Origin of the sequence: Bacillus methanolicus PB1, assembly GCF_000262755.1 — a bacterium.
In the GTDB taxonomy this organism is placed as follows: Bacteria; Bacillota; Bacilli; order Bacillales; family Cytobacillaceae; genus Bacillus_Z; species Bacillus_Z methanolicus.
Genome location: NZ_AFEU01000002.1, coordinates 692,058 through 807,400 on the forward strand (window position 1 = coordinate 692,058; position 115,343 = coordinate 807,400).

Sequence of the window (115,343 nt, forward strand, 5' to 3'; positions counted from 1 at the left end):
GAGATGCGGCTATTTTCATGCAAGCGAGTCAGAATTTTTCTGTCAATTTCATCAATGTCTAAATTAGGAATGTGGTAATCAGAAAACAAGCATCATCCCTCTCCTTTCGTTTTGTAAATAAAAATAAAAAATACTTTCCTTTAGTAAATATATTATCAATATTAATTTCTAAATCAATAAAAATAAATAAATTTAATTTCTAAACGAACAAAAAATGTGTAAAGAAATATGACAAGATTGAACAATCTTTTAGCAGAGATTTTTATAATAAGTTCATAATCGAATACAGGGAAAAGCTATGTACCCAAAGGAGGAAGCGGCACTATGAATCAAACAATTATTGGAGCGAAAACAATGGTTGTAAGCCCTCATTATTTGGCATCAATAGCTGGGAATGGGGTTTTACGGAAAGGAGGAAATGCTTTTGATGCCGCAGTAGCCGTGAGTGCCTGTTTAGCTGTAGTGTACCCCCATATGACAGGGCTTGGAGGAGACTCCTTTTGGCTTTTATACAATAAAGGCGATAAAAAAGTACGTGCATATAACGGGAGCGGGCATTCGGGTTGCAACGTTACACGTGAGAAATACAGAAGTTTATCCTCCATCCCTTACCGCGGCATTCAAAGTGTAATCACAGTTCCCGGAATGGTCGACAGCTGGGATGCGATAATAAAAGAATACGGGAGGCTTTCATTGGCAGATGTGTTGGAACCTGCGATTGAATATGCCTCTTCCGGGTTTCCTTTTTCAAAAGATCAATGGGTACACACGATGAAAAATGTGAATGTTCTGCGTGAATTTCCTGAAACATCATCCATTTTTTTGCCTAATAACCGAGTTCCAAAAATAAATGAAAAATTTGTCCAGAAAAATTTAGCTAATACGTTAAAAGAACTTGCAGTAAAAGGAAGAGATTATTTCTACAAAGGAGGGTTGGCAAGGCGCATTTTATCTAGCCTTCAAGAAAAAGGAGGATTATTAACTGATGAAGATTTTGCTGATCATAAAGGGGATTGGGTGGAACCATTAACTTCCTCTTATCGAGGCTATTCAATGTTTCAAGTACCGCCTAATTCACAAGGATTTGCAGGGCTGATGGCTTTGAATATTTTGGAAAACTTTGATTTTAAAACAATTCCTCATGGTTCTTTTGAGTACTATCATTTATTAGTAGAATCGCTGAAAAGAAGTTTTCAAGACCGGAATCAAGTATTAACAGATCCCGAATTTTATTCGATTCCTTTAGAAAAATTATTAAGTAAGACGTATGCAAAGGAACTGGCGCAGTCCATTCAACTGAAGAAAGCGAGCGAGGTGATGACTTCCCCGATTGGAAGCGACACTGCTCATGCGGCTGTAGTAGATGAAGAGGGAAACGCAGTTTCATTTATTCAAAGCCTTTATTTTGAATTTGGTTCGGGAGTTGTTGCAGGGAACACGGGCATTCTTATGCAAAATAGAGGTTCTTTCTTCTCGCTTGATCCATCGCATGTTAATTGTCTAGAGCCAAGAAAGAGAACGTTCCATACTCTTATGCCCGCTATGGCATTTAAAGATGCTAAGCCGTATATTCTATATGGTACTCAAGGGGGCGAAGGACAGCCGCAAACTCAAACCGCCATTATTACAAGAATGATAGATTATTGCATGGACCCTCAACAAGCGATTAACGAACCGAGATTTGTATGGGGAAGAACATGGGGAGAGGAAACACAGGAGTTAAAAATAGAAAGTCGTGTAGATCAGGAAGTGATAAATTCGTTGAATAAAGCAGGACATATTGTTAAAGTAGTCGATAAGTTTGATAAAGTAATGGGGCATGCCAATGCAATTTTAATAGATGATCAGGGTTTTTTGCAGGGAGGAGTCGATCCGCGGGGGGATGGAGCGGCTATTGGATGGTAAGTGCAATGATTGTTTGTTTTGTAAATACAAATGGAAAGAAAAAGACAGTAAAAATAAGTAAAGAGGCTGTCTCATAAGGGTCTGACCCTTTGGCTTTTAAGACAGCCTCTATTCTAAAAACATGAAAAGATCCTGTTTATATAAAGATTTCATCTAAAGAATTAAGTTGAGGAAAAAATTTATTTATCGTTTTTTTTCAACTCCCTCAGCAATTGTGCAAACAGCCGAATCCCTTCGGAAATGCAATTTGTTTCTGCTCGGCTGTAGGTAAAACGTATATAATTATGCTTCGATCCTAATGTGCTTCCGGGTGCAAAAACGACGCCTTTATTTAGAGACTCTTTGAAAAGCAAGTTTTCATCTATTTCCTCATCATTTAATTTACACCAAAGATGTATGCCTCCTTCCGGAACGGAAAAGCTGATTGATCCTTTCAGTTCCTTTTCTAAGGATCGTACAATCAAGTCCCTTTTAATTTTTAATCCTTCCCTCAAATGTCTGATGTGTTCATCAAAATGCTTGGAACTTAACAACTTTGCGGCAATTAATTGCGGAAGACCGGGATGGATGAAGTCAAATTGCTGCTTGACATCGGCTAAATGGTTAATAACGGTTTGCGGCCCCAAAATCCAGCCGATGCGAAGACCTGAAGCGATAATTTTTGTCAATGAGCTAACATAGAGAACAAGGCCTTCATTATCCATAGATTTCATACTGGCGATGCTTGTACCATCATAACCGGTGATACTGTACGGATCGTCTTCTACAATAGCTATCCCGAATTTTGAGCATATGTCAAGTATTCTGCGCCTTCTTTCCAGATCAAGTGTCGTTCCTGTAGGATTTTGGTAAGTCGGATTCAGGAACAGCATCTTAAGGCGGTGTCTTTTGTGCAGTGTGATAATTTGTTCCGGGTCAATTCCTTTGTTTTCTACTGGCAATAGATGTGTATGCAAGCCTTCAGAATGGAAAATCGGAAGCGAATAGGCATACGAAGGATCTTCAATTGCAACTGAGTCTCCGGGTTTAAGCAGACCTCGAATAATGAGATGGATGGCTTGTTGAGCTCCTGATGTAATCAAAAGGGAAGAAGGAGTAGAATCGATCTTTCGATAAACTTTCAAATGCTCGGAAATGATTTCTCGCAGTGTGATATTCCCTTGTATGTGTTCATAGCCTAAATCATTGTTTAATTCTATGGAACTATAGGCATCTTGCATTAATTTTACAGGCTGCAAGTCAGAACTTAACTCTCCTATAGCAAAATTAATAATTTCCTCATCCGCTCGAATGAACCGGTAAATGTTTTGATTTACCGGGTTATTTGGCGGATAGTAGCCTTGTTTGACATATATATCCCAATTAGGAAATTGTTTTTCGCCGCTCCCCGGCAAATCTCGGATTACTACTGTTCCGCGGCCTACTATGCGATGTACAAGTCCGGCGGACCTCAGTTCCTCGAAAGCGTAGTTGACCGTACTTCTGTTAACCTTCCATTGATTGGCTAAAACCCGTTCGGAAGGCAAGCGGCTCCCCGGTGGAAATTCACCGTTTAATATTCTCGATTCCAAATAATTAGCGATTTGTTTATATAAAGGGACTTCACTTGCTCTATTTGGTCTCCACTCCATTTTATACCTCCTTAGTATCATCTTAAAAAATCAAACTCGAAAATAGAGAACTGAAAGAATCCTTTTTAAAAATTTTAGAGTAAAAATGAATATTTCCTCAATCTAATTGTAAGAAAATCTTACATTGGTCGGCAAAAAAACAGAAGAAATGGCTCGTTACATATTCATTATTACGCATTATTATATTTAATGTAAAAAGAAATAACATATAAGGTAATGAAAAATCACATTATATGAAGTTATGAAACTATGTAATGAAATTTTACATTAATGGGGGGATTGTATGAGCTTAAGTGAAAAAGTGAAACAAGAAGCCGTGCATGCTGATCGCTTGGAATCCTTGCTCGTAGACATTCAGAATAAGGGGCTGCGGACTGAGGGGCTTACAAAGGGAGGCAGAAGAGGGGGAGCTGGACCGACAGATGACCAGGCTTTTCTGCTTCAGGGACAGGCTGTTATGATCCCGACTCTGAATGGTCCGGCAGAGAACTCTCCTTATTCTTTAGCTCAAGGATCCTCCGGTCTGTCGCTTCAATATGAAGGAAAGTCTTTGCCGTTTACTTTTCTGGAAACTGTTCGGCGGCCTAAATTTTATGAATTAAGCACAAAGGATGGAATTCCCTATAACAAAATTGCCGTCCTTCACGGAGCAGATGTCCTGGCAAGCACCGTCATTCAAAGCTGTATCCGCTGGGCGCCGGGTAAACGATGCAAATTTTGTGCCATTGGCCATTCTTTGGAGCAGGGAAGCACCATTGCCCAGAAAAAACCGGAGCAGCTTGCCGAAGTGGTGAAAGCGGCGGAAGAGCTTGATGGAATTAAGCACATTACGTTAACTACAGGAACACCTAACGAAACAGACCGCGGGGCTCTGTATTTGGCTGAATGTGTAAGAAGCATTCGTAAAGTAAGCCAGCTCCCCATTCAAGTTCAGTGTGAGCCTCCGAATGACGATTCATTGTATCAAGTATTAAAAGATGCGGGCGCAAATTCAATTGGCCTCCATGTAGAGTCATTTGATGAAGAAGTCCGAAAAAAAGTGATGCCGTCCAAATCCGAGATTTCGCTTGAAGTGTATTTCCAAGCATTTGAAAAAGCAGTGGATGTCTTCGGCAGAAATCAAGTAAGCACATATGTCATTATCGGGCTTGGAGAGGACTTGGAAAAAACGGTTGAAGGATGCCGAAGGGCAGCCAGGTTAGGTGTCTATCCATTCGTTGTTCCGCTTCGTCCTCTCCGTGGAACGGAGCTGGAAAACACGGCCCCTCCTTCGAGTGATTTGATGCTTGAAGTTTACCGCCGGGTGGCCGCTGTACTGCAGGAAGAGAATTTATCCTCTGCAAACAGCATGGCCGGATGCGCGAAATGCGGTGCTTGTTCCGCTATTTCATTATTTGAAAAATCAGGATAAAAGACATGGGGGGAAATAATGAAATTCTGCGAGATTAGAGCAGCTGAAAGCAAAGAAGAAATTCAGAAAGCTTTAGAGTTAAGACGAATGGTATTTGTGGATGAACAGCACATGTTTGAGGAGAATGATTTGGATGAGTTTGATGACGGGGCAATTTATTTAAATGCCTGGTCGCGAAGAAAAGACCTTCTCATAGGAACGGTCCGCTGTTATCGCGATAAAGAGAAGCCGAATGTATGGTGGGGAGGAAGGCTTGCTGTGCACCCGGATTACCGGACGAGAGGGATTGGAGTCTACTTAATTCGGGCTGCTGTTGACACTGTCAAAAAACAACAGGCCAGCCGCTTTTTAGCATCCGTTCAACTTCAAAATATTGAATTGTTCAAAAAATTAGGATGGGAGCCAATAGGAGAATCGTTTGTCTTCCATGGGCATCCTCATCAAATCATGGAGGTAGATTTTAATGTGTTTCATGCATCGCCATCACAATCCGCAGGACGGAAGCAACAAGCAGTTGAAGCATTGTGAATCGTCTGACGGGGAGAACAAATATCGCTTACAGGAAGAAAAGCCTCTGACCATGGGGTTTGGCAGAAAAGTTTATAGCGCCCATAATCATGTCGGTGTTTTAGATCCGTGGCCATTTTATGAATCGGAAGAACCGATTTCGCCTGCGGATCCCGGACCTGCGACTTCTGAGGAATTGACCCGGTTTATGGAATGCAGGGGGATGGAGAAATGTCTCATCATTCCTAATTACGGGATTCCTGTTCAAGAACAGCCTTTCAAGCTTAATGAACTGGTTGTTCAGCTGTGCCGGGAAGGCAAGGGCCGGGTTGCCGGTGCATTATGGGTATCCGGATTGCCGCAGAACCGTGAATTAACGGAAAAAGCCTTTACTTTGCTGGATGAACCGGGCATTCGCGGCTTGAAGATGAGCTATTTGCTGGGAGGCACTCCCGACCCGAGAAAATGGGACGAAGCAACAATGAAACTCCATGAAAAGATTTTCCGCGAGGCAAGAGAAAGAAATATTCCGATTCATTTTCATACAAGCCCGGGAGGCAATTCAGATATCACCAATTATTTTGAGTTGATCAAACGTTACGGCAAAGATCTTAAAATCCATTTGGTTCATATGGGTGGAGGCGTGAGCGGCCATATCCGGCTTATATCCCAATGGAAAGATCTTATTGAAGGCGGGTACCAAGTCTATATTGACTCAAGCTGGGCAATCGGCTTTGCCGTACGTAAGCTTTTGAAGGAAATAGATCAGACAGGAATCGGTATCGATCGCTTTTTATTCGGTTGTGATGAGCCTTGGAGCGATTATGAAGGTGAGTTTTGGAAAATTCAAGGCGCCCCAATCTCCGATGAAATTAAAGAACGGGTTTTTTGGGCAAACGCAGAAGAACAATATTTCAGCAAGTTGGCTTAAGAGCAAATGCTCTTTAACCATAAATTATTTTTCAAATGAAATGATTATTTAGGAGGTTATGAAAATGTCAAATTTAAATGAAAACGAATTGAAATCCATGAATGAAATCCCGCATCCAAGTTTGCCGGAAGGAACAAAATTGTATGGAGATACGAAAGTCTTCCCTGACTACAAAGCAAATCCCGGAGAGAAATTTTTAGTTTTAGTGCACGGGATCGCCCATGAATCTTCTTTATCTTACGTGGCAATTTTGCAAGCCATCCGCGCCCAGCGCAAAGGATTTGAAGCAGCTATCTATTTTTACGGAACGGGAGCCATTAACGCTGTAGCTACCCGGGGCTTTCCGACAGTCGGCAAATCGGCTTTCGGAGGGATGTTAAATATGAATGAAAGCTTGGCTACGTTTATCAAAGAAGGGGGAAAGGTTTATGTTTGCCGTTTTGGATTAGGTCTTCACGGTATTCGGGAAGAGGATCTGATTGAAGGCACGATACCTGTTCACCCGTTGGATCTTCAAGACTGTCTTATTGAGTACCATCGCGCCGGAGCATTTATTTTAAGCACATTCCAGATCTAATGACTTTGAAGAAGAAAAGAGGGAGTTGAATACTGATGTCTATTTATTTGGGAAATAGATTGGTTTCATCGAATTATTTCACTGTTACGTCCGAAATGGTGCCTCCGAGAAGCTGGAATCCCAGCCCGCTTGTTGAGCAAGCCGTTAGAGCCAGAGGGTATGTGGATGCAGTGGATCTTAGTGATAACCTGCTTGCCATTGCCCGGCTGTCTCCCGTTGTTGGCGCCTTTTTTATCCGCCAGGTAGGGATGGAACCGATTGTTCAGGTTAATCTGCGGGACCGCAACCGGATGGGGATTCAAAGCGACCTGATGGGATTGGCAGCATTAGGAGTCAAAAATATTACGATTTTGGGAGGCTATCCGGCAAGAATTGGAACAGAGCCGAACGCGAAGGAAGTTTATGATCTGGAAACGATGGAACTGGTGCGCTATGTCCGCCGGTTTGTAGATGAAGGAAAGCTGTTTGACAATACCGTGATGGAAGAAGCGCCGCAAATGACGATTGGAGTCGTTGAAAACATTGCAGGCAAACCAGTGAAGGAATTGATCGACCGTTTGGAAGCAAAAATCGATGCCGGAGCTAATTTTGTTCGTACACAGTTGGTATTCGACCTTGATTTGTTGGGCGAGTGGATGGAGGAAGCACGCCGCCGCGGTCTGCACGAGCGTTCATATATTATGGCGAGCATCTTGCCGCTGCGTGATGCAGACCATGTCGATGCCGTATTAAAAATTCCGGGTATTGCGATTCCGGAAAATATCATTAAGCGAATCAAAGAGGCGGATTCACCTGCTGAAGGAATGAAGATGGTCGTGGAGTTGATTGATAAACTTCGAAGCATCAATGGAATAAGGGGAATTCATATCCGGCCGCTTGGAGGTATGGATCGTTATGTAAGCACAATTGTGAAAGAGGCCGGATTAATGAATCGGAAACTGGAGGAAGCAGCAGAATACGCATCTTGATAGATAAATAGATGGCCAATTTTGCAGATTCGGAGGTGAGATCGATTGAAAGTGGCACTCTATACTTATTCGACGAAGCCAAGGGGCGGTGTTGTCCATACATTGGCTTTGGCTGAAGCGCTGCAGGATGCGGGAAATGAAGTGGTCATCTATTCATTGTCGCAAAATGGCTCGAGTTTCTTCCGTCCCGTAAAAACGGCTGTTAAGCTTATCCCCTTTTCTTCCCGTTCAGATGAAGAATTTAAATTACGCATTCTTCGGTATATCGATACGTATGTGGAGGCGCTGGAAGAGGAACCGCTCGATGCTTTTGACATCCATCATGCACAGGATTGTATCAGTGCAAACAGTTTGTATCGGCTGAGAGAGAAGGGGTTGATCCCCTTCTTCTGCCGGACTGTTCATCATTTAGACGATTTTACGACCCCTGCTTTAGTTCAGTGCCAAAACCGTTCGGTTATCGGACCGGATGCCTTAATCACGGTGAGCCGTTATTGGCAAGACCGTTTGGAATCCATATATGAACGATCTTCACGGGTTATTTACAACGGCGTTGAGCAGCGGTTTTTTCAAGAAGCGGGAAACAGATCACTGATGCGCGATAAATATGAGCTAGAGGGAAAAACGGTCTTTTTGACGATCGGCGGGATCGAACCAAGGAAAAATACTATTGGTATCTTGCGTGCCTATGCAAGGGTAAAGGAAGTTGTCCCGGAAAGTGTGCTTCTCATTGTTGGCGGGGATACGCTGTTTGACTACCAATATTATAGGAAATCTTTTTTTGAAGAATTAAGCCGTTTGCCATCCGATGTCCAGGAAGGGGTGCGGATTGCAGGGTCCGTTGATAATCAAACATTATTTCATCTTTACCATGCCGCTGATTGTTTCGTTCAGCCTTCCATCAAGGAAGGATGGGGATTGGCCATTCTTGAAGCAATGGCTGCCGGTGTTCCGGTCATTTCCTCAGATATACCGGTATTCCGGGAGTATTTAGTTGATACTTATAATGCGTTACTAGCAAACCCTGAGGATGATCAGGCAATTGCCAGGCAGATGATCCGCGCGGTTAGAGAAAAAGACCTTGCCGATACGCTCGTTTTGAATGGAAAGGCTACGGCCGGACGATATACATGGCACATTGCTGCCGGAGAACATATGAAGCTTTACAGGAGGATGATCAATCGTGGGCACGCTGCACTCCTTCGTTCGTGAATTGCAAAGCTCTATCATTGTAAATCGAAAAAAGGCGATTCAATCGCCGTTGAAAGTCTTTCAGGATGTATGGAATTTCGGTTCAACTTTGGATCCAATTGGAGATGATGCGGCAATTCTGGTCACGGAAAACGAGTACATCCTTCTGTCTTGTGATGCCATTTATCCGCAGCTGGCAGCCGCCGAACCTTTCTGGGCCGGTTATTGCTCCGTCCTGGTAAGTGTTAATGATATTTATGCGATGGGTGGAAAGCCGGCTGCCGCGGTCAATTTATTGAGTGCTCCTGATGATCATATGTCAGAAACGATTGCTCAAGGCATGGCAGAGGCTTGCCGGAAGTATGGGGTTCCTATGGTTGGAGGCCACTATTTGCCTGAAGAAACAGCAGGAGCGGCGACGGCCATGGTTGGAAGAGCCACCCATCTATTGCGTTGTTTTCAAGGCCGGCCGGGTCAATTATTGATGGTTGCCGTCGATCTGGAAGGACGCCAGTTTAAAAATTATTTGCAGTGGGACAGCACGAGCTTCCGAACGCCGCAAGATCTGCAAAGCAAGCTCGCTGTGTTGCCGATGCTTGCTGAACTTCAGTTGGCTTCTTCCGCCCGCGATATCAGCAATGCTGGGCTTATAGGAACATTAGCGATGTTGGCTGAAACTTCAGGATGCGGTGCGCGAGTTGAACTGAACAGCATACCTAAACCGTTAAAGGTGGATTTTTCTAATTGGATAAAAATGTTCCCTGGATACGGATTCATTTTGGCCGTCGATCCTGAGCATGCGGACAAGGTTCAGGCATTGTTCCGAAAAGTACAGATTACAGCTCAAGTGATAGGTGAATTAACAGAGGAACCCCGCATTATCCTTCATTCGGAAGAGGGAAAAGCTGTTCTTTTCGATTGGTCGAAAGAGTCATTAGTGATAGGAGATAATGGAGGTCAGGAAAATGAACAGGTTAGAATCTGTTAAAGTGGCGGCTGTTCAATTTGAATCGCGCTTGGGAGATTTGGATGGAAATCGGCGCCGTATGCTGGTTTTGGCCGAAGAAGCAGCGGAAAACGGAGCGAAATTGATTGTTTTTCCTGAAATGGCCACGTCAGGGTATATTTTTGAGAACCGCCGCGAAATCGCTCCTTATGCAGAACCGATCCCCGGTCCGACAACGGAACTTTTCCAAGCCGTAGCTGAAAAGTACTCCTGCTATGTAGTCATCGGGCTGCCGGAGGTCGATCCATCTACCGATATTTTTTACAATTCAGCTGTATTAATCGGTCCCGAAGGCGTAGCCGGACGCTACCGGAAAACGCATCTGTTCGCTGCCGATCCCCGCTGGGCCCGCGAAGGCAATGAAGGCATCCCTGTATTCTCTACAAAAATTGGACGTATTGCTATGCTGATTTGCATGGATGCGATGTATTTTGAACCGGCAAGAATAGCTGCACTTAAGGGAGCGGATATTATTGCCTTTCCGACGAATTGGGTTGGGGAAAAAAATAATCCCCCGAGCAAAACTTGGGCTTTGCGGGCAAAGGAAAATGGACTTTGCTGGGCAGCCGCAAACCGTTGGGGACAGGAACGCGGGGCGCAGTTTACGGGAGGAAGTGCAGTCATCGGTTCTGAAGGCGAGGTTCAAGATTGGAAGTTGTCAGGAGACGGGATTGTATACGGCAAATATCAACCTTCTTATAACAACCGAAAAGAGAGAATACTAGAGTTCCGAAAGCCGTCAGCTTATCATGACCTGCTCCTGCACCCGTATCTTTGGAAGGAAGGAGCGACTCGTCCGACCCTGCCGCAAGCGTCTTTTGAGGTTTGCGCCGCCCAGCTGTCGACCCGCGGAACATTGGAGCAGTGGCTGTCCAATGTTTCGAAATGGCTTGAATTGGAGTTGCAAAAGAACGAAGAAAATGTCAAGCATCGGATGATCATATTGCCTGAGATGGACATTACCGGAACAGAGGAGACGGAGGCTGGTCTCGAATTCTATCAACATTCTCTCCATTCGATAGCTTCTAAATATGGAATATATATTGTTGCTTCGGTTTCGAAAAACATAGACGGGAATCGGGTGCCAACGGCCTTTCTTTTAGGATCGGAAGGCTGCATCGGAACTTATGAACAAGTTCATAGGGATGGTTTAGGAAGAGGGGGATATGGACGCTCAGGATTCTGCACGCTGGAACTGCCGTTTGCCAGAATCGGGCTTCTCACGGGAGGAGATGCGGAATTTCCGGAATCGTACCGCATTTTGGCCAAGCAGGGAGCGGACCTTATTGCCGTTTCGGCCGGTGGTACAGAGTCGTATCAATCTTGGATGCAGCGCATTTGGGCGCATGAAAATGATGTCATCATGGCAGTGGCTGAACCGAGTGAATCTGGCGGAAGTTTAATATTTCTGCATCGCCAGTTGGACTTGGAAGGACAGCCGGATCGGGAAGAAGTTCTAAGAGGAATTTTATCACCGGAAATGACTTCCATCGCACGGAGCAGACCTTTTTTAAGGCGTTTGAAAAACGATTTATATGATCTGTTAGTACAAAACAAGAACGATTAAAAAGGAGATGGAGACAATGAAATTGCTTGGTATCTCAGGGACGATTACAGGTTCAAAAACTCTCGTTGTGGTGGAAAAAGTCGTCGAACTGGCCCGCCGATTTGATCCGCAAATCGAAACGGAAATATTGGATCTCAAGAAGTTTGATGTACAATTTTGTGACGGCCGCCATCCTGATGCATATGCGGGAGATACTAAAAAAGTCATTGATATGGTAAGCTCTGCAGATAGCTTTATTATTGGTACACCGATCTTCCAAGCTTCCTTATCCGGGGCGTTGAAGAACCTGTTTGACCTGGTTCCTCCTTCTGCTTTTCGGAACAAGGTGATTGGTTTTGTTGCAACGGGAGGAACGTACCAGCATTACTTGGTCATTGAAAATCAGTTAAAACCGATTGCCGGATATTTTCGTGCGTATACCGCCCCGGGATATGTTTACGCCCATACCGACCACTTCAATCAGAACAATGAGATCATCGATAGCGATATAATTGTGCGAATGGAGAATTTGGCTAAAGAAGTGGTCCATATGAGCAAAATGTTAACTCCAGTGGGGGAATTATGAGGAAAGATCATAAAAATGGAGGGCAATCAACCATGATTTAAGCTAGAATGAGTCAAGTCCTTAATATTGTGTAAAATACTAATTACAAGGTTTTAGCCTAATTTTGCTTTTAGTATTTATTTAATTTGATTGGAAGGGGGTACCCCCTTCCAATCAAATTAAATTTCGCGCTCGCGCGGGACATTCTCGTTTTTCGAAAAAATGCTTTTTTTCTTGGCTTGTTCCTCATCATAATCCATTAAGATAGCTCCAATCAGCCGATAGGCAGACTGCGTATTTGGAAATATCCGGATCACCCTTTCACGACGGCGAACTTCCTGATTTAATCGTTCCAGAGAGTTGGTGCTACGGATTAAGCGATGCCATTTTGCAGGCTGACTTAAATATTGGATGGCGTCTTCAAAGCCCTCATCTAATATCTCCAGTGCCTTTTCAAGTTTCGGATTCTCTTCATAGCGCTTAAAGAATTCATTGCGAAAGAAACGGGCATCTTCTACTGTTACCGCTTCAAATATCCTTTTTAAATCGACAATGACCTCTCCCATGCCTTTTTTAGGCAATGTGTCAATGATATTTCGCTTGAAATGAACGGTACAACGCTGCCATGATGTTCCGATAAATTCCTTTTCTATCGCTTTCTTTAATCCTTGATGGGCATCAGAAATCACCAGCTTTGGGGATTGCAACCCCCTTGACTTTAACTCACTCAAGAATTCCTTCCATGCTTCATAGCTTTCTTTATGATCGACTTTAAAACCAATTACTTCCCTTTTTTGGTCCTGGTTAATGCCGGTCGCAATATACACAGCTTTAGAAACGACTTTATGGTGCTCACGCACTTTAATATACATAGCATCTAAAAAAATATAAGAGTAATATTGGACATTTAACGGCCGGTTTGCCCATTGTTTGACAACTGGATCCAGCTTTTCTGTAAGGGATGAAACAAAGGATTTAGACACTTTTTCCCCGCATAATTGTTCTACCACATTCGTCACTTTGCGTGTAGACACTCCATTTACAACCATCTCAAGCATGGATAAGACAAAGGTTTGGTCCACACGCGCATATCGTTCAAAAACAGATGGTGCAAAGTCGCCATTACGTGTACGGGGAACTCTTAATTTTATTTTTCCAATGCTTACAATAAAGTCACGATCATAGTAGCCATTTCGGTAATCCTTGCGTTCGGAGGTGCGCTCATAAGCCTGAGCCTGTAAATATTCATCACGCTCTTTTTCCATGTACTCATTCAAGACTAAAACAATGGTTGATTTGACTACCGCGTCAATATTTGAATTCATAACTGAATCTTTTAAAAGGTCCATATTTAGGGTAAACTGTAATTGGGTCATAATTAAATCTCCTTTTCCAATGTTTTTTAGGCATTAAACATTGTAACCAAAAGGGATTAATTTGACCCCTTTTCTTTTTACACAATTATACGGACTTAATCCTAGAATGGATTAATAGATTGCCGGAGAATTGATATATGAGCCTTTATTTTGAAATATGAGCCTTTATTTTGAAATATGAGCCTTTATTTTGAAATATGAGCCTTTATTTTGAAATATGAGCTTTTATTTTGAAATATGAGCTTTTATTTTGATAAATGAGCCTTTATTTCGAAAAATGAGCCTTCATTCTGATATATGCGCCTTCGTTTGAAAAAATGCGCTTTCAATCTAATTTATGCGCCGTTGTTTGAAAAAATGAGCCTTCATTTCGAAAAATGCGCCTTCGTTTGTAAAAACGAGCCTTTATCTTGAAGTATAAGCTTTCCTTCTAATATTTTGAAAAAGACCGGGCCCGGCCCGGTCAAGATTTCCTTTTCGAATAGCTCTCCTCGGTAATATTGTTAAAGTTGCCTTCCGCTGGTTCATAATCGAGAATTCCATTTCATGAAACTCTTCGATAGTCCCTTACCGAAAAAATATTCCATATTTTTCATAATTTCGATTCCAAAATAGTTTTTGTAAAAATTTTATCAGTCGTATGTTGAAATTCAATAAACTGATTGTAAATTTCTTACCAGATGCCGAGATCTATGCTGGAAGCTATTACTCATAAAATTACTTTTTGTTAAAAATTTATTAATATTAAATATACAATTGACAAATATATACATTTTGATTATTCTGGAAATAATTTAGGATATAAGTCATAGGAGTAAAGGAGGAAAAATAATGGAGAAAGAAAAGTTCCATTATGAATTAAATCCGAATACGATGGCTGTTTTGCCTATTAGGGATGAAAGGTATGGCAGTAAAATTCTTGAGACAGATGATGTACTATATTCTGTAAGAACTCCTTTTCAACTAATAAAGGATGCTTGTCTCGAGGGTGGATCAACCTATGAGGGAAGAAAACGGGCAGTTGTTCATTTGACCGGAACCCAAAATAAAATTCCTGTACCGGTTAATCCGCAACTGGATATGTATGCTTTCCCGACGGGATCGCCCAGATCTTTTGACTGTCAATGGATTTTTCACAACCATGTAAAACGAATTTTACCCGGAAAACATCGTCAAGGTTCTATCATAGTGTTTTCCAATCAATCCCGGCTGCATCTTGACATTTCTTATTATGCTCTTCAAAAACAACTTCACCGAACGGCATATACAAAGTTCCGTTTTTCCTCACCTGAGAAAGTCCTTTCTTAATGTATTCTAATATGGGCTTTTGTTATTTTTGTCTCAGACAATTGCCTGCTAATCGTTATACATAACTAGAGTTTACTTTTCTATGCATAACTAAGAAGACAAGAAATATGAATCTTTTATAAAATTACTATTAAACAACATCGCTGACTGGTTGCTTGCCTGTTTAGAAACAGTCAAATCATAACCGAAATTGCAGGTATGTCCTCCCTCTATATACTTTAATTTTCTCCCGAATACTCCCGTTTTCTCTAAATTTCATTAACACCTAATAGTTGATCCACCGAAAATCATGGTTATAAATTGAATTTCTTTAAATTCCTTACAGATGGGGGGCCATCCTATCAACCAAACTGGTATTGTTTGGTAATAACAGTTATGACCGTGCGCAAAATCTCCACTCATCTCACGGTCGCTAACCCTCCCATGTATCACCGGATTGGGATCCATACATTCCTTCGTCCTGCGTATCCATGAGGTGGAGGTCGGATAAGCTCCTCGGCTGGGTCATAAGCCCGTATGGTAAAAATAAACTCCGACTCGGCACTATTGGTGTTTGTCTTTAGAAATACTTGAAGTATTCGATAGTAATTTGGTTAATAAGTTGGTTAATAAATCGGTTTAAGCAGCTTGTAATGTAATTTGAGGCAATCCTCGCAATAATTTTGAACCATCAAATTCACACTGTTTTTGACCAATGACAAATAAGACACGTAATAGCTTACAACACAGGGCGATGAGGGACTGTTGCTTTTTTAAAGGCCTTTCAGATCGTTTTGTATAGTATTGATGTAAAGCTTTAAAAGTTGGATTATGGGCAACGAGTGGCCGAATCGCTAAGTACAGAGCTTTACGCAGCCTACTTCGTCCCCGTTTCGTTATTCTGGTTTGTCCTTTAAATTTTCCAGAACTATGCTCACGTAATGAAAGGCCTGCCAGATTAACTAATTGCTGAGGGTGACTGTACTTTGTGAGATCACCCACTTCAGCGAAGAATAGAGCGACTGTTGTAACACCTAACCCAGGAATATTCATCATTTGCTTAGCACCTGGGATCGTTTCTACAAGAGCTTCTAGCTCCTGATCCAACTCTTCCAACTGCGTTTGATAAAGCTCATATTGGTCAATCAGATATTCCATTTCACGTTTGGCAAACTGAATCCCGATTTGAATTCCAATGCTCTTTTTGGCCGTTTCTACTAGTTTCGTTGCTCGCTTTATTCCAACTGCTCGTTGTACAAATGGCTTCCACTTTGAGAGAACCTCTTCAGGTGTCATTTCTTTAATTTGAGAAGGAAATGGAAACAGTTTTAGCGTGCAAAGAGCTGCTTTTCCTTCCCAATCCCCGAAAACATCGAAAAACTCCGGAAAATAACGTTGAATCAAATTCTGAATACGCCCTTCTGTGATGGCAAGCTGTTGAGTGAGCTGATCTCTTATTTTGACGCCTTCTCTTAGTTCCGCGTAAATGCCGTCTAAGAGATTTGGTACGGAGTATCGGCCGTCTTTAATCAGCTGTGCAATCACTCTGGCGTCTTTTGTATCGTTTTTTGTTGGAGAATTGTCATCAAACTCTTTGCTTTTCTTTACATGCATTGGATTGACTAATACAAAGTCGTAGCCCTTTGCGGTAAGAAAATAAGCGAGATTTAACCAGTAAGGCCCGGTTGGTTCAACCCCAAAAATCACATGATTCTTATCATTTTCTTTTTGGTGTCGCTTCACCCAATCTAAAAGCATTTGGAAACCATGTATGCGGTTTTCAAAGATCAAGCGTTTTCCAAATTCAATTCCTCGATCATCTTGTGCTCGTGCAACGTGCTTGTCTTTTGCAATATCAATGCCGATAATTAATGTTGATGGTGTGATTTGCGAGATTTTTTGATTTTGCGTATAATTCATATCGAGTCCTCCTTGGTAACTTATTAATTCGGGGTCAATGCATTGACACCCTGTACTATACCAAGAGGGCTCTTTTTGTTTCAAACCTCAAATTTCTTCATTACAGGAATGCTCCTTATAATTAATAAAACTTTTTTATAAAGAGCCAGGTTAGTGAACCAATATATTTTTCAATGCAGTTCTTACAGTGTTTTTTAATAAAAAAACGCGGAAGCACTCAACGAGATGGTTGATTGGCTTCCGCGTTTTTATTTTTGCCAAAAGTTTGATTTTGAGGGATTTATTTATTTCCTCCAGATGGATTGCTTTTTGGTAAAAATCTCCGTACAAAACCAGCAACTCTTCTTCGTAATCAACATTTTTTTAAATGCAGATCAAGTAATATGTTACAGGTGGTCCCTTGAGGCGTTCTAATATGGTATAATTCAACAATATATGACAATTTTCACGTCATTATGCAGTAATTTCCAATTCATTTTGAAGCAGCTAAATTAGAAAAATGAAAGGAGAAATATATGAAGATATTACGAAATCTAAGAATTTATCAAAAATTGTTAATTTTGCTGACCATAACCGCCCTTTCATTAGGAGCAGTAGGAGCAGTTGGATTAACCTATGTAAGAGAAATGGCACAAAAATCAGAATATACGTATAAAGAAAACTTGGTGCCAATTCAATGGTTAGGACAAATCAGAATTAATAACCGCGCTCTCGATTCTTATACTTTAGAGCTTTTGATTACTACGGATTCTACACGGAAATTTGAACTGAAAGAAATGATTGACTCTAAGATTGAAGAAACCGATTCAATGATTAAGAAGTACGAGAATACACATATGACTGCTGAAGCAATGAAAAAGTTCGACTACTATAAACAAATCATGAAACAGCTTCGGAAGTCGAGAGAAGAAGTAATTCAATTGGCTTCACAAAATCGATATGAGGAAGCTTACAAACTTTATTTAGAAAAAGTAGCACCACAACGAACCATTGCAAATAATATTCTCTCTGAATTAGGGGAGCTAATTGAAAAAATCGCCGGAAAAACGAATTCCCAAAATAAGCAAGATTTTAGAAATGCAACCATTATTTTAGGCATTGTCATTGCAGCAGCACTTATTTTTTCAATTGCAGTTGGGATTCTGATTACAAAAATGATTGTAAAACCAACGGAAGAACTGAAGAACTTGCTCTCTAAAGCGGAGAAAGGAGACCTTAATGTCAAAGGAAGCTACCAATCAAAGGATGAATTTGGTGCATTGACAGCATCTTTTAATAACATGATCCAAAGTTTGCAAAGAATCCTTCTTACTGTCAATGAAAACTCCCATCAAGTGGCCACGGCATCAGAAGAGCTGACTGCAAGTGCAGATCAAACAACAACAGCATCTGAAAATGTAGCGTCTGCCATTCAAGAAATAGCAAGCGAATCCGAAAATTCTAAAAACAAACTCGAGCAAAATGCTGATGCGTTGAAGGAAGCTCTTGAAGGAGTTTTACGAATAGCAAATAAATCAACTACTGTTTCAGAATTAGCGAAAGAAAGCGAAAAAGAAGCGGAAGAAGGAAGCCAATTTGTAGAAAACAATTTGGCTCAAATGCGGTCGATTCATGAATCCATCCGTAAATCCAATGAAGTAATTCAATCTCTTTCACACCGTTCCCAAGAAATCGGGAAAATACTTGATGTCATAAGCGGGATTGCTGACCAAACCAATCTTTTAGCTTTAAATGCAGCTATCGAAGCTGCTAGAGCGGGAGAACACGGAAAAGGGTTTGCAGTAGTAGCTGACGAAGTAAGAAAATTAGCTGAACAATCGCAAACTTCAACGAAAATGATTGCAGATTTAATCAAAAGAATTCAAGAAGATACAGAAGAATCTGTTCAGATTATGAGTGAAATTATGAGTAATGCAGAGAAAGGTGTAAAAGTCTCGGTTGAAACATCGAATAAGTTTATGCAAATTTTAGACAAAACCAGAGATATCACCCCGCAAATTCAAGAAATTACGGCAACCGTTCAGCAAATTACAGCAAGTGTGGAAGAAGTATCTTCTTCCGCATCTGAAATTGCTCTACTTGTTCAAAAAAATGCAGCTAGTTTTGAAGAAGTTGCAACGACAACAGAGGAACAGCTTGCTTCAATGGAGGAAATTCATGCTTCGGCAAAATCCCTTGCCCAAATGGCGGAAGAACTGGAATCCCTTGTCAGACAATTTAAGATTGAGTGACATAAGATGATATTCCGGCCAATATTTAACTGTTATATTCATCGATTTTGAGCATTTATGAGTTGTTTTTGGTTTTAGCAAATTACCTTTCACATTGTATAGTTTCGAAAAAAGGGTCTGACTTCGGGTCTAGCCCTTTTTTATTTTTGGAAAAAGGAATTGTTATAATTTTTTAAAAATATACGATTTTTCAAGAATTGACTCTCTTTTATTGCAAAAATTAACATTTTTCTTCGTGAAAAAGGCCAAATTACCCTTTTATTCTGCTCAAAAACCAAATTTTCTCTGTTCGAGAAAAATTTCTGAGGGCGTTATGGTATAGCTACCCGGGAATATAAGAGAAAGCGCGCTTTCCTGAAAGGATTTCATAATGGAAAGCTTTGAGCAGTTGGCGAGGCAATATGAACCGATGATCCACAAACTCATTTTCACTTTAAACATTTACAAAAACAAAGAGGAATTTTATCAGCTCGGGTTGATCTCCTTATGGGAAGCGAGGCGGCGATTTAATCCTGAAAAAGGAAACTTCACGAATTATGCTTTTACGTATATAAAAGGAAAGTTTTTAACGGAATTGACGAGGGAAAACAAGCATGAAGAACGGAACATCTATCCGAAGGAAGAGTTTTGGGAGTTTCTTGAAGATCCATTTACCGAAGATCCGTTTGAAGTCAATCTATTATTGTCGTATTGCGAATCATTAACCCCTAACCAAACAAAATGGGTATTGTACACTTTCCTGGACGGATTGACGATAAAAGAAATCGCAGAGAAAGAAAATGTGTCCGTCTCGGCCGTCAAAAACTGGCGGAAAGGTGCGAGAGAGAAATTGAGAGGAAGTTTGAAAAGCTGCAGGTAAAACCGGACTTCTTTCGCGCATTAACTCTTTTGTAAAGGATGAGCATATGGCCTTCAGCAAATGGGATTTGTTTTTCGGCCAAAAACATGCCGCTTGTCAGGTCCGGGCACCAAGGTTTCAAATAATTGATTATTTTTCAGTATTTTCAGTATAATATCAATATAATTAATATTTACGCATTAAATTGGGAGGAATGACAATGCCTGAAACGGTTAATAAAGAAAGTTTGTATCAAAAATCTTACTTTTCTAGATTGCCAGAATTGAAAGATTTAGCACCGGAGGCTTTCCGCGCATTTGTAGAATTTGACCAAAAAGCTCTTGCTGAGGGAAAACTCAGCCAACCGTTGAAAGAATTGATTGCCATTGCTGTTGCTCATACGACCGGTTGTCCATATTGCATCGACGTTCATGTTGGGAAGGCGAAAAAATTGGGTGTCACGAAAGAACAAATGGCAGAGAGCATATTGGTAGCAACTGCCTTGAAAGCAGGATCCGCACTTGCTCATGGCGTTAATGCATTAAATTCATACGATGGAGAGGGAGGTCAGGAGCTATACAAAAAAGAATATTTTGCTAGAATTAAAGAGTTTTCCAAGTTATCGGGGGATGCATTTGCTTCCTTCATTGATTTTGATAAAAATTCAATGAAAGATGGAGTATTAAGTGCAAAGGAAAAAGAACTTATTGCAGTAGCAGTAGCACATACAACAGGATGCCCGTATTGCATCGATGTTCATACTTCCGGAGCAAAGAAACAAGGTGCAACAAAAGAAGAATTGGCAGAAAGCATCTTTGTTGCAACAGCTTTAAAGGCTGGTTCTGCCCTAGCCCATGCCGTCAATGCTCTTAATGCATATGATCAAGAATAGTTGAAAGAGTTTAGCGTGATGATAACCGTAATGGAATTTAGTGAGAAATTATCGGAACGAGGGGTTTGCACCGTTTATTCTCTTTTAGATTTGTTTTAATGGTGGTATTGCCTAAAAAAGAGAGCGGCTGTCTCATAAGGGTCTGACCTCATGTGCATTTATCACTATATAGCACATTTATCCAACATTATGTTCTATATATTGGGGCTGTCTCATAAGGGTCTGACCCCATGTGCATTATCACTATATAGCATATTTATCCAACATTATGTCCTATATATTGTGTTATGGGGTCTGACCCTTAGGCTTGAGACAGCCCCTTAGGCTTCTTAGACAGCTCCCTCTGAATCATGTTCGAGGGAAGGTTATGAACTTTTATTGTGAAAAATTGGTCTTAATATTAAATATATGAGTCTTTAATCTAAAATATGAGTCTTTAATCTAAAATATGAGCCTTTGATTTAACTTATGAGCCTTTATTTTCATATATGAGCCCTTAATTTCGTTTATGAGCCTTTATTTTCATATATAAGCCTTAAATTTCATATATGAGCCCTTAATTTTATTTATGAGCCTTCACGAACTAATGCCTTATTTCATGATCACTTATTGTTTGGATTCTGTAATATAACTGAGCATTAGAATACGTCTCCGATGCAGTATCGCTCTGTATATCACTTTTGTCTTTTAGAAAATAAAAACCCGCAATGGAAATATTGCAGGTTGCAGTATATCAAAAATCCTTTTTTTCGTAACTTGAAAGAGTTATTTGAATCTTTAACAGATGAAAAATTTAATAAAAGTATTAAACAAATTTAATTTTTTTGAGGGCTTTATTGATTTCCTCCAGATCGAATGCTTCCGGGTCGAAATCTCCGTACCATTCCAGCAATTCTTCTTCGTATTCATCGATTTCCGTATTTGTGCTTTCTTTGCTGTTCTTTTTTAACGCATCAATGATGGACAAATAACTGTAAACACCCCCAACATCTTCCGGAGGGCAAGCACGTTTGCCTTTTAGGCAAATAGGATGCTTTAGGTTTTCTTCCGCTTGTTCAATCTTTTCGACTGTGATCGTATGCTCCCAATTGTCGCCGAAATCATAGGTGTACGTAATTTTTTGATTTTCTTCGTCCAGCCAATTTCGGAGCCGCTCTCTCCTGGAATCTGCCGTTTCCCTAAAGGTTGGAAAGAAAAATCCGAAATCTTGTTCCTCATCGGGAATTTCGATAAGAAAATCGTTAATTTCAAAGCTGTATAAGTGGTAATTTCCCCAGCCCATTGTTGTTTGGATGATGTCATGCAGCTGGTGAAATGTGATATTGCTTGGCACTAGAATACGTCTCCAAATAGGTGGGCGTATCCCTTTAAGGCTTATTTTCAACTGGTAAAGTGTTAAAAGGCGGGAAGAAGTTGCAGCTTCAATTGCACTTATTAATAGTTTATCCATTTCTTTTTTTTCCGAAGGGGAAAGATTTTCATAATTTTCTGTTCGTTTAAAGTCTTTAATGTAGTTGGAGAGCAGTTGTTGTAGATTCACGGTAATTTCTCCTTTTTGAAATATTCTGGCGACGGCGGAACGTCAATGTTTTCTTGCTAGTTTAAAAGGCAAACTCCATTACCATGATATCATACTTATTACAGTCGGCGGCTCTTTCAATTGTATTTTCTGAAGAAAAAAGAACGGGTGCCAATTCTTATATGAAAAAAGCAAAAACGCAAAAAGGGAATTCACATGTCCGAGACGAAAGAAAGCTGATGAGAGTATGTTTCGGAGGAGCGTGAGCTTTCCTTTTTTTGAGAGGGGGTGCCCATAACAAAAGAGCGTATTCCGCTCTTTTGTTTGGTTGATCGAACTATGTCAAAACTTTTTCTTCTTTGACGAGATAGTGCTGTTCGATTAATTCAATAAATGGTTCAACGAATTCTGGATCAAATTGTTTCCCTGAGCATGCTCTTAATTCTTGGATGGCTTCTTCGAAGGTTTTTGTTTTTTGGTAAGGTCTTTCAGTTGTCATCGCGTCGAACGAATCAATGATGCATAAAAGCCGGGCTAATTTTGGAATGTTATCTCCTTTTAATCCATATGGATAGCCTTTCCCGTCGTAACGTTCATGATGGAGCTCAACCAATGGGATAAGTTCCTCTAATTGTTTGTTCGCTGAAATGATTTCTTTTCCCCAAATTACATGCTTTTTCGTTATTTCCCATTCATGCGGATCAAGCTTTCCTTTTTTATTTAAAATATCCCGAGGAATTTCCAGCTTTCCAATATCGTGGACTAATGCCCCTAAAGTAAAGATTTTTCTTTCATGATCACTTAGATTGAGTTTTCTCGAAAAATCGACTGCATATTGGAACACTCGTTTACTATGACGATAAGTGTAAATATCTTTTGAAAGGAATATTTTTAATTGCTGTTCCGCTTCCTCCAGCTCTTTTTCAATTGACAAACACTCTTCAACCGAATACTCGGACTGTTCATTATACATATATACAATATTTTTTCCTTGAGCTTTTGAAAAGTACATCGCTTGATCCGCTTTGCTCAGCAGTTCCGATGTGTTATAGGTCCCTTGTTGATATTCAACTATCCCTGCAGAAAACGACAAACAGCCGTAAGGAAGTGCTTCCACTCCTTCTACATAGGTATCATTTGCTTTTTTCCTTAACCTGTCCATAAAGGATAAAGCCTCTTTACTGTTCGTATTTGGCATCAAAATAGTAAACTCTTCGCCTCCATAGCGGGCAGCGATGTAATTCTTTGCTTGCACCTCAGTTTCTAAAAGAGTGCCAAACTCCTTAATCAAATGATCACCTTGAATATGGCCGTAAAAGTCGTTGTATTTTTTAAAATCATCCAGATCAAGCAAGGCTATACTTAAAGGCTGTCCGGTTTCCCTCGCAGCTGAAACTTCTTTTTCCAATATCTCTTTGAAATATCCATGATTATATAATCCGGTAAGATAATCCTTATTAGCTTTAGTTGATATGGCTTGATACTGTTCAAAGTGTTGGATGAACGCAATCGATAATAACATCGCAATGCCATCAAATAGGAAGAGGCCGAATATTCCTACTTCATTCATTAATATCCCTAGAACAAGTGAAAGTAAAAATATGTTAAAATAGCTAATTAAAAAGGTTCTATCTTTTATAAATCTCTTTAAGACTTTGATTGAGTTCTCAGTTTCGGATAGCAAGAAATAAATACTAATGAGAGAAGTATTTAAGATAAAATACACGCTTAGTGACAGTATGTATGGAAATAAATTCTTTGTGTTAATATATCCTACTTCTCCGCCGCATAGTATAAAAACATAGTAAGACAATATGATCATTAAGCTGTAAATTGAAAAATTAAATATATGTTTCCACCAAGTAATCTTCCATTGTGATGCGGCTAAGATGATCGCATGAAAAAATAACACATCCAATGTAAGGTCCAACCCAAATAAAAAGATGCTTGCCAAGTAAATGGCAGAATCCATTGAAAGGGAGTTACCTTCAGGTGGAATGAGGATTAAATAATGACTTAGGAGCACAACAGATCCAATTAGAGCAAAAGAGACCACCGTTTGAGGTGAAGCGTTGAATTGAAATTTGTGCAGAATAAAAAACATGGAAGTCCCTAGAATAGAAACAATCATTAAATAAATATTAGATGATTTTTTTAATGCCTGCATTTTAAATTCACTCACATTTAAAAACTATTTAGAAGGGAGAAGTTATTAAAAAAACAACTTCCCCCTTTTTTTCATTATTAGACTAGTCTGAACCCAGATGTTAGTGCAACAATTATAGAGCCAATAATGACCGCATTATATAAAATGCCAGTTAGCTTAACTCGCTTCATCTTGGTTCACCTCCTTTTAAAAAGGCAGAGGTGGCGTCGGCAGCCTTATTTTCCTTTAAATGATCGAGCATTAAATGCTGGATGAAAAAGAATATTCCGATATTCATAATCACATCGCCGATACTAATAATCTGGGTTCGCGGATAAGGATCTGTTAAAGGAATAATATCGCCCAAAAATCCAAGCTTAGTAGATTCTGTTAAAATTGCATGTTTCGCGTATAATTCTTTTTTAAGTGCTTCTAAATACCCAGGTTCCAAAACAGCTGCAGCCTCTAAAGAAACAGGCATCCTTCCTCCATTTACAGCCATTACCAGAAAATTAAGAAATACTCCGATCAAAATAAGCATAAAGCCTTTGTGATGCCGATTTATAAATAAAAAGAGCATTCCGAGAATATAGACAATGATATAAATATAGTTGCTTGCTTGTCCGAGCCATTTAACATCATTTTGAAAAGCAAATATCAGAAATTGAATTGCAAGCAAAAGCGGAAAGACCCATCCCCACTTAATTTTTAGCTGCGACAACCCTTTTAAATTCCCTTTTCGTAAAAAGCCAACAATAAACGATAATATGATGCCATCAAATACCATTTTTAATAACCGCCTGTGCAAGAAATTTTTTTAGAAAATACAAAATATAAGTATAAATTGGCTAAACAGGCAAATATTTCTACAATAATGATAAATAAACACTATCGCAATTTCAATGATTTTTCAACAAAATTATCTATAAATTTACAAAAAATATAATAAAAATTTAAGAAATAAAAGTGGCACCGTTTCAAAATGATTATACTACGGAGAAATGACTTACTTTTTTCTAAGATCGGGAGAGTTGATTAATCGAAAAATACATCGTTTGAGTTTTATGACTTGGGAATTATAGCATTGTTATAATAAAATAATGATATATTGATTCTTTTGTTTTTATTTTTAGAAAGGAAAGTGAACCTATTGAAAATCATTGCGGTAGTGGGCACAGGCTACGTCGGTTTAGTAACAGGGGTTTGTCTGGCTGATATCGGTCATCGTGTTACGTGCGTAGATATTGATGAGCGGAAAGTAGAAACAATGAAGCAAGGGGTTTCGCCAATATATGAGCCGGGTTTAGATGATTTAATGAAGAAAAATATTGAAAATGGCAGGCTCGCATTTACGACGAGTCATCAAGAAGCGTTTGCCGATGCGGAGGTAATCTACATAGCGGTCGGTACACCGCAACAAGAAGATGGTTCTGCTAATTTACAGTTTATTGAACAAGCCGCCAAAGATATAGCGGAAAATATTATGCGTGATGGCGTTGTTGTTGTGACGAAGAGTACGGTTCCGGTTGGTACGAATGATAAAGTGAAACGTTGGATTCTGGAGCATTTGCAGCATGACGTGCAGTTTGATGTTGTTTCGAATCCGGAATTTTTACGAGAAGGCTCGGCAATTTATGATACGTTTCACGGCGATCGGATTGTTATCGGAGCCGAAAATGATCGAGCTGCTAATATTGTTGAAGAACTGAACAAGCCGTTTGGAATCCCGATTTTCAAAACGGATATACGTAGTGCTGAAATGATTAAATACGCTTCCAACGCTTTTTTGGCGACAAAGATTAGTTTTATTAACGAAATTGCGAATATTAGTGAAAAGCTGGGTGCAAATATTGAAGATGTCGCTTACGGTATGGGTTTAGATTCGCGAATAGGTTCACAATTTTTAAGAGCCGGCATCGGCTATGGAGGCTCTTGTTTTCCGAAAGATACGAAGGCGCTTGTGCAAATTGCCGGAGATGTTGAGCATAAGTTTGATTTGTTGGAAGCGGTTATTAACGTGAATAATAAACAGCAAGCGAGGTTAGTAGAACTTGCGCTTAATCGTTTTACTAGTTTGCGAGGAAAGAAAGCGGCGATGCTCGGGTTGGCATTTAAGCCGAATACCGATGATATGCGCGAGGCAGCTTCCATTGTCATGGCTGAACAGCTTATTAAAGAAGGAGCAACGGTTGTTGCTTATGACCCAATTGCAATTGAAAATGCAAAGAAATTCATTGGTGATAAAATTATATACGTTGAAACGATTGAATCGGCCCTGGAACAAGCCGACGTTGCTTTTATTGTTACGGAATGGGATCAAATTAAAAAATTGCCGCTTGATACATATGCAAAGCTAATGAAAGAACCGATCGTCTTCGATGGACGAAATTGCTACGATTTAGAAGAAGTAAAAAAACATTCTATCGAATATTACTCTATCGGCCGGCCTGGCATAAAGAATTAAAAAAAGGGGGGTCTGGCCCCTACTTTAGTAGGGGCCAGACCCCCCTTTTTTTCGCCATTTTTCTGGCATTAATTTCAATATTCGATATATAATAAAGCTATTGAAAATAGTTTGGAGGAGCGGATTATGATTTATCGCATGAGGCTTTTTAGAGGAATCCTCGAACCAAATACCTATTTATATCAAATGGAAAAGGCAGAAGTGATCAGGGGATTATGGGTCAGGCTTCTGTTATTAATTCTTGCCAGCGGCCTCGTTTTTTTTATTGGCGGCTATTATGGAATTGGATCTGAAATTCTATCAAAATATATAACAGAATTTAGCAGGAGTGAATTTGAAACTTATAAATTATTTGTCATAATTGGGCAATTTATTTGGGGGATTTTTTATGCGGCGGCCGTTCTTTTTCTTCCGGCTTTAATTTTTTGGGCTCTATTTGAAACGGAATTTCGAAAATTGCTTGTAATGCAGGCTTTTGTACTATTTTTTTTAATAGCTGAAAAAGCAATACTTACTCCTATTCAAGTAACTCTTGGAATCGGCGCGGAATCTTCTCCACTGTCTCTTGGTGTAATAACCCAATACATAACAGATCATGGCTGGCTGGCACATTTCTCCGGTGCGATTTCAATTTTTTCTGTATTAGGGATCGTCATTCAATATAAAGTGTTGGAAGCCATTACTGATAAGAATCCAAAATTTCTTCTTGCAATTGTTATGCTTCTTAACTTGATCGGCTGGGGTTTAGAAGCAACGTTATCTTATCTTGGACTTGAGAAACTTATTTAAAGGTGGTGACTTCATTGGGAAAATGGCAGCGGGGAGTTTTAATCGCATTCTTGATTGTTTTTATAACGGGGAACTTGTTTTTAATTTTAAAAAAGGACAGCAAAATCGATCGGGCCGCTTTTTTTGAAAAGTGGAATGCTGCTAAAAAAGAAGATCTTGCACAAACAATTCATACTTCCGGTGTAATTGCGCCTCTTGAAGAACACCATTTCTATTTTGACAGCCAAACAGGGGTGTTTGATAAATTTCTTGTAAAAGAGGGAGAAACGGTGGCATCAGGTACTTCGCTATTTGAATACAGAACATTGGATATCGAGGCGGAAGCTGAAAAAATAGAAATGGAAAAGGAAAAAGTTGAAAACCAGATTCAAAGTTTAGAAGAACATATCGATCAATTGGAAGCTTATCGGGATTCATTAACATTCGACGAAGAAGAAAAATCCTCAGAAAAATCAATTCTATCCGGTATTGAAAGAGATATTTATGAAAAAGAGCTGGAAAAGAATTTACTAGAGCAAGAAGTAAATAAGTTTGAGGATCAGTTAAGTTCTTTAAATGACCAGTCGGGGAAAATCACCGTGCTTAGTGATGTGGATGGAATTGTAAAAAGAGTGAGGGAAGATTTGAAAAACCCTGTTGTGACTGTTGTTTCTTCTGAACCTTCTGTGAAAGGGACTTTCAGTGAAGAGGAAATGAAAAAGGTGTCTTCCGGGATGAAGGTTTATGTGTCGTCCGGGTCTTTCAAGAAACGAGTCGAGGGAATTCTTCATGAAATCCGGGAAATTCCTGAAAGTGAACCGGCGGTGGAAAAAGCGAGCCGTTATCCTTATACAGTTCAGTTTGATCCAGAAGATGCCGAAAAAACGCTGATCGGATCACATGTTGATGTAACGGTTGTAACGAAAGAAGTGAACGGAGCTGTTACGGCGCCTTCGAATGTTTTAGTGAAAGAAAAAGCCGGATCGTTTATATGGATTTTGAATGAAAGCGGAAAAATTGAGAAACGCAAAGTTTCCCCCGGCATGAAAGCAAACGGCAAAACGGAAATAAAAGACGGATTGAAAAAAGGAGAATTCGTGATCACGAATCCAAAAGCGATTCAAAAAGGAGAAGGCCCATCCTTTATCACCCCATTAAAAGCAGATGAAATAACCAAAAAAGATCTAAAAAGATTGAAAAAAGAACAAATATGGAAACCAATCCTTAAAGGTTTTCTTTCTAGGTAAAAAGGCGGGGCCAGACCCCTACTTTAGTAGGGGTCTGGCCCCTGATTGGGGAGGAAGGTATGTGAGACAGTTAAGAAATAAGATTTTTTTTGCTTTTATTTTTTTCTTATATTTACTAGCAATTGGAGAAAAGTCGGCAAGTGCCGCTGCAATTGTTAATCCGAATCAAGTATATACATATGAAAAGATGGAACAGGATATTATTAAACTTGCAAAAGCGTACCCTGATCTTATTACATATCGCGTCATTGGAAAAAGCGAATATGGGAGAAACATATACGCTCTTTCTTTGGGGAAAGGGCAGCCGACCGTTTTTATTAACGGGTCCCACCATGCCCGTGAGTGGTTAACAACCACTTTAAACATGTATATGATTGAACAGTATGCTGCTGCATATAAAAGCGGAAGCAAAATTAGCGGCTATGATGTCCGAAGTATTTTGAATAATACGACAATTTGGTTTGTACCTATGGTCAACCCGGACGGAGTTACTCTTCAGCAATCCGGTCTAAAAGCTTTTCCGGCAGAAGTTCATCAACAGCTTATAAAAATGAATGGCGGCAGCAAAGATTTTAAACGATGGAAGGCAAATGCAAAGGGAGTAGATTTAAACCGGCAATATGCAGCCGACTGGGCGAATATAAAATATGATGCGGGAAAACCGTATTATAAGAACTATAAAGGGGAAAAACCTCACAGTGCTGCTGAAACAAAAGCCATTCTGAACTTTGTCTCCCGAATTAATCCTGAAGCCGCAGTGGCTTATCACAGCAGCGGTCAAATTTTATATTGGTATTACAAACAAACAGGCAGTTGGTATGACCGCGATCATGCTTATGCGAAAAGGATCGGCAAAATGACCGGCTACAGTCTTGTGTATCCAGGTCCGAATCCTTCCGGTGGAGGCTTTACCGATTGGTTTATCTTGACCTACAAGAGGCCTGGCTTTACGCCAGAGATAGCCAGATTCGTAGATGAAACAAATCCCCCTGTTTCCGAATTTCCGAGAGTTTGGAAAGAAAACCAAGGGGTAGGTCTATACGTTGCGGATATTGGATCACAACTGTATCAATCCCGTATTGCACCGGTGATCCGGCAGGCTAATAAGCAAATTTCTAATGCAGTATCTAAATCGAAGGTATTGCAAATCTATTATTCTGGAAGCATTAACGATAAAAACGATATTGTTATTTCTAGTAAATTTGCGCACGCTTATCAGTTGGCCAATAAGGAAATTCAAAATGCACAAAAAAGAATTTCAGCGCTTCCGAAAAAAGATCAAGATCGTTTGGACAGACAGCTTCAAGAAGCAAACTATTATAAAAATAAAGCAGCTGTTTTTATAGATACCGTTAATAACGGAAATAAGCTTGCAAGCATGAACGCAGCGCTTATGTCCACTTTGGAAAAAGGCATTCTTGATAAAAATACTGTCGATCAGTATCATCAATTCTCGTATCAATTGAAAAAAACAGAACAATTTATCAATCGTCTTTATGGTCCACATGTGCGAAAATTAGCAGCTGAAAAATATGTTCTTCCGGCAAAAATAACGAAGGAAACGATTATTTATGAGATTTCAAGATTCATGCTAATGGAAGAAATCGAAGCAGAATTAAATACTAACCAGGATCTTTCGCTTATTGAACAAAAACTTGCCGAGCTGGATCGATTAGAAAAAAGATCCATTGCAATAAAACAGGCAGGTAATAAGCTTTACTCCGGAAAGTATCGAAACCTTCCAGAAATTGAAAAAATCCTTCAAGATATGAAAAATAACATTCTTGAACGGGCCGGGGCTGTCTCATAAGGGTCTGACCCCATGTGCATTATCAATATATAGCATATTTATCCAATATTATGACCTATATATTGTGTAATGGGGTCTGACCCTTAGACTTTTTATACGGTGTCTTACCTAAAAGACCCATCTATCGCGGTGGCTGATATGCCATGGAGGTTTGAGACAGCCCCTGGCCCCCTCTTTTTTGTCGAATGGAAAAACTTGCTATTAACTCTTTTATATGTTTCTATAAATATAGTAGTAACAATATTCAAAAGAGGGGGAGCGAAATGAAAAAATGGGTCAAGCAGGCCGCGTTAGTGGCAGCTGGACTGGGGTTGGCTGCAAGCAGTGTTTTAGCGCCGTTAGCGGTTTCTGCTGAATCAAAGATTGGCAAGCAGCCTGGGGTTGCAGCAATTCAGGTCAATCAGCCGCTATTGCAAAAAAAATTGGAGCAAACCGAGAAATCTGCGTTAAGTGATGATACGTTGATCATCAAATTCAAGAAACCTCTTACGCAAACGGAGCACCAAATCGCAGGCGGCATCTTAATTAAGCAATTTTCAGAATTAAATTATGCAGTGGTGAAAGTAAAAGATAAAAAGAACCTACATAAAACCATTAAAAAATATAAAGATTTTAGCCAGGTTGTTTCTGTAAATCCCAGTGCTTTTTATAAACCTCTTTCGATAAAAGATCCTAAAATAAGCGAACAGTACCAAATAGATTTGCTTCATTTAGAAAAAGCCCAACAGCTGGCAGGGAAAAATCCCGTTACAGTTGCAGTAATCGACCAGGGGATTGACGGCAATCATCCTGACTTAAAAGGTCGGCTCTTACCGGGATACAACGCAGTCAATCCAATGAATCAAGGTACACCGGATTTTCACGGCACACATGTGGCCGGTATTATTGCAGCCAATAAAAACAACGGGATAGGCGGGTATGGTGTAAATCCTCATGCAAAAATACTCCCAATTGATGTCTTTGACCGTGCGTGGGGTGCAACCGACTACGCTATCGCCCAAGGGATTCTCTATGCAGTTGAAAAAGGAGCAAAAGTCATAAATATGAGCCTTGGAGGGCCAATGCGTTCTCCTTTAATTGAAGAAGCAATAAAAAAGGCGACTGAAAAAAATATTGTCGTCATTGCGGCTGCCGGCAACACAGGCGATGACACTTTAAATTATCCTGCTGCTTATGAAGGCGTGATTAGTGTAGGATCTATCAATAAAGAAAAGCAGCTCTCAGATTTTTCGAATTATGGAACTTCTGTTGATATCGTTGCACCTGGTGATGAAGTCTACAGCACAATCTATGAATATGAAAGAAAATCAAGCTATCGAAAAATGAGCGGAACCTCTATGTCTTCTCCGATGGTTGCTGGTGTTGCTTCTCTCTTGCTGTCAAAATATCCTAAGCTGACACCAGTGCAGGTAGAATATATATTAGAACATACTGCAGAAGACCTTGGAGATAAGGGGTTTGATATTAAATTTGGAAACGGAATGGTAAACCCTGTCGCCGCTCTTCAATTCGACATTAAAAAACTTCCTGCCATGACAAAAGGAACAAGGACAGAAAAAGAAATTTTAGATAAAGCAGAAACTGTTCCGTTAACAGAGAAAATCGATCTAAAAGGTTCAATTACAAAGCCATTTGAGGAAAAATGGTATAAAGCAGAAGTCCGGAAAGGGGAGTTAGTTCAATTTATATTAGAAGGAGCACCTCAATATGATTATAAACTAATGGTGCATCTATACTCACCGGATGGAAAAACTGTACTGGATATTAACAAAGTGAGAGAAGGAAAAACGGAAGGGAAACTTTTTGAAGCTCCATTCACAGGGACCCTCGCTTTCGGAGTCAAGGATGCGAATGGAAGTTTTGACGATTCTAGAAGAGCTCTTTCAAAATATAAACTTTCTGTAGAAAAAGTATCGGAACAACCAAAAGATGAAACGAATTTTTCTAATCCGATAAAGATTGAACTTCCTTATAAGTCAAATGAGGGTTTTACTTTAGTGGGAAAAGATGCCGACGATGATTTTTACAAGTTTTCCGTAAAAGAACAACAAGTAATTAAAGTAGATTTATCTGCTCTGCCGGGTGTAGATACAAGTATTAGCGTATATATGGCTGATCAATTTTTACCGCCTGATGATCCGGAGTTGACGGAAGAAAAGAAAAAAGCGATTTTAGAAGAAATGCTTTATGGCAAGCATCCGATTGAACCGGCATTTTACTCAAACAAAGCAGGCAAGAGTGAAGGAGAAACCTTGACTTTTATGGCAATGCCGGAAATGGAGTATATGATCAAAATCTCAAACAAAGTGGATAACTTCTTTGGAATGTATGACTTTTTTATAAATTTCGATATGCTTGAAGAAGAGCAAGTGTCTGAATCATCCTTGGTTCCATATGAATTTAAAGTGGAAGGAAAAGTAATTCCGCCGGATGAAGATATGTTCCCCATCTTGAACAAAGAAGGAGCGGACGCTGAAAAACAACTGGATAAACAGAGAGAGGCTATTGTGGAATCTGGTAAGCCTGAGGAAGAGATTGATTATGTTGAAATGATAAAAAATGGCTCCCGGCCTTACGGAATCGGTAATGAAGCAAGCGGTTATCTTCAAATGTTTGAAGATGAAGACTGGTTTGCTGTCACTCCGCAAGAAACGGGAATTTATGAGTTTGTTTTATCAAAAAATGAAGCAAGTATTCCAATGATGGAAATTTATAAAATTCAAGAAGAAAAAGACCGGAACGGCAAAACCGTTAAATTTTTAAATCCAATTGGTTCTAACGTAAATTGGGGCTGGTTTGATGTCCAAATAGCTGAAAAATTAATAACAGGTTTAAAGAAAAATGAAACGTATTATATTAAAGTTAATGTTGAACAATTAAATGGAAATATTTCGTTTGATCCATACAAATTTCATTCAAAATTAATTTTGAAAAACCCTCAGGATAAGCATGAGGATAACGACAGTTTGGAAAACATTAAAAATTTGCCCGGATCAGCGTTTGAAGGTAATTTTTCCATGCCGAACGATCAGGATGTCTTCTATTTTGAATCAAAGAAGAGTCAGGTTTACGGGGTGACGATAGGGCAAAAAGCAGTCGATCAAAAATGGAAATCCAAATATCCAAAAGAGTTGATCAGTCCTGTTTTTGGTATGGCCGTTGTTTTTGAAGACGTTAATAAGAACCGCAAACTGGACGAAAAAGAATATGATCGAATCCAATACATTGACAGAGGCATTTCAAGCGGAACTGCCTTTGGATCGTTTAAAGCTGAGAAGAACAAGAATTACATTTTGATTATTTATGGTTATGTAGATGGATTACTTCCGTTAAGTTTGCTGCCTTATAAGTTTGCCTTAGGGCCGGTAAATCAAAATGACGAAGATAAGGGCTCGGCAGTGAAGAATAATATTCCATCTAAGCCGCTAAAGCTCAAAAAAATTAACAGCAGGCAATGGAAGGCTGCCGGTTATCTCAATGCAGGAGTTCCATATGGCGATGAAGACTGGTATGAACTAAAACTCGACAAGGACATGAAGGGTAAAATTGAATTGGCCGCCGGTGTTGAAGTTGACGGCATAGTATCTCTCTATAAGAACGGAAAACATATTGCAACATCAGACTTCTACCCTGAAGGAGACGGAGAAGTACTATACGTTCATTTGAAAAAAGGCACTTACCACATCAAAGTCCGAGATACATTCGGCAACACAACCTTGACGCCATACACTTTAAACATTCAATTCCAGTAAACAAAATTGTAAAGGGCCTGGCCCCTACTTTAGTAGGGGCCAGGCCCTTTACAATTTTGCAGGATAAAGTATGTTTATGTCGAATTTATCAAATGTGAAAAGGAGGTGAAATCATGGTAAGAAAGCGAAGACAATGGTATCCGGGTGCGACATACCATATCTTTAGCCGGGGGATTAGAAAACTGCCTATTTTTTATGATGACGAGGACCGAAAAGTATATTTGGAACAAATGTTAAAAGTAAGAGAAAGATACCCCTTTAAGCTTCACTGTTATTGCCTTATGACAAACCACATTCATCTTCTTCTAGAAACTGATCAAGTTCCTCCATCTGATATAATCCGCCTGCTTCACACTCGTTATGCAATCTATTTTAACCATCGCCACCAATTATCCGGACATGTTTTTCAAGGTCGATATACTGCTAAAATCATTGATAGTCTGACCTATTTCTTAGAAGCCAGCCGGTACATTCATCGTAACCCTATAGAGGCAGGGATGGCAGAGAAGGCTCAAGATCTTCTTTGGAGCAGTTATATTGCATATATTGAATCATCTGTTCTCCCATTTATCACCACTGAAAAAACACTCTCCTATTTTGAAAGCCCCTCTGCTAAGAATTATCAACTATTTGTTGAAAACGAGCGAACCGATGAATAAAAGAAGGGGTCTGGCCCCTACTTTAGTAGGGGCCAGACCCCGCTTTCTTGATAATGGTATTTCCACATGTCTGCTTCGTGGCGGAAGTAGAGGTTTCCGTATTTATCGATTGCCAGGTCATGAGCGCCTTCTTTTTTCAGGATGGTTACATCTAGTGTGTCCGGATTGGCTTTAAAAAGAATTCCTTCTACTGTTCCATAAATGTTTCCATCATTGCCAAAAAGAAGTTTTGCGTTTTTAAAACGTCCGGAGATCGCTGGAACAATCTCGATAAAATCAAAATTTCCGCTTTCAATTTCGTATTTAAACAGCTTTCCATCAGCCATTCCCCAAATCACTTTGTTGCTTTTCCGGGTAATTAGGGCGTTAACCATGGTAGCTTTGAAAGGCAGTTGGATTTTCTCTTTTTGTTCAGGGTTATTGATTGGGAACCGGAAAAAAGTCGCATTTTCTGCAGATTTTTTATGATTGGCAAAAACAGTCGTTCCGCCATATATAAAACCGTTTGAATTAGTTAACGAAATGATACTCTGATCGGGAATATAATTTTCGTAATTAACCGCTTTTTTCGTTTTAAGATCATAGACTGAAAGCAGCCCGCCGCCAGTGCTTGTTTCCGGATATGTCCCTACAAACAATTTGTTGTTTTCGGATACTCCCAATAAGGCAGTAGTTCGTTCTTGGCCAAGCTCATTGTATCGCTGTAGTTCCTTAAAGCTGCTGCTATTCCAGGTGCGCGACAAATCTATTTCCAGTAATTTTGCTTTTGGATAAGTGCCAAGGAATAGTTTGTTATTAAAGAATACCATTGATTCAATTTGACTAATCCCTTTAACTTCAGTAGTTTTGCCGGTCTCAATGTCGTAAACCGCCAATCCTCCTGACATAAATCCATTTATGATAATCTTATCCTTTTCCGGGTTTTCTGTCATTGTATACAGAGTGACAGGAAGCTGGGCAAGATTGATTTTTTCTAAAGAAAATTTTCCGGTTTTCAAGTTATACAGGAAATAGTCGCCATTGTTGCTTAACAATCCAACAAGTGTATAGCCTGGATAATCCTTTTTGTTTAATTCCACAAAATCAAGGTTGATCACATCCATACTTTTTAATGGAGCCTTGATTTTTTCAATTTCTTTTGATTTGTAATCGTAAGTGTAAAGTTCTCCATTATTTGTGTAGAAAACTCGGTCTCCATCCGGAGATTTAGCAGAAATCGTTTTAGAAGTAGCTTCGATTTCGTCTAAAAGTTTCAATGATTTTTTGTCAAAAACTAATATCTTATTGCTTGGATCAAGGCGGGCAAAAAGGTATTGATCAACAATTTGAATATCGGATATATATTTTTCATTTCGGTATTCCCACGGCAAAAATCGATACCGGATTTTTGTCGGGATGTTATATCGGATAATTTCAGCCTTAGATCCGATCCCAATGAAAATACTTTGTAATTCCTCATCATAGACTACACTTTTCGCAAATTGCTTCCCTCTGCTAATTTGTCCAAAATCAATACGCTCACCGGTTTCAGGTATGTATGAAAAAACCGTTCCTTCATAAGCTGTGGAGCCGTAAATTTTTCCGCCGGCTGCATCAAGATCTAATATGGCTGTATCGCGGCTATGCTCTAGCAGGTTTCCATAATCTTTCAGTGTTTGGGATTGTGGATCATACTCATAAAGATGACCGGAAGAGGTTCCTCCAACCCAGACTTTTTGATTTTCATCTACATCAATACCCCATGCACTTGTTGAGTTTTCCAGAGTAAAAATTTTTTCAGTCTTACCTGAATTAAGATTAATAATACTTAATGCTGATGGTGTGCCGTGCTGCAATACGTACATATAAGGCTGGTTATCAGGCGATTTTCCAAATGCAGCTGCCAGAGCGGTTCCATTAAAAACCTGCGGACCTATTTTTGTAAACGTTGCATTTGTATCTACATTGAGCTTTTTGGCAGGCTTAACCGGCTGTTCTGCAGGTATTTGACTATCATCCAACTCAATTGAAACATTCTCTGTTAAAGTAGTTTCTACGGCCAACACCGGAAATGGAGAAACTAGTAATAAAGAGCTTAAAACAATTGGTCCAGCTGACCTAAAAAACCTTTTTCTCGTTGCCTTCTTATTCATATTCCGACCCCTTATTAATATAATTTACTAAACCAACCATATTTTAGCACAAAAGAACGGGTCAAAAGAAGGGGCCTGGCCCCTACTTTAGTAGGGGCCAGGCCCTTCAAAAAATTTTCACATTTTCGATTTCGATCCATTGGTCTGATGATTTTTGGTTTTGCCAGCGGATTCCGATTAAGACGGAGTCTGCTCCATCACGGATTTTCTTGGAAACTTTAAAGGAACGGGCTTGCTTTTTGTCTAAAATCGTATTAAAGGATGCTCTTTCCCACTTGCCATTAACCCGATCCTGTACAAATAACTGTACATCTCCAATTTTTGAAACGTTTCCTTTCAGTGACACAATAAAGGTCACTTTATCTTTTCTAGTATTGTGTCCGGTCAATTCTGGTAAATTATAGCCAAATTGAATGATGCTGCCCGGACTTGTACTTACAGGAGATATTTTCACAACGTTATCACCATTTGAAGAAACTTCAAAATCTCCCTTTGCCCCGAGCAAACGAAGTGGAGCCACTTGTTCTTTCCAATCCGATGAAGCAAACGTTGCAACACTCGATCCTTCATTTGCATAAAAAGGTTTTTCTCCTGAAACAGGTTCTAAATAATTATAAGCAGCATCGGAGTAGACGTTTATGTCATGTTTAATGCGAGCAATTATTTCATCTTTGTTATCCGCTGTTACTAACTTGCCAAATGCGAACGGGTCTTGCAATTCAGCATAATTCCTCTTATTCCATATGTGATCCACAATTTTCGATCCGATCTCCGGTACAAAATGATGCGAATCCGTAAAATTCTTATAATCAACAGCCACTTCGTTAATATCCATAAAATGGTGGACAGTGCCAAAAACATCTGTTAAATCAGAAAGCCACCGTTCATATCCTTTCCAATAATCGTCATTTTGCAATTCGACCACAAATCGCGGCATCGTAACAGGCGTCGTAAACACGATAAATTTTGTGCCAGGGTTGGTCCGAACAATCTCTTCCAGCATTTTCTTAATATTCGGATCATATTCAAAACGTTCATCGTTTTTGAAAAACTCATAAATATTTGTTTCTATCCTCTTTTGTCTTAGCTCATCAGATACAGGAAAAGGATACGCAACATTTTTCCGGTCATAATATCGATGGTCGATAAATACAGGTTTATTTTCCTTTGATGACAGAAAAATCGGCCATGCTTTTTTTAACGTATCAAACGAAGCAACAGACTTGGCCCTATACATATAACTATTTGTTTGATCAATATAGAATTCGGGCTTTTCGCTGCTTAACTTTCTGTTTTTATTTGCGGCAAAAAAGTCTAAACCTAGAAAAATATAATCAAAAGACTTCCCGTTTACTTTTTTAGCATAATCAATATAATCTTTATATTCTTCGACATACATCGAACTAACGGAAAAGTTAAAAACATTTAAGCCTTTAAAGTCATGTTGGTTAATATAAGTTGAACGGCTGCTGCCCAGGAGCAGAGCATCGTATTTTTTGTCTGAAAAAGTAAATTTATTTACTTTTTGCTGCCGCTCATTGAAACCTTGCTGGACATCATTCCATTTATTCGTATGTTGAAAAATCCACAACGGGTCAACAACATAGTTAAAAACAATAATAGGCAAACCGAATATTAGCAGCAAAAGGCAGAAAGAGACAAAAAATTTTATAGGCCACTTACTATAAGAGTTCATCAGCACCACCTAAAAATTAAAATATAAAAACTCACTAACCTTTGTCGTATTAAAAATCGATAAAATGAAAAGTGCACTTGCAAAGAATGCCATTTGCCAACCAGGTTTCAAATCATCCATTAGTTTTACAGAATTCCGGCAGGCAAGAACTATAATAAAAGCAATAATGAGATACACAAACATATAAATGATCGAGGTCCCTGTAATAGCAGACAGAACCAATTCTTTAACTGGAGTAATATGGCTAACACCGAACATCCCGGCATATTTTTCCGGCAAAGCAAAACCATTCATACCGGCCATTCCTTTTAAAACTTTTATGGCATCTTCCCATGTTTTTGCTCTGAAAAATACCCACGCAACATTCACAAATTGAAAAGTTAGAAACCAGGAAAGATATTTATTCATTCTTAATCCTAATTGCTGCCAGTATCGATTTGCCAATGAAGCGAATCCATGCAATGTTCCCCAAAAGATGAACGTCCATCCGGCACCGTGCCATAAACCGCTTAAAAAAAACACGATCAGAACATTCACGTACGTACGGACCGTCCCTTTTCGATTTCCTCCAAGCGGGATATACAAATATTTGGTAAGAAATCTAGTAAGGGTCATATGCCACCTTTTCCAAAAATCGAGAATGTTAACAGCTTTGTATGGAGAGTTGAAGTTAATAGGAAGCCGTATGTTAAATAACAGCGCGGCGCCAATGGCCATATCTGTATAACCGCTAAAATCAAAATATAATTGAAACGTATAAGAAAGAGATGCAATCCAGGCCTCAATGAAAGTAAGCTTTCCGGCAGTGTCAAAACCGGCCGTTGCCCAAGCGGCAAAAGCATCGGCAATGACTGCCTTTTTGAATAAACCTATTGTAAAAATAAAGATCCCTTTAGAGATATTTTCAAAATTTAGTATTTTAAAAGCTTTTGCGAATTGAGGTATGACCTCTTTATGATGAACAATTGGCCCGGCAATTAACTGCGGGAAGAAAGCGACAAAGAGGGCATACTTCCAAAAATCGTATTCTTCCGTTTCTTTTCGGTAAGCGTCCACTAGATAAGCTATTTTTTGAAAGGTAAAAAAACTAATCGCTAAAGGCAGAGTCAGATGCAATAATGGAAAGTTTGTATGAAATGCAAGATTAATATTCGAAATGAAAAAGTCATAATATTTAAAATAACAAAGTACAGCAAGGTTAACAGCCACTCCGAAAACCAACAAATACCGGGCGCGGCCGGAATTGGATTTTCTTAAAACGGAGCCCAAGTAATAATTAAAAATCATTAAGATCAATATAAGCGGCAAATAGGCAACATTCCACCAGCTGTAGAAAAAAAGAGAACTTACAACAAGCCAAATTGTTGAAAGTCTATAAAGCTCTAGTTTATTTAACAAAATGAAAACGATCCAAGTAATCGGCAAAAAAGCAAAAATAAATTCATATGAATTAAAAATCATGCAAACTCCACCCGTTTAAAAAGTTAGTTTCAACCCACACATTATAACATGGGGCCTGGCCCCTGCTAAAGTAGGGGCCAGGCCCCTATTTTTTTACTATACTACCAGTTGATATTTTTATAAAATAGAAAAAAGGAGTTCGGAATGGATTGGAGGAGGACGGTATGATAAGAAAGTCAGGTTTTAAGGCTGTTTTAATTGTCACTTTTTTAGCAGCTTCTTTTTTATGGCTTCTATTTCCAAATTCCGCCGGATATGCTGCGGATGTTTGCAAAGGCATTGGACCAAAGACTGCCATTTGGTGGGACGGAGCAGAATTAAAAGTAGGCCAGATTGGCAGATTGCAAGTTTTAAAGGATACCCCCCTATATAAACTAGAAAGGGAAAGCCAAAAAATTTCCCGAACGCTGAAAGCAGGAGAAAATTACAGAATTTATGCGTTTAAACAAGGGAAACTTGGCGTTGGCAGCGGGTATTATGTTGATAGGGACAGCAGAATCATATATGAAACTCCGTCAAAAACAAAGCTCGCTCAATTAGCCTGCAAGAAACAAGCGATTGAAAATTCAAAACTGAGCATTCAAATAGGAGAAACGAAGGCTTCTGTTGAAAATAAACTTGGAAAAGAAAAAAGAGTATCTTTAGGCGAGTACGGGATCAACTGGTATACTTATCACAATCATTATGATCAGTTTTATATGATTGGTTATGTAAATAACCGCGTGGATTTTGTATATTCAAATTATCAAAACTATCAAACAAACGGAATTTATATCGGTTCCTCCAAACAAGAAGTTAGAACGGCTTTGGGCAGTCCGATAATAGGCATATTAAAAGGAAATATAAACTATGTGGTCGACAATACACAAGAGCAGCAAACTTTCCGCAAAAACGGTTTGTACATCACTGTTTTTTATGATGTTCACATGAAAGGAAATGTAACGGCACTACAAGTCATTACATCAAACCTTGAGAATAAAAAACAAGGCCATTTCGGCAGCCCGTCTGCTTCTTTACAGCAAGCATTCGAAATGCAAATGTTTGATTTAACAAATGCCGAGCGCGTAAAACATGGACTGGCTCCTTTAAGCTGGGATGAACGAGCAAGAAGATCTGCAAGAAAACATAGTTTGGATATGGCAACCAATAACTTTTTTGACCACGTGAACTTAAAAGGGCAGGACCCTTTTGAGCGGATGGAAGCACAAGGAATTCGCTTTTGGACGGCCGGTGAAAACATTGCAATGGGTTATCCAAGCAGTATTTTCGCTCACGAAGCATTAATGAATTCATTAGGCCACCGGAAAAATATTTTGAAACCTGATTACACACATGTTGGTATGGGCGTCCAGTTTCAAACCGGTACAAAAGTTCCTTATTATACCCAAAACTACTTTAAACCCTATTAATCTTTAAAGGAGGCAGAAGCACTTTGAAAATGAAGAAATATACTTTAATGCTTATTGTGTGCTTAGTCGCTCTGCCTCTATTCACCCGTACTGTTTCAGCAAAAATTTTATGGGATGGAGCAGAACTGGTCCAAGGCCAAATTGGAAGAGTTACAATAATAAAGCCGATCAATCTTTGGGAACGCAAAGGAGAAACATTCATTTATGTCAAAGTCTTAAAACCCGGCGAAAAATACCGGGTTTACGGTTATGATGCAATAAAAAAACAATATCGTGTCGGCGGCTCTTATTTTATTACAAACATAAAAGACCGCGTTTTATATGAAACTCCTTCTAGACAAAAATTACAGCAGTTTAAGCTATTACCGGAACAAGACGGTTTATTGGAACAAATTGTAGCCGTTCCAATAAACGATCAAAATGACCCGGATGTTAAAATGATAAAATCCAGGCTTTCAAAACTGCCTGTCAGCATGTTGGAAAAAATGAAAACAACCGGTATTAAAATCAAATTAATAGATGGTCCGATTACTAGTTTGCCGGAATTTTCATATCTAAAGGGGCAAGTACCGCGGGGATGGGAGAAAACAAATAAAACATGGGATGATGTTCCCGGAATTGGAGGAACAGAAACAGTTGCCATTCGCATCGGGTACAGTGATTATGGAAAAGGCCATGGTTCGGTTAATCTGGAATTGCATGAAACGGCTCATTCTTTAGACTCCATCGTTTATATGAGAATTTCAGCAACGGAAAGCTTCAAAAAAATATGGAAAAGTGAATCGTTAAACCTTTTTGGCAAAAATCAATACTTTAAAACCTATCCCGAAGAGTATTTTGCCGAAGCTTTTGCCATGTACTACTTAAATGATTCGACAAAAAGCGAGTTAAAAAAGAAAGCGCCTTTAACATATACATTTTTTGAAAAATTACAATAAATCTCGAAACTTTTTAAAATTATTATCGTCTAATGTAATGGAGATTCGACAATTTGGTTGGTAAGCGGATCTTCCTATCAAACCGGGATACCCCCCCCGAAGAAGCCTTGCGGAAAATCGCAAGGCTTCTTTACATGGTAAAATAGTACTATTATTCCAATTTTGTAGAAATAGAGGAAAAAATTAAATAATTTGTCGTATAATAGTTTTAACGTGTGTGAGAAAGTTTTAATGCTAAAGGAGAGGAATAATGAAGAGAAAAACCTTTATATGTTTGTTAGTCTTATTTGTTTTAATTAGTCCTTTTTCAGGAAAGCATTTTGATAAGGCAAAAGCGGCTGCTGCTCCTGTTGTGTACTGGGAAGGAATGCAGCTTGTGAAAGGACAAATTGGGAAAATAGACATCTTAAAACCTATTAATCTATGGAAAAGAGATCAAAATAATAAACTTGTTTTTGTTCGAGTCCTAAAACCGGGTGAACAATACCGGATTTATCAATATGATTCCATGCACGGAGGGCAGTTTGGAGTTGGAGGATCTTATTTTGTAACGAACGCAAAGGGCTATGTCCAATATAAGACTCCATCTATCCATAAACTAAAGCTGGTAAATCCTGAACTTTACAGGACAAAACTATCGATTGGTAAGGTAAAAAAAGAGGATTCGAAAGTAATCGCTCCCGGAGTTGTACAATCTCAATTATCCGTTGACAGCAATCGCGGGAAGCAAGAGATTTATAAACTTGATGTAGATCAAAAATCATCGCAAATTACCTTCGAAACATCGCTTGCAAAAGACCAAATAATCGGCTTTGAGACTGTCAAAAGCATGGCTAATCGAAATCAGGCTGATGGACATTATGTCATTGCGGGACTGAATGGCGACTACTTTGACAAAAACGGAGCACCTACTGATTTAACAGTACATAATGGGGAAATTTTAACAACCAATACAACTCCTATTAATGAAAGAACTATTTTTGGGGTCAGCCCTTCAGGCAAAGCGATGATTGGCAATCCCGACATTACTTTGGAAATGACTGTAAACGGCGAAAGAAAACAGCTTATCAACTCTGTTAATAAGCGCCGTTTTGCAGGCCACATCGTATTATATACTCCATATTTTGCGAGCAATACAATGACAAATGACTTAGGAACAGAGGTCGTTCTTTCAAATATTACCGGAAAGCTTAACGGTAATAATACGGTTACTGCGGTTGTAAAAGAAGTTATTTCAGGCAAGGGCAGCAACACCTTGAAAAAAGGTGAATGGATACTATCCGGACATGCTGCCGGAAGTGAATATTTGAAGACATTAAAGGCAGGAGACCGGATCGATATTACCCTTACCTATAATAAACCTGAGTGGGATCAAGTTGAGCAAGCAATCGGCGGGAGATATCATCTTGTTAAAAACGGACAGGCTCAAAATTTTAATATAGCCGGTGCCCATCCTCGGACTGCCATTGGAATTAAGCAGGATGGATCAGTATTTGTTGTCGTTGTTGATGGCCGGCAAAGTCATAGTGTCGGTGTGACCCTCTCTGAATTGGCGAAAGTCATGAAAGATTTTGGTGCGGTGGAAGCGATGACTTTTGATGGCGGTGGTTCATCGACTATGGTAGTAAGGCAGCCCGGCGATTGGGAAACGAGTGTCGTCAATAAACCTTCAGACGGAAAGGAAAGACCCGTCTCCAACGCACTTCTCGTTATTGGACACTGGAAAGCCGGTCCGCTGCACACATTATTATTGAACCCTAAAGAAATTACTTTATTTGCAGGTGCAACTTATAAGAACTTAAACATTTCTGTAAAAGGAATGGATAAAGCGAACAATGTTGTTAGTATTAAAGATCCTGTAACATGGACGTCAAACATTGGAAAGTTTAATGCAGACGGTTCATTCACAGCTGCCAATAAGGCTGGAAAAGGAATTATTACAGCATCTGTTGGTTCAATAAAAGCAAATGTTAATGTAAACTTGATCAATACGATTGATTCTATCAAATTAAAACAAAATTCGATCATCGTGAATAAGGGCGAATCAATCAGCATACCGGCAGAAGGCTACTATAAAGGGCAAAAAATAGTGACAGATCCGGCCGTGTTTTCTTACCAAGTATCAAATCAATTGGGAACAGTAGAAAAAGGCATATTTAAAGCAGGAACAAAAGATGGTTCCGGTACGATTACCGTTTCATATGGCTCTGTTAAAACCCAATTAAACGTAATCGTCGGAAATCCGGGAAGTTTAGTTATTGTAGATTTCGAAGGGGATTTAAGCAGTTGGCAGGCAACGGGAGCCCGTTATTCTAATGTGCAGGTTATACCTGAGAAAAACTATGTCAAATACGGAAAACAATCATTAAAGGTCGTATATGACTTTATTGGCCAAACAGGTACTTCAGGGGTTTATGCACATAAACAAACACCTATTGAAATAATAGGGACTCCTAAGAAAATCGGCATGTGGGTATATGGAGATGCCAAGGGCCATTGGCTTCGGGCTCAGTTAAAGGATGCTGATAATAAAGAAGTTCAATTAGATTTCACAAAAAATTTAGATTGGATCGGATGGAAGTATGTAGAAGCACTAATTCCTGCAGGATTAAAAGCCCCATATAAATTAGAAGTGCCTGTTCGCTATATGGAAGTCGACGACTCAAACAAAAACAAAGGTCAAATCTATATTGACCGCATACAAGCAGTATATGAATAAGCTTCCAGGGATGTTTCGGAGGGGAACATCCCTGTCTTATTCGTGCGAACAACGCATTTCCATTTATTTTACATTGTTGGCTGTCTTTATTTATACTACTCTATAATTGCCAATTATTTTGACAATTTTTCGCACAAATAATGAATTTATGCTACTCTATTCGGTGGAATAGTTTACATATGGGACATTTATGTTTATTATGATAAAGTATGTTTTAAATTGTCTAATCTCGTCGTTTTGCAATGTGTGAAAACTTTTTCTGAACAATGGAGGGAGTTTAGGTTACAGATGGTACAATCTAATGATTTAAAAGATATAATAGAACAATTAAAGAAGAACCCTCCTAAAATTATCGGGGGCTACAAAAAGCAAGGCTGGGCTGTAAAAGTTCTTGAAAAAATCAGTAATGATGCCGTGGAGCAAGAAGAAGACGGTACAGTTACAGCTAAAGCTGTTTTAGAAGCAAAGGATGCAACTTACTTCCCGGCTTTTTTACATCTTGATCTTATGAAAAAAGGGCAAATCATCGGCGCTTATTTTATTTCAGAAAATGATCGCCAGTTCGATTTAATACCCTTTGAAATAGCTAAAGAATTTATGAATAAAAAGGAAGAAGACCTTGTTCCTTTTAAATATAGAACATTAGAAAAAATTGAAGGCGATGAATTTCAAGTCAATTGGCCTGAATTCAGCTAAAAAATGAATTTTTTGTCTGAATGTAAATAATATTTTTGAAAAAATACAGGGATTGATCCAAATGGTAAAAAACTTTTTACCTCTCGGATCAGTCCCTTTTTATTTTGTGATATTTACAATTGTAATCAAAATGTAATATTATTCGACAAATGTAAGATTACTGAAATAGTTATTTGTCTAAGTTTGTTATAAAATTTTGCTATACTTGCAAATTACATAATTATTTGACAAAAATATACATAAACTTTCGCAGGAGGATGCATATCCATGAAAAAAGTCCTACGGATCATATCAGCCATCATGCTTTCGATACCGTTTCTGTTTATGGTTAAAACTGCCGCAAATGCCGAAGAAAAAGAGAACATTGTCGATTATGCAAAGAAATTTATTGGAGCTCCTTATAAATGGGGCGGAACGACACCCAAAGGATTTGATTGTTCGGGGTTCATCATTTATGTTTTTAAAGAATACAATGTACAGCTGCCAAGAAAAAGCGCCGATCAATTTAACCAGGGAGAAAGTGTTGATCGAAACAGTTTGGTTCCGGGAGATTTAGTGTTTTTTAATACAAATAATAAAGGCGTTTCACATGTGGGTATGTACATAGGTGATAATGAATTTATCCATGCTTCCTCCAGTAAAGGAGTCACTATTTCTAACTTGGGTATGAGTTACTATAAAACTAGATACATAGGTGCTAAAAGATATTTTAATAATGAGCAAGTAAAAAGCGCATTTGCAGCAACTCCTGTGAAAAGCGGACAAATTGGAACAGTATATGTTAAAAAGAAAATAAATCTCTGGCAGCGTGATGATGAAAACGGGCTTATCTTCGTAAGAGTTTTAAATCCCGGAGAAAAATATCGAGTTTATCATTTTGATAATCTGTATGGCGGGCAATATAATCTAGGTTCAAAATTATATATTACTAATATGCCTGATCATATTGATTATATTCCGATTGCACAATAAAATGGAAATAATAGGTTAAGTTTTAAGGAACCTCTTGTTATAATCATTATAGCAAGAGGTTTTTATTAAAAGACAAGAAAGTATAAAATTTTGGTCTACCACAGCTTTTGAAGCTGTGGTATTTTCGATTTATGGAAACAAACATCTTAAAACGAATTTTTTTGTGCTGTTGCACCACTTCAATCAAAGCCTTGAGTAAAGCCGGAGGCTCCCAGAAAACTTATTAACAGTATGAAGGACTTTTCCTATGTTTCCTATCTTGTTTATGTCCTTCAGGAGTCTTATGACGGACTTTTCTTATGCTCTCTATCTTAATTATGTCCTTAAAAAGTCTTATCACGGACCTTTCTTATGCTCTCTATCTTGTTTATGTCCTTCAGGAGTCCTATGATGGACTTTTCTAATGGTCGAGAAACACTCCGTCAGGTATATCTAATAAAAGGAAAAGCGTTCTTGCATAGTGCAGGAACGCTTCTGGGTATGAGTGGTTCGATGGATTCTTTTCCTCCGTAAAAGCGTCCTTGCCTAGTACAGGAACGCTTTTTCTATTAGTTAGCCGGCGGATACACTTTCCATCTTGATAGATCCGGATTGTCTTTTAGAATCAATTCTTTAGGGAAGATAAAGGTCCATGGCTTGCTTGTATGGGCTTTTACTTCAAAATCATTCAAAGTAAATCCGCCCTTGGAAACAACATCTCCCGCTGCATCTTCAACAATGAGGGGAATTTGTTCAAGCTGTATATTCTTATCGGCGCCGTTCCGAATAAGAACGGTAACAGCAAGGTTTTGTTCGTTCGTCAATTTTGCTTCAAGCCCCATAAAATTAATTTCCCCTTGTTTGAGTTCCGGAAGGGATGTGACCAATTTTTCCAGTTGCTCCTTTTGAAGGGGAGAAAGCTGTTGCTCCCAGCTTTCTGCAAGGTCGAGGTGATGCTCCGGTTTTGGCTGTGTTAATTCAAAGGCAATTTTCCAGCCTTCGGCAGGAATGGTGTCTGTCAGCTTATCTTCATTCGAGAATAAAAACCGCCAAGGCCTGCAAGCCATAGAAGGAAGTTCGCCCAGTCCGTCAAGCTCAAACTGTTTTTTCGCAATGGCCTTTCCGTTTTCATCTAACAGCAAAAGATTAACAGCTTCAAACCGTACTGCTTTCGGCAATGTATTTCTTAAAAAAGATACCACGACAAAGCCATCATTATATTCAATCAAGCGGATACCTGTAATCGAAATTTGATTTGGCTTTAAAAGCGGTAATTGTTCATGTTTAAATCGGTATACATACTTTTCCTGATTTGTCAGTTCCCAGTCGGGGTGAAACGATAATGTCGTTTTAACGAGTCCGTCTTCAGTTTCACTCTCTTGATGGAGATTGCTGTCAATTTTTTTATTCTCAAAATTTTCTTCATTTCTTTTTCTTTTAAAAAAAGCCATTTCATTTCTCCCCCTGTTATTGTTTCGGCTCAAACTCATATTGATTTTTGATATATTCGATAAAGCGCAGGCTAATTCCTGATTCAATATGAAACAGCAAATTGTTAAATTCCGCAAGAGCATCCATTTCGAACAACCGATAAGGATCTTCTTGCCCGTAGCCTCTTAAATGGATTCCGTCCTTTATTTGATTCATGATATCAAGATGTTCGATCCATCGGGAATCAATGACTTGCAGCATAAACCGTTTCAATTGATTGCCAAGTTCTTCATCATTTTGGAGGGAAAGAATTTGCTGTTTTAATTGTTCGTATTCCTTTAGAACAAGGTCTTTAATTTCGTTTTGATCTTTATCTTCAAAATCTTTCACAGTTAAAGAGAATTGTATGAATATAAAGCTTAATTCTTCTATTAATCCATTTAAGTTCCATTCTATTGAAGGGAAATTTTCGTTGCAATATTTCGCCGTAATTCGGGTGATATAGTTTTTAATATAATCTGTCACTTCAGGAAAAATTTCCTCTGAAGCTGCTTTCAGCAGCCGGTCGCGCATCGAATAAATCACTTTACTTTGCCTGTCAATGACATTATCGAGTTTTAATAAATGTGTTCTCGCAGAATAGTGGGCATTTTCGACTGTTTCCTGAACTTTTCTGACGAATTTATTAGGATCCGGAGAGACGATAAGACGATTTTCATCTGTTTTCATCTTTTTCTTAAATCGGTCAAGTTCCTCAGTATCATAATTGATAAACAGGTCATCTTCCAATGAAATAATAAATTGGCTTGATCCAGGGTCTCCTTGTCTTCCGGCCCGCCCTCTAAGCTGCATGTCAATGCGGAAGCTTTCATGCCTTTCTGTGCCGATAATATGCAATCCTCCGAGCTCTCTGACTCCTTCACCGAGTAAAATATCTGTTCCCCTGCCGGCCATGTTTGTTGCCAGCATAACCTGGCCTTTTTGTCCTGCAAGAGAAATTATTTTTGCTTCATCTTCTTCTGTTTTTGCATTTAGGACAAGGTGTTTAATATCGCTTTTTGAAAGGTATGCAGATAATTTTTCCGACTGTTCAATTGATGTCGTACCAATTAATATCGGACGGCCCTCTGCATGAAGTCTCTTAACCTCTTCTATAATTCTTTTAACTTTAGATTGATAATCTGCAAAGACGAGATCATCATAATCGATCCTTTGTACTGGGCGGTTCGGAGGAATTGATACGACTTGCAAGTTATATGTGTCTAAAAATTCTTGTTTAGAAGGAGTTGCGCTTCCGGTCATACCTGACAGTGTTTTGTACATTCTGAAATAATTTTGAATCGTTATGGTAGCCAGTGTATCGTTTTCCTCTGTTATCTCCAGGCCTTCTTTTGCTTCGATTGCTTGATGCAGCCCGTCACTGAACGTACGGCCTTCCATGATGCGGCCTGTAAATTTGTCAATGAGAAGAATTTTGCCTTCCTTTACAATATAATCTACATCTTTTTTCATCACTGCAAATGCACGCAAAGACTGCATAACATTGTGAAGAAGATCTTGGTGTTCGGCATCATATAGATTATCAATTCCGAACGCTTTTTCTATTTTATGGGCACCTTCGTCTTTTAAGTAGATTTGTTTTGTTTCCGGATATAGTTCATAATCTGTATCCGCTTCAAAAAACTTAATAATCTCTGCTGAAATATAGAATAACTCTGCACCAAGGCTTGATTTATTGGCAATAATTAATGGAGTTCTTGCTTCATCGATCAGAATGCTGTCAATCTCATCAACGATCGCATAATGATGTCCCCGCTGAACTTTGTCTTGGATATCGTAAACCATGTTGTCACGGAGGTAATCAAAACCGAACTCATTCCCTGTACCGTATGTAATATCTGCGGCATAGGCCTTCTTTTTATCTTCCGGTGACAGCTGGGCTATATTTAATCCTACATTTAAGCCGAGGAAATGATGAATTTTTCCCATCATCTCATAGTCCCGTTTGGCCAAGTATTCGGTAGTGTCAAAAGTTCTATGAAAACTCAGTATTGGAAGGATGTGTTCTACCGAAAATAGAGAAAATGCCGCCGCAATCGCTCTTGACAAACACGTCAATGGTTTAATTTTGAACCAACAAGGGCGAAGGGAACAAAAAGAAGGCACACCAAAGAAGCCCTTGCCAATTCCCATTTTAAACCATTGACTGGTTCGGTTTGTCAAGAGTTCGCTTCGCCGATGCTGGTAAGGGCTCTGCTAAACAAAAAGTTAGGCAGTTTGCTCTACTAGCCATTGTTGAGCTAAACCAATCAGTTTTGTCCAACGTGCAGGCATATTCGGCAGTTCTTTTAGTTCTGGAATAACTACAGGCACTTTGCCTTCTAGGGCTGAATGTGGCCGCAAGAAGTTAAAGTAAGCTACAAACAAGGTCACATAAGAAACGGATCCGTGATCGGATCCAAATCCGTGTGTCGATCTGTAATTGCCCTTAAATGTTCGATTCAGTCTTTCAATGATTTGTTTTAGCGGTCTGTATTCCGTGGAAACCAGGTCTTCGTTGGTTAGTCCAATGACCTGCTTCACATCAAATGTAATACCGTGTTGGGCAAAAAAGTGTTGTGCTAAAAGGTAAATTGGATTGCCATCTACGACAAAGGTGAGGTCTTCCGGGATCTCTTTCATCTTCCATAAGACCTCATCAATCGCACGGATGGCAGACACCGTATCACGATTTGGAGAAACAGGGTAGGACAGAATAATCTTCTTTACCGCATCAAAAAAGAAAAAAAGATAATGCCAACGGCCATTCACCTTTATGTATGTTTCGTCTCCGCAGAATTGATCAGAGAGCTCATAAGGATAATGATCCACATAAGGTTTGAGCATCAGTGCTACGCTGTTTTCGTAATTCAATATACTCTGGTGAGAGATGTTTACACCGTGAACATCCTTCATCAGTGCAGCTGTTTTCCGAGCTGATAGGCCATAGTTAACATGGTAAGTTAAAATGAGTCCTAATGTATGCGGTGACACATGAAGCCTGGACAAATCCACTTTTGGCTTCTTAGGTGAATGTTTAGCTAACGGCTGATAATCAATTTGAAACTGACGGAATATGTATCGAACTTTAAAAGACTGAGGATCCTTTTCGAACTGCTTTTTCTCTTTTTTAGACATTCCTTGCAGTTTCTTTTTGTAATACGGACAGTCATTGTTTTTGCACTTAAATACGAGAAAATCTTTTCTTTCCTTGATCTTCTCGAGTGTTTTAGAACAGTGTGGGCATTTGAGTACAGCCTCTTTGGCATATTGGTTCTTTTTATTAAACAGACACGCACACACCTTACATTGATACTGTCCTTTGCCTCCGTTATTGGCATAAAGATAATCGGACGGAGCACCACACCTTGGACATTTCATGGATGAAGGTACCTTACCTTTTGAATGGGAACGCCTCTGAACAGGTTTGAGAGGTTTCCCGTTCTTCTCCAAATATTCTGTGAGAAGAATTTGATAATCAAGCTTTTGTAGAGTTTCAATAATCGGTAGCTCATCCACCTGAAGTTTTTGATAAGGCTTATTTACAGGCTTTTCTGTTGGCTTATCAAACATGTTTTTTCCAATTAGAAGAGTAAGTAATGTTCGAATCATTTGATCTTGGTGCTTGATATATTCAAGCAAATAGGTTAATAATTGAGGTAACAACTTGTCACTTCCTTGTTTTAGGATTGGTGTGTGTGTGGTTACCTCACTAATACCCTAAAACAATGGGGGTGGCAAGTTTTTTGTTTATAAAACCTTAAATATCAATAAATTATCCAAATTTTATCTAAAAATTTTTGACAATACGAAGTATTCATTGGCAGTGATAATATGGACGCCTTTTCCTTCTAAAGCATGCAAATAACTTGGCAGAGTTGCGACAAGCGTTTTTCCCTCACCGGTCTGCATTTCTGCAATGCTTCCTTCATGAAGAACAAATCCTCCTATCAGCTGAACATCATAGTGCCGTAAACCGAGCACACGCTTTGATGCTTCTCTTACAGCAGCAAAAGCTTCTATCTTAATATCATCAATTGTTTTTCCTTTTTTTAATTCTTCTTTAAAAAGAGTTGTCATATATCGCAACTCTTCATCCGACATTTTTTCGTACTTTAGTTCTAAAGAATTTACTTTTTCGACCAATTTTGACAGTCGTTTTATTTCACGTCCGCTGTCGCTGAATAACATTTTCACTTTTGTTAACATAACGTTCGCTCCCGTATGACTGCTGTATTAGATATAAAAAAACTTCTAGTCGAATTATATCACAATGGGTATTTATTTGTTGAAGTGGGAGTTTTTTCAAAAAATAATAAAGAAAAAATTGTAACTTTTTGTGATTGATCTCGTCTTTATATATTAGGTAAAAGAAAGAAGTTTTAACTTAGGAGTGATAGGGGAAATAGTTAGAAGATTTATCTTATTCAGTATTAGAGGAAAAAGATTTTATTATACCTTCCATTAAAAAAAATCATTGCGTTCTTAAAGATATGTGTTACGATATGTATGATTGGCAAAGAATAAAGCTAACCTCTTTATAGGGTGATGATGAATGTATACACAAGCTGTTATAGCTTTTTTTGTGTCTTTAATTTCAGTCCTGATAGTAACGCCATTTGTCATAAAGTTAGCAATTAAAATCGGAGCTGTTGACAAGCCCAATGCAAGAAAGGTGCACAGCAAGCTGATGCCCCGAATGGGAGGTTTGGCCATCTTTATTGGTGTAATAGCAGGTTACTTTGCCGGAGGAGTTTATAATGAAAAAGTAACTGCTATTAGTGTCGGTGCTATTCTTATCGTATTGATCGGCATGCTGGATGATAAGTACGAACTTTCGGCCAAAGTCAAATTTGCCGGCCAGCTTCTGGTGGCGGCATTGATCGTTGCAAGCGGCTTGACGATGGATTTAGTGACAATACCATATATCGGAAATTTCGAATTAGGTTTTTGGAGTTATCCGATTACCGTTCTTTGGATCGTAGGGATTACAAATGCGATAAACTTGATTGACGGTTTAGATGGTCTTTCTGCCGGGATTTCAGCAATTGGAATTGCGACGATTGCAATCATGGCGGCATTGGCGGGAAAAATGCTTATTTTTACCTTATCATTGATCTTGCTGGGAAGTATTATTGGGTTTCTTTTCTATAATTTCCATCCTGCAAAAATCTTCATGGGTGACACAGGAGCCCTGTTTTTAGGGTATTCTATTTCCATACTTTCGTTATTAGGTCTGTACAAAAGTGTAACACTTTTCAGCTTTTTAGTGCCTATCATCATTTTAGGCGTTCCGGTTTTTGATACTACGTACGCGATTATTCGCCGGATTGTCAATAAAAAACCGATTTCGGCTCCTGACAAATCGCATTTGCACCATCGCTTATTGGCACTGGGGCTCTCTCACAGGAATACGGTTTTAGCGATTTATGCTTTCGGGATTTTGTTTAGCGTAAGTGCGATATTAGTTTCTGAATCAACACTATGGGGTACAGTATTCATTATTTTTGGCCTTTTGGTTATTACAGAATTAATTGCTGAAGTAATTGGCATCGTTCATGTTAAATATAAGCCGATTTTAAATTTGTTTAAGAAGCTTTCAGGCAGACGTTCTTTTGACAGACAACGCTATTAAAATTTTATAAATCAAAAACCGTTTGTGCCCTTTAGATACAAACGGTTTTTTTAAGAATATTTTTACTGCCGGTCAGTTTTTTTATGAAAAAATCATTATTACGAAATATTTTTTACATAAATGTATCCAAAAAATGTCGGTTGAAACAAAAACTTATACTTTTTTTGTCATAATTTCTACATTGTATTATGATGAACTGTGTTAAACTATACATGGTTTTGCATTAACGATTTCATTTTATTTTTTGGAGGTATTCTTGCATGAAAGTACCTATGCTAGACCTTAGTGAACAATATCAGGAATTAAAATCAGAGGTACTCGAAGTTTTAGATCAAGTAATGAGTTCTTCCAGGTTTATTCTTGGTGATCACGTAAAAAAATTGGAGCAAGATATTGCGAAATACAGCAATACAGCCCATGGGATTGGCTGTGGAAATGGCAGCGATGCTATACATATAGCTCTTCAAGCGCTTGGAGTAGGTCACGGAGATGAAGTCATTACGACTCCGTTCACTTTTTTTGCAACCGGTGGAGCGATTGCCCGTGCAGGTGCGACACCGGTATATGTAGATATAGATCCGGCAACATATAACATTGATCCGGAAAAAATAGAAGAAGCAATCACAGAAAGAACGAAGGCGATTATTCCGGTCCATTTATACGGACAAATGGCTGATATGGAAAGAATAGCGGAAATTGCCAAAAAACACAATCTGGCTGTAGTCGAAGATGCGGCTCAGGCAATCGGTGCAAAACATAATGGCAAGTCTGTCGGTGAATTAGGAACAGCTGCAACTTACAGCTTTTTCCCTACTAAAAACCTTGGTGCTTATGGCGACGGAGGAATGATTGTAACGAATGACGATGAGGTGGCAGAAAAATCCCGCGTCATCCGTGTGCATGGAAGTAAACCGAAGTACTATCACCATGTTTTAGGCTATAACAGCCGTTTAGATGAGCTTCAAGCTGCAATTTTAAATGTGAAATTCCCTTATTTGGACAGATGGAGCGAGCTTCGCCGTGAAAAAGCTGCAACCTATACTAAGTTGTTAAATGAGAAACTTGGTGATTTAGTTGCAACACCGGTGGAAAAAGAAGGAAATTACCATGTTTACCATCAGTACACAATTCGTGCAGAAAACCGCGATGAGCTTCAGAAATATCTGAACGAACAGGGCGTTTCAACGATGATTTATTATCCACTGCCGCTTCATGTGCAGCCGGTCTTTAAGGAACTAGGCTATAAAGAAGGCGACCTTCCGAATGCTGAAAAAGCAGCGAGAGAAGTAATATCTTTGCCGATGTTCCCTGAGTTAAAGACAGAACAACAAGAATATGTTGTGGCGAAAATTGCCGAATTTTATGGAAAATAGTAACTTAAGAAACGTCGCCATTTTTACGGGGACGTTTTCTTTACTGCTCAATAAGGCGGGTGTTAAAATTTGACGGAAGAGAAAAAAAGGTATGTCCTTTACGAATATTTACTGTATTTTTGGAAGAAAAAGTGGTTTTTCGTTATTGTCCCTCTCATTACGGCGGCATTGGTCGCTAGTACTGTCTATTTTGTTAAAAATGATTATAAATATACCGGACAGGCGATTGTTTTTACAGGATCGATCGATGCCCGATATTTGACGAACCCTAAAAATATACTGGCAAATGCGATGGAAGATGGAATTAAGAACGAATTGGATGTTTTCGTTTCTGAAAAAGGCCATGTGAAGTTTACAATGAAAGGCGATTCTAAATCACAAGTTGAAGCAGAATTGAAACATGTAATCGAAAATTATAATAAAGAACTGCAGGATAATTATCAGAAACGGTTAGAAGCATCAACGGTATATTTGGAGTCTCTTGAAGAAAAAGTGGTAAAAACAGAAAAAGCTCTTGATGATTATTATCAAGAGCTGGAAAGCAACAATCTTTCTCCTGCAGAGTATCATGATTTGACTGATCTTATTATCGAATCAGAAAAGCAATTGGCTGAGGATGAAAAAACTGCCCATAGAATGAGAAGCGACCTCGCTTTTTTTGAAAAACCAAAAATATTGTCTGAAGATGTATACAAAAGCAAGACTTATATTCCTGAAGGAATTGCAGTAGGGGTCATATTAGGCCTTGTTGCGGCTGTTGCACTGTTAATGCTGCTCAAATATTTAGGAGATGCTAGGAGGCACTATGGCCATGATTAATTTTGCTATAGTAGGAATGGGTCATATCGCAAAAAAACATATAGAGGCAATAGAAAATGCAGAAGGTGCGAACCTGTATGCAATTTGTGATACAAACCCTGATCGTCTTGAAATCGATCTGCCGGGGGTTAAAAAGTATTCTGACCTTCAACAAATGCTGGAAGAAAATCCGGACATCCATGTAGTCAACATTTGTGTGCCTTCCGGATTGCATGCAAGGCTTACAAAAATTGCAGCTGTACAAAAAAGGCATGTGATTGTGGAAAAACCAATGTCTTTAAAGCTTGAAGATGCGGAAGAAATGATAAAGGCGACAAAAGAGCATGGGGTTAAACTTGCTGTTGTGCATCCGAATCGTTTCCGTCCGGCTGTTCAAAAATTGAAAGAACAGATGGATAAGGGTGCATTTGGAACTTTAAGCCATGCAAATGCCACGGTGCGCTGGAACCGAAATCAAGCATACTATGATCAAGCAGACTGGAGAGGCACAAAAGAGTTTGATGGCGGGGTGCTGATGAACCAAGCCATTCACAATCTTGACTTAATGCTTTGGTTCATGGGCCCTGTTGAATCTGTCCAAGCCATGGCAGCGACTCGCTTGCGCAAAATTGAAACGGAAGATGTTGCGGCTGCGGTTGTTCAATTTAAGAACGGGGCGCTTGGCGTAATTGAAGCGGCTACTACGATTTATCCGAAAAATCTTGAAGAATCGATTGCAATTTTTGGAGAAACAGCTTCTGTGAAAATTAGCGGCAGAAATGCTAATTTCATTGAAACATGGGATATTGAGGGTGTTGCTGAAGAGGAAGCAGAAAATATAAAAGCTGAAATTAAAGCAGATCCGTTTGGCAAGCCCGGGCATCAGTGTATCATAGAAGATATGGTAGCTGCCATTAAGGAAAATCGGCAGCCGATTGTTACAGGCGAAGACGGATTGGCTCCGGTAAAATTAATTCTCGCGATCCTGGAATCTGCCGAAACAGGCAAAAAAGTTGTTGTTCAGTAAAGGAGAAGAAAATATGAGCGCTTATGAAAATCTTATTAAAAAAATAGAACATAAAGAAGCTGTAATCGGTGTTGTCGGATTAGGTTATGTAGGATTGCCTTTAGCTGTAGAAAAAGCAAAAGCAGGGTATAAGGTTATCGGTTTTGATATTCAGCCGTCACGCGTAGAAAAAGTGAATATGGGAATTAACTATATCGGTGATGTCGTTGACGAAGATCTTGCAGAAATGGTAAAGCAAGGCATGCTTGAAGCAACATCAGATTATGCCCGTATTCAAGAATTGGATGCCGTGGCGATTTGTGTTCCGACACCTTTAGATACTTATCAACAGCCGGACACTACCTATGTGGAAAGTTCTGCGAAAGAGATTGCCAAATATGCACATGAAGGTATGCTTGTGGTTCTTGAGTCCACTACATACCCCGGAACAACAGAAGAAATTGTGAAGCCTGCTCTGGAAGAAAAAGGACTTAAAGCAGGGGAGACAGTCTTTATCGCTTATTCTCCGGAACGTGTCGACCCGGGCAACAAACATTTTAAAACAAAGAATACTCCTAAAGTAGTTGGCGGAATTACTGAAAATTGCACAAAAGTAGCCGCGGCGCTTTATCGAAATGTATTGGAAGGCGATGTTTTCGAAGTCTCCAGCCCTGCAGTCGCTGAAATGGAGAAAATCTTCGAAAACACTTTCCGTCATATCAATATTGCATTAGCGAATGAAATGGCCATTTTATGCGATAAAATGGGGATTGATGTTTGGGAAGTGATTGAAGCAGCCAAAACAAAGCCGTATGGATTCATGGCGTTCTATCCGGGGCCCGGTTTAGGCGGACATTGCATTCCGATTGATCCGTTCTACTTAACATGGAAAGCGCGTGAATACAACTACCATACAAGATTAATCGAACTGGCCGGAGAGATTAATAATGGCATGCCGGAATACGTGATAAACCGTTCGATGCAAGTGTTGAATGAAGACGGCAAGGCTCTTCGCGGGGCAAAAGTGGTTGTTTTAGGTGTAGCGTACAAAAAAGACATTGATGATGTTCGTGAATCTCCTGTTTTAAAAATTATCGAGTTATTAAATCATCATGGCGCCGACTATAAAGTTGTGGACCCGCATGTTCCTTCGTTTAGATCATGCAACATGGTAATAGAAACTGTTCCGTTAACAAAAGAGCTTTTAAATGAGGCAGACCTTGTTCTTGTTACAACTGATCACTCTGTTTTCGATTATGAAATGATTGCGAAAGAAAGCAAAGTGATTTTTGATACAAGAAATGCCTTGAAAGATGTAGAAAAGCCAAATAAATACGTGAAACTATAATTTTGTTTATAAGGGAGATTTATTTATGAATTATATCGATCCTTCCGTGAAACTCGATTCTTCCGTAAAGGTCGGGCATTTTTCAGTAATCGAAAAAGGCGTTCAAATTGGAAAAAACGTAGTGATCGGCAACCGTGTCACTGTTCATGAAGGAACCGTTATGGGTGATAACACGACTGTAGCCGACGGTGCAGTGCTCGGAAAACCGCCAAAACCGGCAAAAACTAGTACGGTAAAGCTTCCTGATTCAATTCCACCTTTAAAAATCGGCGAAGATGTAACAATCGGAGCAAATTGCGTCGTGTATAGAGGGGCAAATATCGGCTCGAACACATTAATTGCCGATCTTGCAAGCGTAAGAGAGAATGTTGAAATTGGCAGCTACGTGATTGTCGGACGAGGCGTTACTGTTGAAAATCACGTAAAAATTGGAGACAGGACGAAAATTCAATCGAATTCCTATATTACTGCTTATTCTACTTTAGAAGACCATGTGTTTATTGCTCCGTGCGTCACGACAACAAATGATAATTATATGGGCAGAACGGAAGAAAGATTCGATAAAATCAAAGGTGCTACCGTGAAGAAGGGTGCCCGTGTAGGCGGAGGTTCGATTATTCTTCCGGGCATTACGATTGATGAGGAAACGTTTGTTGCGGCCGGCGCGCTTGTGACAAAAGATACCGAGCCAAAAACTCTTGTTAAAGGGGTACCTGCAAAATTTGTCCGTATGGTAGACGAACGGGAGCTGTTATAAGGTGTTTGCACAGATAAAGCGTTTAGGAGCGGATTCGCTCCTTTACGCATTTATGAATGTCGGTACAAAATTGATCGCCTTTATCATGCTGCCTGTCTATACAAATTTTTTACCCCCGGCGCAGTACGGGGTTTTGGGCGTTATTGATAACTGGACGGCAATGCTTTCGTTTTTAATCATATTCGGGACTGATTCTGCTTTATCTTTCTATTATTTTGAAACAAAAGATAAAGAAAAACGCCTTGAATATGTCCGGGACGTTATGTATTTCAGGCTGTTTATTGTTGCTTTCTTTGCCTTGCTTGTTATCATTGCAGGTCCGTGGATATCACAGCTTCTTTTTAAAGATTCCGGATATGTGCGCCTATTGTACATAAGTATTGGAGTCTTACTTCTTGATACAGTATATGTTGTTGTTTTAATGGTCCTGCGTTTTGATTTTAAAACAAAAAAAGTCGTTTTTTATACGGTTGGGAAGATGCTGCTTGTAGCGGTCCTGTCCTATCTATTCTTAAAGTACTTGGTCCAATCGCCGGAAGGTGTTTTATTAGGCAGAATCGTCAGCAGTTTAATCATTTTCCTGATGCTTTTATCCATTAGCCTGGAATATTTGGTCCCTAAAATTAATTTCACTTCTTTAAAAGAAATTATTAAGTACGCAGCACCTCTTGTTCCTGCTTCCTTGGCGTTCTGGGTCATTGCGAATGCAAGCGTTTTTTTCCTGCAGGCCTTTCACTCTCTTAAGGAAGTTGGTATTTATAACGCTGCAACGAGACTTGCTACCGTTATTACGCTGCTGACAAGCGGTGTCCAAATGGCATGGAGGCCGTACTCTATGTCTATAAAGGATAAAGAAAATAGTCCTGAACTTTTCGCAAAGATTTACATTGGATTGTTGTTGATCGGCATTTTTGGAATTATGGGAATTGCAACCATTATGCCTTACGTTATTGGCATACTGGGTAAAGAGTATTACGAAGCATATCAATATGTCGCTTTAATCTCTGCAGCCACATTCCTGAATTTTTACTATTTAATCATTTCATCCGGCTTGTTTTTTACAAAGAAAACAACTGTCATATCCGTAACCTTCGGAATCGTAGCTGTCATTAATACAATTTTAAATATCGTGCTCATTCCGCAATTTTCAATATGGGGAGCGGTTGCGGCTTATGTAATTGCCTATATGATTGCAGTTGTTTTTATTTTCAGGCAGAGCCAAAAAGTATATTATGTGCCTGTGTCATTTGCTAAAATGACGTTTTTATTTGTAAATATGATTGCAGCTGTTATTTTTATTAATTTTGTACAAGAGCACGAGTTAAGTTTTCTTAATGTGCTGCTTGCTTGGTTCTACGTATTGGCGATTGTTGCTATGAGCAGAATTGATAAGGACTTACGAAGAAAAGCTAGCAAAGAGACAATGAAATAAAATTTTAAACGGCGAGGTGGCTTTTATGAAAATATTGACGGTTTTAGGTGCAAGGCCTCAATTTATTAAAGCGGCACCTGTTTCCAGAGTATTGAGAGAAAAGTATACAGAGCTTATTATCCATACAGGCCAGCATTACGACAGCAATATGTCCGACATTTTTTTTGAAGAATTAAATATTCCGAAACCGGATTATTACTTAGGAGTAGGGTCCGGAAACCACGGCAAACAGACTGGTGAAATGCTTGCAAAAATAGAAGAAATTATTTTAGAAGAAAAGCCTGATTACTTGATGGTGTACGGTGATACAAATTCCACGCTGGCCGGCGCCCTCGCGGCAGCAAAGCTGCACATCCCGGTTATTCATATTGAAGCGGGACTCCGAAGCTTTAATAAGAAAATGCCGGAGGAAATCAACCGGATTATGACTGACCATGTGTCTGAATATTTATTCTGTCCGACAGATACGGCAGTTGAAAATTTAAGGAACGAAAATATTACACGAAATGTTTTTAATATCGGCGATGTCATGTATGATGCGGTCTTATATAACCGTGGATTAGCAGCTGATAAATCGAACATTCTGGAAACACACGGCCTGACTAAAAAAGATTATCATCTCATTACCATACACCGGGCAGAAAATACAGATGATGTTCAAAATATGAAGAATATATTAGAGGCCTTTTCTCAGATTGAAGAGGTTAAGGTTTGGCCAATTCATCCGAGAACGAAAAACAAGCTTTCAAGTTATGGAATTCGTTTAGATGATATTCCTAATTTAAAAGTTATTGAGCCTGTTGGTTATCTTGATATGCTTACGTTAGAAGCAAATGCGAAAAAGATTATTACCGATTCGGGCGGTGTTCAAAAGGAAGCTTACTTTATGGAAGTACCTTGCGTAACAGTTCGTGAACAAACCGAATGGGTTGAAACGCTTGAAGAAGATGCCAATATTCTTGTTGGTACAGATGTCAATAAAATCCTTTCTGCGGTCCGGAAAAATGTCCATCCATCTTATAAAGAAGTATTTGGTGACGGGAAAGCAGCATTCAAAATAGCTGAACTGATCGAAAAAAGATAAAAGGCGGGCAAATCATGCTCTATCTCATTATTTGGATATTAGTATTAGGGGCTTCCGTGTTCTTTTTTAGAAAGGCCGCGGGAAGCCTGTCCCTTTTAAAACCGAATATGATTTCAATGATCTTTTACTACTCTTTTTTGATCTCCAGTTACATTGGCACTTTGTTCATTGCTGCCGGCATTGACGATTACTATATGATCAACCATTTGAAGCATGAAGAATACCGTTGGATTGGTTTTTATACAATTAGTTTCGTCATAGTCATCTTTCCAATGGTCATGTTCATCGTTTCGAAATTGGCCGGTTTTGATGCAGAGAAAGAGTATAAAAGCTACTTGGAGAAGAGGATCGAACTGCCTTTTAAGGAAAAAAACGAATTTTTCCTAATTTTCGCAGGCCTTGCATTTATTTCTCTTGCAGCTATCGCTTATACTTTTTTAAAGACTCCTAAAATCCCTATTTTAGAGATATTGATAGGAAACAGCGATTTATCTCCCGGTGAACTAAGGGTTGAAGCTCAGCGGAATTTTAGAGGCAACTATATTGTCAGAAATATTTTTGCCATTGCGTTAACTCCGCTCTTGTCGTTTATTGCATATGTTTATTCAGTAAAAACGAATCAAATTAAATGGAAGCTGCTATTCCTCAGTCTTTTTGCCGGTTCTATCCTTATTAATATATATGACCTGGCAAAATCGCCTATTTTCTTCTATTTAATTATGTTTCTGTTGCTGCGCCTTTATGTTGGCAGAATGAAGTTTTCCTGGAAAAGGCTGTTTCTTTGGGGAACGGCAGGCGCCATCGTATTGGTAAGCATGTATATTGTCATTCAAGGTGTAACCGATTTAGAATCTTATTTTTCTTATAATAAAGGACCGATCGGACGATTAATTTTTGCGCAAATTGCACCGACATTTCTTCACCTCGATATTTTTGGGAAATCGCTTCCGTTTTTAAATGGAAGCAGCATGCCTGCAACAATTGTTGAAATGTTTGGCATGGATCACGTTCGTTCTGCAAGGCTCGTCATGGCAACCGTCTTTCCGGAAAAAATCGAGGAAGGGACAGCCGGGGTCTTAAATACATTGTTTATTGCCGAGGCCTACGCAAACTTTGGTTATCTTGGGATATTAGCCGGAACGCTTTATGTAGCAGTGCTTGTTCAAATACTATATATATCCTTTATCAGGCTTCCGAAAAACCCTGTATTTTTAAGTTTATTTATTTATTTTACGGTAAACATTCCGAGAACTTTGGTTGGAGGCTTTACAGACTTCTTATTTAATCCGATTTGGATTTTTGTCACTTGTTTATTCGCCGGTATTTTATTATTTATACGAATCCGCATTGATCTGGCCAATCTTTGGTTAAAAAAATGATCAAGAGGGAAATAGACGAGGAGATATCATATGAGATCAGTTTTGCTTTATTACCCTTTCCAAATAGCTGAAAATGCAAATAGCGGTTCAAAGCTTCGCCCGAAAGAAATCTACAATGCTTTTTTAGAGTGGGGAAGTCAACAAGGCATTGAAATTTTATTGCTGTCCGGTTCTTCGGAAGACAGAGATCAGCAATTCGAGAGATGGAAGAAACAAGGGAAGCTTGATGATCTATTGTTTTGTTATATGGAAAATCAAACAATCCCTTTATGGTTAACAGATGCAAACCATATCCCGAAAAAGCCTTTTGTTGACTTAAAGGTCATGAAATTTTTAAAACAAAGGAATATACCGGTTGGTGTTTTCTATCGTGACGTATATTGGAAATTTGATGAACTTTACCCTTTAAAAGGCGTTAAAAAGCATATTATGAAGACGATTTACCGGTTGGAAGAAAAGTTTTATGAAAAATATTGCCATGTAATTTTTCTTCCAAGTGAAGCGATGGGCAATTTTGTAGAGATTAATCGAAAAAAGGTTGCTTTGCCTCCCGGAGGAAAAAAGCGGGAAAATGTACAAAACCATTCTTCCGGACAAACGGGAAAGGGAATTTATGTAGGCGGCATAAACAATGAGGATTACGGCCTGTTTTTACTTCTTGATGCCTTGGAGATCGTCAACAAAGAGAAACAGGTTTGTGATTTAACGGTCGTGTGCCGGCAAGATGAATATGAAAAACTTCCCGGCGCCAAAAAGGAAAGGCTCAAAAATTTGAATGTAACTGTAAAGCACATGAGCGGAGAAGCTTTAAATAAGCTCTATCAAGAGATGGACTTTGCTTTTATTCCCCGGTTTAAAAGTACGTACAATGATTTTTCGGTTCCGGTAAAGCTGGTGGAATACCTTTCAAATGAATTGCCTGTTGTCGCTACAAATTGTTCTGCCCAAGAGGAAATCATCAATAGAGACGGTTTCGGTGTGATTTGCAAGGATGAGCCAAATTCAATGGCAGAAGCCATTTTAACGATGATAAAAAATGCTGGACTTTACCGGGAGAACATAAAGGAAACGTTTATTGAAAATCACTCGTGGGCAGCCAGAGTCGAGAAAGTTGCAAGTGTCCTGTTAAAGGAGGAAATATGAAAGTCTTATTACTAGCTCCAAGCAAGTCGATACACACGCATAAATGGGCTTTGTTTTACAAAAATAAAGGAATTGACGTAAAGGTAGTGACATTTTCTGATCATTATTCGGAAGAAAATGCACAAGAAGTCGACACATATGTACTTCCTAAGCTATTACCCGGGAAATTATCTTATTTTTCGAGTGTATTTTCTTTAAAGAAAATGCTCAAACAATTTAAGCCTGATATCTTTCATGCTCATTACGTATCAAGCTATGGATATATCGGTGCTTTAGCCAATTATCATCCTTACTATGTTTCTGTATGGGGAAGAGATATTTTTCAATTTCCCCGGCAAGGCAGCCTTAACCGCAAAATTGTTGAATATACACTTGGAAAGGCTGATGTCATTTGTTCGACAAGCCATATCATGGCGAAGGAAACGAACAAATATACAAATAAGAAGATTTTTGTGACGCCATTTGGAGTCGATTTAAATAAATTCCGCCCAATAGAAGGACCTAAATCTGAAGAGAGAATCACGATAGGAACGGTTAAAGCGCTCTCGGACAAATATGGAATTGCTGATTTAATAAAAGCATTTGCAAAAATTTTTGAAACAAATCCGAACACAAATCTGCTCATTGTCGGCGATGGCCCGCAGCGTTCAGAGTATGAACAGTTAGCAAAGGATCTTGGAATCAGCCATGTGGCCACCTTTACCGGACGGGTGCCTAATGACCGTGTTCCTGAGTACATTAATCAAATGGATATTTTTGCAGTTCCTTCCACAGAGGACAGCGAGAGTTTTGGAGTTGCAGCGGTAGAAAGCATGGCCTGCGGAGTTCCTGTTGTTGTATCAAATGTTGGAGGGCTTCCTGAGGTTGTTCTCGATGGGAAAACAGGGTTTGTTGTCCCGAAAGAAAACCATTTGGAACTTGCCAGAGCATTTAGCCTATTAATTGAGGAGCCCCAAAAAAGAAAGGACATGGGTTCCGCAGGAATTGAACATGTGAAGGAACACTATAACTGGATTGATAACGCAAATGGAATGCTACACTTGTATGAGGAAACATTGCAGAGGGGGATGAAGTCATGATTAAAAAAGCAGTCATACCTGCAGCAGGGCTTGGAACCCGGTTTTTGCCTGCAACAAAAGCCCAGCCGAAAGAAATGCTGCCAATTGTTGATAAGCCTACTATTCAGTATATTATCGAAGAGGCGGTTCAATCCGGAATAGAGGATATTATTATCGTTACCGGAAGAAACAAACGGGCAATCGAAGATCATTTTGATAAATCGGTTGAGCTGGAAATGCTTCTCAAAAAAACAGGAAAAAATGACATGCTTGAGATCGTTGAGAATATCTCAAACATGGTAGATATTCATTATGTTCGCCAAAAAGAACCGCTTGGCCTCGGACATGCTGTTTTATGTGCAAAGAAATTTATCGGAAATGAGCCGTTTGCCGTTCTGCTTGGCGATGATATCATTGACAGTAAAGTTCCGGCTTTGCGCCAAATGATTGACCAATTTAATAACGTTCAATCTAGTATTCTTGGATGCAACGAAGTTCCTCTTACAGAAGTGAATAAGTATGGAATTGTCGATTATTCAGGCCAGCAAGGCGAACTGTACAAGGTAAACAGCCTCGTTGAAAAGCCGGCTGTGGAGGAAGCACCGTCCACTCAGGCAATCGTCGGGCGTTATATTTTAACTCCGGCTATTTTTGAAATGCTTGAGAAAGTAATGCCCGACAAAAAAGGCGAGATTCAGTTAACAGATGCAATCGACAGCTTGCTTGGAAGAGAGTCTATTTATTCCTACATTATAAAAGGGAAAAGGTATGATGTAGGGGATAAGTTTGGATTCCTTCAAGCCTCAATCGATTTTGCCTTGAAGCGGCCGGAGTTAAAGGATAAACTGGAAGCGTATATTAAAAAAATTATTCAAGAATAATGGAGATGGGAAAATGAGAGTTATCTACTTGTGTCAGCATTTTCCCCCTGAAACAGGTGCACCGCAAATAAGGGTTTATGAAGTAAGCAAAGAACTCATTAAAAGAGGCCATCAGGTGGAAGTACTTACAGCTTTTCCTCATCATCCAAAGGGAGTTATTCCTGAAGAATATAGAGGAATGTTTTATTTATTTGAAGACTGGGACGGGATACCGGTTCATCGGTCATGGATCTATCCGTCGCCAAAAGGAAGTTTTTGGAAAAGGTTAGCTTCCTATTTTTCATTTACGTTTAGTGCGTTTTATTCTATTTTTAAATCAAAGCCCACTGACGTGATTATTTGCAATTCTCCTCCTTTATTCCTTGGGATCACAGGCTATTTAGGGGCAAAAATTAAAAAGTCAAAGTTTGTATTCAATGTAGCTGATATTTGGCCTGAGTCCGCTGTGGAACTGGGGATTCTGAAAAATAAAGCGTTTATTCGAATGGCCGAATGTCTTGAAAATTTCCTTTATAAAAAATCGTGGAAAATAGCGGCGGCAACTGAAGGAATTAAAGATTACATGATTCGAAAAGGGAAAAATGAGAAAGACGTATTTCTTTTACCGAATGGAGTAAATACGGATACTTTTCATCCGATTCCAAAAGATGAGGAGTTATTAAAAGAAATAGGCATTGAGAATAAGAAAGTCTTTATGTATGCAGGCACTCTCGGATATGCACAGGGGTTGGATTCTGTATTAAAAGCTGCTTCTTTATTAAAGGAACGGGAGCCGGATGCTCATTTCTTGTTTGTCGGCGACGGCCAGGAGAGGGAGAAGCTGTTAAAGCTGAAGGAAGATCTTAAGCTTGATAATGTTACTTTCTACGGTTCTGTTCCCGTTTCCGAAATGCCGAGAATGTTTTCGATTGCTGATTATAGTATTGTTTCATTGCGAAATATTGAATTATTTAAAGGTGCAAGGCCTTCAAAAATATTTCCTGCCATCTCTACCGGAACGCCTGTTTTATATTGCGGCGACGGAGAAAGTGCCGCCATATTGGAAGAATATCAGTGCGGTAAAATTGCCCCTCCGGAGAATCCGGAAGGGATTGCTTCAGCAGCAAGCGAGCTTATGAACGTTTCGAAAAGCGAATATGAACAAATGTGCCAAAATGGAAGAAAGCTTGCCATTGAGCAATATTCTTGGAAGAGTATTGTGGATGAATTGCTGGAAAATATTCAAGACGCGCAAAAATAAAAGCATCGGGCGGTAAACCTGATGCTTTTTTTAGTCTTTCATTTCGTTTACGAGCCTTTATTTTCATTTATGAGCCCTTGTTTAGATAAATGAGCCCTTATTTAAATATATGAGCTTTTATTTTCATATATGAGCCCTTATTTAAATTTATGATCCTTCGTTTAGATAAATGAGCCTTCATTCCGATATATGAGCCGTCAATCACATTTATAAGCCTTCATTCCATTATAGGAACAAAAAAAGTCCGGGCGCGAAGGTGAACGCACGGACTTCCTTATTTCGATACCGTTGTCCCTTTAAAATAATGGGCGAGAATTTGTTCTGCTTTCCAGCCTTTTTCTGCAAATCCTTTCGCACCATACTGGCTCATTCCAACCCGGTGCCCCCAGCCTTTTCCGTTCAAGGTGACAGAAATAATTCCTGTTCCTTCATTCGTAATCGTACCTGAAGATGTCTGGATTGAAACTTTAGAATCTGTTAAAGCAATCTGGCCATTTGTTGTTTGGACCGTCTGCCCCTTTAACTGAGATAAAGGAACAGTACCGCTTGCAGTTTGGACAGATAAATCACTTTGCGCTTTAGATACTTTTATGTCAAACCAGTTTGAATATAAAGAATTATAATGGCTTGCGCTTTGGAGCGGGAAAAGTTTTCTGATAGCAGACTCATTTCCGGTTATCGTTTTATCACCGGATGAGGTTTTCACTGTAACTCCTCTGACTTCTCCGTTCGCTCCGGTTTTTGAAAGGGTAATCTCATTAAGGACAGTAGAACTATTTGTAAAACCGAATGATTTAAGTATATCAGCAGCGGAATAAGTGACGCTCCAATTGCTGTATGGAGATGATTCATAAGGATCCTCTACTGAAACAAGGTATGGATAGTATTTTTGGTCTGAATTCCAAACGTCGCCGACATTCGCTGTTCTTCCGCCGCTTGTTGAATGGAAGAATGCCTGAATTGGTTTTCCGTTGTATTTAACCATCAATCCTTCCGTTTCTTTAATGGCTTCATTTGTACGGGGGTCCTCTGCTGTATATCCACGGTAAACCTGACTGGCCGCTGTGCTTGTAAGCATCATAGTATTGGCTGCATAGCTTCGGGCAGCAATGGCTTGCGCTTTAAGCGCTTCTTTTGGCCAAGAGGCAGGCATTTCACTCGGAACAACGCCTTTTAAATAGTCTTCCATATCAAGGATATTAATTAATTCCGTCTTGCTTCCATTAGGCTTAAGATAAAAGCTTCCGCGGTAAGATAAACCGTTGCTTACTTTTGCAATTGACAGGATGCTGCCGGCCAATTCTTGCAAATCAAAACCTTTTGCTGATTTTTGGCTGAAGCCGGTGTAGCTGACAGTAATTTCCGTGCTATCTTTTTTTATTGTTAAAACCGTACCTTGAGGGATGATCGTTTCACCGCCGGAATCTTTGTTATACAACTGATATGTACCATTTAAAGTAATTGTAAAGTTATCTGACAAGTAAACAGACACATTCACTTCATTTGGATAGCGAACCGGTTCCGCTGCTTTTGCGAACGATGGAAAAGTACTAATGATTAGCAAAATACTAAACAAATAAACTATTTTTTTCAATTTACCTCACCTCGCCAAGGCCGCCAAAGATCCAGCCTTTAACACCTGATGAGGTTTCAACATTATACCAGGTTTCACCCTTTGCATTAACAAAAGTTTGAATGTATTTTAAAGTTGTTCCCTTTTTAATGAGTTGAATGGTTGAATAGCTGGTAGATGCACCTCTGCGCAGTTGAACATCACCCGTTGCAATAACTTGGGTTGGTCCAGAGGCTGATGGTTTCGATGTTGAAACATCGCCGGAGAAAACCCATCCTTTTACTGTAGAAGAAATTTCTACACGATACCATAGCCCGGTAGAGGCATGAAAAGAACCGATCACCTTTAGTGCTGATCCCGCAGGTTTTGTTGCAATTACTTTATAATTTTTTGCTGCCCCTGAATGTATGGTTACAGAACTCTTAACCGTATAAACGGTTGATGGCAATTGTCCATTCGCTGGAGGATTCCCTATTTTAGATATTTGCGTTTTCAAATTGTTTATTTCTTGCTGCTGAGAAGCAACTTTTGACTCTAAATCGGCTATTTTTGTTTTCATAGGATTAATTTGAGATGTTACCCACTCAACACTCGCTAAAACCACGTTGCTGGCAGCGTCCATGCCTTTAGGCGTGAACATATACGCTCCTGCTCCAATCCCTAATGTTAATGCACCGGCAGCGACAATTTTTTTAATACGGCTCATTTTTTAAAAAAACCTCCTGATTGATGATTAGAAAAAAATGATTTGGGCAAGAGAGAAATGCACAATCCCAAATCATTTTTCCATTAGTAGATTACCATATTAAGATAGGATAGGAAATAGAATGCAAGAATTTAGAAATTTGTAAAATATTCTTCGAGTCCTTTCGTAATCCCGACTGCTGCTTTTTTCCTGAAATCAGTAGAACGAAGCAATTTTTCTTCATTAGGATTGGAAATGAAAGCAAGTTCCACTAAAATACTTGGAAGTTGGTTCATTCTGTTAACATAGAATTCTTGTTCTTTCACACCGCGATTGTAAGTTCCCATTGAGGAAATCATATTCTCCTGGATCGCATCCGCCAGTTTTCTGCTTTTTGGTCCGTTAAAGTTTACCGTTGTATTATAGTAAGTAGTTGTTCCTCTTGAGGTAGAAGAAAAAGAGTCGGCATGAATACTGATAAACGCATCGCAATTGGAAGCATTCGCAATCGCTGTTCTTTCCTGGAGTTCGAGAAAAATATCCGTTGACCGGGTCAAGGTGACGATGGCTCCCTTTTTCTCCAATTCAGCTTTTAAAAGCAATGCTGTAGCGAGATTCACATCTTTTTCTCTTAAACCGGTCGGACCAACTGCTCCTGTATCTTTTCCGCCATGGCCGGCATCCACGATAATCTTTTTGCCGACTAAACCATTTGGAATAATTTTAATCGTAACTTTGTCCGGATAATTTCTAATTGTAAATGTATACCCCGGTTCAAAGGTAATGACACCTGACGAATCGATTGAGCTGATTCCTTCTATTTTAGCAGATGGCACTTGAACTTCTGTAAATCCGCCGGAAAGCTTTAAGCGGTTAGAAGAAAGTATAGAATATGATAATTTAAAGTTACTTGTTTTTTTCCATATTAAATGCTGATCTCCGTCAATAGTCTGTACAGCAGGCGAAATCAGCCTTTTCATAGAAACGGTTGAGGTGAGTGATTTGTCTATCCATCCTCTCTTTCCGCCGAGAGTTTCGACATTTAACCAGCCATTTAATTCTTGCAATACGATAAGCTGATCGTTCACTTTTAAATAAGCGGATACAGAATAGTTCGCCCCTGCACCTCTTCGGATTACTGCATTATTCATAGCATATACATATTGCAAGTCATTTTTTGAAGAGATTAATTCATATTCAGGCGTCCAACCTGTTTTACCTGTCGAGGTTTTAATTTGAACCCATGTTTGATTTAATGAATTAACATATTCACTTAAGACGGTTACCTTGCTGTTATAGGCAAGTCTCTCTTTCACTTTATATTGGAAAGAAGCACCTGCATAGAGTGCGGCGTTTTTCGTTCCGACATATTTTGTTGCAACAGTAGTGTTAGGAGCAGGAGGAAGGCTTGATGGTTTAAAAGCAGTTTCTGTCACCCAGCCCCGGACTGATCCTAAATCCACTCGGTACCACGTTTCTCCTTTAGAATTTTTAAATGCATCAATGATCGCAACTTTTTGGCCTTTTACGAGATATGCTACTGCTTTATATGTATCAGATGCTCCTCTTCTTACAGCGGTTTTATCGACCTGGACAGTTTTTACAGTTGCTGCTGCAGAAGGAGCGGGGTTTGCTTCAGGTTTAGGAGACAGCAACTCGTTGTACACCCAGCCTTTGATCGAACCGGTTTCAATTCGATACCACAGTTCATTGCTTTTGTTTTTAAAACTATCAATCACTTTAACAATTTTGCCTTTTGATAGTTTCGCAATTACTTCATATGAAGTAGTCGCTCCTTTTCTTACGTTGACGTTGTCGCTATTGATCATTGCTTCTTTGCCTACCTGAATTCCGCTACTACTTGCTGTTATGAAGTGATCTGCCGGTCCCCAGCCTTTCACATTCCCTAAATCTACGCGATACCATGTTTCACCAAATGAATTAGTGAATTTGTCAATTACAGTCACATTCTGGCCTGTTGAAATCGATGAAACTATCGGATAACTCTCAGTAGCCCCTTTCGTATTTCTACTTTTTGGCCTACCGTCATATTAGCCGGAAAATTCAGCTCTTCCGCGTTCACGAGGACAGGAAACAACACAGCAGTCGCCAGAACCGAAGAAGCAAGAAATTTTTTCACGTTATCCCTCCGTCGACATTATTTTCGTTCTTTACCTATTGTATCGAAAAATGTCAAATGTTCCAATCGGAAGAAAGTTCTACTATGGAAAAAAATCATAGAAAAAGGGCCAGACCTCTCTCATATGGGTCTGACCCTAATAGATTCATTTACCAATTATTTTCATTTTCACTTGTAACTTGATCATCTTGGGAAGAGTGGTCTTCGGCTGTATATGTAGAAGAATCAAGAGAATTTTTTAATTTGGAGCTGACTTCAATTATTGACTCTTCAGAAGGAATATAATAATACACACCGTCGATATATTCATCATATCCTTCCAGGGCTAAGTGTTTAATGTTTGAATTCTTTATTTTTGAATATAACTGTATAAAACTTGCAAACTTTGAAGGAGGGATGTTGGTCTTCACATTTTCCCCCAAATCTTCCATAACGTCATCAATTTTCGGAATAGAAGAGAAGGAAGTTCCTTTATCAACAATCGCTTTAATAACCTGCTGTTGCCGTTCGTTTCTGCCAAGATCGCCTTTTGGATCTTTTTTTCTCATTCGGACATAAGCTAGAGCTTCATTTCCGTTTAAGTTCATTTCACCTTCATAGAATGTTTTCCATTTTAAGCTATCTGTCAGCTGTGCTTTAAAAGTAAAAGGAACATCTACAGTTACTCCGCCCAGTGTATCTACAATATCTTCGAACCCTTGAAAATTAGTAGTAATAAAATAGTCAATCGGGACATCAAGCAGTTCGGTGACGGCATTAATTGTTGCTTCAATTCCGCCGTTGCTGTATGAATGGTTGATTTTTGTTTCATATCCAACCTCAGGGAGATATGTTCTTGTGTCTCTCGGGATACTTAGAAGGTAAACTTCTTCTGTTTTCGGATTGACTGTAGCCAGCATAAGGACATCCGATCTTTCTCCGCCTTCCTGGTCTTCAATTCCGACTAGCAGAATCGTAAAAGGATCCTTCGTAATCTTAATTTCTTCTTCTCTATGATTTGGAATTTTATTTCTATCTAATTCTTGGAAAATATTATTTGATGCTTTCTTGGCATTGTGTAAAATATCGTATGCAAAATAAGATCCGCCTCCAATAAAACTAAAGACGAAAAACAATGCAAACAAGCGCAAGAAGCGCCGTTTTTTCTTTTTCCTCCTTACAGATCTTGTAACAGACATTTTTATCCCTACTTTTATGAATTGGTTTAGTTCTTTTTTGCTATAAAGTCGACAATTAATTTTATCGAAAATTAAAGCTTTCGTAAATATTAAATTATTATGAAGGTTTAAACCGGTTCCTCCAAATAAAGCATTTTACCTTGACGGATTTCTGCCTGGCCGTTTGTCAATTCAATCATCCAATCGGAAAATGCATTTATTTGGCCTTCTTCGACAAATGTTTCAATTTCGACCTTATCGGCATAATGGATTTCTTTGATTGTATAGACAGAGGTTCGGAGTTCGTTTTCAATTTTTCCAAGCCATGTATAATCAATTTTTGTATGCATGACCCGCATCAGTTTTCTGGCAACAACACCCGTCGCTTCGATGCATTCAGAGGTTGCTTTGCCGTATGCTCTGATCAGTCCGCCTGCACCTAATTTTATTCCGCCGAAGTATCTGGTTATGACAACAACAGTATCTTTTAATTTTTTCTTCTTTAATACTTCGAGAATGGGGACGCCGGCAGTGCCGCTCGGTTCTCCGTCGTCATTTGCTTTTTGAATCTGGTCGTTCTCGCCGATCAGATAGGCTGAACAATTATGGGTTGCATTCCAATGCTTTTTTTTAATTGATTGTATGAATTCCTGTGCCTTTTCTTCCGTTTCGGCACGGGAAACGTGTGCGATAAAACGGGATTTTTCAATGACTATTTCATGTTCGCCGTATCCTTTGACTGTATAGTAATAGGGCAGCACCTTTAAATCGCTCCTTTCTGGCAGTATCGTAAAATTCAACCTTTATTTATTATAATCGACAAAAATCTTTTCATTTACTTTTTATCGCATTGTAAAGAAACTTTAATATAGCACGATTTTTGTCATGGTATAATAAAAAATAATCTAAGAGTGTAAAAATATTATTTCAAAATAATATTTTATCCAGGAATATAAACTGTCATAAATGTCATAATTCATCATAATTATATAGGATAAAAGACTTATGGGAAATATGCAAAACTGTGCCTTTTGGCCGAAATTAAGCTGTTTTGTAAAAGTTTTCTCACAGCAAAGATAGTATATTCCATTTTTTCACGCTAAAATAAGTACAAGCCGAAAGGGTTTTTTACCCTTGGAGGAATATTTATGAAAACAATAAAATTTGATACAAAAACGCTCGATCAAATTCTTGAAAAAATGATTGACACAGTTGTGAGCAGCAAAAATGAGATTTTTCGAATCGGCGAGCAATGCCGCAAAGACTATGAAACTCTGTCTGATGAGCTAAAAGAAGTAAAACAAATGGTTCTTCAAACAATTGCCGAGGGGGACAAGCTTGAAGCTCAAGCCCGCCTTGCAAGAAAGCGCCTTTCAGAAGTAAGCATGCACTTTAAAGATTATACAGAAGCTGAGGTTCGGGATGCTTATGAAAAGGCGCACAATCTTCAAATGGACCTTTCGATGAATCGGCAGTTGGAAAAACAGCTGAGGCAGCGCAGGGATGAAATTGAACGAAGGCTCGTCGGGCTTACGGAGACGATTGAACGGGCAGATCATCTTATTTCGCAAATAACCATTGTTTTAAATTATTTAATGAGTGATTTAAAGCAAATGGGAGAAGTGCTGGAAAATGCGAAACAAAAACAGGATTTTGGCTTGAAAATTATCGAGGCCCAAGAGGAAGAAAGAAAAAGATTGTCCAGAGAAATTCATGACGGACCGGCGCAAATGCTTGCCAATGTGATGATGCGCTCTGATTTAATCGAACGCATTTATAAGGAAAGAAGTGCACAAGAAGCGATTGATGAAATCCGCAATTTAAAGAGGATGGTTCGATCTGCCTTGTACGAGGTCCGGCGAATCATTTACGATTTGCGCCCAATGGCACTTGACGACCTTGGACTTGTTCCTACCCTCAGAAAATATTTGCAGACAATCGAAGAATATCATAATAAAACAAAGATTCATTTTACTAACTTAGGTGAAGATAAAAGATTACCAGCAAAATACGAGGTTGCACTTTTCCGCCTTGTGCAGGAATCCGTCCAAAATGCCTTGAAGCACGCTGATGCAAGTGATATTGAAGTGAAATTGGAGATCAGCAAGGCACACATAAACGTTGTGATCAAGGATAATGGAAAAGGTTTTGATACAAATGAGAAGAAGCCTGAATCGTTTGGCATCCTCGGTATGAAGGAGCGGGTAGAGCTGCTTGAAGGCGACATCTCGATTCATTCGAAAATAGGTGCCGGTACGGTTATCATCATACAAGTACCAATGAAATGACAAGAGAGATAACCGAAAGAACAAGGGAGGCGTATGGATTGACTACCAAAATTGTGATTATTGATGACCACCAGCTTTTTAGAGAAGGGGTAAAACGAATATTAGATTTTGAAAAAACATTTGAAGTTGTGGCTGAAGGCGATGATGGAAAAGATGCCATTCATCTCGTTGAACAATATCAACCTGATGTTGTCATTATGGATATTAATATGCCACATATAAATGGCATCGAGGCAACACGCCAATTAATTGAGAAATTTCCGGAATCACGCGTCATTATTTTATCTATTCACGATGATGAAAACTATGTGACACATGCTTTGAAAACAGGTGCCAGCGGTTACCTTCTGAAGGAAATGGATGCCGATGCTCTCGTTGAAGCAGTTAAGGTAGTAGCTGAAGGAGGCTCTTATATCCATCCGAAGGTTACTCACAATTTAGTGAAAGAGTACCGCAGGCTGGCAACAGAAACCGTAAACGGAGAATCATACCCGTTCAACGGTGAAATTCGCCGCCCGCTTCATTTATTGACACGCCGCGAGTGTGAAGTGCTTCAGCTTTTGGCAGACGGAAAAAGCAACCGCGGCATCGGGGAAGCGTTGTTCATCAGTGAAAAAACCGTGAAAAACCACGTCAGCAACATCCTGCAAAAAATGAATGTAAATGACCGTACCCAGGCCGTTGTAGTTGCGATTAAAAACGGCTGGGTTGAAGTACGGTAGTACGGTGGAACGTGCAGTTGTTGTACATCAATAGGTTGATGTAAGGCAGCAGGTGACACATTTTTTATTCAAATGAATAAAACATGAAGGCGAGGCTGTCGAGACAGCCTCGTCTTTTTTCGCGATAGCGGCGTATTTCGAATTATTTGCTTGCGGGTGAAATCAACGAAGCCGGCGAATAAAGAATGAGAACCGGATCATAAATTCCAGAAAGTGGGTCATTAATCGATTGAACCGGTTCACATACTTTCAAAACTAATACCCGTTATCTCTTTTTTATATGCAAATTAAAAGAATTTCATTTAAAATGAAAAATATGATAATAGTAGAGAAAAATAATAAGGAAGGTACTATTATTATGAGAACAGCGGTTGTCACTGATAGTACGGCTTACATCCCAAAGGATTTGCGCGAAAAATACAACATATATATGATCCCGTTAAGCGTGATTTTTGGGAATGAATCCTACCAGGAAGAAATTGAGATTAGCGCAGAACAGTTTTACGAAGAAGTGAAGCGCAGAGAGCTTCCAACAACTTCCCAGCCGCCAGTTGGACAGTTTGTGGAACTGTTTGAAAATCTGGCAAAAGAATTCGATGCAGTGATCAGCATTCACTTATCGAGCGGCATAAGCGGAACATACCAGGGTGCTGTTGCAGCTGGCAACATGGTTGACGATATCAAGGTTTACCCATTCGACTCTGAAATCAGCTGTATGGTTCAAGGTTTTTATGCTTTGGAGGCTGCTGAAATGGCGGACCGCGGGAAAGATCCTCAAGATATATTAGCGAGACTGAATGAAATGAAGCAATCCAGCCGCGCTTATTTCATGGTAGACGATTTATCCCACTTGCAGCGGGGCGGCAGGCTGTCAAGCGCCCAGGCATTAATCGGCAGCCTTCTTCAAGTAAAACCGCTATTGCATTTCGTTGATAAGGTGATTGTTCCGTTTGAAAAAATCCGCACGCGCAAAAGAGCGATGAAACGGATTGTCGAACTGCTTGAAGAAGATGTAAAAAGCGGAGCGGCATATAAAGCAGTCATCATTCATGCCAACCGCGAAAAAGAAGCGAAAGAGTGGAAAGCAGAACTGGAAGCACAGTTTCCGAACATTGAATTTTTGATCAGCTATTTTGGTCCGGTAATCGGAACGCATCTCGGTGAAGGTGCAATGGGGCTTGGCTGGGTAAAGAAGTAATTGTGTGTTCCACTTACCCGGCTGCAAGTTGCTTATTTGTTTAAAAAGTATGCACAAATTTGATGCCCGGCTTCATTACTTTTACTGTTGCTTGGGCTTCGTGAAAAAATCATCGTCTGCTCAAACTTGTTGCCAAGCTTGCCACTTCTTTGCTGGGTGAAAAAATCAAAGTATGCACCGTTCTGTCAAAGTCAGGGCGGTGTTTTTTTGTCGAAATTTAGTATTTGTTGACGCATCTCTCGAGGCGCATCATGTGCTATACTATGGTAAAAGTGAGGTGAGAACAATGGAAGCATTATTAAAACAATTCATGGAGCAAATGAATAAACGGTTTGATGAATTTGCCCATGAACAAAAAGAAATGCGGAATGAAATTGGTGAAATCAAAGTTGAACAAGGTGAAATGCGCAAAGAAATCAGCGCGATCAAGACTGATCAAGCTGAAATGCGAAAAGAAATTGGAGAAATCAAAGTTGAACAAGGTGAAATGCGCAAAGAAATCAGCGCGATCAAGACTGATCAAGCTGAAATGCGAAAAGAAATTGGAGAAATCAAAGCTGAACAGGCTGAAATGCGAAAAGAAATTGATGTAATCAAAGTCGAACAGGGCGAAATGCGTAAAGAAACCGGTGCGATCAAGATAGAACAGTCTGAAATGAGGAATGAAATAGGTACAATCAAGACTGAACAGGCAGAAATGCGGAAAGAAATCGCCTTTTATTATGGCAGCATGATGAGAGAAATTGATAACACAAGGATTGAAACCCGCAGCCAATTTAAATATTTAGAAGTTGTTATTGACCGGCACCGCGGTGCGATTGAACTGTTGGGAAAACGGACAAAAGCGGCCAGCCCAAATGAGAATTAATGACATGTATAGGAGGTGTTCTTTTGCGGTTTGCAATAATCGAAAACAAGCTCATTCCTTCCCACTGTCTCGCAACACCCGTCAGTACTCTTCCAATATCCAGCTATGAAAATCTCCAGGCGAAACCTTTCAATCCGTCTTTTTCTCCTAACAAAGAGCTTCCAAGGATCCTAACCGGAAAACAACTTTTAATTGACGACCTTCCTTTCACAATTGCTGAAATTCAAGAACATTATGAAAATGGGTATGTGCTATACCGAAAAGGTCTCGAAATAAACGGAAAACTCACAATTTGCTATCGGTGCGGCAACAACGATCCCCGCATGTTTGCCATCTTTCCTTGTGCCCGCTGCCATGAGGAATGCACTTACTGCCGCAGCTGTATCATGATGGGCAGGATCAGTGCGTGTACGCCGCTTATCAGCTGGACTGGCCCCGATTTCAAGACGAACCTTTTCGATTCGCCGTTAGTTTGGACCGGAACACTCTCTGAAGGCCAGCAAACAGCCTCGCAAAGAGTAGTTTCAGCAGTAAAAAATAATGAAGACCTTCTTGTTTGGGCCGTCTGCGGCGCCGGAAAAACAGAAGTCTTGTTCGCAGGTATAAACGAAGCGCTTTCAGCCGGAAAACGGGTTTGCATCGCGACTCCGAGAACCGATGTCGTCCTCGAACTTGCCCCGCGTTTAAAAGCTGTTTTTCCCGAAATCCCTGTTGCTTCCCTTTACGGAGGAAGCGAAGACCGCCATCTATACGCCCCGTTGACCATTTCAACTACCCATCAGCTTCTTCGCTTTTACAAGGCCTTTGATACGGTTATCCTCGATGAAGTCGACGCCTTTCCCTATTCGGTTGATAAAACATTGCAATATGCAGTCAAGCAGGCAAGAAAGCCACATTCCTCTATGATTTATCTTACCGCTACCCCGCACGAAAAATGGCAGAAAGAGTGCCGCCTCGGCAAAAGAAACTTTGTGACGATTCCGGCACGCTATCACCGCCATCCGCTGCCCGTCCCGGAATTTGTCTGGTGCGGCAGCTGGAAAAAGCATTTGAAAAAGAATCGTCTGCCCGATCATGTACTCCGATGGATTGAAAAACGCCTCCATAGCAAAAAACAATCGTTATTGTTTGTTCCGCAAATCGAATTGATGGAAAAAATCCTTCCACTCCTTCAAAAACTTCACCCCGATATTCAATCGGTCCATGCTGAAGACCCCGAGCGAAAGAAAAAAGTTCAGGCGATGCGAAACAAAGAAATTCCTCTTTTATTAACGACAACCATTCTCGAAAGAGGGGTGACGTTCCCAAACATTGATGTAGCCGTATTAGGTGCGGAGGATCGAATTTTTACGGAAAGCGCCCTTGTCCAAATTGCCGGCAGGGTAGGACGGAGCGCCGATTTCCCGAACGGCGCCATTACTTTTTTTCATTACGGAAAAACAAAAGCGATGGTGAAAGCGAGAAACCAGATTGTTTGGATGAATATAGAGGCGAGAAAAATGGGGCTGATAGATGGATGAACATTTTTCAGAATGACTTATGTTTCATTTGCCATGAGGAAATTGTGCCGGTTACAGGCTGGCAGGTGTTATTTGAAAAAGAAACGAAAGATATTGTATGCGAATCATGTTTGAGCCAATTCTCTGTTATCGACGGTGAAACATGCCGGATGTGCAATCGGCCTTTTGAACTCCTCGAATCGCAATACCGTCAAAACGATCTTTGCTACGACTGTGTTCGCTGGGAAGAAGATTCGGAGTGGCGCGGCTTCCTTGAAAAAAATATTTCCATTTATAACTACAATGATTTTATGAAAGAAGTGATTGCCCGTTATAAGTTTCGCGGTGATTATTTACTTTCGAAAGTATTCGCCGCATCGGTTCAAGAAAAACTTCAGAAGATTGACCATGATCTCCTTGTTCCGATCCCTTTAAGCGAAGAACGGCTGTATGAACGGGGTTTTAATCAGGCGGAAGCACTAATTAGAGAATCGAGTTTCACTCCGGCCAATGTTTTGACCCGTGTTCACGCCGAAAAACAATCGAAAAAATCGAGGAACGAAAGGATTCATCTTCCTCAGGTGTTTCAATTGGATCCCGGCTGTTCTGTATTAAACAAAAAGATCGTACTAGTCGATGACATCTACACGACCGGCTCAACGATCAGACATGCTGCAAAAGTTTTGAAGGAAGCGGGAGCGGCGTCTGTTGTTTCGCTAACTCTTGCGCGCGGTTAAATGTCTCAAAATTTTCATTTCTTTCCTTAATTAGGCAAGCTATAATAAAAAGAGACCATTTTTCGACAGGGGGAGAAACCGGATGGGGGAACTGGCAAATTGCCCTAAATGCGGTGAAATTTTTGTTAAAACTCAATTTCGTGATATATGTCAAAAATGCTGGAAAGAAGAAGAAATAGCGTTTGAAACCGTTTATCAGTTTATCCGGAAACGGGAAAACCGGGCAGCCACTATTCAGCAGGTGGTTGAGGCAACCGGAGTCGAAGAGGAGTTGATTTTTAAATTTATCCGAACCGGCCGTTTAATATTAACCCAGTTCACAAATTTGGGATATCCGTGCGACAAGTGCGGGAAATTAATCAGAGAAGGCAAGCTTTGTGAAACATGTATAGAAGTGCTCCGCAAAGAGCTTCAGCTGCATGAAGCCGAGGAGGAGCGAAAACGCGAAATCGAAAAAAGAGAAAAACAAAGAGCGTATTTCGTCCTTGATGAAAAATATCACAACCGTGAATTCTAGCTGTATGCAGCCGCATACAGCTTTTTTGCAGTTTATAAGGTAAAAATGTTATGCGCTTTAGAGGTTCTGAATCTATATTTTTTGGCTTATGAGCTTTTATTTTAATTTATGAGCCTTCATTCAGATTTATGAGCCTTTGATTTCATAAATGAGCCCTTATTTTGATTTATGAGCCCTCGATTTCAAATATGAGCCGTTAAAAAAATATATGAGTCTTCGATCACTTTTATGAGCCTTCAATAATCTTAGGATATCCCCTTTTATGATTTTAGGATAAAAGATGTAAATTTTAATTTAATATAAAAAATCAGCCGCTTTTATCCGATAATAAAATTAAAGTATATTGTTCGGAATGAAAGTGAGGGAAAACGATGAAAATCAATAACTTTGGATCGTCTGGAGTCAATCCTTATAAACGGCAAATGGATAAGCTCAACCAAGTGGAAAAAGCTGCCGGCAAGAAAGCGGATAAAGTTGAAATTTCCAATAAAGCTAAAGAAATGCAGCAAGTTTCCCAGTTCGCAGCCGAGCGCCAGGCAAAAGTAGAAGAGTTGAGAATCCAGATAGAGAACGGCAATTATAAAATCAACCCAAAAGAAATCGCGAAAAGTATCGTGAATTTCTATTTCAAAAAATAATAAAAACAGGGAGGGATGAACATGTCCGCTCAAGCTTTAACGGCATCGATGGAAAAACTGCTGAAGCTTCATAAAAGCCTTTATGAACTCGCTGTGAAGAAAACAGAAATTGTAAAGCAAGGGGACATCGAATCCCTGAACAAATTCATTCAACAAGAGCAAGTACATATTACAGCAATAGAAAAAGTTGAAAAAGAACGTCAGGCCGCTGTATTAAGGCTGTTGCCTCAAATGGAAAATCCAACAGTGACCGACTGTCTGAGTGTTTTAAAAGGTGAAGAGCACCACCGTCTCCATGAGCTTTCTGATCAGCTTATGGAAACGGTGTTTGAACTGAAAGAACGAAATTTTTTGAATCAGCAGATGATCTATCATTCCCTGCAGTTCGTTAATTTTTCTATGAATCTCATAAACCCGCAGCCTGAGTCTTATACTTACGGTCCACCAACTGATAAACAAAATCATTCAAAAATCACTCAAGGTATATTTAATTCAAAAGCGTAGCAGAACGGAGGAACGACAATGCGTTCAACTTTTATGGGGCTCGAAATCGCCCGCCGCGGGATGTTCACCCAGCAAAGTGCATTATATACAACAGGACATAACATCGCTAATGCGAATACACCTGGTTATTCTCGTCAACGTGTTAATTTCGAACAAACAGAACCGTATCCGGCAGCTTCTCTGAACCGCCCGCAAATCCCGGGACAGATGGGGACGGGGGTTAAAGCTGGTTCGGTACAGCGAATAAGAGATAGTTTTTTAGATTTACAATATCGCAATGAAAGTAATAAGTTAGGATATTGGCAGACCCGTTCCGATGCCGTTGCTAAAATGGAAGATATTATGAACGAACCGAGTGCATACGGACTCAACACAGCGATGACGAAATTTTGGGAAGCATTACAGGATTTAAGTGTCAACCCTGAAAATGAAGGCGCACGTGCAGCTGTTCGCCAACGAGGGATTGCCGTCGCTGAGTCATTCAATTACCTTCACAAATCGTTAGAACAAATTCGTACTGATTTAGGACAAGAAATTAAAACGGGTCTTTTAGATGTGAACTCCATATTAAAGCAAATTAGTGAGCTAAATGATCAAATTAAAGCAATAGAACCACACGGTTATTTGCCAAACGATCTATATGATAAACGAGATCTACTTGTAGATGAATTATCACAGTTTTTTCATGTAAAAGTAGAAACGGTTAGATCTGGCGGGAACGCACTAGATATAGCGGAAGGAATTTATGAAATTTCACTTATCAATGAAGATGGATCGTTAACGAAAATTGTTACGAAAGATGGTTATTCGAACTTTTCCGTTGACCCTTCCGTTTCAGGTGATCCAACAAATCCGGATGGATATGTTTCAAGTCTAAAAATAGATGGTACATCTATAACCATTTCGCCTGACAAAATAGCAAATGGGCGGATTAAATCGCTTATTGAATCTTACGGATACGGCACTGATTCTAACAACATTACAGGCTTCTACCCTGACATGCTGGCAAACCTGGATAAAATGGCATATACGTTTTTGAAGCTATTTAATGAACAACATAAGCTAGGATACGGTTTAAATGGAAACCAAGGGGTTTTCTTTGAAGACCTTTCCAATGTGAAAGGGGCAGCAGCTGCAATTAAAGTAGATAATCGCATCATGCAAAATCTGGACAATATCGCGGCATCTTCTGCACTAGACGCGAATGGAAAGGGAGAGAGTGGAAACGGCAAAAATGCCCTGGCTTTAACTTCGGTAAAAGACATTACAATTACAAACGGACAAGCCAATATTCCAGGGGTGGGGCCTATTAGTGTCCCGATAACTGGAGGAACGGTTCAAACGTTTTATCAAGGCTTGATCGGTCAGCTTGGTGTAGAAGGGCAAGAGGCGGAAAGAATGAAGTTTAACACAGAAACACTGGCGCTGTCTGTCGAAGAAAGACGCCAATCTGTCAGCTCCGTTTCCCTTGATGAAGAAATGACAAATATGATTAAATTCCAGCACGCATATAATGCTGCTGCACGCAGCCTGACAGCTGTTGATGAAATGCTCGATAAAATTATTAACGGCATGGGACGTGTCGGCTTATAAGGTAGGTGAAGGACATGCGAGTAACGCAATCAATGCTTTCTAATAATATGCTGAGAAACTTAACTAGCAGTTATGAACGCCTCGGAAAATATCAAGAACAATTAACGACAGGAAAAAAAATTTCCCGTCCATCGGATGACCCTGTTGTCGCAATGAAAGGCATTGCTTATCGAGAGGATTTAGCCAAGGTACATCAATATCAGCGCAACATCGGTGAAGCACACAGTTGGATTGATAGTGCAGACGATGCTTTAGATAAAGTTGGTCTTGCATTGCAACGTGTACAAGAACTCGTCGTACAAGCATCTAGTGATACGGCAACTCCTGAAGACCGAAAAAAAATTGCCGACGAAATTGACCAGATTCAAAAGCAGATTGTTGATGTTGCGAACACAAAAATTGGCGGAAAGTATATTTTTAACGGAGCGGATACGAAAAATCCATTGTTTACGGGATACCCGGATGATACTGGCAATAATTTAAATCTAACCGCTAATCCAAACACAAGCGATGTTGAAATTGAAGTATTTGATGGAATTACGTTGGATGTAAACATAAATGGAAAAGAATTATTTACTGGAACAACCGGCCAAGATGGTATTGTGGGAATGCTGCAAAATTTAAAAATAGATTTAAGAGATGCTGCAAAAACAGGCACTGATATCGGCGGCTATTTAAGCCAAGTGGAAGGTCAGCAAGACAAGCTGCTCGCTTCTCGTTCTGAACTTGGAGCGAAACAAAACCGTGTCGAAATGATGGAAGAACGATTGGCTACGCGAGAAGTGATCATAACAAAAGTGATGTCCAACAATGAAGATATTGATTATGAAAAAACAATCACTGAGCTTATTTCCCAAGAGAGTGTACATCGTGCTGCACTAAGTGTTGGTGCACGGATCATTCAGCCAACATTAATGGATTTTCTCCGTTAATAAAGGGAAAAGGTGAGTAACATGAGTTTCCCGCAAATACAAATTCACACTACGAAAGCGATTCTTGGGCTATACATTGAAAAGCCAGTCCAGCGTATTGAGCAGCCGGAAGCTGATTTGTATATCGAACAGCCACCGGCCAAACTCTCTATTGATTCTAAACCGGCAAAGCTGACCATCGATCAGTCAAAAGCATGGAGCGATATGGGGTTGATTGGTCCGCTTGCATCTACAAGGAAATTTGCGCAAGAAGGACGTCAAAGTTTATTAGAAGGCATTGCCCGGCGAGCACAAGAAGGAAATAGGCTCATGAAAATTGAAAATGGTGGTAATGCCATTGCGGAGATCTCATCTGAAAAAGGGCTACGCCCATATAAAAAGCTTGGCATTCAATTTATTCCATCTATTAATAGCGTAGATATTGGCTATCAACCGGGTCATTTAGATATTAAAATTGATCGTCAAAAACCAATTATCGATGCGAAAATTAACAAACCGATCCATGAATACACCCCTGGTGATGTATCGGGCTATATGATTCAATACCCGTCAATTGAGATTGATGTAAAATATTAAAAAGGAAGCGGTACCGTCACGGTTAACCGCTTTTTTTATGAGAATAAGAAAGGAGATTTTTCATGAATATCACTTCTAAGTTTTTAGGGGAAGTCGAAATTAAGGAAGAACAAATTATACATTTTCCAAATGGCCTTCCAGGTTTTGAGGATGAAAAACAATTTGTCATTTTGCCGCTGGAAGAAAATTCACCGTTTGCCGTTTTACAATCGACCGAAAACAGCCATGTCGGCTTTGTTGTAGTTTATCCGTTTGCATTCCATCCTAATTATGCATTCGATTTGCCAGAGGAAGAAATTGCGAAGTTGGAAGTGGAGTCTCCCAAAGATTGCCTGACGTTTGCCATTATGACATTAAAAGAGCCGTTTACTGACTCAACAATTAACTTAAAAGCACCGATTATTGTTAATGTAAAGGCGAAGTGCGGAAAACAACTCATTCTCCATGACACCGACTACCCAATTCGATTTCCGTTATCAGAATCGATAGGGAAGGGGGAATAGTAATGCTTGTTCTCACTCGTAAAAAAGACGAATCAATCATGATCGGTGACTCCATTGAAATAAAAGTACTAGCGATTGAAGGAGAACAAGTTAAACTCGGTATTAACGCTCCGAAAGACATAGACATTTATCGAAAGGAAATTTACATCTCCATCCAAAACGAAAACACACAAGCAGCTAATATTTCTTCTAGTTTATTACAGCAATTAAAAAATCGTAAAATAGATCAAAAAAACTATTAAACTATTCATCAATAAAGTCGATATAAAAAATGTAAGGCAAGAAAAGGGCGGCCGACCAAAACTTGCTAAAAAACTACAAGGATGTAGAGTGACGAAAATTCAAGGAGGAATCTCAGAATGAGAATTCAACACAACATTTCAGCGTTAAACACGCACCGTCAATTAGGCTTTAACAACTCTCAAGCAGCGAAAAACCTTGAGAAATTATCTTCAGGTTTCCGCATCAACCGCGCTGGCGACGACGCAGCAGGCCTTGCGATCTCTGAAAAAATGCGCGGTCAAATCCGCGGTCTTGAAATGGCATCTAAAAACGCCCAAGACGGCATCTCTTTAATCCAAACAGCAGAAGGTGCATTAAACGAAACTCATGCCATCCTTCAACGTATGCGCGAGCTTGCAGTACAAGCAGCAAACGACACAAACGTAACAGCTGACCGTACCGCGATTCAAGATGAAATTAATGCCCTTGTTTCCGAAATTAATCGAATTGCAGGAGATACTGAATTCAATACACAAAAACTATTAAATGGTTCATTCAATGGTAAAGCATTTCATATTGGAGCAAACAGTAGTCAATCTATCACTTTATCAATTGCAAATATGGACGCTAGTGCTTTAAGTATTGCTTCTCTTGCAGTAAGTACAGTAACAGGTGCAAATAATGCGATTACTTCTATTAATAATGCAATTGAAAAAGTATCAACTGAACGTTCTAAGCTAGGTGCTGTTCAAAACCGTTTAGAGCACACAATTAACAATCTTGGTGCAACTGCAGAAAACTTAACTGCTGCTGAATCTCGTATCCGTGACGTTGACATGGCGAAAGAAATGATGGCATTCACTAAGAATAACATCTTAATGCAAGCAGCACAATCTATGTTGGCTCAAGCAAACCAACAGCCACAAGGAGTACTTCAATTACTTCAATAATCTTTGTTTAGTCAAAAGGAAAGGGACCGTGAGAAATCTAAGGTCTCTTTCCTTTTTTTGTATTAGAGTGAGAAGTTTTGTTGTTTAGGATTTAGCGATAGTAATTTTTCGTATTCCACTTTTTTTTCTCTCTCTTATTCAGAAATTGTTACTTTGTCCGATATTGTTATTGAGGTGCTAAAAATGAATAATGAGTTGAAAGAGTACAAAATCATTGAAGAATTCGCAAAGAGTGGACAACGTATCCATAAAGTGATCAATTATTATCTACATAGCAAATATGACCCGATTCGCGAAGCGGAAAGATTTGCTGAGCGCTATTATAAAAAACATCATTTACACATTTTATTTGGTGTCGGTTCTGGTTATATTGCTGAATCATTAAGCAAAAAAATGAGCGAAGAAGAATTTTTAATTATTGTTGAACCACTGAAGTCATTAATTGAAAATCAATTATATAAAAATCATGTACTGAAAAGAACAATTCTCATAGAAGGAAGTAAATTTGAAAATTTCGAAAAGTTATTTGATTCTTTAACCAACCAATTTAGTAACCGGGTACAAGTGATTTGTTCGCCAAATTATGATAAATTGTTCCCAAGTGAATATCACCAAATATTAAATATCGTTAAAAACTTAATATATGTACAAAAAGTAAATGATAATACAATTAAAGCGTATTCTAAAGAGTGGCAACAAAATTTTATTTTGAATTTATTTTATGGTTTTGATGATATTCCTTTACATACTTTGGAACATTATTATGATATTCCGGTGGTAGTGGCATCCGGTGGTCCTTCATTAACGAAACAAATTCCATTATTAAAAAACGTTAGAGAGCATGTACTATTAATTGCTTCAGGTTCTACTATTAATACTCTGGTTAATTATGATATTGAACCTGATTTTGTTGTAACAATAGATGGGAATTTTAGTAACTATAAGCATTTTGAATCGCTAAAGTTGAAAAAAACAAAAGTGATTTATTCTCTGTCACATCATGAAAAAATTTTAGAAAAGCTAAATCAAAGATCGTTTATGTTTGTTCCAAGAGTTCACCAATCTTTAAAATCTTATGCAGAAAAATTATTAAATAAAGAAGTACCTGATGTTTTAGGAGGTGCTTCTGTAGCCAGTTTTGCTTTAAATATTGCGCATAGTATTTCCACTGGTCCTGTTGCCCTTATTGGTCAAGATTTAGCATATACTGATAACAAGACTCATGCCGAACATAACAAAAATTTTAAAAAAATTGATGAAACATATATTAAAGAAAGAAGAATGTTCTATACAGAGGGATATTATGGTGACCAAGTATTAACAGATTATGCTTTTTTAACAATGAAGTATAATTTTGAAAAATTAATTCAAACTTTTTCACAGCCTGAAAGAATTTATAATTGTACAGAAGGCGGAGTTAAGCTGGATGGCTATCAACAAACTTCTTTCCGAGAGTTTTGCGAAAGATATGTAATTACTAATAAAAGTGTAACAATGTTTGATATAGATTCCTATCCGCACAAAGATATTCAAGAATGGAAAGAGTTTTTAATTCGAATTGAAAACGAAATAAAACTGCATGATAAAGTAAAGCGTCTTGTTGAAGAAGCAGTTCTGTTGTTGAAAAGAAATGCTTCTGATACGGCATTTGAAGCGAAAATCTTAAAAAAGTTAGATAAAATTGATGAACAGTTAAAGCCGATTTTAGATGAAGGAATGATGTCATTAATTGTTCAACCTATCATTTTAGATACGTTTAATAACTATCTGCCGAAAGAAAATGAAACGGAAAAAGAATCGTATCAAAGAGTATTTGCTCGTTCCAAGGATCTATATTCACGTATACAAGAAGCTGCAATCGATTCAAAATCTTATTTCATGCGATTAAAGGAAAAAATTAGGAATAAAATTATTTCGATGGAAAAAGAGGGAGAAAGATGACAGATATTATTTACGAAACACAAGAAAATTTTTATCAATATATTCAAAGAGTAGTAGAAGGAGCTTCAACAATTGCTGATTATTTGCGCGAAGATAAAATTGGTGAAGCGATGCAGTTAATTGTGCAATTTAGTGAAGGCGTTAGCTGGTTGACGCAAGTGATTGTATTAATGCGAGAGCATCGTTACTATATTGATATCGACCCAAGTAAGATTAACAAATTTTTTGTAGAAATTAATGAAGGTTTGGAAAGACAAGATTATGTTATTACCGCCGATATGTTTGAATACGAAATTCAACCATTTTTTGAAGAAATAAAAGAAAAGCGGTTTAAAAAAGTAGGGGAATAGCAATTTGGAATTGTATCTTAAAAATGTTCAATCGATAAAGGATAAAGTATTGAAACAGCAACTTTTTGCGAATAGGTCTAATTATAGTAACGATATTGAAATAGAAGTAGCAAAAAATGGCCATTTGACCTTGAGGAAAAATAACCATTACTTATACAGTCGATACGATCCGATAAAGGAAGTATCGAAGTTTATTGATTCTCAAATTGATTCTTTGGCCAATATATATTGTTTATTTGGTTTCGGTCTCGGATATCATGTCGAACAGTTGATGGTTAAGGAACCAAGTAAAAAAATTTTTGTAATTGATACTGAGATATCAACGATTCAAGCAGCAATGTATCATGTTGATTTAACAAAAATTTTAAGTAATGAAAATGTCCGAATTATTATTCTTAATAATCCAACACAAATTCAGGAATTTATTAGAAGTATAGATTCAGATGGTCTAAATATTAAATGGATCATTCCTCAATCATGGATTAGCACAATATCAAATAGCAAATTGAAGGAAATACTCGAAGATATAAAAATCAAAGAAATGTCGATCTTAAGAATGAAAAATATTATGGAGGAGAATTTTCAAAATAATATTCAGTTGTTTGACTCACATATCGGTCCACTTTTAGGTCAATTTGAAGGCAAAAAAGCTGCATTAGTGGCGGCTGGACCATCACTTGATGATAATACTGATGTTTTGCGGCAATTGAAAAATAAATACTTTTTATTTTGTGTTGGTGCTGCCTATAAAACCTTATTACATCAAAAGATTGAACCTGATGCAATTGTGATATCTGATCCGCATCATTTTGTGTTTGAGCAAATAAAGGATGTAACCAGCCAAATTCCATTACTTTTTCTTGCTACGGTTAATAAAGAAGTGGTCAGACATTGGATAGGACCTAAAATTATTTTGTTTCAAGAAGGGTATCCTCTTTCAGAGCAATATGCAAAAGAACATCAGATTCCATTGATTCAAACTGGTGGCTCAGTTGCAACAACTGGTTTAGATGTTTTACTTAAAATGGGATTTGCGGAAATCGTCTTTTTTGGACAGGATTTGGCCTATAAAGGGAATCAATCTCACTCTACTCATTCAACTTCTAATAAAACGGTTTCACTATATCAATCAACATTCGCAGTTAAAGCAAACAATCATCAAAGAGTAACTACATCAAGAAGTTGGTTGGTCTTTAAAAAATGGATCGAACAAAAAATACAACAAACAACGTCAGTTCACTTTAAAAATACATCATATACCGGAGCAATGATAAAAGGTGCTCCTTATGTAGCAGGTGAGCATTTAGCCAATAGTGCTAAAAATATGGAAAATATTAACTTTTTAGACTTGATATCAAAATTAATTAAATAGGGATGATGCAGCATTGAAAATTTTAGTTACTGGTGCTGATGGATTTATTGGTTCACATTTAACAGAAGAACTTATTCGTCAAGGATATGATGTGAAAGCTTTTGTTTATTACAATTCTTTTAATTCTTGGGGATGGCTAGACACCTCACCAGAAAATATAAAAAAAGAATTAGAAGTATTTGCCGGAGATATTCGCGATCCGCATGGTGTAAAAGAGGCGATGAAAGGATGCGATGTCGTCCTACATTTAGCGTCTTTAATTGCAATTCCTTATTCTTATCATTCACCTTACACATATGTCGATACGAATATTAAGGGGACGTTAAACGTTCTTCAAGCAGCACGAGAATTAGATATTCAAAAAGTTGTTCATACATCTACAAGTGAAGTGTATGGGACGGCACAATGCGTACCTATTGATGAAAATCATCCGCTTCAAGGACAGTCTCCATACTCTGCTTCTAAAATTGGAGCGGACCAAATGGCAATCGCTTTTTATCGTTCGTTTGAAACACCTGTCGCGATTATTCGACCTTTTAATACATATGGCCCAAGGCAGTCGGCACGTGCCATTATCCCGACGATTATTACTCAAATTGCATCAGGCAAGCGAAAAATCAAACTTGGGTCGCTTCACCCAACACGTGATTTTAATTATATAAAAGATACGGTAAATGGCTTTATCTCTGTTATGAATCATGATCAGTCAATCGGTGAAGTCATCAATATCGGCAGTAACTTCGAAGTATCCATTGGTGAGACAGCGAAACTAATTGCTGAGGTAATGGGGGTCGATTTCGAAATTGAAACTGATGATGTTCGGATTCGCCCAGAAAAAAGTGAAGTAGAAAGATTGTGGGCGGACAATCAAAAGGCAATGCGGCTTCTTGGCTGGGAGCCTGCATATGGTGGAAAAGACGGATTTAAAAGAGGTTTAAAAGAAACAGTTGAATGGTTTACAAACGAAAACAACTTATCTAAATATAAGGCAGATGTATATAACATATGATGAATGAAGAAAAATTAACCTTAATCGTGGGAAAATTAAAAGAAGTACTTCCCAAAAAAGATTTCATTCCTTTACATGAACCTAGCTTTGTCGGGAATGAATGGAAATATGTAAAAGACTGTATTGATACAGGATGGGTATCATCAGTAGGTAGATATGTGGAATTATTCGAGAAAAATTTAGCAGAGTTTATTGGAGCAAAACGTGCAGTAGCTGTTGTTAATGGTACAGCTGCTTTGCATATTGCTTTAAAAATACTAGGGGTTCGAGAAAATGATGAAGTATTGGTTCCCGCTTTAACTTTTATTGCAACGGCTAATGCAGTTGTCTATTGCGGTGCTATCCCTCATTTTGTTGATGTAGAGGAAAGAACTTTAGGTTTAGATCCATATAAACTAAATGAATATTTGTATGAAATTGCCGATATAAAAAATGGTGTGTGTTATAACAAATTCACTGGACGACGAATTAGGGCTGTTGTGCCAATGCATACATTTGGACATCCGATTGACATTGAAACATTGATTGAAGTTTGCAATGAATATCACTTAGTGTTAGTGGAAGATGCTGCTGAGTCACTAGGGTCTTACTATAAAGGAAAACACACTGGAGTCTTTGGTACAGTTTCCGCATTTAGTTTTAATGGTAACAAGATCATTACAACTGGTGGAGGGGGAGCTATTGTCACAAACGATGATAGACTCGCTGATTTAGCGAAGCATCTTACTTCCACGGCGAAGATTCCTCATCGTTGGGAATATGTTCATGATATGCACGGCTATAATTACCGAATGCCAAATATTAACGCAGCTTTAGGGTGTGCTCAGCTAGAAAAGTTACCTGAATTTTTAACGAAAAAGAGAGAGCTCGCCAAAAAGTATATAGAAGCACTTCGTGATATTACGGGAATACATTTTTTTGAAGAAACACACTTTTCTAAAAGCAATTATTGGCTTAATACATTAATAATAGAAGAACCTTTTGAATTAAAGAGGGATGAATTGCTTAAGGTGCTAAATGATTCTGGTATTATGTCTAGACCTGTTTGGCGTCCTCTTCATCAATTAAAAATGTATAAAGATAATCCAATGATGGATTTAAGTATGACCGAGAAATTGTATCAAAAAATTATCAATATTCCTAGCAGCATGAGTTTGTTGGAGGGCTTCTAATGAATAATTCTCTTAAAGAACAATGGGAAAAATCCTATAAAAATAAAGATAATTTTGTTTTTTATCCAAACGAAGAGGTCATTCGTTTTACCTCAAAATATATACGAAAAAGGGTCGGATTAAATGAATTTATTGATGTACATAACTATTCTGGTAATCCGAAAGTATTAGATTTGGGTTGCGGGATTGGTAGACATCTTATATATGGTTTAGATATGAATTTGGATATGTACGGAATTGATTTGTCAGAAGTAGCGATTAATTTTGCAAGAAAATGGGCAAAGCAAAACAAAATGGTAGATGTGGATGAAAAAATTGTACAGGGAGATATATGTAACCTGCCTTGGAAGGATCACTTTTTTAATTATGTAATTACCCATGGAGTATTGGATAGTATAAGATTCGAAAATGCGAAATTAGCAGTTCAAGAAGTTGCAAGAGTATTAATAAAAGGTGGCCTTTTTTATTGCGATTTAATTTCTGGAGACCATTCCTCTAAGTATAGAGAATATTGTGGAGAAGAAATTGTAACAACAGAACATGAACAAGGTACTGTTCAGTCTTATTTTAACTTTTCGAAGATAGAGAAGTTATTTTTGGCCTTTTTTGAGATTGTGGAGTGTAAACAGATCAAACATGAAAATTGTCTTGCTCAAGGTTATCATTCGCGATATCACATTGTCCTAAAGAGAAAATAAAAAAATCTATTTTGGAGGATAACTCAATGACCGCAAAAGATAAGTAGTCGATTGATACAAAATTTAACCATTTTGAAAAATATGTACATCGGCAAAATTTAGTGAGGTTTTTAGCCCGTTATGAATTGTTTAAAAAGCAAATCAATATTAAAGGAAGTATTATTGAATGTGGTGTTCACCATGGTAGCGGAGTAATGGCGTGGGCAAAATTATCCGCTGCATTAGAACCTTACGCACTGCATAGAAGAATTATTGGTTTTGATACGTTTGAAGGCTTTTGTCATATAGCAAATGAAGACCGAACAAGTGTTGAAAGTAAACAAAATAAGGAACTGCAAGTTGGTGGATTTAGTACGGAACATGATGTTTATGAAGAATTACAAGAATTAATAAAGGAATTTGATGATAATCGTTACTTAAATCAATTCCCAAAGGTATTTTTAGTAAAGGGAGATGCGACGGAGACAATTCCGAAATACGTGGAAGAGAATCCGCATTTATTAGTAAGCCTTTTGTTTTTGGATTTTGATCTTTATGAGCCTACGAAAGTAGCTTTGGAATATTTTCTGCCTAGAATGTGTAAAGAGCAATTGTTGCCTTTGATGAAATTAATAATCTTTGGTGGCCAGGTGAGACACAAGCTTTATTAGAAATGTTTGATTTGAAAAAATATAAGATTGAACGCTTTAGCTTTGATCCAAACATTTCCTATATTGTTTTTTAATGAAAGGAATGTATAAGATCCGATGGCCTTGAGAATTTTGACTGAAGCATCTGGAAGCTTAGTATCAGGATATTTAATAAAAGCTGTAAAAGGGGCGAATTGTATAGCTGTTGCTTCAGATATTGATCCCGATTGTTACGGAAGATATTTAGCTGATGAATTTATTCAAATGCCGTTAAAAAGTGATTCTGAATTATGGGATAAGATCATAGCTGCTTTAGTCGAGCAAAAAGTTGATATCGTCATTCCGTCATTTGATGAGATGGTGTTAGGATGGAGCCTGAGAAAGGACTTGTTGTTGGAAAAAGGGATACAAGTTATCGTATCTGAACCAAAAGTTATTGAAATATTTCAAGATAAGTGGTTGACATACCATTTTTTTACAAAAAATGGTATACCTACCCCTAATACAAGTTTAGAACAAATATATCCGCTTGTAAAACCTAGAAATGGTCGAGGGGCTAAAGGGGTGCAAATAGCGACGCAACCTGTTGATATGACGGGAATGATATCTCAGGAATTCATTAAAGGAACAGAATACACGATTGATGTATTTTGTGATAAATTTTCTAATCCTATCTATATTGTCCCGAGAAAAAGAATGAATATTAAAGAAGGTAAATCTACTTCTGGAATTGTCGTATACCATGAAGACATTATTCACTGGGTCAAGAAAATATGTGAACGCACTTCATTTATTGGCCCGATCAATATTCAATGTATAGAAACGGAAAGCAGAGATTTAAAGTTTATTGAGGTGAATCCTAGAATTGCCGGAGGAATGGCTTTAGGATTTGCAGCAACGGAAAATTGGATTAAACTAATGGTTGATCATTTTGTTTATGGCAAAGAAATAAAACCTGTTCAGGTAAAGTATGGGTTAAAAATGATGAGGTACTATAATGAGATATTTACCTTTGAATAAAATTCAATTGGACCAATATTCTGTAATTGGATTTGATATGGATGGTACACTTTATGATGAAGAAATCTTCATTAGGCAAGTATATGGAAGTATAGCAAAATATTTAAGTGATACCCTATCTGATAGTTTTGAATTCATATACTCTTGGATGATGGAAAGATGGGAAGAGAAAGGAAGCAGTTATCCGTTCATTTTTTCTGAGGTCATCGAACAAGTTGAGCGAATTGCTACAGAAGAATTAATAGATGATTGTTTAAATATATATAGAAATTTTAAACCAATTTTAAGATTAAATAAAAATGTAGAAAAATTTTTAAATGAAATTTCAAAAGAGCATCAATTATTTTTAATCACAGATGGCAATTTTAAGTTACAAAAAGAAAAATTTAATTCATTGAGGTTGGAAAACTGGTTTAGGGAAGAAAATATTGTGTTTACTGGAAAATTTGGAAGAGAGTTTTATAAACCTAGTGTTCGAGCAATAGAATACATTGAATGTTTAAAAAATATTACTAAACCAGTTTTATATTTTGGTGATAGAAATATTGATGAGCAATTTGCCCTGAATGCCCAATTTGATTTTGTTAAAATTGAAAGCTTTAATTGTTTTTGGGATGTGAAGTAAATGAAAAAAAGAAAAATTGTTGCTGTAACTGGAATTCGTTCAGATTATGACTTAATGACCCCAGTATATCGTGAAATAGATAAACATCCTCACTTAGATTTAGAATTAATAGTGACTGGTGCTCATTTATCCGAAGCATACGGTTATACCGTGAAAGAGATTGAGAAGGATGGATTTAAAATTGCAGAAAGAATTGAGAGCTTAATAAATGGAGATTTAGCATCTTCAAGAGTAAAAGGTCTTGCAATCCAGTTACAAGGAATGGTCCAAACTACAGATCGCATTCGACCTGACATATTATTAGTACTTGGCGATAGAGAAGAGTCTATTACAACAGCTTTAATTGGAAGTTATATGAATATTCCGGTAGCACATGTAGCTGGAGGAGATAAAGTCATAGGTAATGTAGATGATCAAGTTAGACATGCAGTCAGCAAGCTTGCTCATATTCATTTTACTACCAATAAAGAAAGTACAGAAAGATTAAAGAAGCTAGGTGAAGAATCTTTTCGAATTTTTAACGTAGGAAACCCAGGTTTAGATAGAATTAAAGATGTTCCAGTATTGTCGCGTAAAGTATTATCAAATAGGTTGAATTTTGAAATTAATGATAATGAACCATTACTAGTGGTTATTCAACACGTAATTTCAACTGAAATTGAACAAGCTTATGATCAAATGAAAGCAACAATGGAAGCAATTAATGAATTAGGTTATAAAACAATTATTAGCTACCCAAATTCTGATGCTGGCGGTCAACAAATGATTAAAGCTATCAATGAATACAGTCATAAACCTTTTATACATATTCAAAAAAATATACCTAGACTAGAATTTATTAATCTTTTGCGTAAAGCATCATGTTTAGTTGGTAATTCTAGTGCGGGAATATTAGAAGCACCATTTTTAAAACTACCTGTCGTAAATATTGGAAATAGGCAGAAGGGACGCCTTCATGCCGACAATGTTCAGTTCGTTAATCATGATAAACAAGAAATTATTAATGCAATAAAAAAAGCTTTATTTGATATAGATTATAGAAAACAAGTTGCTAATTGTATCAATCCATATGGTGATGGGAATGCGGCTAAGAGAATTGTTGATATTCTTGCAACAATTCCTCTTGAAAAAAAGTTACTCATAAAGGAGATAACATACTGATGAAAAAAGTTATTATTGTCACTCCACACCCTGATGATGAAACTCTTGGGTGCGGAGGCACAATACTTCGTCATAAAAAAGAGGGCGACCAAGTTTGCTGGTTAATTGTGACGAAAATGGGCGATGAATTTGAAATTAGTAGACGTATGAAGAGAAAAGAGGAAATTGAACGAGTAAAAGAAATGTTTGGTTTTGACGAGGTATTTCAATTAAATTTTGATGCCGGTTCTTTAGATCGTATACCATTAGGAAATATCATTAATGAAATTAGCCAATCCTTTAATAGATTCCATCCAAATATAGTATATTTGCCCTATAGAAGTGATATACATAGTGACCACAAAGTTGTTTTTGATGCTACAGTAGCTTGTACAAAATGGTTTCGCTACCCATTTGTCAATAAAGTTCTAGCTTATGAAACATTGTCGGAAACAGATTTTACTATCAATCCCGATTCAAATCATTTCCACCCTAATGTTTTTGTAGACATCTCGTCACACTTAGAAAAGAAAATTGAAATTATGAAAGTATATGAATCAGAACTTAGTGAATACCCATTTCCTCGTAGTGTAAAAGCAATAAAATCGCTAGCATATTTACGAGGAGCGGCAGCTGGCTACGAGGCAGCAGAGGCTTTTATGCTTTTAAAAGAGAGGTTATAACTATGTCGAAAACATTTATAATTGCTGAAGCCGGGGTTAATCACAACGGTTCGCTAGACTTAGCATTTCAACTAGTTGATGCCGCAGTAGAAGCCGGAGCTGATGCAATTAAATTTCAAACATATAAAACCGAGCATTTAGTCACAAAATCAGCACAGCAGGCAGAATATCAAAAAAAGAATATTGGAAAATCCTCATCACAATTTGAAATGTTGAAAAAGTTGGAATTGAGCTATGATGACTTTAAAAAGCTAAAACAATATTGTGATGAAAAAAATATTGTTTTTTTATCTACACCTTTCGATTTAGAAAGTGTAGATTTTTTAATTCAAGAATTGAAATTGAATGTTATAAAAATACCATCTAGTGAAATTACAAATGCTCCATACTTACATAAAATTGCATTACATGGTGTCGATGTGATTTTATCGACAGGAATGTCTATAAAGGAAGAAATTCATCATGCGCTAGCATTTTTAGCTTACGGATTCGCCAATAAAACGGATGTTTCATTCGATAAAGTAAAACGTTTTTATCAAACAGATGAGGCCAAAATGTTGCTTCAAGAAAAAGTAAGCATTTTACATTGTACAACAGAATATCCTACACCATACGAAGATGTTCATCTGAATGCAATGGATGATATGAAAGAAAATTTTAATCTTTCTATTGGATTATCGGATCATACAGAAGGAATTGTTGTTCCTATTGCAGCAGTTGCCAAAGGGGCAAAAATTATCGAAAAACATTTTACGTTAGATAAGACTTTGCCAGGCCCTGATCATAAAGCTTCATTAGAACCAAATGAATTAAAGGAAATGATTCAATCGATTCGAATCCTTGAAAAAGCCCTTGGTGAGAAACAAAAAAGACCGACGCAAACAGAGCTGAAAAATAAAGAAGTGGCAAGAAAAAGTTTAGTTGCAGCTAAATCGATTAATAAAGGAGAAGTATTTACCTTTGATAATCTAACGATAAAGCGGCCTGGAACAGGGATCGAACCATACTATTATTGGGATTATATCGGGCAAGAAGCGCAAAAAGATTATGAAGAAGATGAGGTTATAACGTAATGTGCTCCAAACCAGTGATTATTATTGGAAATGGCGGGCATGCGCGAGTATTGGTTGACATTCTATTAATGCAAAAAAGAGAGATAATAGGTTATACAGCGCCTAACGAGGACAATAATCCTTACAGTATCACTTATTTAGGTCGAGACGAAGAAATATTAAAATATCATCCGCAAGAAATTGAATTGGTTAATGCTTTAGGTTCTGTGTCTGATACAAAGCTTCGAGCAAATATTTTCAACATCTTTAAATCAAAAGGTTATAGGTTTTCTACTATCATTCATCCTTCAGCCGTGATTTCTACAACAGTCACACTAGGTGAAGGCGTACAAATAATGGCGGGTGCAGTTATTCAATCATTTACAAAAATTGACGATAATACTATTGTAAACACTTCTACTAGTATAGACCACGACTGTTGTATAAGTGAACATTGTCATATTGCACCTGGATGTGTTTTATCCGGCGGAATTTTTGTTGGAGAGGGAACTCATATTGGCACAGGAACAACGATTATTCAAAATGTTAGGATCGGAACAAATGTATTAATAGGTGCTGGCTCCTTAGTTTTAAGAAGTGTTGGCGATAATAAGAAAGTTTATGGTAGTCCTGCCAAGGAAGTGAGCAAATGAGAGACTGGAAACAATTATTAGTATCTCCTTCTACATCTATTATCGAAACGATGAAAAATATAGACCAAACCGCTACTCAAATCGCTTTAATAGTGGATGATGATTTTCGGCTTTTAGGTACAGTGACAGATGGGGATATAAGAAGAGGAATTTTAAGAGGTATTTCACTTGATGACCAAGTTTCGAAAGTCATGAATAAAAATCCGATTACGATGAAAAAAGGAGCATCGAGGCAGTCCATTAAAAGGCTTTTTCAAGAAAAAAAACTACGTCAGCTTCCCATCCTGAATAAAAATAATCAAGTAGTAGATGTCGTTTTCTCAGATGTTTTATTTGATTCAGCTGCTTATGATAATTGGGTTGTATTAATGGCAGGAGGATTAGGTACTCGTCTTCGCCCTTTAACAGAAAACATACCAAAGCCGATGTTAACAGTTGGCACTAAACCGATTTTGCAAACAATATTAGAAAGTTTTATTGAACACGGGTTTCATCAATTTTATTTTTCCGTTAATTATAAGCGCGAAATAATAAAGGAATATTTTGGTAATGGCTTGGAATGGGGAGTAAGCATCCAGTACCTTGATGAAGATCAAAGACTAGGTACTGCAGGAGCACTTTCTCTTTTTACTGAGAAGCCAACAAAGCCTATTATCGTTATGAACGGGGATATTTTAACAAAAGTAAATTTTCAGCAGCTTTTGCAGTTCCACGAAGAAAGTGATTCTATCGCGACTATGTGCGTAAGAGAATATCAACATCAAGTACCTTATGGAGTAGTAAGAACAGAAGGGACAAGACTTTGTTCGATTGAAGAAAAACCGATTGAACGTTATTTCGTCAATGCTGGGATTTATGTCTTAAATCCTGAAGTGCTGAATTTGATACCTAAAAATGAATATTTTGATATGCCTTCCCTTTTTGAAGAATTAATTAAGCAAAATAAAAAATTAAATGTTTTCCCGATTAGGGAATATTGGATGGATATTGGCCAAATTGATGAATATAATCGAGCAAATAATGAATTTGCAGATAACTTTTTAAAAGAAAGATGTGTAAACTCATGAAAGCGCTAGTCGTAGGATATGGTTCTATAGGTAAACGCCATGTAAGAATTTTGAATGAATTAGGCATTCTAGTTGGACTTGTAAGTAGAAGAATTTTAGATTATAAGCCTATATTTAATTCAATTGAACCGGCTATAAAGAGTTTTTCACCTAATATTATTGTTGTTGCAAATGAAACCTCTAAGCATTTAGAAACACTCAATTTAATAATGGAAAAAAATTATGAAGGAATCATATTAATTGAAAAACCACTATTTCAAAGTTCAAATATTACTTCATTCGACAACGAAAATATCTTTGTAGGGTATAATCTACGGTTTCATCCTTTACTACAGAAATTAAAAACAGAGATAAAAAATCAAAAAATAATCTCATGCAGTGTTTATGTTGGCCAATATTTACCGACTTGGAGACCCTCAGCTGATTACCGTAAAACATATTCTGCTTCAAAAATGCTAGGCGGAGGAGTATTACGAGATTTAAGTCATGAATTGGATTATTTACAATGGATTTTCGGATCATGGAAACGATTAATTTCATTAGGTGGAAAATTTAGCTCTTTAGAGATAGAGTCTGAGGACAGTTACTCTTTGTTAACAGAGACAGAGTTGTGTCCTTTAATCACGATTGAAATGAATTACCTAGATAAAATATGTCAAAGGTTTATGATTGTAAATACCGAAGACTATACATACAAAATTGATTTTATCAATGGTACTTTTCAAAAAAACAGCGAGATTCAATATGTAAAAGTAAGTAGAGACGAAACATACAGAAAACAGTATCTAGCTATTATAAATAAAAACTTTGATCAACTTTGTACATTTGAAGAGGGGTTAAGTGTTATTAAAATGGTTGAATCTATCGAAAGATCAAATGAAGAAAAAGGTTGGGTATATAATGCCGAATAGAATTTGTACTATATGTGCCCGTGGAGGTTCTAAAGGAGTTAAAAATAAAAACATACGTCCTTTACTAGGAATTCCTTTAATTGCACATACGATTATGCAAGCTCAGAAAAGTAAGATGTTTGATTTTATTGCAGTTAGTAGTGATGATGATGAAATTTTAAGAATATCAAAACAATATGGAGTCAAAATATTAATTAATCGGCCAAGTGAACTAGCTACAGATTCAGCTGCAAAGCTTCCAGCTATTGTTCATTGTGTTCAAGAATGTGAGAAGGTAACAGAAAAAAATTTTCAAACTATAGTTGATTTAGATGCTACTTCTCCTTTAAGAAGTGTCCAAGATATCGTAAATGCTATTCAATTATTTGAAAGCACTAGAGATGCTACTAATTTGATAACAGCATCACCAGCGAGAAGAAGTCCTTACTTTAATTTAGTGGAGTTGAATGAAAACGGTTATATAGAACTGTCAAAACGACTTGATAAACCTATTGTTAGACGTCAAGATGCTCCTAAATGTTTTGACATGAATGCATCAATCTATGTTTGGAACAGAGAATCTTTATTTAAAGCTAAAAGTGCAATTGATGAGAAAACAATTTTATATGAAATGCCTGAAGAGCGCTCAATTGATATTGATTCAGAGTTAGATTATGAAATTGTTCAATTTTTAGCAGAAAAAAGGGGAAGATTATCATGAGTACTTCCTTTATGCAACAATTCGATTTAACAGGTAAAACTGCTATTGTTACTGGTGGAGCAGGTATTCTTGGGAGACATTTTTGTTCTGGTTTAGCAGATGCAGGAGCAAACGTTGCAGTAGTTGATGTGAATATTGACGAGGCAAAAAAAGTAGCCCACCATATTAATTCTAATTATAAAGGTCATGCGGTTGCTATTCATTGTGATGTCACCGACGAAAAATCTATTAAAACTATGGTGTCAGAAGTATTAAATAAATTTGGTGAGATAAATATTTTACATAACAATGCTGCTGGTAAATCGAATAATTTAGATAAATTTTTTGCTAATTTTGAGGATTACGATTTAAATCAATGGAAAGAAATAATGGACACGAATATTACAAGCATGTTTTTAATAGCAAAAGAAGTGGGAAAAGTGATGAAAAAACAAGGAAAAGGAGGATCGATTATTCAAACATCATCTGTTTACGGAATATTAGCTCCTGATCAAAGAATATATGAAGGCTCTTTTTATCTGGGGAGAAAAATTAATACTCCAGCGATCTATGCCGCTTCAAAGGCAGGAGTAGTTGGATTTACAAAATATTTAGCTACCTATTGGGCTAAGGATGGAATAAGAGTGAATACTATCACTCCAGGGGGAGTAGAAAGTGGACAAAATGATATTTTTAGACAAAACTATAGTAATCGTGTTCCACTAGGAAGAATGGCTTATCCGGAAGAAATAGTGGGTGCACTTATTTTTTTAGCATCTGATGCTTCTAGTTACGTTACCGGACAGAATATTGTTGTTGATGGGGGATTAAGTGCTTGGTGATGGAGATAATTCAGTAGCACTGACCATATTTCTAGAAACTACTAGATAAGTAATCGCATTTATTCTAGTTTGATTTGTATAGAATACGTTTGTTATGGTAGAAAAAAAGTAATGGGAAAACATACATGTGTAACCGCCTGTTAACTTTGAACACTTTTTGCTAATTAGTAGTGAACACTTTACTGGAAGTTAGTGCTGGCATTTTGTCACTTTAGCAAGATTATTAGCCAGAAAGCCAGATATATCAAAGAATCTGGCTCAGCCGACAAAGGCTATCATGCCCGCCTCTCCAAATAAAGTGCACGTCTCTACTGGAAAAAAATGTTCAATCTTATTCAGCATTTTTAGGTAAGAAAGTGTTCATTTCTATTTGGCGGTTACAACATGGTTAACAAGAGCAGAAAAGATATTGGAAACTGTCATTTATCATAAATTTTTCACTTCATAAACGTCGCAAAAAATAAGAACGTTTTTGTAAAACGTATAATGTGTGCATAAAAATATAAACATAAAAAGTCCACTTTTTTGAGTTTATATACAGTAGTGTAAAGTGGATTAAAAAATACACATTATGTTAATAGAAAAGACTTACTTAAGTAATACAAGAGATTGGATTATTGGTTACCAGTCTTTAAGGCCTTTATATAATTAAGTAAAATTTTGAGTTTTAAGAAATTTAATATATATTTTCGAATGGATTCTTTTAAGTAAAATAGTAGAGTTGAATAAGGAAGAGGAAGGGCACTTTTCTAGAATGTCCTTCCCTTATTTTTTCAAACGAATGAAATTTTCTAAAATAATTGGTCAAAGCCAGTTTTTTCTTTTACCTAATTCTATTATTTTCTCTAATCGATGTACATAAGTGTGGTGCTTACACAAGGTTTCATGCCCGCTTTCTGCTATACGAATTCTTTCTTCTTCGTGATGTAGATAATAATCAATCTGTTCCACCAAATCTTGATTATCTCTAAAAACGACAAGATCTCGACCATCTTTAAATAGACGGTGGATGTCTTGTTTATCATTTGTTAATAAAAATCCTTTAGATGATAATACATCAAAAACTCTTAACGGAAGCCCTGTTTCAACAAATGTTCTTGTTAAATTTATATTTATTTTTGAGTGGTGGAAAACTAGTGGATACAATTTGTAATAGTCGGCATATCCTTTATAATTTTTCGTGAACATTGACCACGAATCATTTCCGAATATGGCGCAAGAAAAACGTTTCTCTAATTGTTGGACGAAACGAATTCGTTCTCTTTGAGAATGTTCTCGACCTAGAAGAAAAGCTAATTTCTCTTCAAGTGAAAGAAGTTCATTTCCAATTATAGGATAATGGCTTTCTTCTTGAATTCGATGGACAAGTTCACTGTTCACTTTTGATCGAATAGTAAACTCGGTTTTATTTTGCTCTTGTTCTTCTAATAGTTTGTTAATTATTTCTTTTGTTTTTTCTGATAGAAATGGTTCTATCTTTTGCGTGTATTCACTAATCGTTAAATTCCCTGCAAAACTAACATCATATTGCATTTGTACATGATTATTATTACGAATCGTGGTCATCATTCTCTCTGGATTGCCGGCTACTGGTAAATAATAAACATTCGTTACTCCACGATTTCGCAGTGTATGGACAATCGCTTCGTCATAGATAAAATGTGCGGATAGAGGAGTGTCTATTTTTAATGAATATAAAGGATAAGAAGGAGTATCGACTGTCCATGAAATATAAGGTATTTGCAATTTTTCGCTAATTTCCGCGATTATTACGCTATAATTGATTGTAAAAATAAAGGCAGGTTGAATGTTAGAAATTTTTAAAAACAATTTTTCTTTAGTCGACCAGTTTAGTTTTACACATTGAAAAGTCTGCTTTTGAAAAGCTTCTATGCAATCTTCTATTAGTGCGTTCTGTTCCATTAGGACAATCGTTTTGTTTTGGCTATATTTTTTACTTGCTTTCAATGTTATGAGAACTTTTCCAAAAAAAGCAGGGTGTAATTCAAGAATTTGTGAATTATAAATTATCTCAAAATCGCTATTCTGTATGTTGGAACAACTTACAAATTCATCTCCAAAAAGAAATTCAATATTTTCGTTACTAATGTTAGGTTTTAGTTCATTATTTTCCTTTATCAAATTAAAAAATTGACGATTATAATCGATGACGACCACTTTACCGTTTGTTTTCTCAGATACATGGGCAATTTCATATCCCAAGCCAATTCCTAAAATCAAATAGTTTTTGTCTTTTTTAATTTCGGGAAGTGTTTCTAACGAACGCAAAGGCTTATATTTAGAATATAAGTAATAGCTTCGGTTATTCTCTTTATGTACTTTACATGTTAAAAGGCCATCCTTAGCTTTTTCTAGGAAAATTTCCATTTTTTATCCTCACTTTTGTATCTATTCTTTTAAAGAAGAGGCACTCATTTACGTAGTGCCTCCATTTTTTATTACATAAACAATTTTAACGTCTCCTCCACATTACGATTCAAATGAGAAATAAACAAATAATCCCCCTTTTGGCGAATCGTTCCGCTTATATAGTTCAACATCTCGCGGGCGATGTTTGTATCTCTTAATAACGATTCAGATGCGGTTAAGTTCAATTCTTTTAAAATGGTATTATTTAAATGATGATCAATTGTTTCGTAGTCAGCGCCAACGTTTGTTAAATGATTTGTTACTTGAATGAGTGCGTTGTCTACCTTTTTAATCAGTTGCTCGGCATCTTCGCGCGTTAATAGGACCGCTCCATTTAGTCCAAGGCTTGTTGTGCTTGTATCAACCATGTCAACGGCAATAATTTGGCCTGGATTTGCTCCAACTTGCAGCATTAACGGTCTGTTTTGACCAAGAATTTTCTGTGTATTAAACTCCAGTTTTTCAGCTGTATCATCAATCGCTTGCAGTAATTGCTCCAATTCTTTTTGACTGGCAGTACGGTCATTTGCGTTTAGTGTATCATTGGCGTTTTGTACGGCTATCTCTCGAATCCGTTGCAGAAGGTGATTGATGTTCATTAATCCTTCTTCAGCTGATTTTAAAACGGAAAGACCGTCTTGCATATTTCTTTGCGATTGTGCTAATCCTCTTATTTGTGCTCTCAATGTTTCTGAAATACTTAACCCTGCAGCATCCTCGCTCGCTTGATTAATTCTTAATCCTGAAGACAGCTTGTTGAGTGTTTTCGTTAGGGCCGTTTCATTTCGCTGATATCGATTCATGTAAAACGAGATCATAGATTGATTTTGTATTTTCATCGAATCACCTCACTTTCGATATGGTTGTCTATTTTTATATCGACTTTTTCATACAAAACTAAAGTACTCTCTTTCATCTATAAAATTGAACATGAGTCTTTAAGAACAATTAGAAATTGCCGATATAAAAAGAAATAAAAATCTCAGGGGGAATATGATGAAAATCTCAGGCTCGTTTCCGTTAAAGGAAGCTTCTGTTCCTCAGTCTCCACGAGAATATACTTCGTTAATGCAAACCATTATGGAACAACAGAGTGACAATAATGAAGATACAGAAGTACTGAAAAAGAAAGTAGAACAAGTAGCAAATAATTTAAATGATTTTCTAAAAATACAAAACCGTTCACTAAAATTTGTTTTACATGATGGATTAGATCAATATTACGTTCAAGTGATTGATACCGAGACAAAGGAAGTCATACGTGAAATTCCTCCGAAGAAGTTATTAGATGCTTTTTATACGATGCAAAAATTTCTTGGAATGATTGTCGATGAAAAAATTTAGAAAGGAGAGGGAAATGTGTCAACAATGAGAATAGGCGGTCTTGCGAGCGGCATGGATATTGATCAGATCGTTGGAGATTTAATGAAGGCGGAGCGAATTCCACTTGATAAATTGTATCAGAAAAAGCAAATTTTTGAATGGCAGCGTGATGCTTATCGGGAGGTAAATAAGCAGTTAGCCGATTTTGACACGTATTTATTTAATAATTTTATGTTATCGAGTAACTTTTATAAAAAAACGGCAACTTCGTCTAATGAAGCGGCGTTGAGTGTGAAAGCACTGAGTTCATCGTACGATTCAACCAATTCGATAACGATTTCTCAACTAGCAACGGCTGCTACTGGTGTGTCGAATGAAGTTACGGCTGCCTCTTCTACTACTACACTTGGTGAGGAAGGGTTAGCAGCTGATACTACGATCACGATAGCTGCTCTTCAATCAGATGGAACGTATAAAGAAGAAGCCATTACTTTTAAAACAACCGATACATTTGCGGATGTGGCGAAAAAATTGAATCAGTCTGGACTTAAAATTAATGCCATTTTTGATGACGGTTCAAAGAAATTAGGAATTTCCACCCGCACAACCGGTACAGTGGACACGGATACCATTGATAAGGCAGAAGTTTATGTGAAATCTGCAACAGGTGATGATATTTTTTCTACTATCTTTGGTTTTAGTACAGGCATTGACCAAAATGGTACAGCTGGTGTTACCTCTTTAGCAAATGGCGGAAAGAATGCGAAGTTTAACTTAAATGGATTAGATATGGAGAGACAGTTGAATACATTTACGATTAACGGCATGGAATATACGTTAAAAGCAGTAACTGCTACTCCTGTAACAGTCACTTCCTCCACTGACGTTGACGGTATGATTGCAAAAATTGAGGAATTTGTTAACAAATATAATGAGTTAATCGGTTCACTAAATGATAAAATTCGTGAAAAACGCTATCGAGATTATCCGCCGTTAACAGATGAGCAAAAAAAAGAAATGTCCGAAAAAGAGATTGATCTTTGGGAAGAAAAAGCAAAAAGCGGAATGCTTCGTGGTGATTCCATTATTTCAAACGGTTTATCGCAATTGCGCCATGATTTGTATAGCCGTGTTCAAGGCATCGGGGAAAACGTCATTGACACGTTATCAGAGCTTGGAATCACAACGACAAACGACATATCTCAAGGAGGAAAGCTTGTCATTGATAAGGACAAACTGAGAAAAGCGCTTGAAAGTGATCCTGAAAAAGTTGTGCAAACATTAACAAAGAGCGGTGACAAAGACGTGGATGGGAAAGTGATCCCGGAAACACGCGGCATAGTGCAGCGTTTGCGTGATACTGTAAAGAATGTTACGAAAAACATTGAAGATAAAGCCGGAAAGCCAACATTTACGGATGACCAATTTTCGATAGGTAAACAATTAAGGGATGTAGGAAGCAGAATCTCTGATTTCCAACGTCGCCTCCAAGATATAGAAAATCGTTATTGGAAACAATTTACAGCTATGGAACAAGCGATTCAAAGAGCAAATCAACAGTCTTCATTCTTAATGGGCCAATTTGGCGGAGGCATGTAAAGAAATTGAATTGAGGAGATGTGTATACATTGGCCAATCAACAGTTTCATCAAGTTTATAAGCAAAATAGTGTCAGCACAGCTTCACCAGGGGAGCTGACATTAATGCTTTACAATGGATGTTTAAAATTTTTGGCTAAAATGAAGCAAGCGATAATAGAAAAAAATATTTCTGAACGAAATGTTAACTCGCAAAAGGCGCAACGAATTATTCAAGAGCTTATGGTAACGTTGAATCAAGAATATGAAGTTGCAAAACAAATGATGGCGATGTACGATTATATGAATCGCCGATTGATTGAAGCAAATGTTAAAAATGATGTTGCCATTGTAGAAGAAGTGGAAGGATTTGTCACAGAATTTCGTGATACATGGAAAGAAGTCATCCGTTTGAATCGCCAGAAACAATTTAAAGGGGATCAAGCTTAATGGGCTTAGTAGATGAGCTTTGCATTTGTTCAGAAAAGCTGTTGAATGTTCTTAAAGAGTCAACAGTTGAACGAGATCAACGCATAGCAAATGTAGAACAATTGCTGGCAGAGCGCGAAATATTAATTAAGAGATTAAAAAACCAATCTTTTGAAAATTTAAGACAACATCCAAAAGCTCATCAAATTGTTAAAATGGAGAAGGATATTCAAAAAAGAATAAAAACTATATTTGAAAGCATAAAAGAGGATTTAAAAAGATTAAATCAACAAAAACGTTCCTACCAGTCATATACTGCGCCGTTTGCGAATGTTCAAACGTATGACGGCCGATTTTACGATAAGAGGAAATAACTTTGCAAATGATCAAGCCACAATTTTTTTTATTTTAATGGAGAATTCAAAACTGCAGCCTAAAAAGGTGTTTCAGTTCTTATCATGACAAGGTTTTTATATTTGATGGGATTTGGGGGAGATATTTTGTAAATTTGACCGAAGCTGTCTCATAAAAGGGTCTGACCCTTAGGCTTTTGAGACAGCTTCGGTCATTTTTTCTAAGAAGCTCGCCCACCTACTGGTTAGTGGAGGGAGACTCTTGAAGTATAGTGTTCTAGGGAAAACATTTTCACTAATCTAGATTTTAATATCCAGAAATTGGGCTAACGGTGAGGGCTGTTGTATTTGTTCGAGTGTTTTTTCTGGATTTTCAACTGCTTCTCTTATTTTAGAAGTTATTGCTTGTTCCGCTCGTTGTTTATTTAACATGACAAATTGTGATACAGGACCATTTCCTACACCGCCAACACTGCTCATATATACTCTCTCCTTTACTAATATCTTCTTTTATTATATTGCTTTATTCCGATTTTTCAATTATTTCCTTTAATACTAAAGATTTTTCATCAACAGAATTTTACATTTTTTTTGTCAAATATTCGACAATACTTTTCATATGTTTCAGCAGGTATTTGAAAGGGTAATATAGAAATGTACTTACAAACGTCTTAATTATAAGACTAAGCGGTTAAATGGGTAAGCCTTTTTGGTTTTTCAGCCTGGAGCCGCAACTGTAAAGAAAAGGGGGATTCACTTATGAATTTCAAAATTCGTGGTGAAAACATTGAAGTAACTCCTGCACTTCGGGAGTATGTAGAAAAGAAAATTTCCAAATTGGAACGTTATTTTACAGAAACTCCCAAAGCTAATGTACATGTAAATTTAAAGACTTATAGTGATAAATCAGCGAAAGTGGAAGTTACCATTCCAATGACTAATCTCGTACTTCGGGCTGAAGAAGTACATGAAGATATGTATGCAGCGATTGATTTGATTGCTGATAAATTGGAACGCCAAATCCGCAAACACAAAACAAAAGTGAACCGTAAATTCCGTGAAAAAGGAAATGTGAATTCTTTGTTTACAACTTTAATGGAAGAGCCGGAAGTTTCGGCGGCGGAAGAAGAAAACGAGCTTGAAATTGTCCGCCAGAAAAGCTTTGACCTAAAGCCGATGGACAGCGAAGAAGCGATCCTGCAAATGAACTTGCTGGGCCATAATTTTTTCGTGTTCACAAATGCGGAAACAAACCGGACGAACATTGTTTATAAGCGAAAAGACGGCCGCTACGGCTTAATTGAAGCACAGTAACGTTTTCGGGGAGCTGATGTTTTTTGAGGATCAGCTCCCTTGATTTATTTAAAAATTCCAACGCCCGAATTTGAAGCAACGGATGATCGTTTGATTTCCTTTCTTTTATTTACCTTAACATTGTAAGGGAAAGAAGCTGCTTGGCAAATGCTGCAGCTTCTTTTTGCTTCAAAATCGTTCGGCAATAGAAATGATTTCCTGTATAATGATAAGTAGTATAGCCACTTTCCTCTTCTTTTCCAGGAAAGGGCGAAAAAAGGTGATTCATATTTATGAAACAAGTGGACATTTTCGTTGCATTTTTCAGAGTCGGCATGCTTGGATACGGCGGCGGCCCTTCGTCGATCCCGCTCGTTTATAAGGAGGTTGTTGATAAATACAAATGGATGGATTCAGATGAATTTGGAGATATCGTGGCGATCGGGAATGCCCTGCCGGGGCCAATCGCGACAAAGCTGGCAGGCTATATCGGCTACCGGGTCGGCGGGATAGTCGGCATGTTGAATGCGTTAGTTGCTTCAACGGTTCCGACGATTATTATGATGATTTTTCTATTAAACGCCTTAAATGCTTATAAAGACGAATCATGGGTAAAAGGGATGGCAGCCGCTGTTATGCCTGTTGTGGCTGTCATGCTTGCGGTTTTAACGTGGGATTATGTGAAAAAATCGTGGGAATCAACCCTCGGCTGGGGCTGGACACTCCTTTTTGTCGTTGCAAGCTTGATTTTAATGGAATTTGCAAACATTCATCCGGCCATTATTATTTTTGCGCTATTATTGGGTGCACTTTTAAAGAAAGATTCACGTTCAGGTGATCAAGGCAAAAAGGAGAAACATTCAACATGATTTATTTAAAAATATTCTGGGCTTTTTTCGTGCCGGGAATTCTCGGGTATGGCGGCGGACCTGCTTCCATTCCGCTTATTGAAAATGAAGTCGTTGACCGTTATGGCTGGCTGACTGTTCATGAGTTCAGCGAGGTGATGGCGCTCGGAAATTCGCTTCCCGGTCCGATTGCGACGAAAATGGCCGGCTATATCGGGTATGAGCAGGCCGGTGTTCTTGGCGCCGCGGTCGGCGTGTTTGCAACCGCGGCCCCGTCCCTCATTCTCATGCTTGCATCGCTCGGATTGCTGATGAAATTTAAAGAATCGCCGAAGGTAAAAAGAATGACAATTTCCGTTCGCCCCGTAATCGCGGTGCTTCTCGGGATCATGACGTACGATTTCTTTTTTTCCTCTTATGAAAGCGTCGGCATGTGGCAGACCTTATTTATCGGTGCGGTTAGCTTTTTCTTAATGGAAAAATGGAAGGTTCATCCTGCCTATGTCATTGCCGGTGCGCTCGTATATGGAGGTGTTTTTTTAGGAGGCTGACCATTAAGTGCCTGGCTCCGGACAACAGTTATTATATATTTTCAATATTTAGTAAGGGTTTCCTGTTTTTCATTTTGAGATAAGACAAATCTTATGTTTTATTTTATTAAAAAGATGTCTAAACTATGAATGTTTGATAAGATAAAAGAAAAGGCATGAGAATGATAGAATAATGATAGAATGGCGCCATAATTCTATGAAACGGGGAGGATGCCGGTGAACGGAAAAGTAGGACGGAATGATCCGTGTCCATGCGGGAGCGGGAAAAAATATAAAAAGTGCCACGGAGCGAAAGAGACAGTTTCGATTAATCAAATTCTCGAAAATGAGCTTCTGAATCTTCAAAGGCAAATCATAGATTTTGCTTTATTTAACTACGAGAGCGAACTATTAGAGGATTTTGATTTTCAGCGTGAAATGCTCATTCTTTCTGATGAAAGCGAAGAAGAATTTTATGAGTTTATTCACACGTTTTGGTTTACTTGTTTTGAACTGCTCGTTGACGGCGAAACGATCTTGGAACGTTTTATTTCTCAACAGCTGCCGAAAATAAAACGTCCAAGGCTGCAAGAAATTTTCCGGTCATGGACCGGTCCGGAGCTTGTTGCCGGGAAAATCACAGCCATTGAAGAGAATCATCTAGTTGTCAAAGATACATTGCGTCAAGAAAGTTTTACAATAAACCTTTTTGAAAAAATGCAGGGATACGAAAAAGGGGAATACGTCTTTGCGATTTTGCTGCCATACGGACAAAATTATTACTCCTTCCCAAGCTGTTTTAATCTGCCGAAAGAATCCGTGGCAGACTATGAAAAGTTTGTGAAAACGGAATTTGCTGTTTCCGGTTATGAGGATGAGAAAGAATTTTTGAAGGATTATTTTTTAGAGCTTATGAACCATGCTCCTGAAGCGGCTAATAAGATTAAGATTGATGCAATCGATTGGAAGCATGATTCCAACCGGAAAGTTGCCTATTTGTTCGAAGAAGAAATGGAAAGTATCGGAGAACTTCGGCCGTTTATCGATGCGGGCATCATTTTATGGGCTGAATTTTGCCGGAGAACGAACAAGCGGATTCAAAACCCATATATATACGTTGCGGCTTTGCAATATTTAATGTCAATGATTTTACCGACAAGCTTCAGCCTTACGCAGAAACAGCTGGCTAAAGAATACGGAGTGTCAGCAAACAGCATTTCTGCTCGGTATAACGAAATGTTTGATATCTTAGAAGACGAAATAGACAAGTTGATGTCTTTTCGTATCGCCGGATCGAACACGGAATCATTTCCACAATTCATCATCAATAAGCATCCTTCTGCTCCGATGTCGACGGAGCGGGTGATGCATGAAGCATTTCAAGAACTCGCTGATAAAGATTTTAACAGCATTGAAGAGATTAACGAGTATTTGCGGAACAAGAGGTTCGAGCCGAAAAAAAGCAAAAAAGGAATTGTATCAGATCAGGAAAAAGCCCAAAATCTTATATACGATGCGTATGAAATAGAAGGGCCGCAGCGTTACCAACTCGCCAGGGAAGCATTGAAGCTGAATCCTTCTCATCCGGACGGCTATAATATTTTGGCGGAGGAAGCCGGTTCCCTTGTTGAAGCCAATGCCTTGTATAAACAAGGAATGGAGTTAGGAAAAAAAGACCTCGGCGAATCATTTTTTAAAGAAAACAAAGGGCGTTTCTGGGGATTGCTTGAAACGCGTCCGTATATGCGGGCCAAGATGAATTATGCTCAGGCGAGTTATGAATTGGGCCAACTGCAAGAAGCGATTCATCATTTTGAAGAGCTTTTGGAATTGAACCCAAATGATAATCAAGGAGTGCGTTACTCTTTATTCATCGCCTACGTGGATAACAAAGAGCTCGGGAAAGCGAAAAAGCTGTTGAATCAATATAACGAAGAAACTGCTTACGGCTTATATAATTATCTCTTGCTTGAATTGCTGGAAAATGGATTTACTCCATTAGCAGGGAAGTTGTTAAAAAATGCTCAGAAATCAAACAAATATGTGATTGACTATATTACAGGGAAAAAGAAATTGCCTGATTATTCACTGCCTTCATACGGCTTGGGTTCAGTGGAGGAAGCGATCATTTATGTACAAGATCACTTGCATATTTGGCGAAAAATCCCGGGCATTTCTGAATGGCTGACCCAATCTCGAGAAAAAGTAAAAGGGTAAAACAAAGAGGCTGAACCATAAGGGTCTGACTCCCGTATTGGGGGGTCTGGCCCTTTACATTTGAGCCGGCCCCTTCTTTCCATATTTACATAAGTTGTCACTGTATAGCGGAAGTGGTAATATTAATAAGGAAAAAACCGATGATAGCCAAAAAAGCGAATCTTTTTTCATGGATGCCCGTATTGATTACTTGGTTGTGCATCTATATTGAACTAGAGGGTTTACGGGATTTTTTAAGTGATATCGATGCCTGCTACCCGATATAAAAAGGAGCGTTTATCATGCTTGGGATTTTAAATAAAGTGTTTGATCAAAATAAACGCGAGTTAAAACGACTTACAAAGCTGGCTGAGCAAATTGATGCACTTGCTTCCGACACGGAAAAATTAACAGATGACCAACTGCGTGAAAAAACGGAAGAATTTAAAGTCCGCCATCAAAAAGGCGAGTCTTTAGATGATTTGCTTGTTGAGGCATTTGCCGTTGTCCGTGAAGCAGCAAAGCGCGTGCTCGGCTTGTATCCATATCCGGTCCAATTAATGGGGGGCATTGCCCTTCATGACGGAAATATCGCCGAAATGAAGACTGGGGAAGGAAAAACGTTAACGGCAACAATGCCGGTGTACTTAAATGCCCTTACCGGCAGAGGTGTTCACGTTGTTACCGTCAACGAATACCTCGCAAGCCGAGATGCCACCGAAATGGGAAAACTTTATGAATTCCTCGGGCTCACTGTTGGTTTAAACTTAAACGGAATGTCGAAAGAGGAAAAAAAGGCGGCATATGCAGCCGACATTACGTATGGAACGAATAATGAGTTCGGGTTTGACTATTTGCGTGATAACATGGTGCTTTACAAGCATGACAAAGTGCAGCGTCCGCTTCATTTTGCGGTGATTGACGAGGTCGATTCAATTCTGATTGACGAAGCCCGCACTCCTCTCATTATTTCCGGAACCGCGCAAAAGTCAGCCCGGCTTTATATTCAGGCAAATGCTTTTGTCCGGACATTGAAAAAAGACGAAGATTATACGTATGATGAAAAAACAAAAGGCGTTCAGCTTACAGAAGAAGGGATTACAAAAGCAGAACGTGCTTTTGGCATTGACAACCTGTTTGATATTTCTCATGTGACATTGAACCATCATATTAATCAGGCACTTAAAGCCAATGTCAGCATGCACCGCGACGTAGATTACGTCGTGCAGGACGGTGAAATTGTCATCGTCGACCAATTTACCGGCCGCTTAATGAAAGGCCGACGCTACAGTGATGGACTTCACCAGGCGATTGAAGCGAAAGAAGGCCTTGAAATTCAAAATGAAAGCATGACGCTGGCAACGATTACGTTCCAGAACTACTTCCGTATGTATGAAAAACTGGCCGGTATGACCGGTACAGCTAAAACGGAAGAAGAGGAATTTCGCAATATTTACAACATGAAT

General features: G+C 38.4%; 100 protein-coding genes and 2 pseudogenes (2 of these 102 cut by a window edge). 79 read left to right on the forward strand and 23 right to left on the reverse strand.

The genetic code is table 11. The features are described from left to right. Window positions 1-89: the beginning of a chromate efflux transcriptional regulator ChrS gene (locus tag PB1_RS08440; RefSeq protein WP_003351898.1), read on the reverse strand. Its footprint begins 388 nt before the window's first position; 89 of the gene's 477 nt are visible here — the first part of the coding sequence; the start codon lies at window positions 87-89; its stop codon lies off the left edge, out of view. Between the two features lie 235 nt (window positions 90-324). Here PB1_RS08440 and ggt point away from each other — a divergent pair, with 235 nt between their 5' ends. Continuing rightward, window positions 325-1,905 (forward strand): gamma-glutamyltransferase, encoded by a 1,581-nt coding sequence (gene ggt, locus PB1_RS08445; protein ID WP_003351899.1) that lies wholly within the window; start codon window positions 325-327, stop codon window positions 1,903-1,905. A gap of 179 nt (window positions 1,906-2,084) precedes the next feature. Here ggt and PB1_RS08450 read toward each other — a convergent pair whose 3' ends face one another. Beyond that, window positions 2,085-3,536: an aminotransferase-like domain-containing protein gene (locus PB1_RS08450; RefSeq protein ID WP_003351900.1), complete on the reverse strand. Its 1,452-nt coding sequence runs from the start codon at window positions 3,534-3,536 to the stop codon at window positions 2,085-2,087. Window positions 3,537-3,819: 283 nt separating this feature from the next. Here PB1_RS08450 and PB1_RS08455 point away from each other — a divergent pair, with 283 nt between their 5' ends. The 9 genes from PB1_RS08455 (at window position 3,820) to PB1_RS08495 (ending at window position 12,259) form a co-directional block, all read left to right on the forward strand. Then, window positions 3,820-4,947 carry an MSMEG_0568 family radical SAM protein gene (locus PB1_RS08455; protein ID WP_003351901.1) on the forward strand — a complete coding sequence of 376 codons (1,128 nt, stop codon included), beginning with the start codon at window positions 3,820-3,822 and terminating at the stop codon, window positions 4,945-4,947. Between the two features lie 18 nt (window positions 4,948-4,965). Then, window positions 4,966-5,475, forward strand: coding sequence for an MSMEG_0567/Sll0786 family nitrogen starvation N-acetyltransferase (locus tag PB1_RS08460; RefSeq protein ID WP_003351902.1), 510 nt, complete (start codon window positions 4,966-4,968; stop codon window positions 5,473-5,475). Beyond that, window positions 5,411-6,385, forward strand: coding sequence for an amidohydrolase family protein (locus PB1_RS08465; RefSeq protein WP_238533106.1), 975 nt, complete (start codon window positions 5,411-5,413; stop codon window positions 6,383-6,385). Before PB1_RS08460 ends, PB1_RS08465 begins: the two co-directional genes overlap by 65 nt. Before the next feature lie 64 nt (window positions 6,386-6,449). Continuing rightward, window positions 6,450-6,962, forward strand: coding sequence for an MSMEG_0572/Sll0783 family nitrogen starvation response protein (locus tag PB1_RS08470; RefSeq protein ID WP_003351904.1), 513 nt, complete (start codon window positions 6,450-6,452; stop codon window positions 6,960-6,962). A 35-nt stretch (window positions 6,963-6,997) separates the two neighbouring features. Next, window positions 6,998-7,930: a methylenetetrahydrofolate reductase gene (locus PB1_RS08475; RefSeq protein WP_003351905.1), complete on the forward strand. Its 933-nt coding sequence runs from the start codon at window positions 6,998-7,000 to the stop codon at window positions 7,928-7,930. Between the two features lie 51 nt (window positions 7,931-7,981). Continuing rightward, window positions 7,982-9,142, forward strand: a complete 1,161-nt coding sequence (locus PB1_RS08480) for an MSMEG_0565 family glycosyltransferase (protein ID WP_238533117.1) — start codon at window positions 7,982-7,984, stop codon at window positions 9,140-9,142. Then, window positions 9,114-10,109 carry an AIR synthase related protein gene (locus PB1_RS08485; protein ID WP_003351907.1) on the forward strand — a complete coding sequence of 332 codons (996 nt, stop codon included), beginning with the start codon at window positions 9,114-9,116 and terminating at the stop codon, window positions 10,107-10,109. Before PB1_RS08480 ends, PB1_RS08485 begins: the two co-directional genes overlap by 29 nt. Next, window positions 10,087-11,694 (forward strand): nitrilase-related carbon-nitrogen hydrolase, encoded by a 1,608-nt coding sequence (locus tag PB1_RS08490; RefSeq protein WP_003351908.1) that lies wholly within the window; start codon window positions 10,087-10,089, stop codon window positions 11,692-11,694. The genes PB1_RS08485 and PB1_RS08490 overlap by 23 nt, the downstream gene beginning before the upstream one ends. A gap of 16 nt (window positions 11,695-11,710) precedes the next feature. Continuing rightward, window positions 11,711-12,259, forward strand: coding sequence for an NADPH-dependent FMN reductase (locus PB1_RS08495; RefSeq protein ID WP_003351910.1), 549 nt, complete (start codon window positions 11,711-11,713; stop codon window positions 12,257-12,259). Window positions 12,260-12,417: 158 nt separating this feature from the next. Here PB1_RS08495 and PB1_RS08500 read toward each other — a convergent pair whose 3' ends face one another. Continuing rightward, window positions 12,418-13,614 carry an IS256 family transposase gene (locus PB1_RS08500; RefSeq protein WP_003351342.1) on the reverse strand — a complete coding sequence of 399 codons (1,197 nt, stop codon included), beginning with the start codon at window positions 13,612-13,614 and terminating at the stop codon, window positions 12,418-12,420. 831 nt (window positions 13,615-14,445) lie between these two features. On the opposite strand from PB1_RS08500, the gene PB1_RS08505 reads away from it, so the two are divergent. Further along, window positions 14,446-14,922, forward strand: a complete 477-nt coding sequence (locus PB1_RS08505) for a competence protein ComK (RefSeq protein WP_003351912.1) — start codon at window positions 14,446-14,448, stop codon at window positions 14,920-14,922. A gap of 618 nt (window positions 14,923-15,540) precedes the next feature. On the opposite strand, the gene PB1_RS08510 is transcribed toward PB1_RS08505, so the two are convergent. Next, the gene (locus PB1_RS08510) at window positions 15,541-16,821 is read right to left on the reverse strand and encodes an IS110 family RNA-guided transposase (RefSeq protein ID WP_003349981.1); all 1,281 of its coding nucleotides are present in this window, start codon (window positions 16,819-16,821) and stop codon (window positions 15,541-15,543) included. A 515-nt stretch (window positions 16,822-17,336) separates the two neighbouring features. Between PB1_RS08510 and PB1_RS08520 the strand changes: the two genes are divergently transcribed. The 3 genes from PB1_RS08520 to PB1_RS08530 all read left to right on the forward strand — a co-directional run bounded on the left by PB1_RS08520 (window position 17,337) and on the right by PB1_RS08530 (window position 20,782). Then, window positions 17,337-19,052: a methyl-accepting chemotaxis protein gene (locus PB1_RS08520; protein ID WP_003351914.1), complete on the forward strand. Its 1,716-nt coding sequence runs from the start codon at window positions 17,337-17,339 to the stop codon at window positions 19,050-19,052. Window positions 19,053-19,422: 370 nt separating this feature from the next. Next, window positions 19,423-19,911, forward strand: a complete 489-nt coding sequence (locus PB1_RS08525) for a sigma-70 family RNA polymerase sigma factor (protein ID WP_003351915.1) — start codon at window positions 19,423-19,425, stop codon at window positions 19,909-19,911. A gap of 199 nt (window positions 19,912-20,110) precedes the next feature. Further along, entirely contained in the window at window positions 20,111-20,782 is a 672-nt protein-coding gene (locus PB1_RS08530) for a carboxymuconolactone decarboxylase family protein (protein WP_003351916.1), read from the forward strand. A gap of 805 nt (window positions 20,783-21,587) precedes the next feature. Here PB1_RS08530 and PB1_RS08535 read toward each other — a convergent pair. The 3 genes from PB1_RS08535 to PB1_RS08545 all read right to left on the reverse strand — a co-directional run bounded on the left by PB1_RS08535 (window position 21,588) and on the right by PB1_RS08545 (window position 25,234). Next, window positions 21,588-22,322 carry a plasmid pRiA4b ORF-3 family protein gene (locus PB1_RS08535; protein ID WP_003351917.1) on the reverse strand — a complete coding sequence of 245 codons (735 nt, stop codon included), beginning with the start codon at window positions 22,320-22,322 and terminating at the stop codon, window positions 21,588-21,590. Between the two features lie 316 nt (window positions 22,323-22,638). Continuing rightward, window positions 22,639-24,468 (reverse strand): diguanylate cyclase, encoded by a 1,830-nt coding sequence (locus tag PB1_RS08540; RefSeq protein WP_003351920.1) that lies wholly within the window; start codon window positions 24,466-24,468, stop codon window positions 22,639-22,641. 166 nt (window positions 24,469-24,634) lie between these two features. Next, complete coding sequence (locus tag PB1_RS08545) at window positions 24,635-25,234, reverse strand: DUF5317 domain-containing protein (RefSeq protein ID WP_003351922.1); 600 nt, start codon at window positions 25,232-25,234, stop codon at window positions 24,635-24,637. A gap of 363 nt (window positions 25,235-25,597) precedes the next feature. Between PB1_RS08545 and PB1_RS08550 the strand changes: the two genes are divergently transcribed. The 6 genes from PB1_RS08550 to PB1_RS08575 all read left to right on the forward strand — a co-directional run bounded on the left by PB1_RS08550 (window position 25,598) and on the right by PB1_RS08575 (window position 35,147). Continuing rightward, window positions 25,598-26,911 (forward strand): UDP-glucose dehydrogenase family protein, encoded by a 1,314-nt coding sequence (locus tag PB1_RS08550; RefSeq protein WP_003351923.1) that lies wholly within the window; start codon window positions 25,598-25,600, stop codon window positions 26,909-26,911. Window positions 26,912-27,037: 126 nt separating this feature from the next. Continuing rightward, window positions 27,038-27,700, forward strand: coding sequence for a hypothetical protein (locus tag PB1_RS08555; RefSeq protein WP_003351924.1), 663 nt, complete (start codon window positions 27,038-27,040; stop codon window positions 27,698-27,700). Between the two features lie 5 nt (window positions 27,701-27,705). Next, window positions 27,706-28,926, forward strand: a complete 1,221-nt coding sequence (locus PB1_RS08560; RefSeq protein ID WP_238533118.1) for an efflux RND transporter periplasmic adaptor subunit — start codon at window positions 27,706-27,708, stop codon at window positions 28,924-28,926. Window positions 28,927-28,987: 61 nt separating this feature from the next. Next, the gene (locus tag PB1_RS08565; protein WP_003351926.1) at window positions 28,988-30,736 is read left to right on the forward strand and encodes a M14 family zinc carboxypeptidase; all 1,749 of its coding nucleotides are present in this window, start codon (window positions 28,988-28,990) and stop codon (window positions 30,734-30,736) included. Window positions 30,737-30,999: 263 nt separating this feature from the next. Then, entirely contained in the window at window positions 31,000-34,488 is a 3,489-nt protein-coding gene (locus PB1_RS08570) for a S8 family peptidase (RefSeq protein WP_003351928.1), read from the forward strand. Between the two features lie 113 nt (window positions 34,489-34,601). Then, window positions 34,602-35,147 (forward strand): transposase, encoded by a 546-nt coding sequence (locus PB1_RS08575; protein ID WP_003351930.1) that lies wholly within the window; start codon window positions 34,602-34,604, stop codon window positions 35,145-35,147. Between the two features lie 17 nt (window positions 35,148-35,164). On the opposite strand, the gene PB1_RS08580 is transcribed toward PB1_RS08575, so the two are convergent. From PB1_RS08580 to PB1_RS08590, 3 genes are all read right to left on the reverse strand, one after another. Beyond that, window positions 35,165-37,279 (reverse strand): WD40 repeat domain-containing protein, encoded by a 2,115-nt coding sequence (locus PB1_RS08580; protein ID WP_003351931.1) that lies wholly within the window; start codon window positions 37,277-37,279, stop codon window positions 35,165-35,167. A 106-nt stretch (window positions 37,280-37,385) separates the two neighbouring features. Next, complete coding sequence (locus tag PB1_RS08585) at window positions 37,386-38,975, reverse strand: hypothetical protein (protein ID WP_003351932.1); 1,590 nt, start codon at window positions 38,973-38,975, stop codon at window positions 37,386-37,388. 9 nt (window positions 38,976-38,984) lie between these two features. Further along, window positions 38,985-40,436, reverse strand: coding sequence for an MBOAT family O-acyltransferase (locus PB1_RS08590; protein ID WP_003351933.1), 1,452 nt, complete (start codon window positions 40,434-40,436; stop codon window positions 38,985-38,987). Window positions 40,437-40,600: 164 nt separating this feature from the next. On the opposite strand from PB1_RS08590, the gene PB1_RS08595 reads away from it, so the two are divergent. The 5 genes from PB1_RS08595 (at window position 40,601) to PB1_RS08615 (ending at window position 47,170) form a co-directional block, all read left to right on the forward strand. Then, the gene (locus PB1_RS08595; protein ID WP_003351934.1) at window positions 40,601-41,845 is read left to right on the forward strand and encodes a CAP domain-containing protein; all 1,245 of its coding nucleotides are present in this window, start codon (window positions 40,601-40,603) and stop codon (window positions 41,843-41,845) included. A gap of 29 nt (window positions 41,846-41,874) precedes the next feature. Further along, window positions 41,875-42,783, forward strand: a complete 909-nt coding sequence (locus tag PB1_RS18080) for an anthrax toxin lethal factor-related metalloendopeptidase (protein WP_238533119.1) — start codon at window positions 41,875-41,877, stop codon at window positions 42,781-42,783. Between the two features lie 250 nt (window positions 42,784-43,033). After that, window positions 43,034-45,502, forward strand: a complete 2,469-nt coding sequence (locus PB1_RS08605; RefSeq protein WP_003351936.1) for a phosphodiester glycosidase family protein — start codon at window positions 43,034-43,036, stop codon at window positions 45,500-45,502. 288 nt (window positions 45,503-45,790) lie between these two features. Next, the gene (locus PB1_RS08610) at window positions 45,791-46,198 is read left to right on the forward strand and encodes a hypothetical protein (protein WP_003351937.1); all 408 of its coding nucleotides are present in this window, start codon (window positions 45,791-45,793) and stop codon (window positions 46,196-46,198) included. A 267-nt stretch (window positions 46,199-46,465) separates the two neighbouring features. Continuing rightward, the gene (locus PB1_RS08615) at window positions 46,466-47,170 is read left to right on the forward strand and encodes a C40 family peptidase (RefSeq protein ID WP_003351938.1); all 705 of its coding nucleotides are present in this window, start codon (window positions 46,466-46,468) and stop codon (window positions 47,168-47,170) included. Window positions 47,171-47,718: 548 nt separating this feature from the next. Here PB1_RS08615 and PB1_RS08620 read toward each other — a convergent pair. The 4 genes and pseudogenes from PB1_RS08620 to PB1_RS08635 all read right to left on the reverse strand — a co-directional run. Continuing rightward, complete coding sequence (locus tag PB1_RS08620; RefSeq protein ID WP_003351941.1) at window positions 47,719-48,600, reverse strand: accessory Sec system S-layer assembly protein; 882 nt, start codon at window positions 48,598-48,600, stop codon at window positions 47,719-47,721. Between the two features lie 16 nt (window positions 48,601-48,616). Next, window positions 48,617-50,599 (reverse strand): annotated as a pseudogene (locus PB1_RS08625) (preprotein translocase subunit SecA); the annotation flags it as partial. 249 nt (window positions 50,600-50,848) lie between these two features. Beyond that, window positions 50,849-52,285 (reverse strand): DDE-type integrase/transposase/recombinase, encoded by a 1,437-nt coding sequence (locus PB1_RS08630; RefSeq protein WP_003350502.1) that lies wholly within the window; start codon window positions 52,283-52,285, stop codon window positions 50,849-50,851. Window positions 52,286-52,432: 147 nt separating this feature from the next. Continuing rightward, window positions 52,433-52,828: pseudogene (locus tag PB1_RS08635) on the reverse strand (hypothetical protein); the annotation flags it as partial. A 346-nt stretch (window positions 52,829-53,174) separates the two neighbouring features. Between PB1_RS08635 and PB1_RS08640 the strand changes: the two are divergent. The 13 genes from PB1_RS08640 to PB1_RS08700 all read left to right on the forward strand — a co-directional run bounded on the left by PB1_RS08640 (window position 53,175) and on the right by PB1_RS08700 (window position 67,753). Beyond that, window positions 53,175-54,254 carry a glycosyltransferase family 4 protein gene (locus PB1_RS08640; protein ID WP_003351944.1) on the forward strand — a complete coding sequence of 360 codons (1,080 nt, stop codon included), beginning with the start codon at window positions 53,175-53,177 and terminating at the stop codon, window positions 54,252-54,254. Window positions 54,255-54,514: 260 nt separating this feature from the next. Continuing rightward, window positions 54,515-55,627: a DegT/DnrJ/EryC1/StrS family aminotransferase gene (locus tag PB1_RS08645; protein WP_003351945.1), complete on the forward strand. Its 1,113-nt coding sequence runs from the start codon at window positions 54,515-54,517 to the stop codon at window positions 55,625-55,627. A 69-nt stretch (window positions 55,628-55,696) separates the two neighbouring features. Beyond that, window positions 55,697-56,446 (forward strand): hypothetical protein, encoded by a 750-nt coding sequence (locus PB1_RS08650; protein WP_003351946.1) that lies wholly within the window; start codon window positions 55,697-55,699, stop codon window positions 56,444-56,446. Continuing rightward, window positions 56,439-57,452, forward strand: coding sequence for a Gfo/Idh/MocA family protein (locus PB1_RS08655; protein WP_003351947.1), 1,014 nt, complete (start codon window positions 56,439-56,441; stop codon window positions 57,450-57,452). Before PB1_RS08650 ends, PB1_RS08655 begins: the two co-directional genes overlap by 8 nt. Window positions 57,453-57,465: 13 nt before the next feature. Further along, complete coding sequence (locus PB1_RS08660) at window positions 57,466-58,779, forward strand: nucleotide sugar dehydrogenase (protein WP_003351949.1); 1,314 nt, start codon at window positions 57,466-57,468, stop codon at window positions 58,777-58,779. A 25-nt stretch (window positions 58,780-58,804) separates the two neighbouring features. Continuing rightward, the gene (locus PB1_RS08665) at window positions 58,805-59,536 is read left to right on the forward strand and encodes an acyltransferase (RefSeq protein WP_003351950.1); all 732 of its coding nucleotides are present in this window, start codon (window positions 58,805-58,807) and stop codon (window positions 59,534-59,536) included. A gap of 1 nt (window position 59,537) precedes the next feature. Next, window positions 59,538-60,968 (forward strand): lipopolysaccharide biosynthesis protein, encoded by a 1,431-nt coding sequence (locus PB1_RS08670; protein ID WP_003351951.1) that lies wholly within the window; start codon window positions 59,538-59,540, stop codon window positions 60,966-60,968. Window positions 60,969-60,993: 25 nt separating this feature from the next. After that, the gene (wecB, locus tag PB1_RS08675) at window positions 60,994-62,052 is read left to right on the forward strand and encodes a non-hydrolyzing UDP-N-acetylglucosamine 2-epimerase (RefSeq protein WP_003351952.1); all 1,059 of its coding nucleotides are present in this window, start codon (window positions 60,994-60,996) and stop codon (window positions 62,050-62,052) included. A gap of 14 nt (window positions 62,053-62,066) precedes the next feature. Continuing rightward, window positions 62,067-63,431, forward strand: coding sequence for an O-antigen polymerase (locus tag PB1_RS08680; protein ID WP_003351953.1), 1,365 nt, complete (start codon window positions 62,067-62,069; stop codon window positions 63,429-63,431). Between the two features lie 30 nt (window positions 63,432-63,461). Continuing rightward, a complete protein-coding gene (locus tag PB1_RS08685; protein ID WP_003351954.1) occupies window positions 63,462-64,574 on the forward strand; it encodes a glycosyltransferase in 1,113 nt (370 codons plus the stop codon). After that, the gene (locus tag PB1_RS08690) at window positions 64,571-65,653 is read left to right on the forward strand and encodes a glycosyltransferase (protein WP_003351955.1); all 1,083 of its coding nucleotides are present in this window, start codon (window positions 64,571-64,573) and stop codon (window positions 65,651-65,653) included. Before PB1_RS08685 ends, PB1_RS08690 begins: the two co-directional genes overlap by 4 nt. Then, window positions 65,650-66,513 carry a UTP--glucose-1-phosphate uridylyltransferase GalU gene (gene galU / locus PB1_RS08695; protein ID WP_003351956.1) on the forward strand — a complete coding sequence of 288 codons (864 nt, stop codon included), beginning with the start codon at window positions 65,650-65,652 and terminating at the stop codon, window positions 66,511-66,513. Before PB1_RS08690 ends, galU begins: the two co-directional genes overlap by 4 nt. A gap of 13 nt (window positions 66,514-66,526) precedes the next feature. Next, complete coding sequence (locus PB1_RS08700) at window positions 66,527-67,753, forward strand: glycosyltransferase family 4 protein (protein WP_003351957.1); 1,227 nt, start codon at window positions 66,527-66,529, stop codon at window positions 67,751-67,753. 274 nt (window positions 67,754-68,027) lie between these two features. Here PB1_RS08700 and PB1_RS08705 read toward each other — a convergent pair whose 3' ends face one another. The 6 genes from PB1_RS08705 to PB1_RS08725 form a co-directional block, all read right to left on the reverse strand. Then, window positions 68,028-69,347, reverse strand: a complete 1,320-nt coding sequence (locus PB1_RS08705; protein ID WP_003351958.1) for a SpoIID/LytB domain-containing protein — start codon at window positions 69,345-69,347, stop codon at window positions 68,028-68,030. 1 nt (window position 69,348) lies between these two features. Further along, window positions 69,349-70,032: an SH3 domain-containing protein gene (locus PB1_RS08710; RefSeq protein WP_003351959.1), complete on the reverse strand. Its 684-nt coding sequence runs from the start codon at window positions 70,030-70,032 to the stop codon at window positions 69,349-69,351. A 131-nt stretch (window positions 70,033-70,163) separates the two neighbouring features. Continuing rightward, window positions 70,164-71,978, reverse strand: coding sequence for an N-acetylmuramoyl-L-alanine amidase family protein (locus PB1_RS08715; protein ID WP_003351962.1), 1,815 nt, complete (start codon window positions 71,976-71,978; stop codon window positions 70,164-70,166). A 26-nt stretch (window positions 71,979-72,004) separates the two neighbouring features. Continuing rightward, entirely contained in the window at window positions 72,005-72,151 is a 147-nt protein-coding gene (locus tag PB1_RS17710) for a hypothetical protein (protein WP_003351963.1), read from the reverse strand. A 149-nt stretch (window positions 72,152-72,300) separates the two neighbouring features. Then, window positions 72,301-73,329: an LCP family protein gene (locus PB1_RS08720; protein WP_034645034.1), complete on the reverse strand. Its 1,029-nt coding sequence runs from the start codon at window positions 73,327-73,329 to the stop codon at window positions 72,301-72,303. Window positions 73,330-73,436: 107 nt separating this feature from the next. Continuing rightward, window positions 73,437-74,069 (reverse strand): YigZ family protein, encoded by a 633-nt coding sequence (locus PB1_RS08725; protein ID WP_003351965.1) that lies wholly within the window; start codon window positions 74,067-74,069, stop codon window positions 73,437-73,439. Window positions 74,070-74,456: 387 nt separating this feature from the next. Here PB1_RS08725 and PB1_RS08730 point away from each other — a divergent pair, with 387 nt between their 5' ends. The 32 genes from PB1_RS08730 (at window position 74,457) to PB1_RS08885 (ending at window position 102,898) form a co-directional block, all read left to right on the forward strand. Beyond that, entirely contained in the window at window positions 74,457-75,596 is a 1,140-nt protein-coding gene (locus PB1_RS08730) for a sensor histidine kinase (protein ID WP_003351966.1), read from the forward strand. Next, window positions 75,593-76,318, forward strand: a complete 726-nt coding sequence (locus PB1_RS08735) for a response regulator (protein ID WP_155816403.1) — start codon at window positions 75,593-75,595, stop codon at window positions 76,316-76,318. Before PB1_RS08730 ends, PB1_RS08735 begins: the two co-directional genes overlap by 4 nt. Window positions 76,319-76,676: 358 nt before the next feature. Beyond that, the gene (locus PB1_RS08740; protein ID WP_003351968.1) at window positions 76,677-77,516 is read left to right on the forward strand and encodes a DegV family protein; all 840 of its coding nucleotides are present in this window, start codon (window positions 76,677-76,679) and stop codon (window positions 77,514-77,516) included. Window positions 77,517-77,802: 286 nt separating this feature from the next. Continuing rightward, window positions 77,803-78,384 carry a hypothetical protein gene (locus PB1_RS08745; protein WP_003351969.1) on the forward strand — a complete coding sequence of 194 codons (582 nt, stop codon included), beginning with the start codon at window positions 77,803-77,805 and terminating at the stop codon, window positions 78,382-78,384. Between the two features lie 23 nt (window positions 78,385-78,407). Continuing rightward, complete coding sequence (locus tag PB1_RS08750) at window positions 78,408-79,904, forward strand: ATP-dependent helicase ComFA (protein WP_003351970.1); 1,497 nt, start codon at window positions 78,408-78,410, stop codon at window positions 79,902-79,904. Further along, window positions 79,901-80,620, forward strand: a complete 720-nt coding sequence (locus PB1_RS08755; protein ID WP_003351971.1) for a ComF family protein — start codon at window positions 79,901-79,903, stop codon at window positions 80,618-80,620. Before PB1_RS08750 ends, PB1_RS08755 begins: the two co-directional genes overlap by 4 nt. A gap of 82 nt (window positions 80,621-80,702) precedes the next feature. After that, window positions 80,703-81,137 (forward strand): TIGR03826 family flagellar region protein, encoded by a 435-nt coding sequence (locus PB1_RS08760; protein WP_003351972.1) that lies wholly within the window; start codon window positions 80,703-80,705, stop codon window positions 81,135-81,137. A gap of 371 nt (window positions 81,138-81,508) precedes the next feature. After that, the gene (gene flgM, locus PB1_RS08765; protein WP_003351974.1) at window positions 81,509-81,775 is read left to right on the forward strand and encodes a flagellar biosynthesis anti-sigma factor FlgM; all 267 of its coding nucleotides are present in this window, start codon (window positions 81,509-81,511) and stop codon (window positions 81,773-81,775) included. A gap of 21 nt (window positions 81,776-81,796) precedes the next feature. Beyond that, complete coding sequence (locus tag PB1_RS08770) at window positions 81,797-82,279, forward strand: flagellar protein FlgN (protein WP_003351975.1); 483 nt, start codon at window positions 81,797-81,799, stop codon at window positions 82,277-82,279. Between the two features lie 18 nt (window positions 82,280-82,297). Beyond that, on the forward strand, window positions 82,298-83,872 hold the full coding sequence (gene flgK, locus PB1_RS08775; protein WP_003351976.1) for a flagellar hook-associated protein FlgK: 1,575 nt from the start codon (window positions 82,298-82,300) through the stop codon (window positions 83,870-83,872). 14 nt (window positions 83,873-83,886) lie between these two features. Beyond that, window positions 83,887-84,804, forward strand: coding sequence for a flagellar hook-associated protein FlgL (gene flgL, locus PB1_RS08780; RefSeq protein WP_003351977.1), 918 nt, complete (start codon window positions 83,887-83,889; stop codon window positions 84,802-84,804). A gap of 21 nt (window positions 84,805-84,825) precedes the next feature. Beyond that, the gene (locus PB1_RS08785) at window positions 84,826-85,380 is read left to right on the forward strand and encodes a DUF6470 family protein (protein ID WP_003351978.1); all 555 of its coding nucleotides are present in this window, start codon (window positions 84,826-84,828) and stop codon (window positions 85,378-85,380) included. A 62-nt stretch (window positions 85,381-85,442) separates the two neighbouring features. Continuing rightward, on the forward strand, window positions 85,443-85,883 hold the full coding sequence (gene fliW / locus PB1_RS08790) for a flagellar assembly protein FliW (protein ID WP_003351979.1): 441 nt from the start codon (window positions 85,443-85,445) through the stop codon (window positions 85,881-85,883). 2 nt (window positions 85,884-85,885) lie between these two features. Then, the gene (gene csrA, locus PB1_RS08795; RefSeq protein WP_003351980.1) at window positions 85,886-86,125 is read left to right on the forward strand and encodes a carbon storage regulator CsrA; all 240 of its coding nucleotides are present in this window, start codon (window positions 85,886-85,888) and stop codon (window positions 86,123-86,125) included. Between the two features lie 117 nt (window positions 86,126-86,242). Next, window positions 86,243-87,055 carry a flagellin N-terminal helical domain-containing protein gene (locus PB1_RS08800; protein ID WP_003351981.1) on the forward strand — a complete coding sequence of 271 codons (813 nt, stop codon included), beginning with the start codon at window positions 86,243-86,245 and terminating at the stop codon, window positions 87,053-87,055. Window positions 87,056-87,238: 183 nt separating this feature from the next. Continuing rightward, window positions 87,239-88,996: a motility associated factor glycosyltransferase family protein gene (locus PB1_RS08805; protein WP_003351982.1), complete on the forward strand. Its 1,758-nt coding sequence runs from the start codon at window positions 87,239-87,241 to the stop codon at window positions 88,994-88,996. Further along, window positions 88,993-89,346, forward strand: coding sequence for a hypothetical protein (locus PB1_RS08810; RefSeq protein WP_003351984.1), 354 nt, complete (start codon window positions 88,993-88,995; stop codon window positions 89,344-89,346). Before PB1_RS08805 ends, PB1_RS08810 begins: the two co-directional genes overlap by 4 nt. 4 nt (window positions 89,347-89,350) lie before the next feature. Next, window positions 89,351-90,718 (forward strand): motility associated factor glycosyltransferase family protein, encoded by a 1,368-nt coding sequence (locus PB1_RS08815; protein ID WP_003351985.1) that lies wholly within the window; start codon window positions 89,351-89,353, stop codon window positions 90,716-90,718. A gap of 13 nt (window positions 90,719-90,731) precedes the next feature. Next, window positions 90,732-91,727, forward strand: a complete 996-nt coding sequence (locus PB1_RS08820; protein ID WP_003351986.1) for an NAD-dependent 4,6-dehydratase LegB — start codon at window positions 90,732-90,734, stop codon at window positions 91,725-91,727. Continuing rightward, the gene (locus PB1_RS08825; RefSeq protein WP_003351987.1) at window positions 91,724-92,899 is read left to right on the forward strand and encodes a LegC family aminotransferase; all 1,176 of its coding nucleotides are present in this window, start codon (window positions 91,724-91,726) and stop codon (window positions 92,897-92,899) included. Before PB1_RS08820 ends, PB1_RS08825 begins: the two co-directional genes overlap by 4 nt. Continuing rightward, the gene (locus tag PB1_RS08830) at window positions 92,899-93,597 is read left to right on the forward strand and encodes a class I SAM-dependent methyltransferase (RefSeq protein WP_003351989.1); all 699 of its coding nucleotides are present in this window, start codon (window positions 92,899-92,901) and stop codon (window positions 93,595-93,597) included. The genes PB1_RS08825 and PB1_RS08830 overlap by 1 nt, the downstream gene beginning before the upstream one ends. A gap of 101 nt (window positions 93,598-93,698) precedes the next feature. After that, entirely contained in the window at window positions 93,699-94,247 is a 549-nt protein-coding gene (locus tag PB1_RS08835; RefSeq protein WP_202946737.1) for a TylF/MycF/NovP-related O-methyltransferase, read from the forward strand. A 96-nt stretch (window positions 94,248-94,343) separates the two neighbouring features. After that, window positions 94,344-95,246 carry an ATP-grasp domain-containing protein gene (locus PB1_RS08840; RefSeq protein WP_003351991.1) on the forward strand — a complete coding sequence of 301 codons (903 nt, stop codon included), beginning with the start codon at window positions 94,344-94,346 and terminating at the stop codon, window positions 95,244-95,246. Next, on the forward strand, window positions 95,224-95,871 hold the full coding sequence (locus PB1_RS08845) for an HAD family hydrolase (RefSeq protein ID WP_003351992.1): 648 nt from the start codon (window positions 95,224-95,226) through the stop codon (window positions 95,869-95,871). The genes PB1_RS08840 and PB1_RS08845 overlap by 23 nt, the downstream gene beginning before the upstream one ends. Then, entirely contained in the window at window positions 95,872-97,032 is a 1,161-nt protein-coding gene (gene neuC, locus PB1_RS08850; RefSeq protein WP_003351993.1) for a UDP-N-acetylglucosamine 2-epimerase, read from the forward strand. After that, window positions 97,032-97,694 carry a PIG-L deacetylase family protein gene (locus PB1_RS08855; RefSeq protein ID WP_003351994.1) on the forward strand — a complete coding sequence of 221 codons (663 nt, stop codon included), beginning with the start codon at window positions 97,032-97,034 and terminating at the stop codon, window positions 97,692-97,694. The genes neuC and PB1_RS08855 overlap by 1 nt, the downstream gene beginning before the upstream one ends. A 2-nt stretch (window positions 97,695-97,696) precedes the next feature. Next, window positions 97,697-98,767 carry an N-acetylneuraminate synthase gene (neuB, locus tag PB1_RS08860; protein ID WP_003351995.1) on the forward strand — a complete coding sequence of 357 codons (1,071 nt, stop codon included), beginning with the start codon at window positions 97,697-97,699 and terminating at the stop codon, window positions 98,765-98,767. Beyond that, the gene (locus PB1_RS08865; protein WP_003351997.1) at window positions 98,767-99,399 is read left to right on the forward strand and encodes an acetyltransferase; all 633 of its coding nucleotides are present in this window, start codon (window positions 98,767-98,769) and stop codon (window positions 99,397-99,399) included. Before neuB ends, PB1_RS08865 begins: the two co-directional genes overlap by 1 nt. Next, window positions 99,396-100,466: a nucleotidyltransferase family protein gene (locus PB1_RS08870; protein WP_003351998.1), complete on the forward strand. Its 1,071-nt coding sequence runs from the start codon at window positions 99,396-99,398 to the stop codon at window positions 100,464-100,466. Before PB1_RS08865 ends, PB1_RS08870 begins: the two co-directional genes overlap by 4 nt. Continuing rightward, window positions 100,463-101,377 (forward strand): Gfo/Idh/MocA family protein, encoded by a 915-nt coding sequence (locus PB1_RS08875; RefSeq protein WP_003351999.1) that lies wholly within the window; start codon window positions 100,463-100,465, stop codon window positions 101,375-101,377. Before PB1_RS08870 ends, PB1_RS08875 begins: the two co-directional genes overlap by 4 nt. Further along, on the forward strand, window positions 101,367-102,077 hold the full coding sequence (locus tag PB1_RS08880; RefSeq protein WP_003352001.1) for an acylneuraminate cytidylyltransferase family protein: 711 nt from the start codon (window positions 101,367-101,369) through the stop codon (window positions 102,075-102,077). Before PB1_RS08875 ends, PB1_RS08880 begins: the two co-directional genes overlap by 11 nt. Further along, entirely contained in the window at window positions 102,074-102,898 is an 825-nt protein-coding gene (locus PB1_RS08885; protein WP_003352002.1) for an SDR family oxidoreductase, read from the forward strand. The genes PB1_RS08880 and PB1_RS08885 overlap by 4 nt, the downstream gene beginning before the upstream one ends. An 804-nt stretch (window positions 102,899-103,702) precedes the next feature. Here PB1_RS08885 and PB1_RS08890 read toward each other — a convergent pair. Together PB1_RS08890 and PB1_RS08895 are read right to left on the reverse strand one after the other, a co-directional pair. Beyond that, a complete protein-coding gene (locus tag PB1_RS08890; protein WP_003352003.1) occupies window positions 103,703-105,286 on the reverse strand; it encodes a glycosyltransferase family protein in 1,584 nt (527 codons plus the stop codon). A 71-nt stretch (window positions 105,287-105,357) separates the two neighbouring features. Then, the gene (locus PB1_RS08895; RefSeq protein WP_003352004.1) at window positions 105,358-106,167 is read right to left on the reverse strand and encodes a flagellin N-terminal helical domain-containing protein; all 810 of its coding nucleotides are present in this window, start codon (window positions 106,165-106,167) and stop codon (window positions 105,358-105,360) included. 154 nt (window positions 106,168-106,321) lie between these two features. On the opposite strand from PB1_RS08895, the gene flaG reads away from it, so the two are divergent. From flaG to fliT, 4 genes are read left to right on the forward strand one after another with little or no spacing between them, the layout of a single operon-like run. Then, window positions 106,322-106,672, forward strand: a complete 351-nt coding sequence (gene flaG / locus PB1_RS08900) for a flagellar protein FlaG (RefSeq protein ID WP_034645037.1) — start codon at window positions 106,322-106,324, stop codon at window positions 106,670-106,672. 15 nt (window positions 106,673-106,687) lie between these two features. Continuing rightward, window positions 106,688-108,250, forward strand: coding sequence for a flagellar hook-associated protein 2 (locus PB1_RS08905; RefSeq protein ID WP_003352006.1), 1,563 nt, complete (start codon window positions 106,688-106,690; stop codon window positions 108,248-108,250). Between the two features lie 29 nt (window positions 108,251-108,279). After that, window positions 108,280-108,678 (forward strand): flagellar export chaperone FliS, encoded by a 399-nt coding sequence (fliS, locus tag PB1_RS08910; protein WP_003352007.1) that lies wholly within the window; start codon window positions 108,280-108,282, stop codon window positions 108,676-108,678. Continuing rightward, window positions 108,678-109,031: a flagellar protein FliT gene (gene fliT, locus PB1_RS08915; RefSeq protein WP_003352008.1), complete on the forward strand. Its 354-nt coding sequence runs from the start codon at window positions 108,678-108,680 to the stop codon at window positions 109,029-109,031. The genes fliS and fliT overlap by 1 nt, the downstream gene beginning before the upstream one ends. 279 nt (window positions 109,032-109,310) lie before the next feature. On the opposite strand, the gene PB1_RS08920 is transcribed toward fliT, so the two are convergent. Next, entirely contained in the window at window positions 109,311-109,490 is a 180-nt protein-coding gene (locus tag PB1_RS08920; protein ID WP_003352009.1) for a hypothetical protein, read from the reverse strand. A gap of 279 nt (window positions 109,491-109,769) precedes the next feature. Between PB1_RS08920 and hpf the strand changes: the two genes are divergently transcribed. The 5 genes from hpf to secA all read left to right on the forward strand — a co-directional run. Beyond that, entirely contained in the window at window positions 109,770-110,324 is a 555-nt protein-coding gene (hpf, locus tag PB1_RS08925) for a ribosome hibernation-promoting factor, HPF/YfiA family (protein ID WP_003352011.1), read from the forward strand. A 272-nt stretch (window positions 110,325-110,596) separates the two neighbouring features. Continuing rightward, window positions 110,597-111,172 (forward strand): chromate transporter, encoded by a 576-nt coding sequence (locus tag PB1_RS08930; RefSeq protein ID WP_003352013.1) that lies wholly within the window; start codon window positions 110,597-110,599, stop codon window positions 111,170-111,172. Beyond that, a complete protein-coding gene (locus tag PB1_RS08935) occupies window positions 111,169-111,702 on the forward strand; it encodes a chromate transporter (RefSeq protein ID WP_003352014.1) in 534 nt (177 codons plus the stop codon). Before PB1_RS08930 ends, PB1_RS08935 begins: the two co-directional genes overlap by 4 nt. 216 nt (window positions 111,703-111,918) lie before the next feature. After that, the gene (locus tag PB1_RS16570) at window positions 111,919-113,898 is read left to right on the forward strand and encodes a YecA family protein (protein ID WP_003352015.1); all 1,980 of its coding nucleotides are present in this window, start codon (window positions 111,919-111,921) and stop codon (window positions 113,896-113,898) included. A 281-nt stretch (window positions 113,899-114,179) separates the two neighbouring features. Next, on the forward strand, window positions 114,180-115,343 hold the beginning of the coding sequence (gene secA, locus PB1_RS08950; protein WP_003352016.1) for a preprotein translocase subunit SecA. 1,344 nt of this gene lie beyond the right edge of the window; 1,164 of the gene's 2,508 nt are visible here — the first part of the coding sequence; the start codon lies at window positions 114,180-114,182; its stop codon lies beyond the right edge, outside the window.

Bases quoted from the DNA above. Each gene is read 5' to 3' on its own strand.
- PB1_RS08655 (WP_003351947.1), top strand. From the start codon at position 56,439: ATGATTAATTTTGCTATAGTAGGAATGGGTCATATCGCAAAAAAACAT.
- csrA (WP_003351980.1), top strand. From the start codon at position 85,886: ATGCTTGTTCTCACTCGTAAAAAAGACGAATCAATCATGATCGGTGAC.
- wecB (WP_003351952.1), top strand. From the start codon at position 60,994: ATGAAAATATTGACGGTTTTAGGTGCAAGGCCTCAATTTATTAAAGCG.
- PB1_RS08575 (WP_003351930.1), top strand. From the start codon at position 34,602: ATGGTAAGAAAGCGAAGACAATGGTATCCGGGTGCGACATACCATATC.
- flgM (WP_003351974.1), top strand. From the start codon at position 81,509: ATGAAAATCAATAACTTTGGATCGTCTGGAGTCAATCCTTATAAACGG.
- PB1_RS08605 (WP_003351936.1), top strand. From the start codon at position 43,034: ATGAAGAGAAAAACCTTTATATGTTTGTTAGTCTTATTTGTTTTAATT.
- PB1_RS08450 (WP_003351900.1), bottom strand. From the start codon at position 3,536: ATGGAGTGGAGACCAAATAGAGCAAGTGAAGTCCCTTTATATAAACAA.
- PB1_RS08580 (WP_003351931.1), bottom strand. From the start codon at position 37,279: ATGAATAAGAAGGCAACGAGAAAAAGGTTTTTTAGGTCAGCTGGACCA.
- PB1_RS08770 (WP_003351975.1), top strand. From the start codon at position 81,797: ATGTCCGCTCAAGCTTTAACGGCATCGATGGAAAAACTGCTGAAGCTT.
- PB1_RS08865 (WP_003351997.1), top strand. From the start codon at position 98,767: ATGTGCTCCAAACCAGTGATTATTATTGGAAATGGCGGGCATGCGCGA.
- PB1_RS08730 (WP_003351966.1), top strand. From the start codon at position 74,457: ATGAAAACAATAAAATTTGATACAAAAACGCTCGATCAAATTCTTGAA.
- PB1_RS08880 (WP_003352001.1), top strand. From the start codon at position 101,367: ATGCCGAATAGAATTTGTACTATATGTGCCCGTGGAGGTTCTAAAGGA.
- fliW (WP_003351979.1), top strand. From the start codon at position 85,443: ATGAATATCACTTCTAAGTTTTTAGGGGAAGTCGAAATTAAGGAAGAA.
- flgL (WP_003351977.1), top strand. From the start codon at position 83,887: ATGCGAGTAACGCAATCAATGCTTTCTAATAATATGCTGAGAAACTTA.
- PB1_RS08920 (WP_003352009.1), bottom strand. From the start codon at position 109,490: ATGAGCAGTGTTGGCGGTGTAGGAAATGGTCCTGTATCACAATTTGTC.
- PB1_RS08890 (WP_003352003.1), bottom strand. From the start codon at position 105,286: ATGGAAATTTTCCTAGAAAAAGCTAAGGATGGCCTTTTAACATGTAAA.
- PB1_RS08615 (WP_003351938.1), top strand. From the start codon at position 46,466: ATGAAAAAAGTCCTACGGATCATATCAGCCATCATGCTTTCGATACCG.
- neuC (WP_003351993.1), top strand. From the start codon at position 95,872: ATGAAAAAAAGAAAAATTGTTGCTGTAACTGGAATTCGTTCAGATTAT.
- PB1_RS08665 (WP_003351950.1), top strand. From the start codon at position 58,805: ATGAATTATATCGATCCTTCCGTGAAACTCGATTCTTCCGTAAAGGTC.
- PB1_RS08875 (WP_003351999.1), top strand. From the start codon at position 100,463: ATGAAAGCGCTAGTCGTAGGATATGGTTCTATAGGTAAACGCCATGTA.
- PB1_RS08475 (WP_003351905.1), top strand. From the start codon at position 6,998: ATGTCTATTTATTTGGGAAATAGATTGGTTTCATCGAATTATTTCACT.
- fliT (WP_003352008.1), top strand. From the start codon at position 108,678: ATGGGCTTAGTAGATGAGCTTTGCATTTGTTCAGAAAAGCTGTTGAAT.
- PB1_RS08740 (WP_003351968.1), top strand. From the start codon at position 76,677: ATGAGAACAGCGGTTGTCACTGATAGTACGGCTTACATCCCAAAGGAT.
- PB1_RS08460 (WP_003351902.1), top strand. From the start codon at position 4,966: ATGAAATTCTGCGAGATTAGAGCAGCTGAAAGCAAAGAAGAAATTCAG.
- PB1_RS08500 (WP_003351342.1), bottom strand. From the start codon at position 13,614: ATGACCCAATTACAGTTTACCCTAAATATGGACCTTTTAAAAGATTCA.
- PB1_RS08540 (WP_003351920.1), bottom strand. From the start codon at position 24,468: ATGCAGGCATTAAAAAAATCATCTAATATTTATTTAATGATTGTTTCT.
- PB1_RS08855 (WP_003351994.1), top strand. From the start codon at position 97,032: ATGAAAAAAGTTATTATTGTCACTCCACACCCTGATGATGAAACTCTT.
- PB1_RS08785 (WP_003351978.1), top strand. From the start codon at position 84,826: ATGAGTTTCCCGCAAATACAAATTCACACTACGAAAGCGATTCTTGGG.
- flaG (WP_034645037.1), top strand. From the start codon at position 106,322: ATGATGAAAATCTCAGGCTCGTTTCCGTTAAAGGAAGCTTCTGTTCCT.
- PB1_RS08545 (WP_003351922.1), bottom strand. From the start codon at position 25,234: ATGGTATTTGATGGCATCATATTATCGTTTATTGTTGGCTTTTTACGA.
- PB1_RS08755 (WP_003351971.1), top strand. From the start codon at position 79,901: ATGAACATTTTTCAGAATGACTTATGTTTCATTTGCCATGAGGAAATT.
- PB1_RS08510 (WP_003349981.1), bottom strand. From the start codon at position 16,821: ATGAATTATACGCAAAATCAAAAAATCTCGCAAATCACACCATCAACA.
- PB1_RS08530 (WP_003351916.1), top strand. From the start codon at position 20,111: ATGCCTGAAACGGTTAATAAAGAAAGTTTGTATCAAAAATCTTACTTT.
- PB1_RS08840 (WP_003351991.1), top strand. From the start codon at position 94,344: ATGGCCTTGAGAATTTTGACTGAAGCATCTGGAAGCTTAGTATCAGGA.
- PB1_RS08895 (WP_003352004.1), bottom strand. From the start codon at position 106,167: ATGAAAATACAAAATCAATCTATGATCTCGTTTTACATGAATCGATAT.
- PB1_RS08735 (WP_155816403.1), top strand. From the start codon at position 75,593: ATGACAAGAGAGATAACCGAAAGAACAAGGGAGGCGTATGGATTGACT.
- PB1_RS08870 (WP_003351998.1), top strand. From the start codon at position 99,396: ATGAGAGACTGGAAACAATTATTAGTATCTCCTTCTACATCTATTATC.
- PB1_RS08685 (WP_003351954.1), top strand. From the start codon at position 63,462: ATGAGATCAGTTTTGCTTTATTACCCTTTCCAAATAGCTGAAAATGCA.
- PB1_RS08525 (WP_003351915.1), top strand. From the start codon at position 19,423: ATGGAAAGCTTTGAGCAGTTGGCGAGGCAATATGAACCGATGATCCAC.
- PB1_RS08590 (WP_003351933.1), bottom strand. From the start codon at position 40,436: ATGATTTTTAATTCATATGAATTTATTTTTGCTTTTTTGCCGATTACT.
- PB1_RS08490 (WP_003351908.1), top strand. From the start codon at position 10,087: ATGAACAGGTTAGAATCTGTTAAAGTGGCGGCTGTTCAATTTGAATCG.
- PB1_RS08555 (WP_003351924.1), top strand. From the start codon at position 27,038: ATGATTTATCGCATGAGGCTTTTTAGAGGAATCCTCGAACCAAATACC.
- PB1_RS08935 (WP_003352014.1), top strand. From the start codon at position 111,169: ATGATTTATTTAAAAATATTCTGGGCTTTTTTCGTGCCGGGAATTCTC.
- galU (WP_003351956.1), top strand. From the start codon at position 65,650: ATGATTAAAAAAGCAGTCATACCTGCAGCAGGGCTTGGAACCCGGTTT.
- neuB (WP_003351995.1), top strand. From the start codon at position 97,697: ATGTCGAAAACATTTATAATTGCTGAAGCCGGGGTTAATCACAACGGT.
- PB1_RS08465 (WP_238533106.1), top strand. From the start codon at position 5,411: ATGTGTTTCATGCATCGCCATCACAATCCGCAGGACGGAAGCAACAAG.
- PB1_RS08830 (WP_003351989.1), top strand. From the start codon at position 92,899: ATGAATAATTCTCTTAAAGAACAATGGGAAAAATCCTATAAAAATAAA.
- hpf (WP_003352011.1), top strand. From the start codon at position 109,770: ATGAATTTCAAAATTCGTGGTGAAAACATTGAAGTAACTCCTGCACTT.
- PB1_RS08595 (WP_003351934.1), top strand. From the start codon at position 40,601: ATGATAAGAAAGTCAGGTTTTAAGGCTGTTTTAATTGTCACTTTTTTA.
- PB1_RS08800 (WP_003351981.1), top strand. From the start codon at position 86,243: ATGAGAATTCAACACAACATTTCAGCGTTAAACACGCACCGTCAATTA.
- PB1_RS08495 (WP_003351910.1), top strand. From the start codon at position 11,711: ATGAAATTGCTTGGTATCTCAGGGACGATTACAGGTTCAAAAACTCTC.
- PB1_RS08825 (WP_003351987.1), top strand. From the start codon at position 91,724: ATGATGAATGAAGAAAAATTAACCTTAATCGTGGGAAAATTAAAAGAA.
- PB1_RS08760 (WP_003351972.1), top strand. From the start codon at position 80,703: ATGGGGGAACTGGCAAATTGCCCTAAATGCGGTGAAATTTTTGTTAAA.
- PB1_RS08885 (WP_003352002.1), top strand. From the start codon at position 102,074: ATGAGTACTTCCTTTATGCAACAATTCGATTTAACAGGTAAAACTGCT.
- PB1_RS08645 (WP_003351945.1), top strand. From the start codon at position 54,515: ATGAAAGTACCTATGCTAGACCTTAGTGAACAATATCAGGAATTAAAA.
- PB1_RS08710 (WP_003351959.1), bottom strand. From the start codon at position 70,032: ATGAGCCGTATTAAAAAAATTGTCGCTGCCGGTGCATTAACATTAGGG.
- PB1_RS08745 (WP_003351969.1), top strand. From the start codon at position 77,803: ATGGAAGCATTATTAAAACAATTCATGGAGCAAATGAATAAACGGTTT.
- PB1_RS08505 (WP_003351912.1), top strand. From the start codon at position 14,446: ATGGAGAAAGAAAAGTTCCATTATGAATTAAATCCGAATACGATGGCT.
- PB1_RS08640 (WP_003351944.1), top strand. From the start codon at position 53,175: ATGTATACACAAGCTGTTATAGCTTTTTTTGTGTCTTTAATTTCAGTC.
- PB1_RS18080 (WP_238533119.1), top strand. From the start codon at position 41,875: ATGAAGAAATATACTTTAATGCTTATTGTGTGCTTAGTCGCTCTGCCT.
- ggt (WP_003351899.1), top strand. From the start codon at position 325: ATGAATCAAACAATTATTGGAGCGAAAACAATGGTTGTAAGCCCTCAT.
- PB1_RS08620 (WP_003351941.1), bottom strand. From the start codon at position 48,600: ATGGCTTTTTTTAAAAGAAAAAGAAATGAAGAAAATTTTGAGAATAAA.
- PB1_RS08805 (WP_003351982.1), top strand. From the start codon at position 87,239: ATGAATAATGAGTTGAAAGAGTACAAAATCATTGAAGAATTCGCAAAG.
- PB1_RS08690 (WP_003351955.1), top strand. From the start codon at position 64,571: ATGAAAGTCTTATTACTAGCTCCAAGCAAGTCGATACACACGCATAAA.
- PB1_RS08930 (WP_003352013.1), top strand. From the start codon at position 110,597: ATGAAACAAGTGGACATTTTCGTTGCATTTTTCAGAGTCGGCATGCTT.
- PB1_RS08570 (WP_003351928.1), top strand. From the start codon at position 31,000: ATGAAAAAATGGGTCAAGCAGGCCGCGTTAGTGGCAGCTGGACTGGGG.
- PB1_RS08660 (WP_003351949.1), top strand. From the start codon at position 57,466: ATGAGCGCTTATGAAAATCTTATTAAAAAAATAGAACATAAAGAAGCT.
- PB1_RS08455 (WP_003351901.1), top strand. From the start codon at position 3,820: ATGAGCTTAAGTGAAAAAGTGAAACAAGAAGCCGTGCATGCTGATCGC.
- PB1_RS08470 (WP_003351904.1), top strand. From the start codon at position 6,450: ATGTCAAATTTAAATGAAAACGAATTGAAATCCATGAATGAAATCCCG.
- PB1_RS08610 (WP_003351937.1), top strand. From the start codon at position 45,791: ATGGTACAATCTAATGATTTAAAAGATATAATAGAACAATTAAAGAAG.
- PB1_RS08520 (WP_003351914.1), top strand. From the start codon at position 17,337: ATGAAGATATTACGAAATCTAAGAATTTATCAAAAATTGTTAATTTTG.
- flgK (WP_003351976.1), top strand. From the start codon at position 82,298: ATGCGTTCAACTTTTATGGGGCTCGAAATCGCCCGCCGCGGGATGTTC.
- PB1_RS08585 (WP_003351932.1), bottom strand. From the start codon at position 38,975: ATGAACTCTTATAGTAAGTGGCCTATAAAATTTTTTGTCTCTTTCTGC.
- PB1_RS08680 (WP_003351953.1), top strand. From the start codon at position 62,067: ATGCTCTATCTCATTATTTGGATATTAGTATTAGGGGCTTCCGTGTTC.
- PB1_RS08845 (WP_003351992.1), top strand. From the start codon at position 95,224: ATGAGATATTTACCTTTGAATAAAATTCAATTGGACCAATATTCTGTA.
- PB1_RS08700 (WP_003351957.1), top strand. From the start codon at position 66,527: ATGAGAGTTATCTACTTGTGTCAGCATTTTCCCCCTGAAACAGGTGCA.
- PB1_RS08810 (WP_003351984.1), top strand. From the start codon at position 88,993: ATGACAGATATTATTTACGAAACACAAGAAAATTTTTATCAATATATT.
- PB1_RS08720 (WP_034645034.1), bottom strand. From the start codon at position 73,329: ATGTCTGTTACAAGATCTGTAAGGAGGAAAAAGAAAAAACGGCGCTTC.